We start from the raw sequence: 109,090 nt of genomic DNA, 5'->3' as shown, positions 1-109,090 counted from the left end.
GAGCGCCTGGAGGGCCTGGAGCGGGCGGCCCGCCGAGCCCATCACCGCGGACTCGGTCAGCTCCAGCTGGAGCAGGTGCGGGGCGAGCCCGGTCTCGGCGAGGGTCTCGGCGACGTCGGCCACCAGGTCGGAGTCCCACACCTGCCGCACGGCCACGTTGACGCTGACGAAGATGGGCGGTTCGCCGGGGCGGTCGAGTTGCCAGCGGCGGGCCTGCCGGCAGGCGGTGACCAGCGCCCAGCGGCCCAGCTGCACGATCGAGCCGTCCTCCTCGGCCAGTCCGATGAACCGATTCGGCGTGAGCGTGCCGAACTGCGGGTGGTGCCAGCGGATCAGCGCCTCGACGCCGTTGAGCCGGCCGTCCTCCATGGCCACCAGCGGCTGGTACTCCAGGACGAACTCGCCCCGCTCGATGGCGGGGCGGAGGGTGGAGGACAGCGCCTGGCGGGTCATGCGGTGGGCGTTGCGCTCGGGGTCGAACAGGGTCCAGCGGGCCTTGCCGTCGGCCTTCGCCCAGTACAGCGTCGTATCGGCGGCCTGCATCAGCCCGGTGGCCGTGGTGCCCGCGGTGTGCCGTTCGACCACGCCGATGGACGCGGTCAGCGACAGCCGCTGTCCGGCCAGGTCGAAGGGTTCCTGAAGGGCCTTGAGCGCGGAGTCGGCCAGGTCGGCGAGTTGTTCGGTGCCGGTGGAGTCCTCCACCAGCAGGGCGAACTCGTCGCCGCCGAGCCGGGCCACCAGGGGGGTGGCGGCGCGGGCGTAGCCGGCCGCGTCGGCGACCCGGGTGAGCCGTCCGGCGACGGCCGAAAGCAGCCGGTCGCCGACGCGGTGGCCGAGGGTGTCGTTGACGGCCTTGAAGCCGTCGAGGTCCAGATAGCACAGGCCGATCCGGCCGGTGCCGCCCTGCTCGTAGGGCTCCGCCTCCAGCGCGGCCGTCAGCCGCTCGAAGAACAGCGTGCGGTTGGGCAGCCGGGTCACCGGGTCGTGCATCTGCAAATGCCGCAGTCGCGCCTGGAGTTCGCGGCTGGCGCTGATGTCGGTGACCGACATCAGGGCGCCGGGCTCGCCGCCGCTCAGCGGGGCGAGGGTGATCTGCGCCCACACCGAGTTCCCTCCCGGCTGTTTGAGCCGGCGGGTGCAGCGCAGCCGGGTCTGGCGTCCGCTCAGTACCTCCTGGAAGGCGTGCCGGCCGCGGGCGTCCCCGGCCAGGTCCACCAGGTCGGCGGCGGACCGCCCGACGACCGTGTCCACGTCGATGCCGAGCAGTTCGCCGAGGGCGGTGTTGGCGGTGACGACGAGCCCCTCGGGACCCACGACCGCCATGGCGAGCGGGGCGGTCGCGAAGACACGGTGGTAGGTGGTGTAGTGACTGTCTGTGACGGCTGACCGGTCGAGGTCTGCCGCGGGCGTCGGCCCTTCGGACGTTCCGCTCACCGCTCGCTCCCGCAGTGCACTCGATCTCTGTCCGTGCCGGAAAGTGTGCCGATCATAGAGGCTGGCCCCGGGCCCTTCCAGCCGATGTCCAGTGTCCCGGACCGAGCACAGGTTCTGACAGATCGTTTCTGCCCGCACCTGGGCAGCTTCTACAGCCCTCCGACAAGTTGTGACGTTCCGTGAATGTTTCCGGATATCGAGCGCCGGGGCGCGCCCGGCGCTCGTTGGGCGCGCGCTCACCCTCTTGGTGCAGACAAACAGGGCATAAACCAATGATTACCAGCAATCTGGGTGCGGGTCCCGCGAACCACACCCGGAGGTCACGTCCGTGCCCAAGCTGCGCAGCACCGCCGCCGTGTGCACCACGATGTCGGCGCTCGCCGCGACCTCGATCCTCACCGGCCCCTCGGTCGCCGAGCCGTTCTCCACGGCCCCCTGCGCACTGCACCGCACCGAGGCCCACCACTCGGAGGGCGTGGACACCTGGAACACCGCCTACCCGCGCCCGGCCGGCACCCTCGACGCCGTACTGGTCTTCCTGTCGTTCCCCGACTCCGCCCCGCGCACCACCCCGAAGGAGCTGACGGCCGACCACTTCCCGGCCACCACCGGCTTCTACGCGCGGTCCTCCTACGGCAGGTTCACCCTGCGCCCGCACCCGCTGGAGCGCTGGCTGCGCATGCCGCGCCCGTCGACGTCGTACGCCATAAGGCGGGACTGGAGCGCCGAGGACCGGGCCGCCTATCTGCGCGACGCGTTCGCCGTGGCCGACAAGGAGGTCGACTTCTCGCGCTACCAGGTCGTCTACCTCGTCGCCGACCCGGACGCGCCCGGGGTCGACTCGGACGCCACGAAGGTGGTGAACCTCGACGCGCCCCTGCGCGCGGACGGCACCGACATCCACCGGGTGGTCACCGTCTTCGAGGACCACCCGCCGGACCGGCTGGTCCTCGCCCACGAGACCGGCCACGTCTTCGACCTGCCCGACCTCTACCACCGCCCGGCCGACGGCAAGGGCGACTGGGACACCCATGTCGGCGACTGGGACCTGATGGGCAGCCAGTTCGGGCTCGCGCCGGATCTGCTGGGCTGGCACAAGTGGCGGCTGGGCTGGCTGGATCCGCGCCAGGTGGTGTGCGTGCGCGGTGCCGCGCCGAGCCGCCTCACCCTGGAGCCGCTCGCGGCCGGACCGGGCGCCCCGCTGCCGGTGACCGGCGGCGGGTCCGCCTTCGGCCTGGGGCACGGCGTCAAGCTGGCCGTGGTGCGCACCGGGCCGGACAGCGCCCTCGCCTTCGAGGCGCGGGGCCCGGCCGGCGCCGACCGCGGGGCCTGCCGGCAGGGCATCCTGGTCTACCGGGTGCGCGGCGGCGCCGCCTCCGGTGACGGCCCGGTCCAGGTGGTCGACGCCCATCCGCGCACCGAGGCCTGCTGGGAGGACTCGGTCTACCCGCCGCTCGCGGACGCGCCGGTCTCCCTCGGCGAGAGCTTCACCGTGCCCGGGGAGGGCGTGCGGGTGGAGGCGGAGGGCAGGACGGCGTCGGGGGCGTGGACGGTGTCGATCACCCCGGGGGTGCGCGGCTGAGCCCGCGCCCCGACCCTGTGCGCCTGCGAAAGCGGCGCGGCCGCCGTATACGAAGACGGCGGGCCGAATTCTTTCGAATTCGGCCCGCCGTCCTTCACGCGTGCGCCGCCAGGGACTCGAACCCCGGACCCGCTGATTAAGAGTCAGCTGCTCTAACCAACTGAGCTAGCGGCGCCTGCTGACGTCGTAGACATTAGCACCCTGGTCGCGGTGAGGAGAAATCGACGGCCGGCCGGTGCTCCGGGCGGCCCCCACGGCCGCCCACAGCAGCACCTCCGGGCCCGGCAACCAGGGGTGCCGGCCGTCCGGGGCGACCAGCCAGCGAGTCGCGCCGGGGGCGTCGTCGCAGCTCAGGGGCGTCAGCGGGGGCACGGTCACGGCGTCGCCCGGGCCGTGGCACAGCAGCGGCGGCACCTCCCGCGCCCGCCGGGTGCCCCACTCCTCCCAGGCCAGCAGGGACGGCAGCCGCTGGGCGGTGCCGGGGGCGGCGAAGAACAGCGTGCGGCCCCGGAACACCGCGACCGGGCCCGACCGCGAGCCCGCGCCCCACAGCCGGTCCAGCATGCGGCGCCCGAACACCACCGGGGCGCTGACCACGTCGAAGACGGTGCCGCAGGGCAGGACCACGGGGGCGTCCGGGCGTTCCTGCCACAGGGCGAGCGTGCTGCGCGGGTGGGTTCCCGCCGAGGCGAGCCAGGCGACGGCGCCGGAGCTGTCACAGGTCACGTTCGGGGCACTGGTCGTCATGACACCCAGATGTACAGCCCGTCAGCGAGCGGCTGCGCTGAGTTGCGGAAAACCGGGACAGGACGGCCGGGGAGGAGTATCTTGCCCACCCGGCATATGCCCCTGGCGGTCGGGGAGCGGCCGCCGTGCCGCGCGCTACAGCGGATCGGCCGATGTCCGCCCCTCGCCCTCCCCGCGCATCAGGTCCCGCCCGAACTCGACCATCTTCTTGGCATAGTCCTCGGTCCACTCCGCCCGCTCGGCGATGTCCGCCGGGGTCAGCCGGTCGAACCGGCGCGGGTCGGCGAGCTGGGCCGCCGCGACGGCCTGGAACTCCACGGCCCGGTCGGCCGCCGCGCGGAACGCCTGGGTCAGCTCCGTCGCCCGGGACAGCAGCTGCCGCGGGTCCTCGATCGACTCCAGGTCGAAGAAGTGCTCGGGGTCCGAGGCCGCCTCCGCGGGCTCGAAGAGCAGGGGCGCGGGGCGTAGCCGCGGTTCGCTGCGACGCGGCGTGGGCTCCGCCATGTCTTGTCTCCTCCTCGTACGGTTCGCCGGCACCGCCTTCGGGTGGGCCACCGTCCATTGTCCCGCGCCCGCGCAAGGGGCCGGCCCGACGAGGAGGCCCCCGGACTACACCTGCACGAGCGGCTCCCGGGTGAACAGGCTGCCCAGCGTCGGCGCGTTCACCCGGCGGTCCGCCAGCCGCAGCGCCTCCCAGACCGCGACCTGGCTGGCGGTGAGGACCGGCTTGGCCAGCGCCTCCTCCAGCGGGCCGAGGTGGGCGGCGGTGTGCAGGGCCGTGTCCGGCAGCAGGACGGCCTGGGCGTCGGGGGTGTCCGCCGCGCGCGCCAGGGCGAGCACCTCCTCCTGCCCCCAGCCGGCGACCTCGGCCGGGGCGGCGGCGGCCGGGGAACGCGGGCCGGTGACCTCCAGGCCGCCGGCCCGCAGGAAGTCGGCGAACAGGGCGGTGACGTCCTCGGGGTAGGCGGCGGCGACGGCGACCCGTCGTACGCCCAGCTCGCGGGCCGCGTGGACGAAGCCGAAGGAGGTGGAGGAGGCGGGCATCCCGGCCAGCCGGGCCAGGGTGCGCACCTGCTCCTGGGCGCCCGCCCAGCCGTGCGCGAAGCCGCCGCCGGCGCTGGCCCACACCACCGTCTCGGCCCCGGTCAGCCGCAGCGCCTCCACGCCCTCGGCGAACCGCTCGGCGGTGCCCAGCGCGCGCAGCGCCGCCACCTCGCGGGTGTCCTCGCCGGGGTCGGTGTGGATCAGGTCCACCCGGATGTCGCTGCCCAGGAGCTGCTCGATGCGTGGATAGTCGTCCTCGGCACGGTGGCCCGGGTAGAGGAATCCGAGTGCGGTCATGTCCAGCCTTCCTGATGGTGGTCCGGCGGTACGGGCCGTCCCCGGGCAGGCGTGCCCGGCGGGCCCATGGCTCGGGTACCCCGTCGGCGCGGCACCGCGCCTTCGGGCCCGCCGCCGTGTTGACGACGCCGGGCCCGGGTGCGAGCGTGGTCGGTCCGTGCACGGTCCACGCAGGTCAGACCTTCGGGAGCCGCCCCGCATGACACCGTTACCGCCCACCGTGCTGGTCCTCGACGCCGATCCGCCGCCCCGGCTCGGCCGCCTCACCGGACGCGCCCGGATCGTGCGCACGGACGAGGCGCACCTGGCCGAGCGGCTGCCCGCCGCGGATGTCCTGCTGGTGTGGGACTTCACCTCGCACGCGGTGCGCGAGGCGTGGCCGGGGGACGGTCCCCGGCCGCGCTGGGTGCACACGGCGAGCGCGGGCGTGGACCATCTGATGTGCCCGGAGCTGGCCGCGTCGGACACGGTGGTGACCAACGCGCGCGGGATCTTCGAGCAGCCGGTGGCCGAGTACGTGGCGGCCCTGGTGCTGGCGGTCGCCAAGGACCTGCCGCGCACCCTGGCCCAGCAGCGGGAGCACACCTGGCGGCACCGGGAGACCCGGCGGGTGGCGGGCACGCACGCGTGCGTGGTGGGCTCGGGTCCCGCGGGCCGGGCGATCGTGCGGGCGCTGAAGGCCCTGGAGGTGAGGACGGCGCTGGTCGGGCGGGTGCCGCGGACCGGGATACACGGCCCGGACGACCTGGACCGGCTGATCGCCCGGGCGGACTGGGTGATAGCGGCGGCTCCGCTGACCGAGCGGACGTACCGCATGTTCGACACGCACCGGTTCGACGTGATGCAGCCCTCGGCGTTCTTCGTGAACGTCGGCCGGGGCGGCCTGGTGGACGAGGAGGCCCTGGTCCGGGCGCTGGAGCGGCGCTGGATCGCGGGCGCGGCGCTGGATGTGTTCGCCGCCGAACCGCTGCCGGCGGACAGCCCGTTGTGGGAGCTGCCGGGGCTGATCGTGTCCCCGCACATGAGCGGTGACACCTTCGGGTGGCGCGATCAACTCGGTGCGCAGTTCGTGGAGTTGTACGAGCGGTGGGCGGCGGGCAGATCTCTGCCGAACGTGGTCGACAAGACGCGCGGCTATGTGCCCGGTCACTGAGGGCCCCGCCACCGATCCCCTGGAGGGTGCATGCAGCTCACCGATCTGACCGCCGTCCGGCTCCTGGAGGGTTACCGCGCGGGCGAGTTCAGCCCGGTGGAGGTGACCGAGCAGGCGCTGGAGCGGGCCCGGCGGATCCAGCCGGAGGTGAACGCGTTCGTCCGGCTGATCGAGGAGGACGCGCTCGCCCGGGCCCGGGAGTCGGAGGCCCGCTGGCGGCGCGGTGAGCCGGCCGGACTGCTCGACGGGGTGCCGGTGACGGTCAAGGATCTCCTGCTGCTGCGCGGCCACCCCACCCTGCGCGGCAGCACCACCCTGTCCGAACAGGGGAGCTGGGACGAGGACGCGCCGCCGGTGGCCCGGCTGCGCGAGCACGGCGCGGTGTTCCTCGGCAAGACGACCACGCCCGAGTACGGCTGGAAGGCCGTCACCGACTCGCCGTTGACCGGGATCACCCGCAACCCCTACGACACCTCGCGCACCGCGGGCGGTTCCAGCGGGGGCGGCGCGGCGGCCGTGGCGCTGGGCGCGGGCCCGCTGTCGCTGGGCACGGACGGCGGCGGCAGCATCCGCGTCCCGGCCGCGTTCTGCGGCGTGTTCGGGCTGAAGCCGACGTACGGCAGGGTGCCGCTGTATCCGGCGAGCCCGTTCGGCACGCTGTCGCACACCGGGCCGATGACGCGGGACGCGGCCGACGCGGCCCTGCTGCTCGATGTGATCGGCACGCCCGACGCGCGGGACTGGTCGGCGCTGCCGCCCGCGCCGGGCTCGTTCACCGGGGCGCTGGCGGCGGGCGTGCGGGGGCTGCGGGTGGCGTACTCGCCGTCGCTGGGCGGTCAGGTGGCGGTCCGGCCGGCGGTGGCGGCGGCGGTACGCCGGGCGGTGGCCCGCCTCGCCGGTCTGGGCGCGTACGTCGAGGAGACCGACCCCGACCTCAGCGACCCGGTGGACGCCTTCCACACCCTGTGGTTCACCGGGGCGGCCCGGGCGACCCAGGACCTGTCGCCGCACCGGCGGGGGCTGCTGGACCCGGGGCTGCGGGAGATCTGCGCGCTGGGCGCCCGGACGAGCGCGCTGGAGTACCTGGCCGCGGTGGACGTCCGCGCGCGGCTCGGGCGGCGGATGGGCCGGTTCCACGAGCGCTACGACCTGCTGGTGACGCCGACGGTGCCGGTCACGGCGTTCGCGGCGGGCCGGGAGGTCCCGGAGGGCTCCGCGCACCGCCGCTGGACGGGGTGGACGCCGTTCACGTACCCCTTCAACCTGACCCAGCAGCCGGCGGCGAGCGTGCCGGTGGGCACGGACGGGGACGGTCTGCCGGTCGGGATGCAGATCGTCGCGGCCCGGCACCGGGACGATCTGGTGCTGCGGGCCGCGCACGCGCTGTACGAGGCCGGGGCGGTGGCGCCGGTCGCCGCCCCCGTGGTCTGACCCCCGCCCGGACGGCCCGGCGGGCTGTCGGAACGGGGCACGGCACCCGGTCCGGGCGGGACGGTGACGAATCGCCCGGCCGGAAAAACCAGGGTGCATAGCCGGATTGCGTCTGGGTAGCCGCGCCGCCATGGCTGCACCACGTGGGAACGAGGCACACACCATACGGCCGGAACGCAGACGCACACGGCGTTCCGTACTGGCGGGACTCGCGGCGTTCGGCGCGCTGGGCGCGGCGGGCTGCACGCGGGTGGCGTCGGCGTCCGGGGAGGGCGGCGGCGACCTGCTGGAGCGGCTGCGCGCCCAGGGCGTCGTACGGCTCGGGATCGCCGGCGAGGTCCCCTTCGGGTACATCGACCGGGACGGCAGGCTCACCGGCGAGGCGCCCGAACTGGCCAGGGCCATCTTCAAACGGCTCGGGGTGGACCGGGTGCAGCCGGTGCCGACCGAGTTCGGCTCGCTGATCCCGGGGCTGAACGCCCAGCAGTTCGACGTGGTGGCCGCCGGGATGTACGTCACCCCGGACCGCTGCGAGCAGGTCATCTTCGCGGACCCCGACTACCAGATGCCGGACGCGTTCATCGTCCGCAAGGGCAATCCGCTGGGGCTGCGCACCTACGCGGACGCGCTGCGCCGGCACGCGAAGATCGCCACCGGGACCGGGTACGCGCAGATCCAGCACGCCGTGGAGGCGGGCTTCAAGGAGAACGACCTGGTCATCGTTCCGGACCAGGTGGCCGGGCTGAACGCCGTGGAGTCCGGGCGGGTCGACCTCTTCACGGCCACGGCGGTCACCGCGCGGATGGTCGCGCGGGGCTCCGCCAAGGCCGAGTCGACCAAGCCGTTCGTCGCGCTCGTGGACGGCAAACCCAAGGCGGACGGGGGCGCGTTCGCCTTCCGGCCGACCGAGACCCGGCTGCGGGACGCCTTCAACGCCGAGCTGCACAAGCTGCGCCGCAGCGGGGAGCTGTACCGGATCCTGCGGCCCTTCGGCTTCACCGAGGCGGAGATGACGACCATGACCGCGAAGGAGCTGTGTCGCCGATGACCGCGGGACTGTGGGAAATCGTCCTCCAAGGGGTCGGCGTCACCCTCCAGTTGCTGGTGTACAGCGCGCTGCTGGCCGCCGCGATGTCCTTCGTCGCCGGTGCCGCGCGCACCCACCGCTCGCGGCTGGTCCGCTTCGTCGCCGGCCTGTACACCGAGGTGTTCCGCGGCATCTCGGCACTGGTGATGATCTTCTGGGTGTTCTTCGTGCTGCCGGTCGCCTTCGGCTGGCAGCTGGTGCCGATGTGGGCGGGCACGCTCGCGCTGGGCCTGACCTACGGCGCGTACGGCTCCGAGATCGTGCGCGGCGCGCTGGCGGCGGTGGATCCGGCGCAGCGCGAGGGCGGGATCGCGCTCGGCTTCACGCCCTGGCAGCGGCTGCGGCTGATCCTGCTGCCGCAGGCGGTGCCGGAGATGATCCCGTCCTTCTCCAACCTGCTGATCGAGCTGCTCAAGGGCACCGCGCTGGTGTCCATCACGGGCATGGGCGACCTGGCGTTCAGCGGCAACCTGGTCCGGCTCGCCCTGCAGCAGAGCGCCCAGATCTACGCGTACCTGCTGCTGATCTATTTCGTGATCGCGTTCCTGCTGACCCGCGGGATGCGCGGTCTGGAGCGCCGGCTGAAGGCGGAGGTGGCCCGATGACCTGGGACTGGGGAGCGGTCGCCGACTTCCTGCCGTACTTCGGCAAGGGGCTGGTCGTCACGCTGGAGGCGCTGGCCCTGGGGTCGCTGATCTCGTTCGCGCTGGGACTGGTGTGGACGCTGCTGATGCGGGCGCCGACCCGGTGGGTGCGCTGGCCGGTGGGGGTCTTCACGGAGTTCGTCCGGGACACCCCGCTGCTGGTGCAGCTGTTCTTCCTGTTCTACGTGCTGCCCGAGGCGGGGGTGACCCTGTCCCCGCTGACCACCGGGGTCCTCGGGCTCGGGCTGCACTACTCGACGTACACGATGCAGGTCTACCGGGCCGGCATCGAGGCGGTGCCGGCGGGTCAGTGGGAGGCCGCGACGGCGCTGAGCCTGCCGGTGCGGCGCACCTGGACGGCGGTGGTGCTGCCGCAGGCGGTGCGCCGGGTGGTGCCGCCGCTCGGCAACTACGTCATCGCGATGCTGAAGGACACGCCGATGCTGATGACGATCGGCGTGCTGGAGATGCTGGGCCGGGCGCGGCTCGTCTCCCAGCAGCACTTCCAGTTCACCGAGCCGCTGACGGTGATCGGGATCGCCTTCGTCGTCGTGTCGTACCTGGCCTCCCTTCTTCTGCGCACCCTGGAGCGTCGCCTTGTCCGTTGAGACCCGCAAGCAGCCGGCCGCGACCGGCACCCTGCCGACCGAGCTGATCCGCATCGAGGGGGTGACCAAGCGGTTCGGGGAGAACACCGTGCTGGACGGGCTGGACCTGTCCGTGGACGCGGGCCGGCACGTCACCCTGATCGGGCCGTCCGGCTCCGGCAAGACCACGATCCTCAGACTGCTGATGACCCTCGCCGAGCCGGACGAGGGCACCATCACGGTGGCCGGGCAGCGGCTGTTCCCGGCGCCGGAGAAGCAGGTCCGGGAGGTCCGCAAGAAGATCGGGATGGTGTTCCAGCAGTTCAACCTGTTCCCGAACATGTCGGTGCTGCGCAACATCACCGAGGCGCCGGTCCGGGTGCTCGGCCTGTCGAAGGACGAGGCGGAGGCGCGGGCGCGGGAGCTGCTGGACCTGGTGGGCCTGGCCGACAAGTGCGACATGAAGCCGACCCGGCTGTCCGGCGGGCAGCAGCAGCGGGTGGCGATCGCCCGGGCGCTGGCGATGCGGCCCCAGGTGCTGCTGCTGGACGAGGTGACCTCCGCGCTCGACCCGGAGCTGGTCGCGGGCGTGCTCGACCTGCTGCGGGACATCGCGCGCAGCACCGACATCACGATGCTGTGCGTCACCCACGAGATGGGGTTCGCCCGGGACATCTCCGACCAGGTGCTGATGTTCGACGCGGGCCGGGTCATCGAGGCCGGCCCGCCGGAGAAGATCTTCGGCGATCCGGAGCGGGAGCGGACCAGGGAGTTCATCAGCGCGGTGCTGTGAGCGCGGGGTCCGCCGACGAGGACCGGTACATGCCTTTGGCATATGCCAGTGGATCTCACCGCCGGTGGGGGCGGGCACCCGATGGGCTTCTTCTCGCCGACACCCTCTTCCCGGGGGTCCCCGCGCGGCTATCGTGGACACGATCCGACCCGGATCGCGGCCGAGGGGGACCCATGAGTTTCAAGCCGACCGCCCCGTACCACTGCGCCCAGGAAGCCCTGCGCGTGCTGGAGACCGTCTCCGGCCAGCCGGCCGGTGTCACCGCCGCCGAGCTGGCCCGCCGCACCGGCCTGGGCCCCGGGCGGCTCACCGGCCTGCTGCGGATGCTGCGCCGCGAGGGCTACGTCCAGGAGATCGCCGACGGCGCGTACGTCACCGGCGAGACCCTGCGCCGGCTCGGCTCGGCGCACGACCGGGAGCGGGCCCTGCGCGACAACCTCCAGCAGAACCTGGACCGGCTGCGCGACTCGGTCGGCGCGGCCGTCTACCTCAGCCGGTACGTGGACGGCGAGGTCCGGGTCACCCAGTACGCCGCCGGGCCGGCCACCCCGGCGGTCAACGAGTGGGTGGACTTCCGTTACTCCGCCCACGCCACGGCCGTCGGCAAGAGCCTGCTGACCCAGCTGGACGCGAACGCCCGCCGCGACCACCTGGCCCGGCACAAGATGGCCCGGCTCACCTCGCGCACGATCACCAGCGACAAGCTGCTGCTGTCCCGGCTGGAGGCCCAGCCGCCGTCGGCGCCCGTGCTCGACCTCCAGGAGTACGCGGTCGGCACGGTCTGCGCCGCGGTACCGGTCACCGCGGGTTCCACGGTCGGCTGCCTGGCCCTGTCGCTGCCGGTGCGCGACGCCCACCGGCTGAAGCGGGCCGCGGACGCCCTGAACCGCAACGCGGCGCCGGTGCTGCTCTCGCTGGCGATCTAGGGCCGCCCGGGGTGGTCACGAGCACCCCTCGGGACCAGGTAGTATTTTCTTCGTCGCCGGCCGCGGGAAGGAAAATCCCGAGGCAGGCGGGAGTCACGCGCCGCTAGCTCAGTTGGTTAGAGCAGCTGACTCTTAATCAGCGGGTCCGGGGTTCGAGTCCCTGGCGGCGCACCTGGGAAAGACCCCCTCGCCTCGGCGAGGGGGTCTTTCGTTTCGCCTCAGAAGCTGACGTCCGAGCAGGCGTAGAACGCGTTGCCCGTGTCGGCGATCGTCCACACCGAGACGATGACGTGGTGCCCGCTCAGGCCGGACGGCAGGGTGCCGCTGTGGCTGAGCGTGGACGGCGGCTGCTGGCCGCCGTAGGGCACCGTCAGGAACGGCGTGAGGTTGAGGTCGGAGCGGGCGAGGTTGTGGCTCTGGTTCCAGCCCGGCTTGGTGATGTAGTACTTGAAGTCCGTCGTGGCGTGCCTGGCGGTGAACTGCCAGCGGAAGCCGTACGACTGGCCGCCCGTCACCTTGGTGGTCGGCCAGGCCGCGCCGGACGGCGTCCTCGGCGCGCTGAGCTGGGCGAACTGCCCCAGCCCGGCGTTGCAGATCTGGCCGTCGGCGGGACCGCCGGCCGGGAAGCCCTTGGGGCCCTCGACGCTCTGCGGCTCCCACTGGATCGAGCCGCAGTTGGTCACGGTGCCGTTCTGACAGAGCTTCTGCCTGCTGATGGGGAGGTCGGTGTAGCCGTGGCCGCTGGCACCGCCGGTGGAGAGCGCGAACGCTCCGGCGGTCACCGCGCCCAGTACGACCGCGGACAACTTGGTCTTGGTGCGCATGCTGCCGCTCCTGGGGAACGTGGGGAGTTCAGGGAGTTCGGTGCGCCGTGCAGGTAGGTCTAGACCAAGTCTCAGATTATTGCCGTTAGTTGAACATGTCCATACCAATCGGCTAAGTGTTCGTCCCGCCGCTACACCGGCTCCCCGCGCCCCGAGCAGAACGCCACGGTCAGGTCCCGGACCAGCACCTTGCGGTCGTAGTCGTCCAGGTCGACCAGACCGCGCGTGGTCAGCCGGGTCACCGTGTCCTCCACCGAGTCCACCACCGAGCCCAGCAGGCTGGCCCGCTGCCGGGCGTCCAGCGCGGCGATCCGGCGCCGGTGCACCGCGGCGGCCACCTCGGGGGCGTAGTCCACCCGGACCGGCTGCACCGAGAACACCTCCACCCCCACCGGCGCGGTCTCCTCCGCCACCAGCCGGGTCAGCGCGTCCCCGGCCGCCGTGGTCCCGCCCCGCGCGCCGCCCGCCGGCTCCACCGGCACCCGGGCCAGCGCCGCCTCCACGCACTCGCTCAGATACGTCTCGTGGTCGTCGATGCCGAGCAGGGCCCGCGCGGTGTCCCGTACCCGCCACACCACCAGCACCACCACCCGCAGCGCCATCCCGTCCGGATCCACCGCCGGCATCGCCTCGCTGCGCCAGTGCCGCAGCCGCACGTCCACCCGGCGGCGCGGCAGCAGCGGATTCACCCACAGCAGCCCGGTGCGCCGGACCGTCCCCCGGTACCGCCCGAACAGCCCCAGCACCCAGGCCCGCCCGGCCCGCCCCCGGGCCAGCCCGCCGAACCCGGCCGCGCCCAGCAGCCCGGACCCGGCGTACGCGGCCCAGTGGGCGAGGCCGAGCCCGGAACCGGTGCCCGCCGGCAGTCCGAGCGCCCGGCCCGCCGGCGGCGGCAGCAGCCCCGACCACCAGGTGGTGATCAGCGCGCCGGTGAGCCCGCAGGCCCCCGCGAGCAGCCCGGCCGCCCCGGGCAGCACCCGCGCCGGGCGCTCCGTCAGCTCCGGGTCGGTCTCCGGCAGCGGCCGGCGGCGCACCGGCACCGGGCGGCCGGGCCGGGGCCGCTCGCCGGTGTCCTGGCGGCGGCCCACCAGCGCCGGTGCGAGCGGCACCCGCACCGGGTCGGGGCCGTCCCGGAAGAGCAGGTGGACGGGGATCTCGGTGGTCGCCTCGTTCTGGATCAGCCGGGCCGGCCGGACACCGGCACCGGGGGCGGTACCGTCCGACTGCCCCTCGGACTCGGGCGGGGTGTGGGATGTGGTCGTACTCATGCGTGCTCCAGCCTCCGCGCCAGACGCGTCATGAACAGGGGATGGACGAGAACGTGCCCGGCCGGCGACCCGGGAGCGGGGAGCGGGGAAGGCGGTCCGGGAAGAGGGGAAAGAAGAGGGGGAGAACAGAGGGCCTAGGCGAACAGGCGGCGCCAGGTCTCCGGCCCCGGATGACCGTCCGCCGCGCCTCCCCGCCAGCCCTGGGCCCGCTGGAACGCCTCGACGGCCCTGCGGTCGGCCTCGCTCCAGCGCGGGCCCGGGCCGTGGGCGTAGAACCGGCCGTACCCCTTGCGCACGAGTTGGGTGCCGAGCCGGGTGACGTGGTCGTTGACCGCGCCGGGCCGGAAGAAGGAGGCGCCCGGATAGGGCACCTCCTTCTTCGCGCCGCCGGCCGCCTGGGCACCGGCCGCGCCCTGGGGCAGGCCCTTGTAGCGGTAGGGGACGTACTTGCCGGAGTTGCTCCAGTAGGCGTAGGGAGTGGTCTGGCGGCGGGCGTGCGGGGGCGTCTGCTCGTAGGCCGTGTACGAGGTGTGCTTGTCGTCCGTCCAGCCGCCGAAGATCACTACGTGGGAGCCCTTCTCGGGGTTGTCGGGGTTGTGGAACAGCAGGATGTCGCCCGGTTCCAGCTCCGCCTTGGTGATCTTCACGCCGAACTGGCCGAGGCTGCCGGTCCACTCGTTGTTCGGCAGGCCCCAGGCCATGGAGACGTAGCCCGAGCAGTCCTGCCGGTAGCCGTCGGACCAGAAGGCCGTCATGCTGTACGGCACCTTGGCGTCCACCCAGGTCTTGGCCCGTTTGATGATGTCGGCGCGGGTGGTGGCCGGGATCGGCTCGGCGGGGGTCTTCTCGGGGCCGCCCGGTCTGCCGTACAGCGGGGCCCAGGGGCCCTGCGGGGTGGCGAACTCCTCGTCGCCGGGCTGTGCCGCGCGGTGCGGGGCCTGGCCGGGGGCGGCGACGGCGACGGCCGGGGGGAGCGCGCCGAGGGCGGCGGAGGCGGCGGCCACGACCACGGCGGCGCGGACCGCCGGGCGGGAGCGGCCGGGACGGGGACGGGAGGAGCCGGTCCGGGAGAGCCGGCAACCGGGGCAGAGGCAGTCGCTCGCGGGGTCGACTTCCTCGAACGTCGGAGCGGTCATGCGATCTGCCTCACATTCTGGGGGGATGTGTCCGCGAGTGCGCACGTTGATCAGTTTCCCAACCGCCTTGGAATCGCGCATTCTGACGGTCCGAATGATGTACGCGGGCCCTCCGGGCGGGGGTACGGGCCACCCCGGAGGCGGTCCGGAGCACCCCTGGGATTCAGGTAGAGTTTTCTCTGTCAGCAGGCGCCGCTAGCTCAGTTGGTTAGAGCAGCTGACTCTTAATCAGCGGGTCCGGGGTTCGAGTCCCTGGCGGCGCACCGACGGAAAAGCCCCTCGCCTCGGCGGGGGGCTTTTCGTCTGCCCGGGGTGCGGACGGGCGGTTACGCTCTGGCCATGGCAGCCCGGGACCTTCAGGAGCGGATCAAGAAGCTGATCGTGGACCGGCGGCTGCCCTCGGGCGCCCCGCTGCCCACCGAGCCGGAGCTGATGCGGCTGCTGGGGGCGAGCCGGAACTCGGTGCGGGAGGCCCTGAAGGCGCTCCAGGCGATGGGCATCGTGGAGATCCGGCACGGCTTCGGGACGTACGTCGGCTCCATGTCGTTCGCGCCGATGATCGAGGGCCTGGCCTTCCGGACCGTGGCCGGGCACTACCGGGGCGAGGACTCCCTGCTCCAGCTGCTGGAGCTGCGCGAGGCCGTGGAGACAGGACTGGTGTCGCGGCTGGCCGGACGGCTGGAGGAGGCGGACCTGGCCGAGCTGGACGCGCTCGTGGACCGGATGGAGCGGGAGGCCGCCGAGGGCACCGGGCTGGCCGGGACCGACCGCGCCTTCCACGCCACGCTGTACCGGGGCCTGGACAACGTGCTGCTCGGCGAGGTGCTGGAGGCGTTCTGGGAGGCCTTCCACCGGGTGCGGCGCGACCTGGCCGCCGCACCGCAGGACCCCCGGGTCACCTGCCGCCAGCACCGGGAGATCGTGGACGCGGTGCGCTCCGGGGACTCCCTGCGGGCCGAGCGCGCCATAAGGGACCACTTCGGCAACCTGCGCGCCCGCCTGTCCCACACGCCCACGGCCGCCCCCTGACCGCTCACCCCGACACGCCCGTCAGGTACGAGGAGACGACCACGTTCGCCGTGTAGCTGCCGTCGGTCCGGTCGAAGGTGCCCCCGCAGGTGATCAGGCGCAGCTCGGCGCGGCCGGGCCGGCGGGGGCCGTACGCCTGGTGGGCGTCGAAGCCGTCGCGGGGCAGGACGCGGATGTCGTCCACGGTGAACTCGGCGACCTTGCCGTCCGCGCGGACCACCCGGACGGTGTGGCCCGGTTTGAGGGTGCTCAGCCGGTAGAAGACGGCCGGCCGGGTCGTGGTGTCGACATGGCCCACCAGCAGGGCCGCCCCGGCCGCGCCGGGCTTCGGGCCGGCGCCGTACCAGCCGACCACGCCCGGCTGGTCGTAGGGCGGCGGGTCGATCGCGCCCCGGGCGTCCAGGCCGCGGGTCACCACCGGGGCCGTCACGCCCAGGGCGGGGATGTCGACGCGCTGGGGCACCGCGTCGGCCAGCGGCCGGGCAGCGCCGGGCAGCCGGGCGGGGTCGCCGGCGCGGCCCGCGGCGAAGACGTCGCCCGTGGCGGCGCCGTCCGCGTCGTGTGTCACGCCGGTCACCTCGCGCCCCCACAGCCACAGTCCGCACAGCAGCAGCCCCCAGGTCAGGGCGGTGACCAGCCACCCGGCGGCGCCGCCGCGCCCCTGCTCGCCGGACACGGGCGGTCAGCGGGAGGAGCGGGTGCGGCGGGCGCGCAGTCCGACGGCGAGCGCGGCGAGGCCGGCCAGCGCCAAGCCGGTCACCGCCTGGCCGGTGTCGGGGCCGGAGCCGCTGGTGGCGACGGTGGCGAAGTGCGCGGTGCCGCCGCCGCCCGCGGGGACCGGGGCGATCGGGGAGGCGGCGGCGGTGGCCGGGGCGACGGGCGCGGCGGGGCGGGCGCCGTCCGGCCCGCCGACCGTGAGGCTGCCGGTGATCACCCGGTCGCCGCAGACGGTCTTCACGGTGTAGGCGCCCGGCTGCAGGTCGGAGCGGACCCGGGTCTCGCCGGTCAGGGCGCCCCCGCCGCCGGTCAGGCGGGCGTCGGAGACGAAGGCGGCCGAGGCGGCGCTGCCCTGGCCGCCCGCGCAGCCCTCGGTGCGCACGGTGAGGTCGGCGCCGGGCGCCGGGGAGGCGGGGGTCACGGCGACCGTGCCGCCGCCGCCCGCCGCGTGGGCCGCGGGGGCGGCCACGGTGACCGCGGCGGCGAGGATTCCGGTACAGACAGTGAGGCGTAGTGAGCCCATCGTGAACCTCCAGTTATCTGGAGACTCCCCCGCACCAGGGGCCTCCGCATCCTCGGAAGGCGCCCAACTGCTCCGAACGGGTGATACCGGGTTTCGGCCGGGCGGGACCCGCCGCCGGAACGGCCCGGGTCACATCGCTCAGACCAGGTCGACCAGGTCCGCGATGGAGTCGACCACCTGGGACGGGCGGAACGGGTAGCGGTCGATGTCGGCGGGCTGGGTGACGCCGGTCATCACCAGGAAGGTGCGCATCCCGGCCTCCAGGCCCGCGAGGACGTCGGTGTCCATCCGGTCCCCGATCATCGCCGAGGTCTCGGAGTGCGCGCCGACCGCGTTCAGCCCGGCCCGCATCATCAGCGGGTTGGGCTTGCCCACGAAGTACGGCTTCTTGCCGGTGGCGGCGGTGATCAGCGCGGCGACCGAGCCGGTGGCGGGCAGGTCGCCCTCGGTGGAGGGGCCGACGTTGTCGGGGTTGGTGGCGATGAACCGGGCGCCGTTGTTGATCAGCCGGACGGCCTTGGTCAGCGCCTCGAAGGAGTAGGTGCGGGTCTCGCCGAGGATCACGAAGTCGGGTTCGTGGTCGGTGAGGATGTAGCCGATGTCGTGCAGGGCGGTGGTCAGGCCCGCCTCGCCGATGACATAGGCGCTGCCGCCGGGCCGCTGGTCGTTCAGGAACTGCGCGGTGGCCAGCGCCGACGTCCAGATGTTCTCCACCGGCACGTCCAGGCCCATCCGGCGCAGCCGGGCGTGCAGGTCGCGGGCGGTGTAGATGGAGTTGTTGGTGAGCACCAGGAAGGGCCGGCCCGACTCGCGCAGCTTCTTCAGGAAGGCGTCGGCGCCGGGAATGGGCACGCCCTCGTGGATCAGGACGCCGTCCATGTCGGTGAGCCACGACTCGATGGGCTTGCGGTCTGCCATGTGCTGCGTCTCCTGGCCTGCGTGCGTACGGAAAACGGGGGGCGCCGGAACCACGGCGTACCGACGCCCCCAGCCTAGTCAGGACATGCCGATCCGGACCCCGTCGATCACCCAGTACCAGTTGTTGCCGCCGGTGTAACGGAACCGGACCTGGGCACTGGTGGCGCCCGCCGGGACCTGGAGGGTGACGGTCTCGGTGCGCGAGGGCACGTCGGCGGTGTACGTCCGCACGCTCACCGGGGTGCCGCCGTCGTAGGAGACGAGGACCTCGCCCTTCTGCGGGGACTCGTGCCGGTAGTAGGTGGTGTACGTCAGCACGGCCGTGCCGCCGCCGGTGACCGGGTAGGCGGGGCTGACCAGGGTGGAGTCGAAGGTGCCGGTGGAGGACTTGTCGGTCCACTCGTCGCCGTCGGCGACCGCGAAGACGTTCCGGGCGCGGATGTTGGACTCGCGGCTCTGGTCGCGCTGGGCCTGGGTCCAGAACTCGTCGGTGGTGAAGGACCAGCCGCGCCACTCGGTGACCCCGCCGCCGCCCATCGCCGAGTTGTCGACGGACCAGCCGGACGGCGGGGTGTGGGTGAAGCCCACGAGGGCCGCCGGGATGCCGGTCTCGTCCACGCGCGCCGCCAGCGAGCCGCGCAGGGCGTCGAAGTCGTCCGGGGCGGGCTGCTGGACGGGCCGGCCGTCCAGCCCCCACGCGGGGTCGAGGGGGATGCCGAGGTGGGCGAGGGCGGAGACGGCGACGTCCGGCATCTTCACGTCGTGGCGCACCGATCCGGGCGCGAGCGCGGAACCGGTGGCGATGAGGAACGTCTGCCGCTCCTGGAGGGTGGAGCCGCCGTGGCCGCCGGCGTCGGTGTGGCCGTGGTCGGCGGTGACCATGATCAGCCAGTCCTCGGCGGCGTACGACGGCCGGGCCTTGACCGCGGCCACCATCTCCCCCACCTGGGCGTCGGCGGTGTGGACGGCGTCCAGGTAGCGCTGGGAGGCGGCGCCGTAGGTGTGGCCGGCGTGGTCGATGTTGTCCAGGTGGACGAAGACCGCGTCCGGATCCGCGTCCCGCAGCCGGGCGACCGCGCGGGAGGTGGTGCCGGTGTCGTACTCGGCGCTCGGGGTGGAGACGCGGGTGTCGACCTTCGCGGAGAGCACCGTGTCGGTCAGCGGCGTCCAGGAGGCGACGGCGTACGTGGACAGGGCGGGCTTCGCGGTCTCGGCGCGGGTGAGGAAGTCCGGGTACTGGGTGAACCGGGCGCCGGTGAAGGCGTTGTCCTTCACGTTGTGCTTGTCGGGCCAGACACCGGTGAGGATGGTCGACCAGCCGGGGCCGGAGAGGGTCGGGGCGAGCGGGTTGGCGTAGATGCTGCTGGGAGCGGTGAGCCCGGCCGCCATCAGGGCGTCCAGGTGCGGCGCGTCGGCGTCCTTGATCCGGCTGAGCAGGGCGCCGTCCAGGCCGATGACGAGCACCTTCGGGGTGCGGGCCGCGGCCCGGGCGACGGCGGTGAACGACCCGGCGGTCGCGGCCGCCGCGGCGGCGGACAGGAGGAGGGAGCGACGGGAGAGGTGGGGCACGGGGTCCTCCGGGGGGAGAGGGGCGGACGTGCGTACGGGCATGGCGACGCCCCCGGTGGTGCCAGGGGCGTGTGGTCTCGCGGTGCGGGGCTGTCTACGGCCGCGCGGCGGAGAAATCAACTGCCGGTCGCGGACTTCCAGTCCTCGACGTAGGCGCTGAGGTTCTTCTCGATGTCGTTCCAGTCGGGTTCGAAGACCTCCACGCCGTCCATCAGCCGGGTCAGCGCGACGGCGTTGGCGTCGGTGGCCTTGACGTCTTGGCGGGCGGTGAAGCCGCCGCCGATCGCGCTGACCTCCTCCTGCTGCTTGCGGGCGAGCATGAAGTCGAGCAGCTTCTTGCCGTTGGCGCTGTGCGGGGCCTTGGTGACCAGGCCGGCCGCGTACGGCAGGGCGAACGTGGTGGGCTTGCCGTCGGCGCCGGCCGGGAACCAGATGCCGAGGTTCGGCATGGTCTTGGCCTGGGCGTAGTTCATCTGCACATCGCCGTTGGCGACGAGGAGTTCGCCCTTGTCCACCTTGGGGGCGAGCTTGCCGGTGGAGGCGGACGGGCCGACGTTGTTGGCCTGGAGTCGCTTCAGGAAGGCGAGGCCCTGCTCCTTGCCGCCGAAGTCGTGGAACGCCTTGATGAGGACGGCCGTTCCGTCGCCGGCGACGCCCGGGGTGGAGTACTGGAGCTTGTTCTTGTAGCGGGCGCCGAGCAGTTCGTCCCAGGTCTTGGGGGGCTGCTTCAGCTCCTTCTTGTTGTAGACGAACCCGAAGTAATTGGTGACGACCGAGGTCCAGGTGGAGTCGGCGGCCTTGTCGGCGCCCGCGACCTGGTCGGCGCCGGCCGGGGCGTACTTCTGCAGCAGGCCCTTGCCGGCGGCCTGCTGGATGAACGGCGGCAGGGTGACCAGCACGTCGGCCTGCGGGTTGCTCCGCTCGCGGACGGCGCGCTGCACCATCTCGCCGGAGCCGCCCTCGACGTACTTCACCTTGATGCCGGTCTGCTTCTGGAAGTCCTTGAACACCTGGTCGTACCAGCCGTCGCCGTTCTCGCCCTTGAGGCCGTCGGCGCTGTAGACGGTGACGACCTTGGCGTCCGAGGCGGCGGAGGAGCCGCAGGCGGACAGCGCGGGCGCGGCGAGCAGGGCGAGGGCCACGGCGAGCGGGACGCGGTTTCTGGGCATGGCGGGGCGGTCTCCTGGCGAGGTGACGGGGGCGGTCCGGGGAGGGGTCAGCGGTAGGAGGCCCGGGTGCGGACCCGGGAGACGGCGAACAGGACGAGCAGGGTCGCGGCCATCAGGACCACGGCGACGGCCGACCCGGTGAACAGGGCGCCCCGGTCGGTGGCCGCGTAGATCAGCACGGGCAGCGGGGTCCAGTCCGGCGGGTAGAGCATCATCGTGGCGCTCAGCTCGCCCATGGACAGGGCGAAGCACAGTCCGGCGGCGGCGGTCAGCGAGGGCAGCAGCAGCGGCAGCCGCACCCGGAACAGGATGTAGGCGGGCCGGGCGCCGAGGGAGGCGGCGGCCTGTTCGTAGGCCGGGTCCAGGCGGGTCAGGGCGGCCGACACCGACTGGTGGGCGAAGGCGGTGACCAGCACGGTGTGGGCGGTGATCACGATCCACCGGGTGCCGTTGAGCAGCAGCGGCGGCTGGGAGAACGCCACCAGCACCGCGAGGCCCACCACCACCGACGGCACGGCGACCGGCAGCACGAACAGGGCGTCCAGCACCCGGCGGTGGCGCTTCCTCAGGGCGGCCCCGGCCAGCGCGGCCCAGGTGCCGGCGGTCAGCGCGAGCAGGCTGGCGGTGACCGCCGTGACCAGGCTGGTGGTGAGCGCCTGGAGGGCCTCGCCGCGGGTGGCGGAGCGGTAGTGGTCCAGGGTGGGGCCGGAGGGCAGGGTGCCGGACCAGTGGGTGGCGAAGGAGGCGCCCAGGATGACCAGCAACGGCAGCGCGAACAGCGGCAGGAACAGGACGAGGAACACCGCCCACACGGCCCACCTGGCCTTGCGGCTATGCACCAGCACGACGGCTCACCACCCGGTACAGGCCGTACAGGCCCACGGAGATCAGGACGTTGACGACGGCGACCGCGCAGGCGCCCGGGTAGTCGGACTCCAGGATCGCCTTGCCGTAGACGAGCATCGGCAGGGTGGTGACCCCCTTCGCGCCGGTGAACAGCACGATCCCGAACTCGTTCAGGCACAGCACCAGGACCAGGCTGCCGCCGGCCGCGAGCGCGGGCAGCGCCTCGGGCAGGATCACCTGCCGGACGATGCGGGGCGCCCGCGCGCCCAGCGAACCGGCCGCCTCCAGCTGGGCGGTGTCGAGCTGCGCGAACGCGGCGAGCAGCGGGCGCATCACGAACGGCGTGAAGTAGGTGACCTCCGCCAGCAGCACGCCCCAGGGCGTGGTGAGGAACTGGAAGGAGCCGAGGACGCCCGTACCGCCGTAGAGGAACAGCAGCGCCAGCGTGATCAGGAAGGACGGGAAGGACAGGTACACGTCGATGAACCGGGCCACCGACCTCGCCCCGGGGAACGGCACGAACGCGATGACCAGCGCCAGCAGGAACCCCAGGACCAGGCAGCCGGCGGTGGCGGCCAGCGCCAGCCACACGGTGGTCCACAGCGCGTGCCGGAACGCCTCGGAGCCGAAGACGTCGGCGTACGCCTGGAGGGAGGTGCCGCCGGTGTCGGGCCGCAGGGACTGGCGGACGACGAGGGCGAGGGGGTAGAGGAAGAAGAGGGCGAGGGCGGCTACTGGAGGAAGGGCCCAGACCAGTGCCCCGAAGGGGCGCGGGGAACTGCGTGCCCGGCCACCGGCCACCGGCGGATTCTCGACGACCTCAGCCATGGCTGACTCCCGCGGGCAGCAGCACCCCGTCGTCGGGCGCGAAGTGCAGGTCCACGGTGTCGCCGAGGGCGGGCGGAGCCTTCAGTTCCCGCACGTCCGCCATCACCGTGTGCCCGTCGACCTCGACGTACAGCCGGTGCGTGGCGCCGCGCCACTGGATCTCCCGTACGGTGCCCGGGAGCCGGTTGGGTCCCTCGCCCAGCCCGACCAGGTGCGGCCGTACGCAGAGCGTGGCGCGGGCGCCCACGGCGGCCCCGGCCGTGTCGAGCTTCAGCTCGGTGCCCCCGAGGGACACGCCGCCGGCCGTCACGGTCACCGGGACCAGGTTGGCGCCGCCCACGAAGGACGCGGTGAACGCGTCGGTGGGCGCCCGGTACAGCTCCCTCGGCGTGCCGCACGCCCGCAGCCGGGCCGAGTCCATCACCGCGATCCGGTCGGCCAGGGTCAGCGCCTCGACCTGGTCGTGGGTGACGTACAGCATCGACACGTCGGGCAGCTCGCGGTGCAGCCGGGCGAGTTCGGCGAGCATGCCGGAGCGCAGCCGGGCGTCGAGCGCGGACAGCGGCTCGTCCAGGAGCAGCACGCGGGGCCGGATGGCGAGCGCGCGGGCGATCGCGACGCGCTGCTGCTGCCCGCCGGACAGCTCGCGCGGGTGCCGTCGGGCGTAGCCGGCCATGCCGGTCAGCTCCAGCGCCTCGGCGACCCGCTGCCGGATCTCGCCCTTGGGGGTGCGGCGGGCCTTGAGCCCGAAGGCCACGTTCTCGTCCACGCGCAGGTGCGGGAAGAGGGCGTAGCTCTGCACGACCATGCCGATGCCGCGCCGGTACGGCGGGAGGTCCGTCACGTCCTCGCCGCCGAGGTACACCCGCCCGGACGCGGGCCGCACGAATCCGGCGACCGCCCGCAGCGCGGTGGTCTTGCCGGATCCGGACGGCCCGAGGAGCGCCATGACCTCGCCGGGCTCGACGGTCAGGTCGAGGGAGTCGAGGACGACGTTGCCGTCATAGGCGACCGTGACGGAGTCGAAGCGGATGCCCATGTCAGCGGTCTCCGGCGAGCAGGCCGGGCAGGCCGGCGACGGAGTCGAGGACATGGGTGGCGCCGGCGGCGGTGAACTCGGCGTCGCCGTGCGCGCCGGTGCGCACGCCGGCGACCAGCCCGGCCCCGGCGCGTACGCCGCTGAGCACGTCGTACGACGTGTCGCCGGCCACCGCGACCTGCCGTACGTCGTCGGCCGCCTTGGTGCGGACGAACGCCTCCAGCACCATGTCCGGGTACGGCCGCCCGCGCCCGCCGGCGTCGGCCGGGCACAGCGTGAGCGGCACCAGGCCGCGCCAGCCGAGGGCGTCCAGGATGGCGTCCTGGGTGACCCGGGCGAAGCCGGTGGTGAGCACGACGGTACGGCCGGCCTCGGTCAGTTCCTCGATGGCCTCGCGGGCGCCGGGGACCGGCGCGATCAGGCCCTGGTCGACCAGGTCGCCGTACGCCTTCTCGAAGGCGGTGTTGGCGCGCCGGGCGCGGTCCTCGTCGCCGAAGAGGTGACGGAAGACGGAGATCTTGGACTCGCCCATGGTGGCGCGGACGTAGGCCAGGTGCTCGGCGTGCTCGGCGGAGCCGGGCTCGACGCCCAGCTCGGCGGCGGCAGCGGCGAAGGCGCGCTCGACCAGGCCGCCGTCGGCGACGGTGGTGCCGGCCATGTCGAGGACGACGAGGCGGATGCCGGGGCCGGCCGGGGTGTTCGGGGTGACGGGGGTCATGGGGGTGTTCACCAGCCCAGTTCGTTCGCGGTGGTCTCGGCTATCGCGGGGGCGCAGGTCATGCCGCGCCCGCCGGGCCCGGTGACCAGCCACACCCCCTCGTGCACCTGCTGGCGGTGGACGACCTTGCCGGGGTCGGTGCACTGCGCGTACACGCCCGCCCAGCGGTGGCGCACGCGCGGCAGTGGCCGGCCGAGGAGGGACTCCACGACGCCGGTGAGGTGCTCGTAGGGCTCCTCGACGGTGTCGAAGGCGAAGGGGTGCTCGTACTCGTGGGTGTCGCCGATGGTCAGGCCGCCGTCGGCGCGCTGCACCATGAGCAGCTGCATCTTGTGCTCTGCGGCGATCCGCGGCTGCGGCTGCCGGGCGTTCAGCTCGTCCAGCGCCGCCGAGGCGTACGCCGGGTAGTAGCGGAAGCTGTCGGCGTCGGCGACGGAGGTGGTCAGGGCTTCGCCGAGCGGGTCGGTCTGCATCATCTGGAGGCGGACGCGGCGCACCGGGAGGTCCGGGCCGGCCAGTTCGCGGACGAGTCCGCCGAGCCAGGCACCGGTGCACAGCACGACGGCGTCGGCGTGGTGGGTGTCCCCGTGGTCGTCGCGGACGGTCCCGGCGCCGGTCACGTCGCGCACCTCCCGGCCGGGCAGGAAGGTGTAGTTCGGGGACTTCAGCAGCTCCGCGCGCAGGGCGAGCTGGGCGGTGCGGGGCTCCACGGCCGCGTCCCGCTCGCAGTACAGGGCGGCGGTGAAGTCGCCGCGCAGGGCGGGGTTCAGGGCGCGGGCCTCGCCGGGGGTGAGCAGCTTGTAGCCGCGGGTGGCGGCGTCCGCCCGGGCCACGGCCGCCTCGGCGACGGCGAGTTCGAGCGGGCCGCGGACCGGGGTGAGGGAGCCGTTGGGGCGGAAGCCCAGCGCCGGGACCCGGCCGCCGATCCCCTCCCACAGCTCCCGCGCCCGCAGGGCGGCTGCCAGCTCTTCTCCACCCGCGCGCCCGCTGACCCAGATCTGCCCGAAGTTGCGCAGCGAGGCGCCGCGCGCCTCGGCCTCGCGCTCGATCTGGACGACCTGGTGGCCGCGTTCCACTGCGTGCCAGGCGTGCATGGTGCCCACCACGCCTGCTCCGACGACTGTCACTCTCACGGCGGCAACGCTCCTCGCGATTCGGGAACCGGAGACATCCGGCTGACAACGAGAGCGTGAACGAGCCATCACGTTTGGGCTAGACCCGTTATCTTTTTGTGACATCCGGGCGGGTGCCGCCGGTGTCCCTCAGCCCTGGAGGTGGGTGGTGAAGGAGAAGCGGTCGCCGCGGTACAGCGACCGCACCCGCTCCAGCGGGCGGCCCTCGGTGTCCCGGGAGATCCGGTGGATCAGCAGCATGGGCAGGGCGGGCGGGGTGCCGATGAGGAGGGCCTCGCGGGGGGTGGCCAGGACGGTCTCGATGCGCTCGTCCGCGTCGCCGAAGGAGATGCCCTGGGCGGCGAGGTAGCCGTAGAAGGAGGAGTCCGGGTGGAAGTCCGTGTCCAGCCGAGGCACCCGCGCGACGGCGACGTACGTGCTCTCCAGGCCCACCCGCTCGTCGTCGGCGAGCAGCACGCGCTCCAGGTGCCAGACGGGCTCGCCGCGGCCGATCCCGGTCTCGGCGGCGAGCGGGTCCGGGCACGGGAACCGGTCGAGGGTGACGAGGGTACGGCCGGGGGTGCGCCCCTGCCGGCGCACCCCCTCGGTGTAGCTGGCCAGCGACAGCGGCTGGGCCAGCTTGGGTCCGGCGACCACGGTGCCCCGGCCCCGGCGCCGCAGCCGGCCCTCCAGCACCAGGTCCCGTACGGCCTGCCGCACGGTCTCGCGGGCCACGTCGTACCGCTCGGCGAGATCCCGCTCGGTGGGGATGACGCCGCCCTCCCCCAGTTCCTCCAGCAGCGCGGCGATCCGCGCCTTCACCGCGTAGTACTTGGGGATGCGCCCGTGCTCGGGGATGCCGGAGCGGACGGGGGCGCCGGGGGCCTGGTCGTTGGGGTAGTCCACGGGGGGATCGTCGCAGACGGGGTCGGTGGCGCAGGGGGTGGGGAGGGGCGCGGGCGGGGGCGGGGCGGTCAGCGGCGGGCGCGGAGCAGGAGGCAGGCGCCGGTGGCGGCGGCGAGCAGGGTGAGCAGGGGGACGAGGACGGTCGTGAGCGGGGTGCGGGCGGCCTGAGGGGAGGACCGGGGGGCCGGGGAAGGGGCCGGGGCGGGGGTGCCGGGCGGGCGCAGGGCGTGGGCTTCGCGGGCCTCCCGTGCGGGGTCGGTGTCCGCCGGCTCCTCCTCGGTGCCGCCGTCCCCGTCCTCGGTGACCGAGAAGCGGTAGGCGCCGGACTCCCCGACCCAGTCGCCGTCCCCGCCCCGCCGCTGCACGACGGCGGCGTTCGCGGTGACCCGGCCGGCCACGGCGTCCGGGGCGAGCGAGAACCGGACCCGTACGGCGACGGTCCGGCCGGGCGGCACGGTGAACCCGGCGAATCCGGTGCCGTCCAGCACGCCGACCAGTTCCCGGGCGTCGGTGGCCTCGAAGGCGACGCGGTGGGCGCGGGGGCCGTCGTAGAAGTCCAGGCGGGGGTGGTCCGGCCGCAGCGCGCGTTCGTCGTCGACGAGGACCACGACCGGGTGGACGCCGGCGCAGGTCCGCCCGGTGGTGTTGGTGAGGTCGATGTACCAGGTACGGGGCCGGGCGCCGGCCTCGTACGACGCGGGACCGCCGCGGATGCGGGTGGCCAGCGGGAACGTGTGGGCGTCGGCGGCGGCGCAGGAGGGGGGCGCGGGGGCGGTACGGGTGTGGGCGGCGGACGGTGGCACGGGGAGGACGACGGCCGTGGCCGCGGCCGCGGCCACGGCGAGGCGGCGGGGCAGGGGCGTGCGCAGTCGCATGAACACATGACCCTGCCGGGCGGGGCGGGGCCGACGGCGCCGCCATGCCGGGGCCTGGGGAAGGTCCCCTCCACCGGCGGACACCGGATGCCAGCCGGCGGCCGGCCGGTTGTCGACTGCGGGCCCGTCGTGGCCGATCGCGCAGTTCCCCGCGCCCCTGAGGGAGCCACGGCCACCCCCGGTCGAACACGCGACGGCGTCACCCACAGCGCCGTGGGGCCACCCACCGGTCGCCAAGCCGCGGGCCCGTCGTAGCCGATCGCGCAGTTCCCCGCGCCCCTGAAGGAGCCACGGCCACCCCCGGCCGAACACGCAACGGCGTCACCCACAGCGCCGTAGGGCCACCCACCGGTCGCCAAGCCGCGGGCCCGTCGTAGCCGATCGCGCAGTTCCCCGCGCCCCTGAAGGAGCCACGGCCACCCCCGGCCGAACACGCAACGGCGTCACCCACAGCGCCGTAGGGCCACCCACCGGTCGCCAAGCCGCGGGCCCGTCGTGGCCGGTCGCGCAGTTCCCCGCGCCCCTGAGGGAGCCACGGCCACCCCGGGTCGAACACGCAACGGCGTCGAACACGCAACGCCCCGGGCCCCCGCCGGTCGTCGCGCCGCAGGTCCTCCGTGGTCGGTCGCGCGGTTCCCCGCGCCCCTTCGGGGGCGCTTCCCCGTCAGGCGTCGCCCCGTCCGAACAGGGGGGCCAGCAGCAGTTGGGCGGCTCCCTCTGCTACCAGGCGTTCCGCTCGGGGGGCGGCCCGTACGGGGACGTCCTCGTCGGCTCCCTCGCGTCGGGCGCGGGCGGCCAGTACCTCGCCGACGCCCCGTACGTACGCCTCGGGCGCCCCGGCGACCGTGCGTCCACCGAGCAGCACCCCGTCGATGTCCAGCAGCCCGACCAGGTTCCCGGCCGCCACGCCGAGTACCCGGGCCGCCTCCGCGATCTCGCCCCGGGCCGCCGCGCCCAGGCACAGTGCCTCCACGCAGCCCCGGTCGCCGCACTCGCACGGCGGCCCGTCCAGCTGGATCACCTGGTGGCCGAACTCCCCCGCCCCGGTGCGCGCCCCGCGGTGCACGCCGCCGTCGATGACCAGCCCGGCGCCGAGCCCCGTACCGAGGTGCAGGTACGCGAACGACCGGCCCACCACCTCCTGCGCGCCGCCGACCGCCAGCCCGAGCGCCGCCGCGTTGGTGTCCTTGTCGACCACCACCGGCACCCCCAGCCGCCGCGCGAGCGCGTCCCGCAGCGGGAAGCCGTCCCACTCGGGGAACCCGGTGACCCGGTGCAGCACCCCACGCGCATGGTCCAGGGGGCCGGGCAGCGCCACCCCCGCCCCGACCAGCGAACCGACCCCGGCGAGGCCCTCACCGCCCGTACCGCCTTCACCGGGCAGGTCCTCCACGACCTCGCGCACCGCCGCGCACACCGCTCCCAGCACGGCCTCGGCACCCGCCCCCAGGTCCAGTTCCGCGCGCCGCTCGGCCACCACGGCCCCGTCCAGTTCGACGAGCACGGCCCGCAGTTCGTCGCGGTCCAGATGCACCCCGACGGCGTGCCCCGCCTCCGGTACCAGCCGCAGTACGGTGCGAGGCTTGCCCCCGGTCGACGCCCGCCGCCCGGCCTCCGTGGCGAACCCCTCCGCCCGCAGCCGCGCGGTGATCTTGCTGACGGCCTGCGGGGTCAGCCCGGTGCGCTCGGCCAGCTCCAGCCGGCTGATGCCCTCGGCCCCCGCGTCCCGCAGCAGCCCCAGCACCAGCGCCGCGTTGTGGCTGCGCACCAGCCCGAGATTCGCCCCCGCAACGCCCTTGTCCCCCGTCATCCCCGCCCTCGGCTCGCTCCTCTTCACGCCCCCATTCTCCCCGCCGCTTGCACTTTCGCAACAGCGTTGCCAAAGTGGGACGCATGACTGCAACCCCCCTCCGCGTCGGCCTGATCGGCTACGGCCTCGCCGGCTCGGTCTTCCACGCCCCGCTGATCGCCGCCACCGAGGGCCTCGCCCTGGACATCGTGGTCACCTCCAGCCCGGAGCGGCAGAAGCAGGCCCGCGCCGAGTTCCCGGAGGTCCGGCTCGCCGCCACCGCCGAGGAGCTGTTCGACCGGGCGGACGAGCTGGACCTCGTCGTCGTGGCCTCCCCGAACAAGACCCACGTGCCACTGGCCACCACCGCGCTGCGGGCGGGCCTGCCGGTGGTCGTGGACAAGCCGGTCGCCGGCACCGCGGCCGAGGCCCGGGCGCTGGCCGCCCTCGCCGAGGAGCGCGGTCTGCTGCTGTCGGTCTTCCAGAACCGCCGCTGGGACAACGACTTCCTGACCCTGCGCACGCTGCTGGCGGACGGCGCCCTCGGCGACGCCTGGCGCTTCGAGTCCCGCTTCGAGCGCTGGCGCCCGCGGCCCAAGGGCGGCTGGCGCGAGTCCGGCGACCCCGCCGAGATCGGCGGCCTGCTCTACGACCTCGGCAGCCACGTCGTCGACCAGGCCCTGGTCCTGTTCGGCCCGGCCACCGAGGTGTACGCCGAGACCGACATCCGCCGCCCCGGCGCCGAGACCGACGACGACACCTTCATCGCGCTCACCCACGCGAGCGGCGTCCGCTCCCACCTCTACGTCTCCGCGACGGCCGCCCAGCTCGGCCCCCGCTTCCGGGTGCTGGGCTCCCGCGCGGGCTACGTCAAGTACGGCCTGGACCCGCAGGAGGCGGCCCTGCGCGAGGGCGGCCGTCCCGGCACCACCGCCGGCTGGGGCGCCGAGGACGAGTCCCTGTGGGGCCGGATCGGCTCCGGGGAGTCCCCGCTGACCGGCGCCGGCACCCCCGTACCGACCCTGCCGGGCGACTACCCGGCCTACTACGCGGCCGTCGCCGACGCCCTGCGCGGCACCGGGCCCAACCCGGTGACCGCCCTGGAGGCCGCCGCCGCGCTCGACGTCCTGGAAGCGGCCCGCCGGTCCGCCCACGAGAAGGTGACGGTGACCCTGTGATGCCCGAGAACACCCCGACCGTCCAGGAGTTGGAGGAGCAGCAGCGGCGCCTGGTCTTCCGGCGGTTCACCCACGAGGACGCCTGGGCCCTCGGCTGCCTCCTGGTCGAGCGGGCCCGGGAGCGCCGGGCGCCGGTCGCCATCGACATCCACCGGGCCGGCCAGCAGCTCTTCCACGCCGCCCTGCCGGGCTCCGCCCCGGACAACGACGCCTGGATCGCCCGCAAGCGCCGGGTGGTGGAGCGCTACGGCGCCGCGTCCTACCTGGTCGGCGCCCGCTTCCGCGCCAAGGGCACCACCTTCGAGGACTCCTCCCGCCTGGACCCGGACACCTACGCGGCGCACGGCGGCTCCTTCCCGGTCACGGTGGAGGGCGTCGGAGTGATCGGCGCGGTGACCGTCTCCGGCCTGCCGCAACTGGAGGACCACCGGTTCGTGGTGGAGACGCTGGAGGAGTTCCTCGGCCGTTCGGCCGGCTGAGGGAACGGCGGGAATCAACCCGGGTCGCCCTCCGGTTGGCAGGACCGAAGGCCTGACGATCATGGCACTGACCACCACCGGAGGGATCCCACCCGATGACCACCGCACTGAAGGAGAGCGTCGGCCGGTACGGCGTCTGGAGCATCGAGCTGCGCTCCGAGGACCCGGCCCGGCGCGGCGAGCTGGACGAGGCCGCGGCCGAGCTGGAGGAACTCGGATACGGCGCGATCTGGCTGGGCGGCAACAGCACCGCGGACCACGCGGCCCCGCTCGTCGGCGCCACGCGCGGTGTCGTCGTCGGCACCAGCATCCAGAGCGTCTGGCAGCAGGACGCCGCCACCACGGCGGCCGGCTTCGACGAGCTGGAGACCGCCCACCCCGGCCGGTTCGCGCTGGGCCTCGGGGTGAGCCACGGCCCGCTGGTGAAGGACTACAGCCGCCCGTACGCGGCCATGGTCGAGTACCTGGACGAGCTGGACCGGGCGGGCGTGCCCGCCGAGCGGCGGGTGCTGGCCGCGCTGGGTCCCCGGATGCTGGAGCTGGCCCGGGACCGCGCGGCCGGCGCCATCCCGTACCTGACCACGCCCGAGCACACCGAGCGGGCCCGGGAGATCCTGGGCGCGGGGCCGCTGCTGGCCCCCGAGCTGAAGGTGGTCCTGGAGACCGACCCGGGCCGCGCCCGGGAGACGGCCCGCGCCTATCTGTCCCGCTATCTGGAACTGCCCAACTACACCAACAACTTCCTGCGGCTGGGCTTCACCGAGGAGGACGTCGCCGGCGGCGGCAGCGACCGGCTCATCGACGCGGTCTTCGCCTGGGGCGACGAGGCCCGGATCCGCGAGCACGTCACCGCCTTCCACGAGGCGGGCGCGGACCACGTGGCCCTCCAGGTGGTGACGCCGGACGTCGGCGAGGTCCTCCCGAGGAAGGAATGGCGCGCCCTCGCCGCCCTCCTGGGCTGACCGGTCCGGATCACGGGGGTACGGGAGCCGCGCGACCGGCCCGGACAGCGTGTCCGGGCGAGGCCGTTCCCGCCCCCGCGGCCGGGGCCGGTCGCCGGGCGGGGGCCCGCGCGCGGGCGAGGACCTCGGCGCCGGCTCGATGACCGCCCGCCGGCTCGACGCCCGCCCGCCCGCCGGCCCCGGCACCCGCGTGCGGCCGAGGACCACTGCCGCGATTCCCGGCTTCCCCGGTCGTCCCCGGCTCCCCGGCGGAGCCGCTACGCGTCCTTCAGTTCCTGCCGCTGGCGGCCGAGCCCCTCGATCTCCAGTTCCACCACGTCCCCGGCGCGCAGGTACGGCTTGGGCTCGGGCGCGCCCATCGCCACCCCGGCCGGCGTGCCCGTGTTGATGACGTCACCGGGGTACAGGGTCATGAACCGGCTGAGGTAGCGGACGACCTCGCCCACGGGGAAGATCTGCTCGGCCGTCGTGCCGGCCTGCTTCAGCTCGCCGTTCACCCACAGCTTCAGCGACAGGTCCTGCGGGTCGGCGATCTCGTCGGCCGTCACCAGCCACGGGCCCAGCGGGTTGAACGTCTCGCAGTTCTTGCCCTTGTCCCAGGTCCCGCCCCGCTCGATCTGGAACTCCCGCTCGGAGACGTCGTGCGCCACCGCGTAGCCGGCGACGTGCGCGAGCGCCTCCTCCGCCGAGTCCAGGTAGCGGGCCGTACGGCCGATGACGACGGCGAGTTCGACCTCCCAGTCCGTCTTCACCGAGCCGCGCGGCACCAGCACCGTGTCGTCCGGCCCGACCACCGTGTCCGGCGCCTTGAGGAAGACGACCGGCTCGGCGGGCGGCTCGGCGCCCGTCTCGCGGGCGTGGTCGTGGTAGTTCAGCCCGATGCACACGACCTTCCCGATGCGGGCGAGCGGGGGACCGATCCGCAGTCCGGCCGCGTCCAGCGCGGGCAGTTCGCCGGTGCCGGCCGCCGCCCGGATCCGGGCGAGCACCTCCTCGTCGGCGAGGAGCGCGCCGTCGATGTCGTCCACGAGGCCTGACAGGTCCCGGAGGGTCCCCTCGGCGTCGAGCAGTGCGGGGCGCTCGGCCCCGGCCGTACCGACTCGCAGCAGCTTCATGGTCACCTTCTCCCTCGATCGCGGGCGCCCCGCCGATGGGTGCAGCCATCGAAAGGACTGGCCGATCCTCCAATTCCCTTGTCCAGTCCGCAAGACCCTGTTCAGCTACTGGACCGTAACCGGGACGCCCGGCACCGCTCAGCGGTACAGCAGGGCCTGTTCCGCCGCGCTCCACGCCGTGCTGGTGACGATGTACAGCGCGGCGGCCAGCGGGACGAACGCCACCGAGACGAGGGTGAAGAAGGACAGGAACGGGGTCACCCGGGTGACCGCGGCGAGGCCGGGCACCTGGTCGCCGCCGACGGCCGGGGCGGGCTGTGCGGCCATCGTCCGCCGGGCGCGCCGGTAGTTGACGGTGGCGACGGCCGCGACGAGGGCGAACAGGCCGAGGTAGACCAGCCCGGCCGGGCCGAACGCCCCGCCGTCGGCGAGCGCGTCGGCCCAGCGTCCGCCGAGCGGCGCCGAGAACAGCCGGTGGTCCAGCAGTGAGTTGCGCTCGCCGCCGATCGTGGTGCTGGAGAAGAGGTGGTAGAGGAGGAAGAAGGCGGGCAGCTGGAGCAGGCCGGGCAGGCAGCCGGAGAGCGGTGACACCTTCTCCCGGGCGTGCAGTTCGAGCACCGCCCGCTGGAGCCGCTCGGGGTCGCGGGAGTGCCGGGCGCGCAGCGCGTCGATCTCCGGCTGGAGCGCGGCACGGGCACGCCGGCCGCGCGCGGCGGCCCGGGACAGCGGGTGGACCCGGAGCCGTACCAGCGCGGTGAACAGGACGATCGCGGCGGCTGCCGCGGAGGCGTGGAAGAGCGGGGTCAGCAGGTCGGCGAGGTGCTCGACCAGACGGGCGAAGACGGACATGGGTGAGCCCTCCGGGGGTCTCGTCGTGCCGGGAGCATCCGGAATCAGGGATTCGGCCGGACTCGGGGGTCCGGCGGGGAATCGGGGGATTCGGCGGGGGAACGGCATGACGAGCCGCGCGGGACCGACCGTCGGCGGATACGCGGACGTGCGCCCCTACGGCCTCACGGGTGCGCGGACGTACGGATGCGCGGGTGCGCGGGGGTACGGGTGCGCGGGTGCGCGGGGGTACGGGTGCGCGGACGCGGGGACGTACGGGTTGCGCCGGGCGTGGCCGCGCGGACGTGCCCTACGCGGCGGTCGTCGCCGGTCCGGCGTGTCCGGGGGCCCTGGGGCGCCGCCGGCCGGGGGCGTCGGGGTCGCGCTGGGGCAGGAAGGCCGTACGGCGGGCCCGGTCGCGGATGGCCGTGCGCACGCGGGTCGGGGGCACGACGGGCACGCGCCGCGCGGCCAGCAGGGCACAGGCGGCGAGCGCCGCGGCGGCGGTCGCGGTCGCGGCGAGGGCGACGGCGGTGGTGAGACCGCCGCTGCCGAGGAGGGCGGTCTGGAGCAGCGGCAACTGCGCCAGGATGAGCAGGAAGGCGAGGGGGCGGGGGGCGACCGCACTGCCGCGCATCACAACTCCCCCTCTCTCCCGCGTACTTTCGTACGCCGTGCCTCCGATCAGTGTGCCAGACGCGCCGGTTCGGTCTCCAGGGGCTCCAGCAGCCGCTTCGGCCGCAGCAGCGCCCTGCTGACCGGGTCCGCGGGGGCGGTGTCCAGTTCCGGCCCCGGCAGCATGACGATGTCGCCGACCGGCACGAAAGTTCCGCAGTCCGCGCACGTTCCGTACGGCCCGATGTCCCCGCCGCAGTCCGCGTGCCGGAAGGTCCGCAGCCGGCCGGCGTCGGCGTGCTCCCGCCCCCACTGGCTCAGGGCGCGCAGCGCGGGCCACAGGGCCGTACCGCGCTCGGTGACGACGTACTCGTCCCGCGGCGGCGTCTCCTGGTACCGGCGCTTCTCGAGGATGCCCTGCTCGGTGAGCGTGCGCAGCCGGTCGGAGAGGACGGCGCGCGGGATGCCGAGGTGGACGAGGAAGTCGTTGTAGCGCCGGACGCCGTAGAGCGCGTCGCGGATCACGAGCAGCGTCCAGCGCTCGCCGACGACCTCCAGCGCGCGGGCGATCGAACACTCCTGCGTCGCGTAGTCCTTGCCCAGTGCCATGCCGTCCACTGTAACCGCGCACGACATATTGGTTCAGTGAACGAACCGACAGTGCTACGGTGACGGCGACCGAGGTCGATTCAATGACCGAACCGACACGCACGGGCTCCGCCGGGCCGGACCGGACCGGACGCCGGCCCCGGAAGGACACGACGGACCATGCCCCGGCCCGACTCCACGACCACCCCACTGGACGACTCCCCCGCCGCTCCCGGGGAAGCACCCGCGCGCCCCCGCGCCACCCTGGCCCTGACCAGCGCCGCGACCGCCGTGGCCCTCATGTCGTACACCGCCCCGATGGTCACGCTGCCGGACACCGCGCGCGATCTGCGCACCCCGCTGTCCGCCCAGGCCTGGCTGCTGAACGGCACCCCGCTCGGCCTCGCCGCCCTGCTGCTGGTGGCCGGCAGCCTCGCCGACGACCACGGCCGCCGCCGGATCTTCCTGGCCGGCACCCTGGGCCTCGGCCTCACCACCGCCCTCGCCGCGGTGACCACGTCGACCTGGCAGTTCACCCTGGTCCGGGTCGCCCAGGGCGCGGCCAGCGCGGCCCTGCTGGCCAGCGCGCTCGGCCTGATCGTGCACGCCTTCCCCAGCCCGCGCGGCCGACTGCACGCCACCGGGGTGTGGGGCGCGTTCGTCAGCGGCGGCATCGCCGTGGGCCCGCTGCTCGCGGGCGCGCTGCCCGACTGGCGGCTCGCCTACGCCCTGCTGGGCGCCGCCGCGCTGGTGGTGGCCGCGCTCGGCGCCCGGGGCCTCACCGAGTCACGCGCCCCGCGCGGCGGCCGGCCGGACGTGCTCGGCGCGCTCACCTTCGGCGTGGCGCTCGCCGCCCTGGTCGCGGCCCTCACCCTGGGCCGGGACGGCTGGCTGCGCGCCCCGGTCGGCCTGCTGCTCGCGGCGGCCGTGCTGCTCGTCGCCGCCTTCGCCGCGGTGGAGCGCCGGGCCGCCACCCCGATGATCGACCTCGGGCTGCTGCGCCGGCCCCGCTTCCTGGCCTCCTCCGCGGGCGGCCTGTTCACCGGTCTCGCCGTGATCGGCGTGTTCAGCTATCTGCCGGCGCTGCTCCAGCAGGCCCTGCGCCTGTCCCCCCTGGCCACGGCCTGGCTGTTCCTGCTCTGGGCCGGGCTGAGCTTCGCCGTCGCCCTCCAGGTCAGGCATCTGGCCGGCCGCCTCGCCCCGCGCACCCAGCTCGCCCTCGGCTTCGCCCTGCACGCGGTCGCCGTACTGACGATGCTCGGTGCCGTCGGCGCCGGTTCCTGGCCCCGGCTGCTGCCCGGCCTGATCATCGGCGGGGTCGGCAGCGGGCTGCTCAACGGCGCGCTGCCGCTGCTCGCCGTGGAGTCGGTGCCGCGCGAGCGGGCCGCGATGGGCTCCGGCGCCCAGCAGACCTTCCGCTACATCGGCTCCTGCGCGGGCGTGGCCCTGACCATCGCCCTCGCCACGTCGGCCGGTGACCTGGCCCGGGGCGCGGACCTCGCCCTGCTGGTGTCGGCGGGGCTGGCGGTGGCGGGCGCGGTGGGCGTGCTGGTGTCGCGGGAGGCCGCGTGAGGCCCGCCCGGGGCGCTCACCCGGGCCGCACGGACAGCAGCTTCGCCCACACCACCAGCCGGTAGCGGGAGGTGAACTCGGGGGTGCAGGTGGTCAGGGTGAGGTAGTGGCCCGGCTCGTCGTACCCGTACCCGGGCCGGACCAGCGAGCGCGGGACGGGCCGTACGACCCCCACGTCCCGGGCCGTCGTGCGCGGCAGGACCCGGTCGACGCCGTAGGTGTACGTCGCCGAACGCGTCTGCACCACGACGGTGTCCCCGCGCCGCAGCCGGGGCAGGTACCGGAAGGGCTCGCCGTGGGTGTTGCGGTGCCCGGCGAGCGCGAAGTTCCCGGCCTGGCCCGGCTGCTGGGTGCCGGGGTAATGACCGGCGTACCCCTTGTTCAGCACCTCCGCCCGGTCCACGCCCTCCGCGACGGGGACGCGCAGCCCCAGCCGGGGGATGCCGAGGACGGCGTACGCCCGGGAGCGGCGGGGCGGGGACGCGGGGGAGGTTCGGGGTCGGGCCGGGTCCGCGCCCGTGGCCGGGTCCGTGGCCGCGTCCGTGCCCGGAGCCGTGACGGCACCGCCGGAAGGGCCACCGCCGAGCCCGGCCGCCGCACCCTCGCCCCGCTCCCTCTCCCCCTCCTGTTCCCACTGCAGCTCCAGCGCCGCCACCGCGCGCTCGGCGCCGCGCCGGGCCTCCCGGTTGGTCCACCACATCTGGTGCGCGACCAGCAACAGCAGGACCAGCCCGGCCGTCACCAGCAGCTCGCCCCCGCCCCACAGCACCCGCCTGCCCAAGGCACGCCGGCGCCGGTCCCCGTGCCCCACGACCCGTACACCCGCAGCGGCCCGCATCCGCCCCACCTCCACCGGAAGCCGCCCGCACGATAGGCCCGGCGCCCTCGACCGGCCAGAGCCATCGGGCCGATCGCCTTTTTCCACGGGTTTGAGAAAGGGCTTTGGGAAAGGGCCGTCACAACTCTCGACAACGCCGTCCGGCAGCCCCGATGCTTCGTGGTGGCATGCCGGGGGGACGAGGCGGCACCGCTTCCAGGACGCGGTGCCGCAGCCGCATGGAGAGGCAGCGAACGCACCCATGATCCGACGCAGAACACTGCTGGCCGCCGCGGGCGGCGGCCTGCTCGGCAGCGCACTGGCCACGGGCACGGCCCGGGCGGACGCGACGATCGCCGTCGACCCCTCGGCGTCGTACGGCACCTGGGAGGGCTGGGGCACCTCCCTGGCCTGGTGGGCGAACGTCTTCGGCAACCGGGACGACTTCGCCGACCTCTTCTTCACGACCAGGAGCACGACGTACAACGGCACCTCACTGCCCGGCCTCGGCCTGAACATCGCCCGCTACAACCTGGGTGCGTGCGGCTGGAACAGCGTGGGCGGCACGACAATGGCCGTCTCCCCGAACATCCCCTCCTTCAAGCAGATCGAGGGCTACTGGCAGGACTGGACGAACGAGGACCCGGCCTCCGCGGCCTGGAAGTGGACGGCGGACGCCGCCCAGCGGGCCATGCTCGTGAAGGCCACCCGGCGCGGCGCGGTCTCGGAGCTGTTCGCCAACTCCCCCATGTGGTGGATGTGTTCCAACCACAACCCGTCCGGCGCGGCCGACGGCGGCGACAACCTCCAGTCCTGGAACCACCGACAGCACGCGGCCCACCTGGCCGCCGTCGCCCTGTACGCCCGGCAGCACTGGGGCGTGGACTTCGCGACGGTGGAGCCCTTCAACGAGCCCTCCTCGTCCTGGTGGACCGCGACCGGCACCCAGGAGGGCTGCCACATCGGCGCCGCCACCCAGGCGGCCGTACTGCCGTACCTGCGCTCCGAGCTGGACAAGCGTGGCCTGACCGGCACCCGGATCGCCGCGTCCGACGAGACCGGCTACGACCTGGCCCGCACCACCTGGAACTCCTTTTCCGGCACGGTCAAGGGGTACGTCGACCGGGTCAACGTGCACGGCTACCAGGGCTCCGGGGGCCGCCGCGACCTGCTGTACACGGACGTGGTGACCACCGGCCGCAAGGCCCTGTGGAACTCCGAGACCGGCGACAGCGACGCCACCGGTCTGACGACGGCGAGCAACCTGCTCTACGACTTCCGCTGGCTGCACCCCACGGCCTGGGTGTACTGGCAGGTGATGGACCCCAGCGCGGGCTGGGCGGCGATCGCCTACGACCCGGCCACCCGGCAGCCGGGCGCGGTGCAGACGAAGTACTACGTCCTCGCCCAGTTCACCCGGCACATCCGCCCCGGCATGACGATCCTGGACACCGGCGTGAGCTATGCGGCGGCGGCCCTGGACCGGCCGGCGAAACGCCTGGTGATCGTCGCCGCCAACACCTCCGCCACCGCCCAGACCCTCACCTTCGACCTGTCCCGCTTCACCACCGTCACCGGCGGCCCGGGCGGCCTGGTCCCCCGCTGGAACACGGTCACGACGGGCGGCGACCGCTACGCACCCCACTCCGACACCCGCCTGAACGGCACGTCGGTGTCCGTCCCGTTCGCGCCGAAGTCGGTCCAGACCCTCCAGATCGACGGCGTCACCGGGTAACTCCCGCGGCGCCCGCCGTACAACCCTGGGCATCACCGGCCAGTCCTCAAGGTGTACGCCAAGCAACCGATCGACGCACTCGTCACACCGTGAGGACCGCTTCCATGAAGTACCGTCCGGCCGTGGTCGCGGCCGCCGCCTCCGTCGCCCTGCTCGCCGGCACGCCCGCCGCCGGGGCGGCGGAGGGGGGCCTGAACTCGCTGCCCGCCTGCACCGACGTGTCGACCGCGTTCGGCGACTACGAACAGCGCGATCTGAAGGCGTCGTTCGACATCGCCGCCGACGAACTGGTGCCGGGCGGCGAGTGGGCCCCGGCCAAGGGCTCCGTGACCAACCTGGGCAGGCGGGACCTGCCGGAGGTGGGCGTGCGCGCCTACGCCTGGCTCCAGACCGAGGACCCGGAGCTCCAGAACCTGACCAGGTTCGTGAAGGTGGAGGTGCGCGCGGCGGACGGCTCCTGGCAGCCGGTGAACGGCACCGACACCATCGACTCCACCCCGCTGCCGTCCGGCCGGACCCGCTCCTACGACCTGCGGATACGGGTGATCAAGGACGTACCGGCGTCGCTCGGCGACACCGAGTTCTCCTTCCTGGGCGCCTTCGCGGACGTGTACCGCTTCCCGGACACCGGCAAGGAGGTGGAATGCGTGGCCGACGGCATCGGATCCGGCCGGTTCGACATCCGGCGCGCGACCCCCGGCCCCAAGCCGACCCCGAGCTCCGCCCGGCCCACGCCGACCGCGTCCCAGACCTCCCCCGCCCCGACGTCCACGCCGACGTCCACCCCGACCTCCGCGCACCCCACGGCGTCCCCGTCCCCCACCTCGACGACGTCGGCCGCCCCCGTCCCCGCGTCCGTCCCCTCCGCCACGGGCGGTGAGCTGGCCGCGACCGGCGGCTCGGACGCCACCCTCCCGCTCGCCGCGGCGGCCGCCGGCCTGGCCGTACTGGGCGCCGCGGCGGTGGTGTTCGCCCGCCGCCGCAGGGGCTGACGCACCGGCCGGCGCCGGGGTGACCGCGCGCCGGTGTCACCGTACGGCCGTTTCCCCCGGCGGCAGGGCGTCCTGGTAGCCGTTCGTCGGCCGGGGGACCTCGGTGACCGTACGGGCGTCCAGCGCGACCGGCGCGGACGCGGTGCCGAGCGTCCCGCCGGGGTGCCAGGTCCCGGTGACCGTCACCCAGGTGTCGGCGGGCGGCACGGGCCCGCCGTGGACCCGCACCTTGACCGACTGGGCGTCGGCGGCGCAGCAGTTGAGGACGAGCCGGGTCAGGTCCCAGCCGTCGCCGTCCCGGGGGGTCACGAAGCCGGTCATCCGGACCACGCGCCCCTTGACGGCCTGACCGCGGTCCTCCCGCACCCGGCTGGTGAAGTCGGAGAGGGTCATGGGCAGGGGCGAGGTGCGCGGCAGCGGCTCGAAGTCGTCGCGGTGGACGACGGGCTTCGCCGACTGCCGGGCCGCGGTGTAGGCGCCGAGGGCGGGCGGGGCGTAGCAGAGCAGGCTGAGGGCGGGCAGGAGCAGCAGCCAGGCGACCTTGGGCGTACCGGAGTGCCCGTGTCCGTCACCGTTGTGCGTTCCTCTGCCGGGTCCTCTGTCGAGGACGGCGCTCGCGAGTCCCAGCAGGAGCAGCACGGCCCCGGTGGCGACGAGCAGGGGCCGCATGCCCTCCTTGACGTAGCGCAGGTACAGGTCCGTGACCAGGGAGACGTGCAGCAGCCCGAGCCCGCACAGCACGAGCGGCACCGCCTGGAGCGACCGCCTCACAGCAGCGCCCCTCCGGCCAGCACCGAGCACACGACGGCGACGACCGCGGTCGCGGCGGAGAACCGTAGCGCGAAGGCCCGCCCGAAGGTTCCCGCCTGGAGGGCGATGAGCTTCAGGTCGACCATCGGCCCCACCACCATGAACGCCAGCCGGGCCGCGGGCGGGAACCCGGTCAGCGAGGCGGCCAGGAAGGCGTCGGCCTCGGAGCACACCGCGAGCACGATGGCGAGGGCGGCGAGGAACAGCACGGACAGCCAGGGCGAGGCGGAGAAGGCGTCGAGCACGGAGCCCGGGACGGTGACGTTGAAGGTGGCCGCGGCCATGGCGCCGACCACCAGGAACCCGCCGGCGTGCAGGAAGTCGTGCTGGAACCCGCGCCGGAACTCCTCCCACCGGCTGTGTCCCGCCCGGTGCCCGGTGTGCCGTACGGCGGGCCGCAGCCACTCGTCCCGCCCGAACCGCAGCCACAGCCAGCCCATGACGACGGCGGTGGCGAGGGAGGCGAGCAGCCGGGCGAGCACCATGGCGGGATTCCCGGGGAACGCGATCGCGGTGGCGGTCAGCACGACCGGGTTGACGGCGGGCGCGGAGAGCAGGAACGCGAAGGCGGCGGCCGGGGTGACGCCCCGGCCGATGAGGCTGCCGGCGACCGGCACGGAGGCACACTCGCACCCGGGCAGCACGACCCCCGCGACACCGGCCACCGGCACGGCGAGCGCGGGCCGGCGCGGCAGGACACGGCGGAACACGCTCTCCGGCACGAAGGCGTTGATCGCCCCGGACAGCGCGGTACCCAGCACCAGGAACGGCAGCGCCTGCACGGTCACGGCGAGACACACGGTCCGCCAGGCCTGCACGGCCGGGGCGTCCCCCCACCGCCCGAGCAGAAAGACGACGACCCCGGGAACCACGGCGGCACCGAGGAGCAGCAGGGGCCAGAAGGGGGGCGGGGCGAGCGTCCGGGGGAGCGGGGTGTCGGAGGCCGGGGTGTCGGAGGCCGGGTCCCCGGCGGTCGGCGCGTCAGCGGCCGACGTCTGATGGGTCGGCGTTGTGCGGGCCGGAGTTGTGCGGGCCGGAGTTGCCGGGACGGGCGCGGGCACCGCACGAAGGCCGGCGAGGCCACCCGACGGACTGCCCTCCCCAAGGCCCCGCCCCCGCTCTCCCTCCCCGGAGCCCCGCTGCTCCGGTACCGGGACCACCCCGCCCATCTCCCGCACGCGCCGGCCCCCTGTCTTCCCGGGCCCCGGTGGCCCCTGAGTCCGCCCGCCCGAAGATAGCGGTCGGCCACGGCGGCCCGTACGTGGCCCCTGCGCGCCTCACGTTCACCGGCGCCCGGCAGTACGGTGTCCCCCATGCGCCCCGACACGCCTGCCGAGAATGTCGACCACGCCACCGAGGCGGCCCGCCTGGAGCGGACCGCCGGACTGTACCCGGAGGACGCCGAGCCCCTCCTGCTGCGGGCGGCGGCCCACCTGGAGCTGTCCGGCGACCGCCCCGCCGCCACCACGCTCTACGACCGCCTGCTGTCGTCGTCAGCGGAGTTGGCCAACCCGGCCCTGGTCCGCGCCCTGAAGGCCTCGAACCTGTGGGAGTACGGCCACGAGGCCGAGGCGAGGGCGATCATCGAGGGCATCCGCACGACGGCCCCCCGGGACCCGGCGCCCTGGGTGATCGCGGCGGAGGCCCTGGAATCGCACGACGAGCTGGAGGCGGCGGCCGAGACGTTCACGGAGGGAGCCCGCCTGCTGATCCCGGGCCCGGCGGAAGCGCCCCTGCCCTCCACCCACCCCCTCCTCCACGGCCGCCACCGCGTCCGCCGCATGCTGGGCCTGCCGCACGACGACTGGGACACCCTGGCGGACACCCTGCACACGGGCCCGGTCTCCCTCGACGAACTCCACGACCCGAAACGGGTGTGGTCACTGGGCTCGGACAACCCGGCGGAGCTGGAGGCGGAGATCTCCCGCCTGCGCGCGGAACTGGGCGCCTACCGAGCGGCCCTGTCCCGCCCGTTCCCGGTGGCGGTCCTGCACTGGCCCGCCCCGGAACTGGAGGAACTCCTCACGGCGTACCCCACGCTGTCCACGGAGTACCCCTCCCACTCCGAGCACTTGGCGACCATAGAGTCCTCCTTGCGCGAACTGGCCTCCTCGGGCACACCCAACCTGGGCATCGTGACCGGCACGGTCCCGTCCTACGAGGCCTTCGCAGCCTCGGAGGCCACGTCCCCCACCGACCCCACCCTGCTTCCCCAGTACGCCACCACCCTTGCGGCCCGCGGGCGGGCAGTGGCTTGGCCTCCGGGGAAGGGGGCGGGGTGTTGGTGTGGGGCGGGACGGCACTATGGGGAGTGTCACGGAGCATAGGCCGACAGAAGGGACGTACGCCGAGGGCCGGCGGTTCTCCGGCGTCACTCCCGGCGGGAACGAGAGAACGACCAACCGTGGACACCACCCCCGAGACCCGTGCCCGGATGAGCCGACAGAAGAGCCGGAACACGGAAGTCGAGATGGCCCTGCGGCGTGCCCTGCATGCGGCAGGGCTCAGATACCGCGTCCATCGCAAGCCGCTCAAGGGCGTACGCCGCGAAGCCGATGTCCTCTTCGGCCCGGCGAAGGTTGCCGTGTTCGTCGACGGCTGCTTCTGGCACGGCTGCCCGGAACACGCGACCTGGCCCAAGACCAATGCCGACTTCTGGCGCACCAAAATCGAGGGCAATCGCCGACGGGACACGGACACGGACGAGCGGCTGGCGTCCGCCGGTTGGCTGGCCGTGCGGGTCTGGGAGCACGAGGACCCGATCGAGGCCGCGGCCCGCGTGGTCGCTCACGTCAGGGCTCGCCGAGCGAGGGCCGGCCGCGAGTGACGGGCGGTCGCGGTGTCGCGGGCCGTCGAAGAGGAAACCATGCACGAGGAATTGCACCGCATAAACGTCCCGGCATACCGCCAGCGAAGGCGGGTGCCCAAGCGAGAGCGAGCGCTTGGAGTACACGTCGGGTTACGCCGCGCTCGTCCGTGACGCTGCCGTAAGCCCGCGTAAAGACATGTTCGTTGACACTAAGCGTTGTTCCGTAACCGCTGGCCGCAGGTGAGATGATCTTGCTGTGACTCGTGTGATCACGGCGTCGGAGCTTTCCTGGATAACCCCGTTCACCGAACTGAGCCCGCAGCAGTCCGGCAGGCTGGTCGCCGCGCTGCGACGCGAAGGTGCCGACCCGGTCCGCAAGGGTCGGCCCTGGAGCCTGCCGTTTCCAGACCGGGTCCTGCTGGTCGCCGCGTACTGGCGCGCGAACCTCACCCTGCGGCAACTGGCGCCGCTGTTCGGGGTGTCGAAGTCCGTCACGGACCGCATCATCGACCACCTCGGCCCGTCGCTCGCACTCCGGCACCGCAAACGGTTCCGCAAGGACACCGTACTGATCGTGGACAAAACTCTGGCCCCCACCCGCGACCACATCATCGCCGAGCAGTCCAGGAACTACCGGTACTCCACCAACCACCAGGTCTCATCGACGCCGACACCCGGCTCGTCGTCGCCGTCGGCCGACCGGTCACCGGCAACCGCAACGACTGCAAGGCATGGGATATCTCCGGAGTGAAAGACGCCATCGGCCCCGCCACCGTGATCGCCGACGGCGGCTACCGCGGCACCGGCCTGGTCATCCCGCACCGCCGCAACCCGGGCAAGCCGAACTGCCAGGTTGGAAAGAAGAGCCCAACCGCTCACACCGCAAGGCCCGCGCCCGCATCAAGCACGCCTTCGCTCGCATGAAGACCTGGAAAATCCTCCGCGACTGCCGCCTGAAAGGCGACGGTGTCCACCACACCATGCTCGGCATCGCCCGCCTACACAACCTCACACTGGCCGGCTAAGACGCGACGACGCTGGTCAACCACCCCGACGTAGATCATTCACGGAATGACGTTTAGGGTATCCGCCGGTTATCTGGTCGTACACCAAGGCGCTTCTTCGCCAATGAGATCGCTGCTTCCTTCTGCGAAGTACCACAAGAGCCCCAGCGTGTCTGGGCGCCACACTGATCGGCAAAGTGGGCGGTGTGCTCCTGTTCGCCCAGAAACGCTGACGCCAACAACCACGGAACAGATCAACGAGCGGAACCAAAATAGTGACGGAGCCAGGTCGGTTCGATCTGAGTGCATGCTGCTGGCCGAAGCCGACCCATGACCAGTCCGACCGATTTGGGACATACCTGTCGGGCGACCTCTCGCTTTCGCCGACCTCGAGCGCAGCGTCACTTGCGCCATAGGCCATCGGCGTTTTCCAGTTACATGCCTGCGCGGTCGTTGGTCAGAGCGGTGCGGGAGTCTTTGGCAATGTAAAGAGACGGTGGGCGCCGCGTGTGGTGCGGCGCCCAAGGCCCCCCTACCGCCTACGCCATCGCCGCCAACTCCGCCCGCCCGAACAGCAGGGCATAACCCGGCGGCAGTTGGGTCAGGACACGGGTGGTCAGGGGTTCGCCCGCGTACGTGGTGAGGACGCTCAGGACCGAGCTGACGTCCCAGCGGGCCGTGGCCGGGGTCGCGCCCTCGATGCGGGTGGCGACCGAGTCGACGAACTCGCGGGCCGTCAGGGGGTGGGTCGCGGGAATCTGGGCGGCGAGGATCCGGCCGGCCTCGCGCGGGAGCGCCTGCGCCAGGGCCACGCGTTCGTCGCCGGTCACGTGGCCACCCAGGGCCGACAGGACGATGCGGGTGATGCGTTCCGCCTCCGCCCTGGTCGTGTACTGGCCCGCCTCGCGCACCGCCTCGGTCAGCTCCAGCCAGCCGGTGTCCTCGGCCGCGTCCCGGGTGCGGGGGCGGGGCGGAGTGGTCTGGGCGGGGATGGTGGTTCTCGGCTGCGGGGTGGTCACGGTCATCGTGCTGGCTCCTCCTCCGGGACACTGCGGGGCACCGGCAAGCGGGTACCCCGTAACGCGGCGGGCATGAGCGGGAGTTCGGCCAAAGTGCGGCGTGTGGTGTCTCTGGTGGTGTGTGGTTCCTTGTGGCGTGTTGTGCTGATTTATCGGCGTGTGGTTGTCACGGGTCCCCTCGCCCGGTGGGATGGGAAGGGGGTACGCCCGCCCGGGCGCGTCCCGGGTCCCGCTCCGGCCCCGGGGCGCGCCCGTACCGGCCGTGGCCGACGGCCTGCGAGCGTGACCGACGGCGGTGGCCGACGGCCTGCGGCGGTGGCGGCCGGGTTCAGCCGCTGATGCCGCCGCTCTGCCGCCGGGTTCAGCCGCTGATCTGCCTGCGGCCCGATCCGCCGCCGGTGATCTGGATGCGGCGGGGCTTGGCCTGTTCGGCCACCGGGATGCGCAGGGTCAGGACGCCGGCGTCGTACGAGGCGTCGACGCGGTCCGTGTCGAGCGTGTCGCCCAGGAACAGCTGGCGGGTGAAGGTGCCCGTCGGCCGCTCGGCCACCAGCATCTCCGCGTCCTCGGGAGCGGGGCTCCGCCGTTCGGTGCGGACGTTCAGGACGTTGCGCTCGACGTCCAGTTCGATCGTCTCGGGGTCGATGCCGGGCAGGTCGAAGTGGACGAGGAACTCGTCACCTGACCGGTAGGCGTCCATCGGCATCACGGCCGGACTCGCGGCGTTCGCGCCGAGCACCTGCTGTGCGAGCCGGTCGAGTTCACGGAACGGATCCGTGCGCATGAGCATCACAGGTCACTCCTCTCTTCAGGCGCTGCGTGCGATGCCCTACGGCTTCTTATATAACTCTCCGCTGGAAACTTGACAAGCCTCGACTCAGGGCCGTACCGCCCTCCGACCTGCGCGTTAACCTCGGGGCAGACATCAGGGATAACGAGGGTCACCAGGAGGCACTCATGGCCAGGGTTCCCAGCGCGGTCGTCGCCGCCACCGGGCTCGTCGGCGGCTACGGCGTCGCCCGTTGGACCAAGAAGCGGCAGCTGGGCGGGGCCGTGCTGGCCGTCGCCGGGGCCGCCGCCGCGCAGCAGTGGCGCTCCCGGGCGGGCGGGAAGGCCGCGGGCGCGCTGACCGCCGCCTACGTCGCCGCCTTCGCCGGCTCCCACCCGCTGGCCAAGAAGGTCGGCGCCTGGCCGGCCGTCCTCGGTGTCGCCGGCGCCGTCGCCGCCGCCTCCTGGGCCGTCGCCGACCGCAAGGCCTGACGGCCGCGGAACATCACTTACCGGGGCTACGGCTACAGGGACTACAGGGCTACAGGGACTACGGGGCTACGGGGCCACGGCCGTCCCTACGACGCCCTCGCCTCCGCCCGGAAGGCCCTCCGGTACCCCTGCGGGCTCGTCCCCACCACCCTCCGGAAGCGTTCCCGGAAGGCGGTGGGGGAGCCGAAACCCGTCTGGGCCGCGATCCGTTCCACGGGGTGGTCCGTGGTCTCCAGCAGGTGCTGGGCCCGCCGCACCCGGGCCCGGTGCAGCCACTGGAGCGGTGTCGTGCCGGTCTGGTCGCGGAAGCGGCGGTTGAGGGTACGGGTGCTCATGCCGGCCTTCGACGCCATCTCGTCCAGCGTCAGATCGCGACCGCAGTGGTCCTCCAGCCAGCGCAGCAGCGGCTCCAGGGTCGCGCCGGCGGGCGCCGGGGGCAGGTCCCGCACGATGAACTGGGCCTGCCCGCCCTCCCGTTCCAGCGGCATCACGGACATCCGGGCCGCGTGCGCCGCGACCGCCGAGCCGAAGTCCCTGCGGATCATGTGCAGGCACATGTCCAGCGCCGCCGCCGCGCCCGCCGACGTCAGGAACTGGCCGTTGTCGACGTAGAGCACGTTCGGGTCGACGGTCACCTCCGGGTACCGCGCCGCCAGGTCATCGGCCGCGATCCAGTGGGTCGTCGCGCGCTTCCCGTCCAGCAGGCCCGTCGCCGCGAAGAGGAACGCGCCCACGCAGATCGAGGCGATCCGGGTGCCGTTCGCCGCCGCCGCGCGCAACGCCTCGGCCACCCCGGGCGGCAGCGTCTCCGGCGGGTCCGCGACCCCCGGCAGGATGATCGTGTCCGCCTCCGCGAGCGCCTCCAGGCCGTACGGCGCCCGGACCGTGAAGGCACCCGAGGCGACCTCCTCCCCCACCGAGCACACCCGCACCCGGTACGGCTCCCGGCCGTCGGGCAGCCGGGCCCAGCCGAAGGTGTCGACGGGGGCGGACAGATCGAACGGGATGACGCCGTCCAGCGCCAGTACGGCCACGGTGTGCATGGCAGGAACCTAGCCGTACGACCGGTTGTCGCCAACCCCCGCCGAGCGGCCGGGACATGGACCGTACGCCGCCTGATGCCGGTGGCGGGAATCCGTCGGCAGGTGGCAATCCGGCCGCTTCTGCGTGCTCCCGCCGCGCCCTAGCGTCGCCCCGTGACCAAGTTCCTCCTCGCCGTGCACGTCATCGCCGCGATCCTCGCCATCGGGCCCGTCGCCGTCGCCGCCAGCATGTTCCCGCCCGTCGCCCGCCGGGTCCCGGCCGCTGCCGGCCCCGGCCCCACCGACGCCACCGACGCCCCTGTCGCCCCTGTCGCCCCTGACGCCACCGCGAGCCTTCACCTGCTGCACCGGATATGCCGCGTCTACGCCGTCGTGGGCGTCGTCGTCCCCGTCTTCGGCTTCGCCACCGCGAGTGAGATGGGCGTGCTCGGCAGCCCCTGGCTGATCGTGTCCATCGCGCTGACCGTCCTGGCCGCCCTCGTCCTGGCCGCGGTGATCCTCCCGGCTCAGACCGCCCTGCTCGAAGGCGGCGGCACGGAGAAGCGGACCGCCCGCCTCGCCATGTCCACCGGCCTCTTCAACCTCCTGTGGGCCGCCGTCACCGTCCTGATGATCGTCCGGCCGGGCTCCACCACCGGCGCCTGAGAGCCGGCCCGGCGGAGCCCGGCGCTCACGGCCTGCTCGCCGCCGGCGGGACCGAGGGACCACCGCCCCGCGAACCCGGCCGCGCCGCCGACTTCGCCCGGCTCGCCACCGCCGTCAGCGGGCGGGCGATGTCCTCCAGGGAGCGGCGTTCGGCCCGTACCGCCAGGAACACCGCGACCAGGCCGGCCGCGCACATCAGCACCGCGCCGATGGAGAAGGCCAGGACCGTGTCCCGGACCCGGCCGGTGCCCGTGAGGTCGGCGAACAGCAGCGGGCCGCTGATGCCGCCGGCCGCCGTGCCGATCGCGTAGAAGAAGGCGATGGACATGGCGCGGGTCTCCATCGGGAAGATCTCCGACACCGTCAGATAGGCGCTGGAGGCGCCCGCCGAGGCGAAGAACAGCACCGCGCACCAGCAGGCGGTCAGCGTGGCCGCGGTCAGCGCGCCCCGGTCGAACAGCCAGGCCGTGCCGAACAGCAGCAGGCCCGACAGCAGGTAGGTCGAGGAGATCATCACGCGCCGGCCGACCGTGTCGAAGAGCTTGCCGAGCAGCAGCGGGCCGCAGAAGTTGCCGGCCGCGATCACCGCGAAGTAGTAGCCGGTGTGGTCGGAGGGCACGTCGTAGAACTTGGTCAGGATCGCGCCGAAGCCGAAGGTGATGGCGTTGTACAGGAACGCTTGGCCGATGAAGAGGGAGAAGCCGAGGACCGCGCGCCTGCGGTAGCGGCCGAAGACCGTGCGGGCGATCTCCAGGAAGGAGACGCTCTTGCGCTGGTGGATCTCCAGCTCGCCCTCGGCGTCCGGCAGCCGTTCGCCGCGCTCGGCCTCCACCCGGCGTTCGATGCCGGAGACGATCTCCTCGGCCTCCCGGTCCCGGCCGTGGATCAGCAGCCAGCGCGGGCTCTCCGGGACGTGCCGCCGTACCAGGAGGATGACCAGCGCGAGGACGGCGCCGAGCGCGAAGGTCAGCCGCCAGCCGACGTTCGCGGCCAGCAGGTCGGTGTTCAGCGCGACGATCGACAGCAGGGAGCCGCCGACCGCGCCCAGCCAGAAGCTGCCGTTGATGAGCAGGTCGACCCGGCCGCGGTAGGCCGCCGGGATCAGCTCGTCGATCGCGGAGTTGATCGCCGCGTACTCACCGCCGATCCCGAAACCGGTCAGGAAGCGGAACAGGAAGAACCACCATGCCTCCCAGGAGACGGAGGTCAGGGCGGTCGCGGCCAGATAGACCGCCAGGGTGATCATGAAGAGGTTCCGGCGGCCGAACCGGTCGGTCAGCCGGCCCCAGAACAGGGCTCCGGAGCAGGCGCCCGCTACGTAGAGCGCGGCGGCGACGCCGGTGACCTGCCCGGAGGAGATCGCCAGGCCGCTGCCGGACTCCGACAGCCGGCCGGCGATGTTGCCGACGACCGTGACCTCCAGGCCGTCCAGGATCCATACGGTGCCCAGCCCGATCACGACGGACCAGTGCCAGCGGGACCAGGGCAGCCGGTCCAGCCGGGCGGGGATGTTCGTGGTGATCGTCCGGCCGGTCCGCACCGGCGGCGTCTCCGCTTCGCTCATGGGCTCCCTCCTCGTCGAAGGACGCAGAAGCGGGTGCCCTGACCGCGGCGGAACAGTCCGGTCAGGCGCCCAGGCCGCGCGAGACCGCGTAGATCAGCAGTCCCGCGAGGGATCCCACCACCGTGCCATTGATCCGGATGAACTGCAGGTCGCGGCCGATGTGGGCCTCGATCTTGCGGGTGGTGTGCTCGGCGTCCCAGCCCGCCACGGTGTCCGTGATCAGCGAGGTGATCTCCTTGCGGTACGTGGTCACGACGTGCACCGCCGCGCCCTCCACCCAGGCGTCGACCTTGCCCTGCATCTTCTCCTCGGTCGCCATCCGGGTGCCCAGGGACAGCAGCGCGGACCGCACCCGGCGGCGCAGTTCGCTGCGCTCGTCCTCCGCCGCGGTCACGATCATCGACCGTACGGCCGTCCAGGCGGACGCGATCAGGTCCTGGACCTCGCCCCGGCCCAGCACCTCGCTCTTGAGCCGCTCCACCCGCGCCCGGGTGTCGGTATCGGACTGGAGGTCGCGGGCGAAGTCGGTGAGGAAGCGGTCCAGCGCGCCGCGCGCCGGGTGCGAGGGCATGTCCCGCATCTCGGTGACGAACCGCAGCAGCTCCTTGTAGACGCGCTCGCCGACCTTGCGGTCCACGAACCGGGGGGTCCAGCCGGGCGCGCCGCCCTCCACGGCCACCATCACGTCGGTCCGGTGCAGTTCCAGCCAGTCGTGGGCGCGGGACACCACCAGGTCCACCACCCGCCGGTGCCCGCCGTCGGCGACGACCTTCTCCAGGGTCTTGCCGATGCCCGGGGCGATCTCCTGGGCGTCGGCCCGCCGGGTGACCGCCTCGCCGACGACCGCCTGCACGTCCGAGTCGCGCAGTACGGTCAGGGCGCCGCGCAGGGCGGTGGCCAGTTCCGCCGTCACCCGGTCGGCGTGCTCGGGCTCGGCCAGCCAGGCGCCGAGCCGGCTGCCGATGCCGACCGCGCGCAGCCGCTGCCGTACGACGTCCTCGGAGAGGAAGTTCTCTCCGACGAACTCGCCCAGCGAGACGCCCAGCTGGTCCTTCTTGGTGGGGATGATCGCGGTGTGCGGGATGGGCAGCCCCAGCGGGTGCCGGAACAGGGCGGTGACCGCGAACCAGTCGGCGAGCGCGCCCACCATACCCGCCTCGGCCGCCGCCGCCACATAGCCGGCCCAGGCCCCGGCGCCCCCGTGCTGCGCCACCTTGGCCAGGACGTAGACCACCGCGACGAACAGCAGCAGGCCCGTCGCCGTGAGCTTCATGCGCCGCACCCCGCGCCGGCGCTCCTCGTCGGCGGGGGTGAACGCCGTCATGGTGCGGTACGACGCGGCCCGCCGCGGTGTGCTCGTCTCGGTAGGTTCCATCAGCTCCACCCGTTCGATGATCCCCGCCCATAATTGTCCCTGCCTGTCCGGCCGCGGGAACAGGGCGGACGTTCCCGGCGCCGGTACCCGGGGCGGGCACGGCCGTGGCGGCGCGGGGAGGAATACTGTCGGGCATGACCCGCTTGATCCTCGCCACCCGCAACGCCGGAAAGATCACCGAGCTGAGGGCGATCCTCGCCGAGGCCGGACTGCCGCACGAACTGATCGGCGCCGACGCCTTCCCCGAGGTCCCCGACGTCAAGGAGACCGGCGTCACCTTCGCCGAGAACGCCCTGCTGAAGGCGCACGCCCTGGCCCGGGCCACCGGGCTGCCGGCGGTCGCCGACGACTCCGGGCTGTGCGTGGACGTCCTGGGCGGCGCCCCCGGCATCTTCTCCGCCCGCTGGGCCGGCCGGCACGGCGACGACGAGGCCAACCTGAGGCTGCTGCTCGCCCAGCTCTCCGACATCGCCGCGGAGCACCGCGCGGCCCACTTCGCCTGCGCGGCGGCTCTGGCGCTGCCGGACGGCACCGAGCGGGTGGTGGAGGGGCAGTTGCGCGGCACGCTGCGGGACGCCCCGGCCGGTACGAACGGCTTCGGCTACGACCCGATCCTCCAGCCGGAGGGCGAGACGCGGACGTGCGCCGAGCTGAGCCCCGACGAGAAGAACGCCATCAGCCACCGGGGCAAGGCGTTCCGGGCCCTCGTCCCCGTGGTGCGGGAGCTGCTGGGCTGAACCCTGGTGCGGCCGGAGGGACTCGAACCCTCACGGGAGTTACCCCACTGGGACCTAAACCCAGCGTGACTGCCAATTCCACCACGGCCGCCTGGTGCTGCCCGGCCATGCTAGCGGCCGGGCAGTGCCCGCGGACGTCAGATGCCGAGATCCTTGATGATCTTGGCCACGTGGCCGGTCGCCTTGACGTTGTACAGGGCGCGTTCGACCTTGCCGTCCTCGTCCACGACCACCGTGGAGCGGATGACGCCGACGACCGTCTTGCCGTAGAGCTTCTTCTCGCCGAAGGCGCCGTACGCCTCCAGCACCTTCTTGTCGGGGTCGGCCAGCAGGGTGACCTTCAGGGACTCCTGCTCGCGGAACTTCGCGAGTTTCTCCGGCTTGTCCGGCGAGATGCCGATGACGTCGTAGCCGGCGGAGGCCAGGACCTCCAGGTTGTCGGTGAAGTCGCAGGCCTGCTTGGTGCAGCCGGGGGTCAGGGCGGCCGGGTAGAAGTAGACGATGACCTTGCGTCCCTTGTGGTCCGCAAGGGACACCTCGTTGCCGTCGGCGTCGGGGAGGGTGAAGGCGGGGGCAACGTCCCCGGGCTGGAGTCGCTCGCTCATCGGACTAGCGTAACCGGGGGCCCTTGCGGTGCGGTGCGGCCATGAGCTGACAGACTGTTCGTCAAAGCAGCAGCAGATTTCGGCAGACTTCGGAGGCCGTACGGTGGCGGACACGTCGGACACCAGAACCCCGGCGCAGATCGAGGCGGACATCAGGCGCCGCCGCGAAGTGCTGGCCGAGACGCTCGACGAGATCGGGGTGCGGGTGCATCCGAAGACCGTCGTCGGGGACGCGAAGGCCAAGGTCGTCGCGAACGTCGACCACACGGTCGGACGGGCGTACGTGCAGGTCAACCGCGTCGTGAGCGAGGTACGGGCGCGGTTCACGGACGAGGAGGGGGCGCCCCGTCTGGAGCGGGTGGTGCCCGTGGCGATGGTCGTCGTGGGGGTCGTGGGGCTGCTCGCCCTGGGGGCCCGGCGGCGCAGGGACTGACCGGGAACAGGTAGGTTTCGACGCGTGAGCGCCAACAGAAACGAGCAGAGCACTCCCCACCACGACAAGCTGCCCATCCGGATGCTGCACGACCGGGTTCTCGTGCGGCAGGAGACCGGTGAGGGCGAGCGGCGGTCGGGCGGCGGCATCCTGATTCCCGCCACCGCGGCGGTCGGGCGGCGGCTGGCCTGGGCCGAGGTCGTCGCGGTCGGCCAGAACGTACGCACGGTGGAGCCCGGCGACCGGGTGCTGTTCGACCCGGAGGACCGGGCGGAGGTCGAGGTGCGGGGCGTGGCCTACGTCCTCATGCGCGAGCGTGACCTGCACGCCGTCGCCGCGGACCGGTTCGAGGGGTCGGAGGACTCCACGGGGCTGTACCTGTAGCACGAGGCAGGCGAAGAGGGCCGGTGACGATGGTCACCGGCCCTCTTCGCCGTGCCTTTGCTACGTTGGAGGGAGCCCGACGAGACGCGCCGTACCGGGTCGAAGGCAAAGACGACGCACCCCCTGGAAGTCACTGTCTCGGAGGTGCCGTCATGGCCTGGTTCCTGCTCGTCGTCGCCGGTCTGCTGGAAGTCGGCTGGTCGATCGGGATGAAGTACAGCGAGGGTTTCACCCGTCTGGTCCCTAGCCTGTTCACCGGCGCCGGCATCGTCGCCAGCATGGTCCTGCTGTCCTACGCCGCGAAGTCCCTGCCCATCGGCACGGCCTACGGCGTCTGGGTGGGCATCGGCGCGGCCGGCGCCGCAGTGCTCGGCATGGTGGTGCTCGGCGAGCCGGTCACCGCCGCCCGGATCTTCTTCGTGTGCCTGCTGCTGGTCGCCGTGGTGGGACTGAAGGCGACCAGCGGTCACTGAGCCGACGAAGCGGCCCCGGCCGTCACCGGCCGGGGCCGCCCCGCGTTCACAGGCCGGGGCCGCCCCCGGCTCCCCCGTCCGTGGCGGTGGTGCCGCCCGCGTCGGTGCCCCCGCCCGGCGTGCCGCCGCCGGTGGCCGTACCGCCGCCGGGGGCGCCGCCGCCGGTCGTGGCGGTGCCGCCGCCGTCCGTGGCCGGGCCGCCGCCGGTCGTCGTCGTCGTGTTCCCGCCGGTGGTGGGCGTACCGCCGGTGGCCGTGCCGCCGGTCGCGGGGGCCCCGCCGCCGGTGGTGGTCTGGCCGCCGTCGGCGGGCGTGCCCGTGGTGGCGCCGTCGGTCGGAGTGGCGGACGGGCCGCCGGTTTCCTGGCCGCCGTCGGCGGCGGTGCCGCCGGTGTCCTGGCCGCCGTCCGTGCCGGGCTCGGCCGTGCCCGAGCCGGCCGGGGGTTCCTGGACCCGGTCGGCGCCCTGCTGGAGCCGCAGGTCGAAGTCCTTGACCGGCTCGCCCTCCAGCGCGTCCCGCGTGTACTGCGCCCAGATCTCGGTGGGCGGGCCACCGCCGTTCATCCGCATCTGGCCGAGCGCCCCGTACAGCGGCTGGTGCTTGGCCGTCACCGGGTCCTGGCCCATGACCGCGACCACCGTGGCCAGTTCGGGGGTGTAGCCGGCGAACCAGGCGGCGGTGTCGCTCTCGGCGGTACCGGTCTTGCCGACGGCCGGACGGCCCGCGGCCTGCGCGGCGGTGGCGGTGCCGCTCTCGACCACGCTGCGCAGCACCGAGGTGGTGGTGTCGGCGGCCTCCCGGCTGACGGCCTGCTTCACGTTCCGCTCGGGCAGCCTGATCTCGTCCCGGCCGTCCTTGGTGACCTCCTTGACCAGGCTGTACGTACCGTGCTTGCCGTGGTTGGCGAGCGTGGCGTAGGCCTCGGTCATCTCCAGGACGCTGGCGGTCGCGGTGCCGAGCGCGATGGACGGGTACGGCTGGAGGTCCGGGGTGTCGGAGGGCAGGCCGAGGTCGACCGCGGTCTGCTTGACCTTGGCGGGCCCGACGTCGACGGCCATCTGCGCGTACACCGAGTTCACCGACAGGTCGGTGGCCTTGCGGACGGTGATCGGACCGTACGACCGCTGGTCCTCGTTCTCGGGGGCGTAGGAGCCGCCGCTCCAGCCCTGGACCGGACGCTGGTTGGTGCCGTCGTAGACCGTGTTCGGGGTGACGGTGCGGCCGTCCTGGGTGGTGGAGCCGTTCTCCACCGCGGAGGTGAACACGAACGGCTTGAACGTCGAACCGACCTGGAAGTCACCGCGGGTCGCGCCGTTGGTGTACTGCTTCACGTAGTCGATGCCGCCGTACAGCGCGACGACCTCGCCGGTCTTGGGGTCGACGGAGGCGCCGCCGGCCCGGACGTAGGTGTCGGCCTTGCGGTTCTCCTTGTCCAGCTTGCTCATCAGCCGGTCGTCGACCGCCTTGACGAAGGCGTCCTGCCGGTCCTTCTGGATGGTGGTGCGGATGCGGTAGCCGCCGGCCTCGAGGTGGTCGCTGTCGATGATGTCGTTGTTGACCAGGTACTGGTTGACCGCTTCCACCAGGTAGCCGCGCTGGCCGGACAGGCCCGTGGAGATCGTCTGCTCCTTCGGCATGGGGAACTTCATCCCGGCCCGGTCGGACTGCTTCAGCCAGCCCTTCTTGACCATGCCGTCCAGCACGTAGTTCCAGCGGGCGACGGCCGCCTTCCGGTTCTCCGGGTGGGCCACGACGTCGTACTCGCTCGGCGCGTTGACGAGCGCGGCGAGGTAGGCGGCGCGGGCCGGGTCCAGGTCGTCGGCGTCGCGGCCGTAGTAGGCCTGCGCGGCGGCCTGGATGCCGTAGGCGTTGCGGCCGAAGTAGCTGGTGTTGAGGTAGCCCTCCAGGATCTCGTCCTTGGACTTGTTCTGGTCGAGCTTGATGGAGATGAAGAACTCCTTGGCCTTGCGGGTGACCGTCTGCTCCTGGGCCAGGTAGTAGTTCTTCACGTACTGCTGGGTGATCGTCGAGCCGGACTGCTTGCCCTTGCCGGTCGCGGTGTTCCAGGCGGCGCGGATCATCGCCTTGGGGTCGACGGCCGACTCGGAGTAGAAGTCGCGGTCCTCGGCGGCCAGGATCGCGTGCTGGGCGTCCTTGGAGACGTGCGCGAGGGAGACGTTCTCGCGGTTGACGTCGCCGTCGCGGGCCAGCTGAGAGCCGTCGGCGTACAGGTACACGTTGCTCTGCTTGGTCGCGAACGCGTTGGCCGGCGGGATCTTCACCAGCGAGTAGCCGACGAAGAGCACGCCGATGATCAGCAGCACGAAGACGAAGCAGGTGCCGAGCACCATGCGCCAGGTCGGCACGAGGCGCCGCCAGCCGGTCCGCTTGGGCCGCTTGCCCTTCTTGGCGTTCTTCGCCTTCTTGCCCGTGGTCCCTTCACCGTCGGCGGCGGCGAGCACGGTGGTCTCGGCTTCGGGAGCGCCCGGGGGGCCCGCTGGTGGGGGCCCTTCGGCACGGGTCCCGGATTCGGCACGGGGGCCGGGTACGGCACCGGCGGCCTTCGCGCCCTGGGCCGCCTGGGCTCCGGCGGCGGCACCGGCACCGACCGCTCCGGCCGCTCCGGCGGCGCCTGCCACGCGGGCGGCCCGGGCGGCGGCCGGAGAGGAAGCGCCGGTCGTGCTCGTCGTGCCGGCCGCGGGTGCGGCACCGGCGGACGCGGGACCGGCGGGCTTGGTGCCCCGGGTGCCGGACGTCCGCTCGGAACGCTCACCGGCGCCCGGCTCCGCCGGGGAGGAGGACGGGGACTTCGTACCGGGTGCGCCCGGCTCGCCCGCGCGGGGCGCGCCCACCCGCCGGAGCACCTGGGTGGTCTCGGGCGCCTGCCCGGCACCGGCAGCGGCTCCACGGGCAGCACCGGCACCGGCACCGCGGGCGGCACCGGCCGCCCGGTCCGGCCGGGCCTCGCCGTCCGGCTTCCCGCCGGAACGGTCGGCGGACGCGGGCCCCTCGGCGGACCCGGGCGGGGTGACGCGCCGCAGTATCTGGGTGCTCTCGGACGGCCGGGCCGGGCCGGCGCCGGCCGGGCCGCCCGCCTTCCGGGCACCGGCGCCGTCGGCGGAGTCCGCGCCCCCCTCCCGGTCCGCGCGGGCACCGCGCGCCGCCTGCCGGGCGCGTGCCACGGACGCCGTCCGGTCCTGCGGCGCCCGGCCCTCGGCCCGGGCGCCGTCGGCGGGCTCCCCGGCCGGCCGCCCGGAGCGCTCCCGGCCGAAGTCGTCGCGGTCCGGCGTGCCCGGACCCTTACGGGCACCCCCGGCACCACCGGTGCCGCCGGTGCTCGCGGCCCCACCGGCGCCGCCGGCCCCCGCCCCCTCCGGGCGTCGAGGCCGGTCGGTGCGCCGTTCGGCGGCCTTCTCCTCGTGGCCCCCCGGCTTCCCGGGCCCTTCAGCCGGCAGCGGCTTTTCCGGCGCCACGCCTTCGTTCGGCTGCTGCGGCTGCGGCTCGTCGCTCATGTCGTGCACGGACTCCTGTTTCGCGTCGTACGTTCCCGTACGCCTCGTACGCTTCTGCGCTCCCCCTGCTTGAAGACTCTCGCACCTGGCGTTCCGTTCCCGGATTCCGGCACGGTTCCCGGAAAACGCGTGGCCGGCCGCCGGTCGCCGGACTAGGCTCCTGCGCTTCGGTGTCGAGTGTCCGAGGAGGTCGACTGGCGTGGGCGCGGGACGGTTGTACGCGGCTGTCGCGGCAGGGGGGTTCCGACGGTACGCGACCTACCGTGCCGCCACTGCGGCAGGGGTGTTCACGAACACCGTCTTCGGTCTGATTCTCGTCTACACCTACCAGGCGCTGTGGGACGAGCGGCCCCATCTCGGCGGCTACGACCAGGCGCAGGCGGTGACCTACGTCTGGCTGGGGCAGGCCTTCCTGTCGACGCTGGCGATCGGCGGCGGCGGGTTCGAGGACGAGCTGATGGAGCGGATCCGCACCGGGGACGTGGCGATCGACCTGTACCGGCCGGCCGATCTCCAGCTGTGGTGGCTGGCGGCGGATCTGGGCCGGGCGTTCTTCCAGTTGCTGGGCCGGGGCGTCGTGCCGTTCGCGTTCGGCGCGCTGTGCTTCCCGGTGTCGCTGCCGGCCGACATCGGCACCTGGGCGGCGTTCCTGGTGGCCGTCGTCCTGGCGATGCTGGTCGGTTTCGGCATCCGGTACCTGGTGGCGCTGAGCGCGTTCTGGCTGCTGGACGGCGCCGGGATCACCCATATGGCGTGGCTGCTCGGCTACTTCTGCTCGGGCCTGCTGCTACCGCTGAACGTGGTGCCGGGCGCCCTCGGCGAGGTCGTCCGGGTGCTGCCCTGGTCCTCGCTGCTGCAAGCCCCGGCGGACGTCCTGCTGGGGCACGCCGACCCGCTGCCCACCTATCTGTTCCAGGGCGCCTGGGCGGTCGTGCTGCTGGGTGCCGGGCGGCTGGCGCAGTCGGCGGCCACGCGCCGGGTGGTGGTGCAGGGTGGCTGAGGGGCGGGCCCGGCGGATCACCGAGGGCGTACGGGCGTACCGGCTGATCGCGGGGATGTGGGTGCGGTCCACGATGGCCTACCGCGCGTCCTTCGCCATGACCACGTTCGGGAACTTCGCGGCGACCTTCCTCGACTTCGTCGCGATCATGCTGATGTTCTCCCGGGTGGACGCGCTCGGTGGCTACCCGCTGCCCGAGGTGGCGTTCCTGTACGGGCTGTCCGCGACCTCCTTCGGCCTGGCGGACCTGCTGATCGGGTCGATGGAACGGCTGGGCCGGCGGGTGCGGGACGGCACCCTGGACACGCTGCTGGTGCGCCCGGCGCCGGTGCTGGCGCAGCTGGCGGCCGACCGGTTCGCGCTCAGGCGGCTGGGCCGGGTGACGCAGGGCGCGCTGGTGCTGGGCTGGTCGCTGACCCGGGTGGACGTCGACTGGACGGCGGACCGGCTGCTGCTGATGCCGGTGATGCTGGTGAGCGGCTGCGGGATCTTCTGCGCGGTGTTCGTGGCGGGGGCCGCGTTCCAGTTCGTGGCGCAGGACGCCTCGGAGGTGCAGAACGCCTTCACCTACGGCGGGACGACGCTGCTCCAGTACCCGCCGACGGTGTTCGCGAAGGAGCTGGTGCGCGGGGTGACGTTCGTGCTGCCGCTGGCCTTCGTCAACTGGCTGCCCGCCACCTACCTGCTGGGCCGGCCGTATCCGCTGGGCCTGCCGGAGTGGACCGCGTTCGCCTCGCCGCTCGTGGCGGTGGCGTGCTGCGCGCTCGCGGGGCCGGCCTGGCGGGCGGGACTTCGTTCGTATCGCAGCACAGGGAGCTGACGTGGGCGACTTCATCACGCTGGAGAACGTCGAGAAGGTCTTCCAGGTGCGCCGCAGGACCGGGTTGTGGCGGCGGGAGCGGCGCGAGGTGCGGGCGGTGGACTCGCTGTCGTTCGCCGTGGCCCGCGGGGAGATGGTCGGGTACATCGGGCCGAACGGCGCCGGGAAGTCGACCACCGTCAAGATGCTGACCGGGATCCTGACGCCGAGCGCCGGGCGGCTGCGGGTGGCGGGGATCGACCCGGCGCGGGAGCGGACGCGCTTGGCGCACCGGATCGGGGTGGTGTTCGGGCAGCGGACCACGCTGTGGTGGGACCTGCCGCTGATCGACTCCTACCGGCTGGCGCACCGCATGTACCGCATCCCGGACGCCCGTTACCGGCGGAACCTGGAGCGGATGGTGGAACTGCTGGAGCTGGGCGACCTGCTGGACGTGCCGGTGCGGCAGCTGTCGCTGGGGCAGCGGATGCGCGGGGACATCGCGGCGGCCCTGCTGCACGACCCGGACGTGCTGTACCTGGACGAGCCGACGATCGGCCTGGACGTCGTGTCGAAGGCCAAGGTGCGGGAGTTCCTGCGGGAGGTGAACGCCGAGCGCGGCACCACCGTGCTGCTGACCACGCACGACCTCCAGGACATCGAGCAGCTGTGCTCCCGGGTGATGGTGATCGACCACGGCCGGCTGATGTACGACGGCCCGCTCGCGGGGCTGCACGAGGCCGGCGAGAGCGAGCGGACGCTGGTGGTGGACCTGGAGCGGGAACTCCCGCCGGTCGAGGCGCCGTCGGCCCGGGTGGTGCGGGTGGAGGGGCCGCGGCAGTGGCTGGCGTTCCCGGCGGGACAGTCGGCGGCACCGCTCGTCGCGCACCTGGCGGCCCGCTATCCGCTGGTGGACCTGTCGGTGCGGGAGCCGGACATCGAGGCGGTCATCGCCAGGATGTACGCGGACCGGACGGCACCGTAGCCCGCCGGTCCCCTGGGACGTGCACGCCTTCGTCTAGGACGTGCACACCTTCGTCAGTTCTCCGGCCGCGTCCGTCACCGGGCCGACGTCCGGGGTCGCGTCGCCGTTCCTGATCGCCGTACGGACGTTGTCCACGGCCTTGCCGAGATCGTCCACGGCCTTGTCGACGTCGGCGTCGTCGGTCTTGTCGCCGATCTCGCGGAGGTTCTTCTCGATGGAGTCGAGCGAGGCGTCGGCCCGGGAGGGGTCGTTCGCGGCGTTCTCCACGGCCTGCTGGAGGTCGGTGACGCTGTCGGCGACGGCGTCGGCGGTCTGTACGCAGTCCAGCGCCTTGTCCACGGCGTCACAGCCGGTGGTCAGGCCGGCGGTGAGCGCGACGGCGGCCACCGTGGCGGCGACGACGGCGATCCGGCCCCGGTGCGGGCGTCGGCTGGCGGGCATGGCGGGTTCCCCTCCCCTGGTACGGCTGGCCGGACGCGCGGCGGTGAGGCCGCGCGCCCGTACCCACAGGGACGCCACCGGGCCCCGGCGGGTTGCCGACGGGACCGGCCGCTTGCCGGCAGGCCCCCGCGGACTCGTCAGGCCCGGGCCGTCTCCAGGGCCGCCCGCTGGATCGCGGCCAGCTCGGTGCAGCCGCCGACGGCGAGGTCGAGCAGGGCGTTCAGCTCGTCGCGGGCGAAGGGCTCGGCCTCGGCGGTGCCCTGGACCTCGACGAAGCGGCCGTCGCCGGTGCAGACGACGTTCATGTCCGTGTCGGCGCGCACGTCCTCCTCGTAGCAGAGGTCGAGCAGCGGGACGCCGCCGACGATGCCGACGGAGACTGCGCTGACGGTGCCGGTGAGCGGCTGCCGGCCGGCCTTGACCAGCTTCTTGCCCCGGGCCCAGGCGACGGCGTCGGCCAGGGCGACGTAGGCGCCGGTGATGGCCGCCGTGCGGGTGCCGCCGTCGGCCTGGAGGACGTCGCAGTCGAGGACGACGGTGTTCTCGCCGAGCGCCTTGTAGTCGATGACGGCGCGCAGGGAGCGGCCGATGAGCCGGGAGATCTCATGGGTGCGGCCGCCGATTTTGCCCTTGACGGACTCGCGGTCGCCGCGGGTGTTGGTGGCGCGGGGCAGCATGGCGTACTCCGCGGTGACCCAGCCCTCGCCGCTGCCCTTGCGCCAGCGCGGGACCCCCTCGGTGACGGAGGCGGTGCAGAAGACCTTGGTGTCGCCGAAGGAGATGAGGACGGAGCCCTCGGCGTGCTTGCTCCAACCGCGTTCGATGGTGACCGGGCGGAGCTGTTCGGGCGTACGGCCGTCGATGCGAGACATGCCGCCGAGCCTAGCCGTAGCGGACGAAGGGGCTCCTCCCGTGGTGGGAAGAGCCCCTTCGGGGTGAGCCGGGGCGGCTCACATCATGTCTTCGATCTCCGCGGCGATCGGGTCGGCGTCGGTGCCGATGACGACCTGGATGGCGGTGCCCATCTTGACCACGCCGTGGGCGCCGGCGGCCTTCAGCGCGGCCTCGTCGACCAGGCTCGCGTCGGCCACCTCGGTGCGCAGCCGGGTGATGCAGCCCTCGATCTCCTCGATGTTGTCGATGCCACCGAGCCCGGCGACGATCTTCTCAGCCTTGCTGGCCATATTCCTTCTCCCTGCTCCGAACCGCTTGGTCGCAGTAACCCACAGTTGGCCCATCTTCGCGAGCGGTCGTGCCGTCCGTGCCCAATGATGGCGATCACAACAGCGGAACCGTCCGCCGACTGGTCTACACCACCGTGGGGAAGGTCGCCAAACCCATGAGCGCCGAGAGCACGGCCGGCTCCGTCCGGGTCCGCTGGAACAGTCTGTTCCAGGGGCTGCAGAAGATGGGCCGCAGCCTCCAGCTGCCCATCGCCGTGCTGCCGGCGGCGGGCATCCTGAACCGGCTGGGCCAGCCGGACCTGTTCGGCGCGGACGGCCTGGGCTGGACGGACGTCTCCAAGGTGCTGAGCGGGGCGGGCGGCGCCCTGCTGGACGGGCAGCTCGGGCTGCCGCTGCTGTTCTGCGTGGGCGTCGCGATCGGCATGGCGAAGAAGGCGGACGGCTCGACCGCGCTCGCCGCGGTGACCGGCTTCCTCGTCTACTACGGCGTGCTCCGGCAGTTCCCCGAGGCGTGCCCGGCGGGCGCCGAGGCGGTGACGACCGGCTGCCAGGCGGCGAACGGCACTGTGACCGCGTTCACCTACCAGAACCCGGGTGTCTTCGGCGGCATCGTCATGGGCCTGCTGGCCGCCTTCTTCTGGGCCCGCTACCACCGCACCCGCCTGGTGGACTGGCTGGGCTTCTTCAACGGCCGCCGGCTGGTGCCGATCATCATGGCGTTCACGGCGATCGTGTTCGCGGTGGTGTGCCTGCTGGTCTGGCCGGCCGTCGGCGGCGCCCTGGAGGGCTTCAGCGGGTGGCTGCGGGACGCGGGCGCCTGGGGCTCGGGCGTCTTCGGGGTGGCCAACCGGGCGCTGCTGGTGGTGGGCCTGCACCAGTTCCTCAACGTGCCGATCTGGTTCCAGTTCGGCAGCTACACCAAGCCGGACGGCACGGTGGTGCACGGCGACATCAACATGTTCCTCCAGGGGGACCCGGGCGCCGGCCAGTTCACCTCGGGCTTCTTCCCGGTCATGATGTTCGCGCTGCCGGCCGCCGCGCTGGCCATCACGCACTGCGCGCGGCCGGAGCGGCGCAAGGAGACCGGCGGTCTGATGCTGTCGGTGGCGCTCACCTCGTTCGTGACCGGCATCACCGAACCGCTGGAGTACTCGTTCCTGTTCGCCGCGCCGGCCCTGTACGCCGTGCACGCCGTGCTCACCGGGGTGTCGATGGCGGTGACCTGGGCGCTCGGGGTGCACGACGGGTTCAGCTTCTCGGCGGGGTTGATCGACTATGTGATCAACTGGAACCTGGCGACGAGACCCTGGGCGATCATCCCGATCGGCCTGTGCCTGGCGGCCGTGTACTACGTCGTCTTCCGCGTCGCGATCACCCGGTTCGACCTGCGGACACCGGGGCGGGAGCCGGCTGAGGAGGCGGAGGACGTCACCAAGGTCTGAGGCCGTGTCAGCGCGGATCCCGGGCGCACAGCGCGTAGCGCTCCGGTCGCGGAATCACGGGTTCCTTACGCCGCCTTCATCGTGCTACAACAGGTCTACACCACAGGTGGTGTAGACCAGAGACGCTGCCGTCCCCTTCCATGGTTCCCGGGCGGCGCCCTGCCCGATGGAGGAAGTATGACCACCGCCACCGAGTCGGCGGCCCCGGCCAAGAAGCCGGCGAAGAAGAAGGGGGCGGGCCTGCTCCAGGGCCTGCAGAAGGTCGGCCGCAGCCTGCAGCTCCCGATCGCCGTCCTGCCGGCGGCGGGCATCATGGTCCGGCTCGGCCAGGACGACATCTTCGGCAAGGACGGCCTGGGCTGGGACAAGGTCGCGACCGTCTTCAACGCCGCGGGCGGTGCCATCACCGGCAGCCTGCCCATCCTGTTCTGCATCGGTGTGGCCATCGGCTTCGCCAAGAAGGCGGACGGTTCGACGGCGCTCGCCGCGCTGGTCGGTTTCCTCGTCTACGACAAGGTGCTGCAGGCCTTCCCGGTGACCGAGGAGCACATCGAGAAGGGGAAGATCGTCGCGGCGACGTACAACAACCCCGGGGTGCTCGGCGGCATCATCATGGGTCTGCTCGCCGCCGTCATATGGCAGCGGTTCCACCGCACCAAGCTGGTGGACTGGCTCGGCTTCTTCAACGGCCGCCGGCTGGTGCCGATCATCATGGCGTTCGTCGGCACCCTGGTGGGCGTGCTCTTCAGCCTCGTCTGGGAGCCCATCGGTGACGGCATCACCAACTTCGGCGAGAAGCTGACCGGCCTCGGCGCCGGTGGCGCGGCCCTGTTCGGCCTGGTCAACCGTGGTCTGATCCCGGTCGGCATGCACCAGTTCGTGAACACGGTGGCGTGGTTCCAGCTCGGCGACTTCAAGAACGCCGCCGGTGAGGTAGTGCACGGCGACATCACCCGGTTCCTCGCGGGCGACTCGTCCGCCGGCCTCTTCCAGACCGGTTTCTTCCCGATCATGATGTTCGGTCTGCCGGCCGCCGCGATCGCCATCGCGCACTGCGCCCGCCCCGAGCGCCGCAAGGCCGTGATGGGCATGATGGTCTCCCTCGCGCTGACCTCCTTCGTCACCGGCGTGACCGAGCCCATCGAGTTCACCTTCATGTTCATCGCCCCGGTCCTCTACGTCATCCACGCGGTGCTGACGGCCGTGTCCATGGCGGTCACCTGGGGGCTGGGCGTCCACGCGGGCTTCAACTTCTCGGCCGGCGCGATCGACTACCTGCTGAACTGGAACCTGGCGACCAAGCCGTGGCTGATCATCCCGGTCGGCCTGGTGTTCGCGGCGATCTACTACGTGGTCTTCCGGTTCGCGATCGTCAAGTTCGACCTGAAGACCCCGGGCCGCGAGCCCGAGGAGGAGGTCGAGGACCTCACCAAGGCGTGAGCGAGACGTGAGGAAGGCCCCGGAGCCCATGGCTCCGGGGCCTTTTCGCGTCCCTGGTGTCAGATCTCGTACGTCCGCCGCGGCGCGGCCAGCTCCACCGGTCCGGGGAACACCTCGCGCGCGTGCCGCAGGTTGACCTCCGGGTCCGTCCACGGCGGGATGTGGGTGAGGAGCAGCCTGCGGGCGCCCGCACGGGCCGCCGTCTCGCCCGCCTCGCGGCCGTTGAGGTGCAGGTCGGGGATGCTCTCCTTGCCGTGCGTGAACGCGGCCTCGCACAGGAACAGATCGGCGTCCCGGGCCAGTTCGTCCAGCGCCTCGGTGACACCCGTGTCGCCGGAGTACGTCAGCGACTTCCCGCCGTGCTCGACGCGGATGCCGTACGCCTCCACGGGGTGGCGGACCCGTTCGGTGTGCACGGTGAACGGGCCGATCTCGAAGGTGGAGGGCTTCACCGTGTGGAAGTCGAAGACCTCGCTCATGGAGGAGGCGGAGGGGGTGTCCGCGTAGGCCGTGGTCAGGCGGTGTTCGGTGCCCTCGGGGCCGTAGACCGGCAGGGGGGCGCACCGGCCGCCCTCGTGGCGGTAGTAGCGGGCCACGAAGTACGCGCACATGTCGATGCAGTGATCGGCGTGCAGGTGGCTGAGGAAGATCGCGTCGAGGTCGTAGAGACCGCAGTGGCGCTGCAGCTCGCCCAGGGCGCCGTTGCCCATGTCGAGAAGCAGCCGGAAGCCGTCGGCCTCGACGAGGTAGCTCGAACAGGCCGATTCCGCGGACGGGAACGACCCCGAGCAGCCGACGACGGTGAGCTTCATGAAGCAGAAACCTCCGTTGGCGGAAGAAGCGCGGGCAGGGTGGTGGGGCCACTCGGGATGAGGGCTGTCGGGGGTCGTGCGGTTCGTCGAGCGTAAGGCGCGACGGCGCGGGTCGCTCCTCCGCCCGGGGCCGTTGTGGGCGAACTCACCTGCGCTGTCACCGGTTCGGCTGGACCGGGGGCGCACCGGGTTCCCCGGAGGGCGCGCGAGTACCGCCGCGCGCCGGTAACGTCGTCGTATGGACACGTCCTGGTGGCTGGCGCTCGCGGCGGTGGTGCTGCTCGCGCTGGTGGCCACGCTCGTCGACGGCTGGGGCCGGGGCCGCCGCCCCGCCGGGCGGCGGCTGAGGCCGCCGGGCCGGGCGGGCGCGCGGTCCGGGCCCGCGCCGCGGCCCTCGCCCGGGGACATCTGGTGGGCGCACGTCCCGTTCGAGGACCGGCCGGGGCACAAGGACCGGCCCTGCCTGGTGCTGGCCGTGCGCGGCGACCGGGCCACGGTCGCGAAGATCACCAGCAGGTACCACGACGAGCGCAGCGGGGTGATCCCGCTGCCGCCCGGCGCGGTCGGCGACGCCCAGGGCCGCCCGAGCTTCCTGGAGACCGACGAGCTGCGCGAGGTCCCGGTGGACGGCTTCCGCCGCCGGGTGGGCGTGGTCGACCCGGTCCTGTGGGACCAGGTACGGCACCTGGCGGGTTAGCCGACCCGGACGGTGACCGACCACTCCTCGACGCCCTCGCAGGAGGCCCGGTCGGGTGCGCCGGGCTCGGGGCACAGGGGGCGGGAGGAGCTGAGCTTCACCGTACCGGCGGCCACCGCGCGGTACGCGGCGATGGCGTCGCCCGGCTGGAGGACGAGGCCCGCGTTGATCGCCCGCAGTCCGGTGCCGCTGACGGTGACCGGCTGCCAGGGGCGGGCCCTGGTGCCGTCCAAGGTGAGCCGGAGCTCGCCGCCCTCGGCCACGCAGACGTCGCGGTCCCGGTCGGCGGCCGTCAGGTTCGCCTGACCGGTGCAGTCGCCGGCGTCCCGGCCGGCCGACGGCGCGCCGGTGCCGGACGGCGCCGGCGCCCGGCCGCCGCCGCTCCCGGTGTCCTGCTGGGAGCCGCAGCCGGCCAGGAGGAGCGCTGCCGCCGCGAGGACGAGGGGCGTGGTACGGCGCATGGGATCCGCCTTTCCGCAGGAGTACTGGTGCGGATGTGACGTACCACCGGCGCCTGCGGATCCCCCTACGCCCAGAGCTGTCCCTGGAGGGTGGCGATGGCCTCCTCCGTGGTGGCCGCCGTGTAGACGCCCGTGGACAGGTACTTCCAGCCGCCGTCGGCGACGACGAAGACGATGTCGGCGCTCTCCCCCGCCTTGACGGCCTTGTTGCCGACGCCGATCGCCGCGTGCAGGGCGGCGCCGGTGGAGACGCCCGCGAAGATGCCCTCCTGCTGGAGGAGTTCCCGGGTGCGGGTGACCGCGTCGGCCGAGCCGACCGAGAAGCGGGTGGTGAGGACGGAGGCGTCGTACAGCTCGGGGACGAAGCCCTCGTCGAGGTTGCGCAGGCCGTAGACCAGGTCGTCGTAGCGCGGTTCGGCGGCGACGATCCTCACGTCCGGCTTGTGCTCGCGCAGGTAGCGGCCGACGCCCATCAGGGTGCCGGTGGTGCCGAGGCCCGCCACGAAGTGGGTGACCGAGGGCAGGTCGGCGAGGATCTCCGGGCCGGTGGTCGCGTAGTGGGCGCCCGCGTTGTCCGGGTTGCCGTACTGGTAGAGCATCACCCAGTCGGGGTGCTCGGCGGCCAGCTCCTTTGCCACGCGCACCGCGGTGTTGGAGCCGCCGGCGGCCGGCGAGGAGATGATCTCGGCGCCCCACATGCCGAGCAGGTCCCGGCGTTCCTGCGAGGTGTTCTCCGGCATCACGCACACCATCCGGTAGCCCTTGAGCTTGGCGGCCATGGCGAGGGAGATGCCGGTGTTGCCGGAGGTGGGTTCGAGGATCGTGCAGCCGGGGGTGAGCCGGCCGTCCTTCTCCGCCTGCTCGATCATGTGCAGCGCGGGGCGGTCCTTGACCGAGCCGGTGGGGTTGCGGTCCTCCAGCTTGGCCCAGATCCGCACGTCGGGGGACGGCGACAGCCGCGGCAGGCGCACCAGGGGGGTGTTGCCCACCGCGGCCAGCGGGGAGTCGTAGCGCATCGCTGCTCGGGGGCCGGTCAGCGCATGCCGCCGGCCACGGCCGGCAGGATCGTGACGTTGTCGCCGTCGGACAGCTCGGTCTTGATGCCGTCCAGGAAGCGGACGTCCTCGTCGTTCAGGTACACGTTGACGAAGCGGCGCAGCTGGTCGCCGTCCACGATGCGGGCCTGGATGCCGGCGTGCCGGGTCTCGAGGTCGGCGAACAGCTCGGCGAGGGTCGTGCCGCTGCCCTCCACCGCCTTCTTGCCGTCGGTGTACTGGCGGAGGATGGTCGGGATGCGGACCTCGATGGCCATGGCTCAGGGCTCCTGTCGGAAGGTGTCGTCGGTTCGGTCAGGCGCGCGGCGGCGGCCCGCCGCGGCCCAGGGCCGTACGGCGGCAGCGGTGTGGGTCAACAGAGGGCGCTGTTCAGCCTGCACAGGTCGACGTGCAGCCGCGCCACGAGCAGGGTGCCCGGCGCCTCGTCGCCCACGTCGAGAAGAACCATGGGCTCATCGTATCGATTCCCGGCCCGCGGCCCGGAGTGTGATTCCGCATGCCGGACGGATACCGTCCGGTGGGCGAGATCAGTAGTCCGCCACGACCCTGACCTCCTCCTCGGTGACCTGGCCGTCCACGATCCGGAAGGAACGGAACTGGAAGTCGCCGAGGCCGTCGGTGTCGGCGGTGGAGACCAGGACGTAGTGGGCGCCGGGTTCGTTGGCGTAGGAGATGTCGGTGCGCGAGGGGTATGCCTCGGTGGCGGTGTGGGAGTGGTAGACGACCACCGGCTCCTCGTCGCGGTCGTCCATCTCGCGGTAGAGCTTGAGGAGATCGCCGGAGTCGAACTCGTAGAAGGTGGGCGACATCGCCGCGTTCAGCATGGGGATGAAGCGCTCGGGGCGGTCCGAGCCCGCCGGGCCCGCCACCACGCCGCACGCCTCGTCGGGGTGGTCCTTGCGCGCGTGGGCGACGATCTGGTCGTACAGGGCCTGGGTGATGGTCAGCATGGGGGTCAGGATAAGCAGAGGGCCGCTCCGTACCGATGGGTGGTACGGAACGGCCCACATGCCGGACGCCCTGAGCGGCGGCCGACGGGGGCGCCACGAGAGCTCCCGGCGGCCGGACGTCCCTTTCCGGAAGGTCCGGGGCCCTCTCAGCGCTTGCGGAAGGCGGCTGCCTCCGGGTTGCGGCGCCGGAGCACCAGGTAGGCGACGGCGAGGACCAGGCCCCACACCGGCGCGCAGTACAGCGAGACCCGGGCGTCCTTGTCGATGCCCATGAGCACGATCACCATGCCGATGAAGGCGAGCGCGATCAGGCTGGTCCACGGCGCGCCCGGGGCCCGGAACTCCGAGCGGGGCAGCTCGCCGCGGTCGGCCTTGGCCCGGTAGCGGATCTGGCAGATCAGGATGACGATCCAGGCCCACATGCCGGAGATGGTCGCGAAGGACACCACGTAGTCGAACGCCTTGCCCGGCCACTGGTAGTTGATCCAGACGCCGACCAGCATCAGCGCGGCGGAGAACGTGGTGCCGATCAGCGGGGTACCGCTCGACGTCAGCTTGGTGAACGCCTTCGGACCCTGGCTGTTGAGCGCCAGGTCGCGCAGCATCCGGCCGGTGGAGTACATGCCGGAGTTGCAGGACGACAGCGCGGCGGTGAGCACGACGAAGTTGACGATGCCGGCGCCGGCCGGGAGGCCCATCCGCTCGAAGGCGACCACGAAGGGGCTGTTGCCCGCGCTGAAGCTGGTCCACGGCACGACCGACAGGATCATGATGAGCGCGCCGACGTAGAAGACGGCGATGCGCCACGGCACGGTGTTGATCGCCTTGGGCAGCACGGTCTTGGGGTCCTTGGACTCGCCCGCGGTCACACCGACCAGCTCGACGGCGAGGAAGGCGAACATCACCATCTGCAGGGTCATCAGCGTGTCGTCGATGCCGTGCGGGAAGAAGCCGCCCTGGTTCCACAGGTGGGAGACGGAGGCGGTGTCGCCGGCGTCGGAGAAGCCGATGGTGAGGATGCCGGCGCAGATCAGGATCATGCCGATGATGGCGGTGACCTTGACCATGGAGAACCAGAACTCCAGTTCTCCGAAAAGTTTCACGGAGATCAGGTTGGCGCCGTAGAGGATGACGGTGAACACCAGGGCCGACAGCCACTGCGGGATGTCGAACCAGTACGTCATGTACTTCGCCGCGGCGGTGACCTCGGTGATGCCCGTGACCACCCAGAACAGCCAGTACGTCCAGCCGGTCACGAAACCGGCGAACGGGCCGATGAACTCCCGCGCGTAATCGGAGAACGAACCCGACACCGGGCGGTACATCAGCAGTTCGCCGAGTGCCCGCATGATCAGGAAGATGACGAGGCCCGCGACGGCGTACGCCAGGATCAGGCTCGGGCCGGCCTTGGAAATGCCCTTGCCCGCGCCGAGGAACAGGCCGGTGCCGATGGCCCCGCCGATGGCGATCATCTGGATCTGCCGGGCCCCCAGCCCGCGCTGATACCCCTCGCCGCCCTCGCTGCCCTCGGCCCCCGCGGCCTCATTGCCGTCGCGATGCTGATCGACCTGCGCTGAGGTCATGTGTGGTGCGCCTTTCTCCATGCCGAACCGGGCCTTGCGTCGGCCTCGGATCGGATCTCGATCCCCCCGGATTGATGGAGCTGTTGCCTGGCCGACGGTCGTCGGCTCGGTGGCGCACCCGGCCGAACATGGGTGGTGTTGGCCGGGCGGTCGTGAAGATTTATCACGGGCGCAATACTGATCACAGAGGGGCAGTGTGAGGCACTGCACAGCCAAAAGCGGACAAAGATGGTCCGAAAGTAGCAAAAGAAGCTTGGATGGTAATGGGATCGTTATCCGGGTTTGAGCGTTCCCTGAGCGGACACCGATCGGAACCGGCCAATCCGCCTCACGGCATCAGCGTCGACACCAAGGTCTCCTGGAGCCCGCCCAGCCAGAGGTACGCCAGCACCATCGGCTTGCGCGGATCCTCGTCCGGCAGCCGGTAGAGCAGATCCGTGTCGTCCTCGTCGGTGATCTCCAGCCGGGCGCCGATCGCCAGCCGGAGGTCGTTGAGGGCGCCGAGCCACTGCCGGGACTCCTCCGGCGTCAGCTTCAGCACCGCGCCGCCCTCCCCCGCCGGGGCGAGCGCGTCCAGCGAGCGGACCACGGCGAGCGCGCTCTCCCGCTTGCCCGCGCGCAGGTCGTTCTCGGTGTAGCGGCGGAACTCGGCGGAGTGCGCCCGCCGCTCCTCGGCCTCGGCCGGCGAGGCGGGCGCGTGCTCCGGGTCGCTGTAGGCGTCCGGGAAGAGCCTCCTGAGGACCGGGTCGGCCGGCGGCTCGCTCGGGCCCTCGGCGAACAGCTCGGCCAGCGGGTCGGCCGGGGCGTCGGCGCCGGGGCCGGGACCGATCAGCTCAAGGAGCTGGACGGCCAGCGAGCGGATGATGGAGATCTCGACGTCGTCGAGCGCGACGGCCGCGCCGCCGCCGGGGAGCGGTTCGAAGTGTCCGGGCATCTGCGGCGTTTACTTCCGGTCCTGCTGGAGGGTGGCCCACAGTCCGTAGCCGTGCATCGCCTGCACGTCGCGCTCCATCTCCTCGCGGCTCCCGCTGGAGACGACCGCCCGGCCCTTGTGGTGGACGTCGAGCATGAGCTTGGTGGCCTTGTCCTTGGAGTAGCCGAAGTACGTCTGGAAGACGTAGGTGACATAGCTCATGAGATTGACCGGGTCGTTGTGCACGATGGTGACCCAGGGGACGTCGGGTTCGGGTACGGCGGAGATCTCCTCCGCCGACTCGGTGCGTTCGATCTCTACGGGCGCGGGTGACGTCACACTGCCCATGCTGCCACGGCGTCCTTAAATCGTCACACCGACGAAAAGGGAGTACGATTCCCCGACATGAACACAGCGGACCTTGGGCTGCCGGTGGACGTTCCCTCGACGGCGCTCTTCACGGACCAGTACGAGCTGACGATGCTGCGCGCCGCGCTGAAGGCCGGTACGGCCGAACGGCGGAGCGTGTTCGAGGTCTTCACCCGGCGGCTGCCGAACGGGCGCCGCTACGGCGTGGTGGCCGGGACCGGGCGGGTCCTGGACGCGGTGGAGAACTTCCGCTTCGACCCGGGCGTCCTCGGCTTCCTGCGCGAGCGGCAGATCGTCGACGAGGAGACCCTGAAGTGGCTCGCCGACTACCGCTTCCGCGGCGACATATGGGGATACCCCGAGGGCGAGGTGTACTTCCCCGGCTCGCCGATCCTGCGCGTCGAGGGCAGCTTCGCCGAGTGCGTCCTGCTGGAGACGGTGATCCTGTCCATCCTCAACCACGACTCCGCGATCGCCGCCGCGGCCTCCCGGATGGCCTCCGCCGCCGGTGACCGGCCGCTGATCGAGATGGGCGCCCGGCGCACCCACGAGCTGGCCGCGGTGGCCGCCGCCCGCGCCGCCTACGTGGGCGGCTTCGCCACCACCTCCGACCTCGCGGCCGGCTTCCGCTACGGCATCCCCACCGTGGGCACCTCGGCCCACGCCTTCACCCTGCTGCACGACCGCGAGCGGGACGCCTTCCAGGCCCAGGTGGAGACCCTCGGCCGGGGCACCACCCTGCTGGTCGACACCTACGACGTCGCCGAGGCCGTCCGTACGGCGGTGGAGGTGGCCGGCCCCGAGCTGGGCGCGGTGCGCATCGACTCCGGCGACCTGCTGCTGGTGGCCCACCGGGTGCGGCAGCAGCTGGACGAGCTCGGCGCCACCGACACGAAGATCGTCGTGACCTCCGACCTGGACGAGTACGCCATCGCCTCGCTGGCCGCCGCGCCCGTGGACGCCTACGGCGTGGGCACCCAGCTGGTGACCGGCTCCGGGCACCCCACCAGCTCCATGGTCTACAAGCTGGTCGCCCGCGCCGACTCCGCCGACCCCAAGGCGCCGCTGGTGCCGGTCGCGAAGAAGTCCAGCGGCGGCAAGATGTCGGTCGGGGGCCGCAAGTGGGCGGCGCGCCGGCCGGACGCGGACGGGATCGCCGAGGCCGAGGTCGTCGGCACCGGGCCGGTGCCGGCCGAGCTGGCCGACCGGCAGCTGCTGGTGCCGCTGGTGCGCGGCGGGACGGTGGTGGCCCGGGAGCCGCTGGACGTGCCCCGGGAGCGGCACATCGCGGCGCGCGCGCAGCTGCCGCTGTCCGCTACCCAGCTCTCGCGCGGGGAACCCGTCATCCCGACGGAGTACGTGCACGGGCGCTCGGGTAGCTAAAGCCCGACCGCCGTCCGCCCCTTCCCACCCCTCCCGCACGGGCCCGGAAGTCTCTAGGCTCAGTTACTTCACTCTCAGTCGAAGGACACCCACCATGCGCCGCGCCTTGATCGTCGTAGACGTGCAGAACGACTTCTGCGAGGGAGGCAGCCTCGCGGTGGCCGGGGGGGCGGACGTGGCCGCCGCCATCACGGAGCTGATCGGCGAGGCGGCGGGCATCGGGTACCGGCACGTGGTGGCCACCCGGGACCACCACATCGCGCCCGGCGCTCACTTCGCCGACGACCCCGACTACGTCCGCTCCTGGCCCGCGCACTGTGTCGCGGGCACGGAGGGCGTGGGCTTCCACCCGAACTTCGCCCCGGCGGTCGCCTCCGGCGCGGTGGACGCCGTGTTCGACAAGGGGGCGTACTCGGCGGCGTACAGCGGCTTCGAGGGCACCGACGAGCACGGTGTGCCGCTGGCCGACTGGCTGCGCTCCCGGGAGATCACGGAGGTGGACGTGGTGGGCATCGCCACGGACCACTGCGTACGGGCCACCGCGCTGGACGCGGCCGGCGAGGGCTTCCGCACCCAGGTCCTGCTGGACCTCACGGCCGGGGTCTCCCCGGAGACGACCGAGCGCGCCCTGGAGGAGCTGCGGACGGCGGGCGTCGAACTGACCGGCAAGCCGGTCGTCGGCGGCTGAGCGGGCAGGGGCCCGTCACCGCGCCGCCGTCGGCCCCCGCAGCAGCGCCCGGATGGGGTGCCACAGCTCCGTCGCCATGACGCCGCCGGCCGCCGTGGGGGCCGTGGGCGCCGTGCGCCAGACCAGGCCGTCGGGGTGGTGCAGGACCGCCGTGATCTCGTCCGGGGTCGGAGGCTCGGCGTTGCCCCGCAGGTACACCGCCCGCAGGCCCAGGTTGCGCAGCCTGGTCAGGGCGCGGGCGCGGTTGGCGGCGTGCACCAGGATCCGCACCGCGGCGGAGCCGTACGGCAGGTTGAGCGCCACCACCACCGTGCCGTTCGGCAGCTTGCTGAAGCCTCCAGCGGCCATGCGGTCACATCCCCGTTCCGGTCGGTGTCAATAAGCGGTCCACAGGACGCACCTAAACACGATCGGCGGCAACCCGCCAGGGGTTGCCGCCGATACGTCTGTGACCTGCGGTGATGCGGGCTACTTCACTGCGGGGCCGACCTTGAGGGAGATCGTCGAGCCGTCCTTGGCCTCCTTGACGATCGTGATCTTGGTGTTGGTGTCAGTGACCTTCACGCCACCGGTCGGGTTCGAGGGGTCGTAGTAGGTGCTGGTGTGGTCGTTGAAGACCGGCACACCCTTCGAGCCCTTGATCTTCAGCGCGACATCGGCCTTGTGCAGGGTGATGCCGTCCGTGGCGTACAGGCTGAACGGCGAGTCGTAGGCCTGGACGCGGTTGCGCAGCAGCGTGCCGTCGGCCCACTTCAGCGCCGTCGGGTGCGAGTCGACGGGGAGGATCAGACCGGTGCCCGGGTGACCGTTGGTGCTGTTGGTGTTGTTGTCCGCCTGGGAGGTGTCCCACTTCCAGATCAGCAGGCCGTTCTGGTACGGGTAGTGCTCCACCCAGTCCGGACGCGACGCGAAGCCGAAGTTGTACGGGCCCGTCTTCAGCGTCTTGTCGTACGACACGTACTGCCGGTTCTCGGCGATGTAGTACTGCTTGTAGTCCTTGGTGAAGGACGCGCCGATGCGGGAGAAGCCGTTCGCGGTCCAGCCGGCGTCCGCCTTCTCGGCGTCGTCCGCGAACAGCGGGGTGCCGTCGGCGGTCACGGTGATCTCGTCGGCGGTGAAGCCGTTCTCCGCGACACCGCTGTCGGTGGCGTAGCGGAAGCGCAGGTCGATCTTCTTGCCCGCGTAGGCGTCGAGCGGGAACGACAGCTTCTTGTGCGTCTCGGAGAAGCCGCTCAGCGCGGGCTTGCCGCCGGCGTCCTTGGGCAGGGCCTGGCCGTCCGCGGTGCCGTCCAGCGCGGTCCAGTTGGCACCGCCGTCGGTGGACACCTCGGTGTAGACGTAGTCGTAGCCCTCCTCGGTGGCCCACCAGCCGTCCAGGGTGAGGCTCGCCGAGGTCTTGCCGGTCAGGTCCACGGACCGGGTCAGCGTGTTCTTCAGGTCGTTGCCGCTGCCGCTCCACCACTGGGCCGAGCCCTGGGCGGGCTGGACGATCGTGGTGGTGACCGCCTTGTCGGGCAGGTTGACCACGAGGGCCTGCTTGTCGAAGGTGTTGAACTCGGCCGGGCCCAGCTTGTGGGTGGACTGCTTGCCGGCCGTGGCGGTGTCGTAGTTCAGCCAGCCGAGCTGGAGCTTGTCCCAGGAGTTCATGTCACCGGGCAGGTCGCCGATGGACTCCTTGCCCCGGCCGAGCCAGGAGCCGGAGGACATCAGGGTCCAGAAACCGGTGGAGTTGTCGCCGCCGTCGGTGTCGTACTCGTCCGGCAGGCCGAGGTCGTGGCCGTACTCGTGGGCGAAGACGCCGAGGCCGCCGTTCTCCGGCTGGATGGTGTAGTCGCCGACCCAGATGCCGGTGTCGCCGACCTGGGTGCCGCCGAGCTTGTTGTTCTGCGGGCCGGTGGCACCGGCGTCGGTGCCGAAGGCGTACCAGCGGTGGGCCCAGATCGCGTCCGTGCCCTGGGCGCCGCCGCCCGCGGACTCGTCCTCGCCGGCGTGCACGATCTGGAAGTGGTCGACGTAGCCGTCCGGCTCGTTGAAGTTGCCGTCACCGTCGAAGTCGTACCGGTCCCACTGGTCGTACTGGGCGAGGTCCTTCTTGATGTCGGCGTCGGTGCGGCCGGCCGCCTTCTGCTGGGCGACCCAGGCGCCCAGGCCGTCGCTGACGATGCTCCACACGCTCGGGCAGTTGGTGGAGCCGCACGCGTTGTTGCCGTAACGGGCCTCGTTGTAGGGGACCTTGACCCAGTCGGTGACCTCACCGGAGACCGAGTAGCGGCCCGAGGACTGCTTCTCGTAGTACTTCTTCAGCGACTCGGTGTTCTTGCCGGTGCCGAAGTAGAGGTCCTCGTAGTGCTTGCGGTCGTAGTCCTGCTGCCAGGCCGTGGAGTTGTCCTTGGTGCGGTCCGGCGCGGCGATCCGGTTGTGCAGCGGGCCGGGGGTGCCGCCGAACTTGGGGTCGGTCTTGTCCCCGAACTCCACCAGGATGGTGAAGATCTTGTCGGTCTTCTCGCGGCTCAGCTCGACGTACTTGCTCTCGCCCTTGCGGCTCTTGAGCTTGACGACCTTCGAGCCGTTGCGCTCCTGCGCGGTGGCCTCGCCGGATATGAGCTGGTTCAGGGCCTCTTCGCGCTGGGCGTCCTGGGTCTTGCTCAGGGGGCCGTCCAGGTCGTGCTCGTGCTGCTTCTCCGGTGCCGGGTCGTGCCGGTTCGCGGTGGCGGGCCGGGGCTGGGTGCTCGCCTCGGCGACGGCGAACGTCGCGAACGAGGCGGACGCCGCCGCGAGGGTCACGCCGATGGCGGCCGCTCTGAACGTCCAGGATCTGCTGGTCACTTGAGTTCCTCCCCCGCGCCGCGCACACGGACAGGGGGTTCCGGGCATGGAGGAATCCGTGCGCGCAAGATCAACGCGTGTAGTCAAGTGACGACATTTGACTAGAGGTTTGACAGAAAAGACAGACCTTGACTTGAGCAGGACAAGTGCACTATGCGGAGGTGAAGTCCGCTTTGCGGACAGGCGCCGACGCGCCGTCAGCCCTGCCGAGTTGCCCGTCCGACGGGACGGTGACTCCGTGCGCCCCCCGTGCACCGGCTCCGTGGGTCAGGGCGCGATCACCCTGCCGCGTCCGGCCGCCGCGCTCCCCTACGGCTCCCGCGCCGTGTCCTTCCCGGCGCTCGTCATGCCGACGCCCGCCGGGCCGGCCACGGACGGGGGACGCGTGTCCACCGCTCCGTGACCCGCCCCGGCGGTACGCCGCTCACCGAGTGCTGACCACCACCGTCTTGGCCGCCTTGTCGTGCAGGCCCTGCTTGTACGGCTTGTCGAAGAAGCTCCAGCCGCCCGCGACAGCCGTCCAGACACAGGCGCAGCAGAAGGCGAACGGCACCCACAGCACCAGGGCGCGGGTCAGCGAGGTCGACACGGACGGGGTGGCGCCGTCGGCCAGGTCGGCCACCCGCAGGCCGAGCCACTTCTTGCCGAGGGTCTGCCCCGACCGGCTGGTCATGAAGGTGTCGTAGGCGACGTAGAGCACGGCCGCGATCAGGGACTGGGCGACGGACCGGCCGGCGTCGATCCGGTCGCCGTCGATGGTGTACGTGTACTCGCTCACGCCGAACACCAAGGTGAGCAGCCAGACGACGATGCCGACCAGGATCATGTCGATGATCCGCGCGAGCGTCCGCTTGCCGCTGTCGGCGAGCGGGGGCATGCCGGCCAGGGGATCGGCGGGATAGCCGCCGGCCCCGGACCCGTAGGGGCCGCCGCCGTAGGGGCCGCCGCCTTGGGGCCCGCCGCCGTACGGGCCGCCGGGGGGCGGCGGCTGGTCGCCGCCGTACGGGGGCGGGGTGTCGTACGGCGAGCCCGGCCCCTGGTCCGACGGGGGCCGCTTCCTGAAGGGATCGTCCTCGGGGGGCTGCTCTCCGGAGCCGGGGGGCGGTGCGCTGCTCATGGCCCGAGTGGAACCCGCGGGCCGCCGCCGCGCATCCGGCAGACGGCCGGACGGAGTACCCGGCCCCTCCCCCGGCTTCCCCCGGCCCCGCCCCGGTTCAGCCCCGGTTCAGCCCCGGTTCAGCCCGCGACGAACGTGCGCGCCGCCTTGTCGTGCCAGCACTGGCGCCAGGGCCGGTCGAACAGGCACCACAGCACGCCCACGACACCGACGACCAGCAGGCCCGGCACGCTGAACACCAGCCAGCGGCGCAGCGCCGGGCCGAACCCCGGCGGCTCGTGCGCCTCGATGTCCCGCACCTCCAGACCGCACAGCTTCTTGCCGAGGGTGCGGCCCCAGCGGACGGTGGGCAGCACCTCGTACAGGACACCGGCGAGCAGCAGGACGGCGAGGACGATGCCGAGGCCGGTGCCGGTCGTGCCGTCGATCAGCCACACGGTGACCTGGTGGCCGGACAGCCGGGCCGCGTCGATCTTCTGCTGGACGTGGTCCACGGCCCGGATGCCGAGCGGCACCGCCGCGGCGGCCGTCACCGCACCCACCACGGCCAGGTCGATCAGCCGCGCCGCGAGCCGCTTGCCGAGCCCGGCGGGACGGGCGGCGGCCTGTCTGCGCGCGGCGGCCTGGAAGAGGTCCTCCACCGGTGGCTTCCACGGCGCGACGGACGGCTCGTCCCCGCCGCCGGCGAGCTGATGCACCTGCTGCGCCCAGGACGCCTGCCCGCCGCCGGGCCCGCTGGTCACGGGGGTGGTGACGGGAGCGGGGCCGGACTGCTGCGGCACGGCGGACGCCACGGCGGGGGCGGGGTGCGGTGCCTGCGGCTGTGGTGCCTGAGGGGTGACGGGCGCCTGCGCGGCGGCAGCGGCCTGCGCGGCGGCCTTGCCGGCGCCGAAGCCGGAGGCGGCGGGCGCGCCGACGGGGCCCTGGGCGCCCTCGGCGGCGGGGGCGGGCGGGTCGGAGGGCACCGGGCGGATGGTCATCGTGCCGTCGTCGGTACGGGCCGCCGCCGGGCCGGGCACCGGGCGCCGGAACACGAACGTGCCGGGGTCCGGGGCGTCGCCGGCCTCGGCCGGGGGGACCGTCGCGGTGCCGTCGGCGCGGTCGGCACCCTGGCCACCGGAACCGGCCGGGGAGTCCATCGGCACCCGCGGATCGGCGCCCCAGGCCCCACCACGCCCGCCGTCCCCACCGAACCCACCGGACCGGTCCCGCTGCCCGGGGAGACCGGGGGCGGCGGGCTGAGCGGATACGCCGGACTGGGCAGGGGCACCGGGATGGGCAGCGGCGCCGGACCGGCCGGGTACGCCGGGGTGCGCGGGCGTGCCGGGCAGGGCGGGTCCGCCGGACTGGCCGGGTACGCCGGACTGGGCAGGGGTGCCGGGCAGACCGGGTGTGCCGGGCTGGGCGGTTACTCCGGGCTGGGCGGGGGCGCCGGGCTGACCGGGGGTGTCGAGTCGACCTGGCTGAGCGGCCGGGGCCGACTGGCCCCACGGCGCGGCTTGGCCCGCCTGCGCGACCGCACCGCCCTGCGCGGCGGCCGCACCGCCCTGCACGACCGGGCCGCCCTGCGCGGTCGGACCGCCCGGCAGCGCCTGACCACCCCGCGCGGCCGGATCACCCTCTCCCGTCCGACCGCCCTGCCCCGCCTGGGCCCACTGCCCCGCCTGGCCGTTCTGACCTGCCTGGTCTACGGCCTCCCACTGGCCGGCCTGGCCGTCCTGACCGGCCTGGCCCGTCCGGGTCCACTGGTCGGCCGGGTTCGCCTGGTCGCTCTCGTCCGCCCGGGCCCACTGATCCGCGTGGGCGGCCTGGGCGGCCTGGGCGGCCTGGGTCCACTGTCCCGGCTGGGCGCCGGTGGGGTCCTGCCGGCCGGTGCCGGTGGCCGGCCCCGGCTCCGCGGGCCGCACCCCGGCGGCGGGCGGGTCCTCGTCGAAGAAGTGGGGTCCGGTCTCCTCCACGGCCGGGGCGGCCGGCCGGAGGCCGGGGGGCGGGATGAGCGGCTCGCCGTCCTTGGGCGCCGGACGGCTGGTGCCGGGCACCCAGGAGGCGCCGTTCCAGTACCGGACGTAGCCGGGGATGGACGGGTCCGGGTAGTAGCCCTCGCGGGGCCTGTCGTCGCCGGGTGCCGGGGTTGGGGCGCTCATGTCCGTCGTCCCGTATCTGCTCGGGGGTGTGATGGGGGCCTCCACATCTATCAGACCGGGGCAGCCCGCAGCGCCAGTCCGGCGGGACCCACCCCTTTCCGGGCAACGCCGTGCCCGCTTTCCGGGGCCCGCGGAAAAAACTTCCCCGGACCCGCGTAATGGTCCGGCCCCGGCCCGCTCTCCCCTGGTACGGGCCCGGTCCGAGCGGCCCCGACCAGAAGGGAAACACGTCATGCGGCACACCGTGGTGGAGCGGGAGCTGGAGCTGAGGCTCGTCCTGTCGCCGGAGGAGAGCGTCCCGGTCCCGGCCCGGCTCACCTACCGCTCCGAGGACCCCTACGCCGTCCACATCGCCTTCCACATCAACTCCGGGCACCCGGTGCACTGGACGTTCGCCCGCGAGCTGCTGGTGGAGGGGGTGTTCCGGCCGTGCGGGCAGGGGGACGTACGGGTGTGGCCGGGGAGGTCGGACGGGCGCGGTGTCGTCCTGATGGCGCTGAGCGCGCCGGACGGCGACGCGCTGCTCCAGGCGCCCGTCGGGCAGGTCTCGGCCTGGCTGGAGCGGACGCTGCGGTCGGTGCCGCCGGGCACGGAGGGCGATCAGCCGGGCCTCGACGACGCGCTCGACCAGCTCCTCGCCCGGTGAGCCGGGTACCAGGGCCCGGGCGGCCGGGACGGCCCGGGAGGTCAGAACAGCTTGCCGGGGTTGAGGATGCCCAGCGGGTCGAAGGCGTGCTTCACCGCCCGCTGCATCTCCACCCCGACCGGGCCCAGTTCCCGGGCCAGCCACTCCTTCTTCAGCACGCCGACCCCGTGCTCCCCGGTGATGGTGCCGCCCAGCTCCAGGCCGAGGGCCATGATCTCGTCGAAGGACTCGCGGGCCCGGCGGGACTCCTCGGGGTCGCGGGCGTCGAAGCAGACGGTGGGGTGGGTGTTGCCGTCACCCGCGTGCGCGCACACGCCGATCGTCAGGTCGTACTTGGCGGCGATCCGCTCCACGCCCGCCAGCATCTCGCCGAGCCGGGAGCGGGGCACGCACACGTCGTCGATCATCGTCGTGCCCTTGACCGCCTCCAGCGCGGTCAGCGAGAGCCGCCGGGCCTGGAGCAGCAGTTCGGACTCGGCCTCGTCGTCGGCGGGCACGACCTCGGTGGCGCCGGCGGCCTCGCACAGGGCGGCGACGGCGGCCAGGTCGGCGGTGGGGTCCGGGGTGTCGAAGGCGGCCAGCAGCAGCGCCTCGGTGGTCTCGGGCAGGCCCATGTGCGCGAGGTCGTTGACCGCCTTGACCGTCGTACGGTCCATCAGTTCGAGGAGGGACGGGACGTGACCGCCGGCCATGATGCGGCACACCGCGTCGCAGGCGGCGGTCGCCGAGGCGAACTCGGCGGCCAGCACCAGTTGCCGGGGCGGCTTCGGCTTCAGCGCCAGGACCGCCCGGACGACGATGCCGAGCGAGCCCTCGGAGCCGACGAAGAGACGGGTGAGGTCGTAGCCCGCGACGCCCTTGGCGGTGCGCCGGCCGGTGGACATCAGGCGGCCGTCGGCGAGGACGACGTCCAGGCCGAGGACGTACTCGGCGGTGACGCCGTACTTGACGCAGCACAGGCCGCCGGAGGCGGTGCCGATGTTGCCGCCGATGGTGCACATCTCCCAGCTGGAGGGGTCCGGCGGGTAGTACAGGCCGTGTTCCCCGACCGCGCGGGAGAGGGTCGCGTTGATCACGCCCGGTTCCACCACGGCGATCCGGTCGACGGGGCTGATCTCCAGGATGCGGTCCATCTTGGTCAGCGACAGCGCGATGCAGCCGTCGGTGGCGTTCGCGCCGCCGGACAGGCCGGTGCGGGCGCCCTGCGGGACGACCGGGACGCGCAGTTCGGAGGCGGTGCGCATGACGTGCTGGACCTGCTCGACGGTGCGCGGCAGGACGACGGCGGCGGGCCGGCCGGCCGGGCAGAAGCTCGCCATGTCGTGGGCGTAGGAGGCGGTGACGTCGGGGTCGGTCAGGACGGCCTCGGGCGGCAGGCCGGCCAGGAGCCGGTCGGCGAGGTTACCGGTGTGCTCGTCGCGTGGCGCTTCGATACGGCTCATGATCACAGCGTGACACTCGCGGCCATCGGTGTGAACCCCGCCCGCGCCGCCCTTGGGCCACCCGGATGTGCTCGTCATATTGACGCACAGTGAGCGCCATGGAGAACCGGCAGTGCGTGGGTACGTCCCTGATCTCCGAGCCGTCGGTGCCGCGCCGGCGGCGGGTGGTGCGGCGGCTGCTGCTCGCCGCGCTGGCGGGCAGTCTGGCGACGGGCGCGGTGCTGGTGCTGCTGCCCGGGGAGCCGCAGCGGCACCGGCCGGCCCGGCCGCCCGTCGCCGGTCCGCAGTCCCGGCCGCGGGAGCAGGTGCCGACGGCGGTGACCTACGGCGTGCCGGCCGCGCTGCCCGGGCTGACGGCGCTGATCGGACGGCAGGAGCGGCTGGTGCGGGAGCGGCCGAAGGACGCCGTGGCCTGGGCGGTGCTGGGGTCGGCGTATGTGGAGCGGGGCCGCCGGGCGGGTGACGCGGCCGACTATCCGCGCGCCGAGCGGGCGCTCAAGGCATCGCTGGACGTGCGGGGCGCGCGGAACACCGAGGCGCTGGACGGGCTGGCCGCGCTGGCGCTGGCGCGCCGGGACTTCCCGGCGGCGAAACGGTACGCCGAGCAGGCCGGGAAGGCGGCGCCGAAGCGGTGGTCGGCGTACCCGGCGCTGATCGACGCCTACACCGGGCTCGGCGACTACGAGAAGGCCCGCGCCGCCCTGGACAAGCTGCTGGCGCTGCGCACCGACGCGGCGACGCGGCCGGCCGTGATGGCGCGGGCGGCGGCGGTGTACCGGGACCGGGGCTGGCGGGAGGACGCGGTGGCGCAGCTGACCGACGCGGCGGCCGCCGCCCGCACCCCGGCGGAGCGGGCCGCCTGGCTGGCCGGGGTGGGGCAGCTGGCCTGGGAGCGCGGGGACCTGCCGGAGGCGCTGCGGCACTTCGAGGCGGCGCTGCGGCTCGACGCGGACCAGCGGGCGGCAGCGGCCGGGCGGGCGCGGACGCTGGCCGCGCTGGGCCGCACCTCGGAGGCGCTGGCCGCCTACCGGGCCGCCGTCGCGACCCGGCCGCGCCCGGAGGACCTGCTGGAGCTGGGCGAGCTGTACGAGTCGCTGGGGCAGCCGGGTGCCGCCGAGGAGAGTTACGCGCGGATGCGGGAGGCGGTGGCGCGGTCGGTGGCGGGCGGGGTGGACGAGGAGCTGCTGATCGGCCGGTTCGAGGCGGACCACGGGGACCCGTGGGAGGCCGTGGAGCGGCTGGAGGAGGAGTGGCGGAGGCAGCCGGGCATCGAGGTGGCCGACGCGCTGGGCTGGGCGCTGCACCGCACCGGCGAGGACCAACAGGCGCTGACGTACGCGGCCGTCGCGACGGACAAGGCGAAGGGCGGCGGGGTGCGCAGCGCGCTGTACGCGTACCACCTGGGGGTGATCGAGGCGGAGCTGGAGCGGACCGGTCCCGCCCGGCGGCACCTTCAGGAGGCGCTCAGGATCAACCCGTACTTCTCGCCGCTGCGGGTGCCGCTGGTGCGGGAGGCGCTGCGGGAGCTGGGCGACGTGCCCGACGAGCCGCCGCCCAGCGAGTAGGGCCCGCCGCTACAGGTTGCCCCGCTTGGCCTGCTCGCGCTCGATGGCCTCGAACAGGGCCTTGAAGTTGCCCTTGCCGAAGCCCATCGAGCCGTGCCGCTCGATGAGTTCGAAGAACACCGTGGGCCGGTCCTGGACCGGCTTGGTGAAGATCTGGAGCAGGTAGCCGTCCTCGTCGCGGTCGGCGAGGATCTTCAGCTCGCGCAGGGTGTCGATCGGCACGCGGGTGTCGCCGACCCACTCGCCGAGGGTGTCGTAGTAGGAGTCCGGGGTGTCGAGGAACTCGACACCGGCGGCGCGCATGGTGCGGACGGTCTGCACGATGTCGTTGGTGTTGAGCGCGATGTGCTGGACGCCGGCGCCGCCGTAGAACTCCAGGTACTCGTCGATCTGCGACTTCTTCTTGGCGATGGCGGGCTCGTTGATCGGGAACTTGACCTTGAGGGTGCCGTCCGCGACCACCTTCGACATCAGCGCGCTGTACTCGGTGGCGATGTCGTCGCCCACGAACTCCTTCATGTTCGTGAAGCCCAGCACCTTGTTGTAGAAGGCCACCCACTCGTTCATCTTGCCGAGTTCGACGTTGCCCACGCAGTGGTCGACGGCCTGGAAGGTGCGCACGGCGGGCGGCTCGACGAGCGGCTCGGCCGCCGTGTAACCGGGCAGGTAGGGGCCGTCGTAGCCGGAGCGGTCGACCAGGGTGTGGCGGGTCTCGCCGTAGGTGGCGATCGCGGCGAGGACGACCGTGCCGTGCTCGTCCTTCACCTCGTACGGCTCGGTGACGCCGCGGGCGCCGTGCTCGACGGCGTACGCGTAGGCGGCGCGGGCGTCCGGGACCTCGATGGCCAGGTCGATGACGCCGTCACCGTGCTCGGCGACGTGCCGGGCCAGGAAGTGGCCCCAGGTGCTCACCGGCTTGATCACCGAGGTGAGGACGAACCGGGCGGAGCCGTTCTCCAGCACGTAACTGGCGGTCTCGCGGCTGCCGTTCTCCGGTCCGGAGTAGGCGACCAGCCGCATGCCGAAGGCGGTGGAGTAGTAGTGCGCCGCCTGCTTGGCGTTGCCCACGGCGAAGACGACCGCGTCCATTCCCTTGACCGGGAAGGGGTCGTCCTGCCGGGCGGTCGTGTCGGGAGTGTGGTGTGTGGTCTGCGTCATACCCGAAGGGTGGCCCCGGTCTGCAAGGTGCGCAATAGTTCGCGAATCCGCTGGGCAATGTGTTCAGCGATACGGCCGTTCCTACGGTCTTTCTGTACAGGCTGACCATCTCAGGGGGTCCCGTGGCGATCGATCATCTGGACGGACGGATCATCGTGCTGCTGGCCGAGGAGCCGCGCGTCGGCGTGCTGGAGATGTCCCGGCGGCTGGGGGTGGCGCGGGGCACCGTGCAGGCCCGGCTGGACCGGCTGCTGGCGAACGGGGTCATCCGGGGCTTCGGCCCGCAGGTGGACCCGGCGGCCCTCGGCTACCCGGTCACCGCGTTCGCCACCCTCCAGATCCGCCAGGGCCAGGGCCCCGACGTCCGCGCGCACCTGGCGACCGTGCCGGAGGTGCTGGAACTGCTGACCACCACCGGCAGCGGGGACATGCTGTGCCGGCTGGTGGCCCGCTCGAACGCCGACCTGCAACGGGTGATCGACCGGGTGGTGGGCTTCGACGGCATCGTCCGGGCCTCCACGACGATCGTGATGGAGACACCGGTACCGCTGCGGGTGATCCCCCTGGTGGAACAGGCGGCGCGGGAGGGGAGGTGAGCGGGCGGGGCCCGGCGGGGCGGCCGGAGTCCCGGCTCAGCAGCTCGGGACCCGGCCCTTGCCCTTCTCCAGGGCCACCAGGGCGTCGACGGCGCCCTTGAGCGTGGTCACCGGCACCAGGCGCAGCCCCTCGGGCAGCTCGGCCTCGGCCTCGGCGCACTCCGCCTTCGGCACCAGGAACACGGTCGCCCCGTCCCGGCGCGCCGCCTGGGTCTTCAGGCCCACCCCGCCGACCGCGCCGACCTTGCCGGAGCCGTCGATCGTCCCCGTACCGGCGATGGTGCGGCCGCCCGTGAGGTCGCCGCCGCTGCCGTCGCCGTCCAGCTTGTCGATGATGCCGAGGCTGAACAGCAGGCCCGCGCTGGGCCCGCCCACGTCGGCGAGGCGCAGCGTGACCTTCACCTTGTCCGCGCCGAGCCCGAGGTGCTTCAGCGCCGCCTGGGTGGCCGAGTCCTGGGACTCGCGCATCTGCGCCAGGTTGTGCTTCTCGATCTCCTTGACGCTGTCGCCCTTCGGATACACCGAGTCGCGCGGCATGACGGCCCGGTCGGTACGGAACCAGTTGCCGACCACGTCACCGAGGGAGATCCGGGCGTCCGGGCCGGTCGCCACGATCGTGGTCATCCGCAGCTGCCCGCTGGTCTTCCGGGTCGGCGTGCCGGACACGGTGATCACCGGGGTGCCCTGGTTCTCGCCGAGCACGTTCGCCGTCGAGCCGGGCTGCGCCACGGAGAACGGCAGCGGCGCGAACGCCGCCGTGGCGAGCAGGGCCACGACGGGCAGCGCGCTGACGGCGAGGGCCTGGGGGCGTGTGAGACGTGAGAGCACGGAATCAATCTAACGTGACGGCCGCGGGGGCCCTCGCCGTGTCCGGGCCCGGCGGTCAGCGCAGTGCTTCCGCGACCTCGCGGGCCGCTTCCACCACCCGCTCGCCGACCCGCTCCGGCACGGCGTCGGTCAGCATCACCACGCCCACGCTGCCCTCGACGCCGGTGACCCCGACCAGCGGCGCGGCGGCCCCGCTCGCGCCGGCCTCCAGTTCGCCGTGGGTGAGGGTGTAGCCGGGGTCGGCGGACGGCGACTGGCGCGCGGCGAGGATGGCCCGGCCCGCGGCGCCCCGGTCGAGGGGGTGCCGGAAACCGGGGCGGTACGCCACGTGGTAGTCGGTCCAGGTCGGTTCGACCACGGCGACGGCGAGCGCCTCCGTGCCGTCCACCAGCGTCAGGTGCGCGGTGGCCCCTATGTCCTCGGCGAGGGAGCGCAGTGCGGGCAGTGCGGCCTCGCGCACCAGCGGATGCACCTGCCGGCCGAGTCGCAGCACTCCCAGGCCGACCCGGGCCCGCCCTCCCAAGTCCCGTCGTACGAGCGCGTGTTGTTCGAGGGTGGCGAGCAACCGGTAGACGACCGTCCGGTTCACGCCCAGTTTGGTGGACAACTCGGTGACGGTCAGCCCATGGTCCGTGTCGGCCAGCAGCTTGAGGACGCGCAGTCCCCGGTCGAGCGTCTGAGAGGTCTCCGCGGTCACGACGCCCACTCCTTCGGCGGTGAGGTCGGCGGGTCCCTGAGCGGCGGATGCGACACCGAGTCCCGTCGGCGACGCGCTTCAGAGGCCGCCGATCGGCAGGACGGCCCGGCGGCTCCAGGCCCTGTCGCTTCACGGCTGCGCTCCGCGGCGGCGCTGCCACGGGGCGTGTGCGTAGCCGGACAGTAGCGAAGCGGGTTCGCTGAGCGGAAGTCTCAGTCCAGAATCCGGGCAAGGCCAGATCCGGCCTGGCTGCATTCGTCCGGATACGCACACCGGTGGGTGCCGAAACGGGGGCGGACGGAGGGCTTCAGGGGAAGCGGGGGGCGGGGTGTCGCCCGCCCACCCGACTCGGTCGGCTGAGTGAGTGCCGTAGTGCGGGGCTCCGCCCCGGCCCCGGGAACCAATGGGGCACGCGGGCGTCACTTCATGCGGGTCGCCCACTCCTGCACCTTGGCGATCCGCTGCCGCAACTGTCCCGCCGTGGCCTCCGCACTCGGCGGGCCCCCGCACACCCGCCGCAGCTCGGTGTGGATCACCCCGTGCGGCTTACCGCTCTGGTGCACATACGCGCTGACCATCGTGTTCAGCCGCTTCCGCAGCTCCATCAGCTCCTTGTGCGTCACCACCGGCCGCCGCTCGGCCGGCAGCTCCAGCAGGTCGGCCTCCGTGTCCGGCTTCTTCCGACTGTGCGCGATCTGCCGGGCCTGCCGCTTCTGCAACAGCAACTGCACCTGCTCGGGCTCCAGCAGCCCCGGGATCCCCAGGTAGTCCTGCTCCTCCTCGCTCCCGGGGTGGGCCTGCATGCCGAACTCGGCGCCGTCGTACAGCACCCGGTCGAACACGGCGTCGGACTCCAGCGCCTCGAACGGCAGCATGTCCTGCTCGCCGGTGTCCTCGTCCTGCTGCTTGTTCGCCTCCTCCATCTCCTTCTCGGATTCGGCGTACGGGTCCTCCTCGCCCTCCTTCTTCGGCTTGTCGAGGGCGTGGTCCCGTTCCTTCTCCATCTCGTTGGCGAAGGTCAGCAGGTCGGGCACGGTCGGCAGGAACACGGACGCGGTCTCGCCACGCCGCCGGGACCGTACGAAACGCCCGACGGCCTGCGCGAAGAACAGCGGCGTCGAGATCGTCGTGGCGTACACCCCGACCGCGAGCCGCGGCACGTCGACGCCCTCGGACACCATGCGTACGGCGACCATCCACCGGTCGTCGCTCGCGCTGAACTCGTCGATCCGCTTCGAGGCGCCGGCGTCGTCCGAGAGCACGAGCGTCGCCTTCGTCCCCGTGATCTCCCGGATGAGCTTGGCGTACGCGCGCGCGGAGTCCTGGTCGGAGGCGATGACGAGCGCGCCCGCGTCCGGGATGCCCTTGCGGACCTCGGTCAGCCGCTGGTCGGCGGCGCGCAGCACGCTCGGCATCCATTCGCCGCGCGGGTCGAGGGCCGTACGCCACGCCTGGCTGACCGCGTCCTTGGTCATCGGCTCGCCGAGCCGGGCGGCGACCTCGTCACCGGCCTTGGTGCGCCAGCGCATGTTGCCGCTGTAGGAGAGGAAGATCACCGGCCGGACGACGCCGTCCGCCAGCGCGGACCCGTAGCCGTAGGTGTAGTCGGCGGCGGAGCGCCGGATGCCCGCGTTGTCCTCCTCGTAGGTCACGAAGGGGATGGGGTTGGTGTCGGAGCGGAACGGCGTACCGGTCAGCGCCAGGCGCCGGGTGGCCGGCTCGAATGCCTCCAGACACGCCTCGCCCCAGGACTTGGAGTCACCGGCGTGGTGGATCTCGTCCAGGATCACCAGGGTCTTGCGCTGCTCGACCCGGTTGCGGTGCAGCATCGGGCGGACGCCCACACCGGCGTACGTCACGGCGACGCCGTCGTACTCCCGGCCGAGCGGGCCCGCGCTGTACTCCGGGTCGAGTCTGATCCCGATCCGGCCCGCGGCCTCGGCCCACTGCTTCTTCAGGTGCTCGGTGGGAGCGACCACGGTGACCTGCTGCACGACGTGGTGGTGCAGCAGCCAGGAGGCCAGGGTCAGCGCGAAGGTCGTCTTGCCGGCGCCGGGCGTGGCGACGGCGAGGAAGTCGCGCGGCTGCTCCTGGATGTACTTCTCCATCGCCCCCTGCTGCCAGGCACGCAGCTTGCTGGCGGTACCCCAGGGGGCCCGGCCCGGGAAGGCGGGCGAGAGGTGATGGGAGGAAGCGGAGGTGGCGGAGGATGCGGCGGTGGTAGTCACGGTCTCCGTGGATCAGGGTCGGGCGGCTACGTACGACAACCGGGCCACCCTACCGGCGCCGTCCCGCGAGCACGCCGTGAACGAGCCGGGGTCGCCCCCGGGTGGGAGCGACATCACAGCGGCCCCGTGGTCCCCCTGACCACCACCGGTCACTCGGGGTGCGCGGTGCGTTCCCGCAGCCGCGTCGTCACCCAGGAGCCCACCAGCGCCACCGCGGCCATCGGCAGGAAGACGGCGGCGAAGGCGGCGGGACGGCCCCCGTCGCCGGCCGCGGTGGCGGCGGTGCTGCCGCCGCCCAGGGCGGCGAAGGCCGCGCCGGCCGCCGCCAGCAGGACCACGTTGGACAGGGCGTCGGAGATCTGGAGCGCGGCGGAGTTGGAGCCGGCCTCCTCCGGGGCGGACAGCTTCAGCAGCAGCACGCTGGTGGAGGAGATCACCAGGCCCATCCCGAAGCAGCCGACGCCCCACGCGGCGGCGACGGTCCACACGGGCACGGAGTGGATCAGCACGCTGGGCGCGGTCAGGATCGCGGCGGCGACCAGCACCATGCCCAGGGTCATCAGCCGCTCCCGGTACGGCGTCAGGCGCGGCCGGGACTGCACGAACGAGCCGAGCGCCCAGGTGCCGCCGCCGGCCGCGAGCGAGAACCCGGCGAGGGTCGGCGACAGCCCGCGCTGGGTGACCAGCATCAGCGGGACGAAGGACTCGGCGGCGATGAAGGACCCGGCCGCCAGCCCGCGCAGCAGCACGACGGAGGGCAGACCGCGGGCGGCCCGGTAGGTGCCCCGGGGCAGCAGTCCGAGGACGGCGGGGACCAGCAGGGCCGCCCCGGCCAGCCCGGGGAGCAGGGAGAGGAGCCGCAGGTCCTGGGCGGCGTACTGGAGGAGCCCGGCGCCGAGGGAGATGCCGAACGCGAGCCTGATCCGCCGCCGGTCGAAGGCGGCGGCACCGGCCCGCTCGTCCACCGGGCCCGCCGCCCGCCGGCGTATCTGGGGCAGGGCGAGGGCGAGCGGGAACACGACGAGGACCGGGATGCCGAGGAACACCCAGCGCCAGCCGAGCTGCTCGGTGACGGCACCGGAGGCGAGGGGGCCGACGATGGACGGTACGACCCACCCGGCGGCGAACGCGGCCATGATCGCGGGCCGCAGCCGCTCGGGGTAGGCCCGGCCCACGACGACGTACAACGCGACGATGACCAGCCCGCCGCCCAGCCCCTGCACGGCGCGGCCGAGGATGAACGCCCACATGGCCTGCGCGGTCCCGGCTACGACGAGGCCCGCGGCGAAGGCCGCGATGCCGGTGGTCAGCGCGCCGAGCGGGCCGCGCCGGTCGGACCACTGCCCGGCGAGCACCATGCCGAAGAGGCTGGTCGTGAAGTACCCGGAGAAGGCGAACGCGTACAGCGCCACGCCGTCCAGCTCCCGCGCGGCGACCGGCATCGCCGTGCCGACGGCCGTCGCCTCGAACGCGATCAGCACGACGACGGACACGATGCCGACACTGAGCGCCCGGTAGGCCCGGCTCAGCACGCCGGTCGCCTGGTCGGCGGGGGGATCAAGGACAGCGGGGTCGCGGGATTCGAGGGCGCTCATGCTCGTCAGGGTAAGGCCCGCAACCAACTTTGACCCCTGTCAGGAGCCCCACCTCCCCTCATCCCTTGGTCGTACGCCACCACCGCTTTCATGAACGGCGTATGGCAGTCGCATTGCAACCCCCGCCCCCCTCTTGAGCCCCACCCACCCCGCCCCATACGTTCATCTCACCAACACGGCCGCGACTCTCACCACGGCCGAGCACAACAACCCAACACGGCCGTGTGCCCGAGTGGTTTAGGGACTCGCCTGCAAAGCGAGTTACGCGGGTTCGATTCCCGCCACGGCCTCCAAACGCAGCTGACCAGCGGAGACGAGCAGGGCAGAGCAGCCGGGGAGCTGCTGCCTGGCATCCCGAACAGGGGATGCCCCAAGCCGCTTGCCGCAGCGAGTCGCACCAGAAGACGATGAACCGCCGGGGGCGGCCTACCAGGGCCTCCCGACCGGCCGAGGATTACGCCCACCCGGCCCCGTGGACCGACAAGGCGTTGCGGCGGTACGCGGCGCCGGGGCTGGGCCGGCGCTCGCCAGAGGCGCTTGTCGTTCGACCCCCGAGCAAGATCCTTACCCGACTACGCCAATATCGGCGTTGCCGCATGGACGCTCTCGGGAAACCCTCGTACCGTCATGGTCAAGGGCCCCAAATGGGGCCAGGCCAAAGGGGTTTGAGCATGGCTCGCGACGAACTGACCCGCCTTACCGGCAACGGGAACGGAGAGTGCGGGCAAGGGGATTGTCCGAACCTGTATCGCACCGGAAGGGGATCGTTCTTGGTGCAGGGTGACGTGTTCAACGGCTTCATCCCGCCCGAGGGGGAAGGTCTGGTCGAGATCCCGGAAAGCGTATTGAGGGAGGCATTCAATGCTCTTGGCTGGTGAAGCCTGGCAAGTCAAGTTTCGCGACTTCCAGAGCGAGGCATGGCGCCTGGAGACGCTGCCCATTTACCGAGTGCCGCAAGAGGCCGAAGAATTCGCCCGCTTCCTGTCGGGTGAACGGTTTCCGGGGCCGTACGAGGACTCTTGGACGGCGATGATCCGGCACTGCGGGGAATCCGGGGCAAGTGTGGGGCGGGTGCACATCCTGACTCGACCGCTCTCCGATTACCTGCGTTTCGAGTTCGAGAGGTACTACCGCCATCAGGCCCCCATCGGGGAAGACATCAGAATCCTCGACGTGACCGAGCGCGAGAATCCCCTGCCGGGCGTTGAAGACTTCTGGATGTTCGATAAATCGGAAGTCGTCCTCATGCACTATGAGGCGGACGGAACGCAGATCAACCGCGAACTGTACGAGGGCGACGTGGCACCGTTCCTCGAATATCAGCGAATCGCACTGGCAGAGTCTGTTCCCTTCCAGGAGTACGTGAAGGGCCTTGATCTTTGAGCCAGAAGAGCTGGGCCAGTCCAGAGCCGACCTAGCCGAGACATTGAAGACACTTCGCAAGCGAGCCGGAATCACCCAGACCCGGCTCGCTCAGCGGTGCGCCATGAGCCAAACGAAAATCAGCAACATCGAGGGGGCGAAGCTGACCCCGACCCTAGTCGACGTTGAACTGATCCTCAGGGCGTTGGATGTACCCCCGGAGCTCGTTTCCAGACTGGCGGTCCTTGCTCGCAGCGCCAACAGCGAATGGCAGGACGCCTGGTCGCAACGACGCACCGGGCTGGAGAAGAAACAGAACGAGCTCTCCGGATTCGAGAAAGCCTCAACAGAGTTCCGGTACTTCCTGCTCTCCATGGTAACCGGCCTACTGGCAACACCCGACTACATCAAGGCCAGCCTCGCCCATATCCCCGGCGACCACAGCAAGGCCATCGCAAAGAAACTGGAACGACAGTCAGTTCTTTATGACGCATCGAAACGCTTCACATTCATTCTGGCCGAGCAAGCCGTAAGGTGGCCATTTCTGACCCCAGCAGCCATGGCCATGCAGCTTGACCGTCTTGTTTCGATCAGCCTGCTGTCGAATATCCGACTCGGTGTCATCCCTCTGGACGGCCACATGCCTACTGCACCATTGAACACCTTCACCATCTATGACACCCGGATAGCTACAGTGGAGGCACAGACCGGGGTAATGGTTTTTCGGGATCACCGAGACGTGTCGGCTTACCTCAACGAGTTCGGAATCTACGAAGGTTATGCCCTGTTCGGGGAAGAGGGCAGGGAACGGCTGGCCGATTGGGCCGGCCGCTTCCGCTCGTGATCCTTGTACCCGACAACGCAAATACCCTACGCACTCCACCAAATTCCTGAGCATCATGTCATGGCAGACACGGAGCCGAGGGGCGATCGGTGCTGCTTTCCCCATCAGTGGGGGCGGGTCAGCAAGTGCCCATCGGCCACGGGATGGCCCCTTGACCGGCTTGAGAGAAAGGCCACGCCATGACGCTCAAGGAAGCACTCGCCAGCCAGGGTAGCGACCACGGCGGCGGTGACGACAACACCGATATCGAGGACGGCGACGGCAAGGGCGGTTCCGGTTCGCCGGGCCACCTCGGCGCAGTTTGACCTACCGCACCACGTTCACAGGGACCCCCGGTTCCGGCCGGGGGACTCCCCCGCTCGTGAGGTTCTCGGCATGCATCTGCTTGTAGTCGACTGGGACTACTTTTTCCCGACCCCCACGGCCGGCGCTCCACTCGGGCCGAACGCCGAGCTGTATGCGTGGCCCGCCGCGGAAGATCCGCTGCACGTGGAGGCCATCTGGCTCCGGCGCCTCCGTGCCTTCCAGGTGGCCGGTGTTCCTCTCCCTTACTGCCGGGGCTTCTTCCGGTTCTGGGACCGCTTCATCGTCTCCCCTGACGCCGTACTGTTCTACGCCGACTCGAACGCGTGGGCCGGACAGCTCTTCCCTTCGAACCTGGGCGGTGCCGGACCGTGGGAGTCTGTCCACCTCTATGACGCACACCACGACTGCGGCTACAAACAGCACCACCGGAGCTTCGAGGACTGGAAGGCTCGTGGTCCGATCAGCGCGGAGAACTGGCTTCTCGCCCACTACTGGGCGGGGTCTCGTCTCCATGTGCACTTTCCGCCGTGGCGCGAGTCCATGAAGCGACCGGCCGAGGAACCCCTGATCCCGGTCAACATGACGATCGACAACGGCCAGGCGCCGGACGTGGTCTTCGACGCCGTCTTCCTCTGCCGTTCGGGCGCGTGGGTCCCGAGCTGGTGTGACGAACAGTTCGGCGTGTTCCTGGAGGCGTGCCCGGTGAGTCGCCCTGCCGAGATTCCCCAGAACCGCTGGAACCAACCCCGCCCGGACGTGCTGCGCATGGCCAGGCTCGAGCGCACTGTGACGCACTCGCTTCCCGATTGAGCGCCGCCCGCCCTGTCGTCATCAAGGCTTTGACCCGCCGTATCGGGCGCCCCGTCACCTTCTGAGGAAGCCGCACACCGGAAAGGCAGACATGGACCCATCGCGCCGCACGGTCCTGACCACCGCGCTCTACTCGGCCGCGCTGGCGGTACCGCGCTTCGATGACGCAGACGAGACGCTGGACCGGCTGGAGCACCAGGCCGCCGGCCGCACCGTCCGGATCGGGCCCGGGGATGTCGCCGTGGTCCGGAGCATGACGGACAGGATCGCCGACATTCTCGACGAACTGGGGGGCGCGCACGCGCGGCCCATGGCTGCCGCGTTCCTTGTGAACTCGGTCGCGTCGTACCTTCGGGCCGACGGCCACGATGCCGTGAAGAAGGACATGCGGGCCGCCGCGTCCGATCTGGTCTACCTGACCGGGTGGATGGCCATGTACGAGCGCGCGCACGGCCTCGGCCAGCGGTACTACCGGCAGGCCCTCGGTCTGGCGAAAGCGGCGGACGACCAGGTGACGTACTGCCGCACCCTGCGGGGCATGGCGCTCCAGGCCGCCAGCCTCCGGCATGCGAACAGGGCGCTGGAACTGGCGGACTCCGCCGCCGAGGCCGCGCCCTCCGCCGGACCGCGCCTGGTCGCCTTCCTCCGGGGGCAGCAGGCGCACGGGGCCGCGCTGGCCGGCGACCGGCGGCAGGCCTTCGCGCGGCTCAGGGAGACCGAAACCGCCCTGGCGAAGGCGGACGACCGGCGGGACGCCATCGGGGGCTATGACCAGGCCGCCTACTTCTTCCACCAGTCCGCCGTGCTCCACGCCCTCGGTGACGTCCCCGGGTCGATCACGGCCATGCGGGCATCGAACCGGGTCCGTCCGGCCAAGGAGAAGCAGGGCAACGCCCACGCCAACGGACTGCTCGCCCAGCGGCAGTTCGAAGTCGGTCACATCGAGGCGGCGTGTGCCACCTGGCATGCCTTCCTGGACGACTACGCGACGCTCAGCTCTTCGCGGGCCGATGAACACTTCGGCATCATGCGGCGACGCCTCCGCCCGTACCTGAAGAACGCGAAGGTGCGGGAACTGAACGACCGGGCCCGGGAGATGGCCCGGCAGAAGGCCGCCGCCTGACCGGGCCTCGGGTCACAGCACTCCGTCCGTCTCGTCCTGGAGCAAGTGGGTCCAGTAGTGCCAGCTCGTTTCCGGGAGGGTGCCTGTGGGGTCTATGGACTCCAGGGTGTGGAGCATGAGGGCGACCAGGTGGTCGTAGGCGTGGGTGGCCAGTTCGTGGCCCAGGTGGGTGTCGATCACGCGCTCGTGGTGGATGAGCCACAGGGTGAACGCCAGTGTGGAGACGTCGGTGTTGAGGGGGTGCAGCGTCGCGTCCGGCTCGCTGAAGGTCAGGACCGTGCCCGTTCTGCCGTCCACCACCAGGCTGGTCTCGTCCCTGAGCCGGCCGAGGCGGATCAGGTGGTCGCAGTGGGCCGGGAGGTCGGTGACGGGGCGGTCGGGGTGTTCCTCGGTGAAGTACTCCCGCAGCGTGGGCAGCGGGACGTCCGTGTCGGCCTGGTACAGGACCGCCGACTCCGGCAGTCCCGTCTCGCGCAGGAAGCGGCGCGTCGGCTCGTGAGTGAGCGTCGGCGGGAAGTCGACCTCCTCGAACCTGGTCACCCTGCCGTGCCCGAACTCCTGGTCCAGCACCCGCGCGGGCACGTCCAGGGCGAGCCCCGAGGCCGTACCGGGGCCGGCGACCAGGGCGAGGGGACGGATCAGGGCCGCCGCCTTCCAGTACGGCGGGACCTCGCCGTTCGAGTCCTCCTCGAAGAGGGTGAGGAGGCGGCGGGACGCCTCGGTCACGGTCTGCGGGCCGTACCGGCCCGCCAGGGACGCGAACCGGCCGCGCAGGCCCGCCAGTTCCTCGGTGACCGCCGCGAAGCGCAGCAGCGTGTGCAGGGACGGCGCTAAGGGGCGCGCGTCGTACGGATCGCGCAGGAACGCCGTGGTCAGTTCGCCCGTGACGCCGTCGAGCAGGATCGACTCGCGCTCCAGCCCGGCCGGGCCGAGCAGTTCGCCTATGACCAGCCGGCCGCGCAGCTCCTCCGCCAGGCGCAGGGGGCCGTCGGCGGCGTCGGCGAGGGTGCGCAGACCGTGCGTGCGCAGCGGGGAGAAGGTCAGCAGGTCGGTCACCGCGGGCAGGCCGGCGCCCGCGAGCAGGCCGCGCGTCGGCGCGTGTGTGACGTAGCGGTCCAGTTCCGCCTCGGTCAGCGTGATCGCCGGAACCCCGGCGTCGGTCGTGCTCATCGCTCCCCCGCGATCTTCCCCGTGCGTGACGGGCCCGCGCACACCGTCGTACGCGGCCCCGGGCAGGTGCCCCCACCGCTTCGCAGCCTACGCCGCACCACTGACAACGGCCGCCACCAGGCAAGACGCCGTCCGGGCCGGGCACGTTGCCTGCCCGGCCGGATCGGCGCCCAGGGGTCCGTACGCCGTCCGGCCCGGGGGAAGTAGATCCCGCCGAGGACAACGGCCGGTGCCGCCACGGCGAACAGCGGGATTCACCGAGCGAACCCGCCCGGCCCGGGGAAGGGGTTCGTCACGCGGCTCGCCGGACGGGGACGGGCAGAGCGCCGCTCACCGGTCCGTGGCCACCGCCGCCTGCGGGCGGATCGGGAGGCGGTTGACCGGGCGGCCGGTGGCGGCGCGTACCGCGGAGGCGATCGCCGCCGGGGCCGTCACCACCGGGACCGCGCTGACCGACTTGGCGCCGAAGGGGGCGACCACGTCCCGCTCCTCGACCAGCTTGACGATCCGGATGTCGGGGGCGTCCAGGGCGGTCGGGAGGGCGTAGCCGGTCAGGTCGGGGTGGCGGACCAGGCCGCGCGGCGCGCGCAGGTTCTCGGTGAGGGCGATGCCCACGCCCTGGGTGACGCCGGCCTCGATCCGGGCCGTCAGCTGGGCCGGGTTGAGGACCCGGCCGACGTCCTGGGCGACCGCCAGCTCCACCACCCGCACCGAGCCCAGCTCGACGTCCACGTCGACCACCGCGCGGATCGCGCAGAACGCGAGGCCCACGAAGGCGTCACCCTGCCCGGCGGCGTTCAGCGGCTCGGTCGGGTGCGGGCGGCACTGGGCCGTGGCCCACAGCTCCTTGCCCTCCAGCGCCTCCATGACGGTGGTCGACAGCACCCCGTCGTACGAGGTGATCTTGCCGTCGGTGATCTGGAGCAGCTCCGTCGACATGCCGAACTTGTGCGCGAGCGGCTGGAGGAGCTGGGTGCGGACCATCTTCGCCGCGCGCTCCACCGCGCCGCCCGACACCCAGGTGTGCCGGCCCCGGCAGCCCGCGCCGGCCGGCGGCTGGTCGGTGTCGACGGGCGCGACGTGGACCTCCTCGACGCCCAGGGTCTCCTGGACGATCTGCCGGGCCAGCGTGGTGAAGCCCTGGCCGGTCTCCACGGCGGCGCACAGCACGGTGGCCACCCCGTCGTGGACCTTGACCGTGGCCGTGGACACCTCGTCGGCGCCCTCCGCGCCCAGCATGTGCACCATGCCCAGGCCGTAGCCCACGCCCCGGCGCACCGCGCCCGGTTCGCCCGCGCCCTCGGGGCCGCCGGGCAGCAGCCACTCCTCCTCGGGGGTGTCCTTCGGCAGCGCGGGCAGCGGGAAGTCCCGTACGGCCTGGAGGAGTTCGGCGACCGGCGCCGGGCAGGTCACGGTCTGGCCGATGGGCAGGACGTCCCCGGTCGCCAGGACGTTGCGCAGCCGCAGCTCGGCCGGGTCCTGGCCCAGTTTCCGCGCCAGTTTGTCCATCTGCGCCTCGTAGGCGGCGCACACCTGCATGGCGCCCTCGCCGCGCACGTGGCCGGAGGGCGGGTTGTTGGTGCGGACGGCCCAGCCCTCGATGAACGCGTTCGGGACGACGTACGGGCCGCACGCGAAGGAGACGGCGGCGGCCAGGGCGTCGGCGGAGGTGTCGGCGTACGCGCCCGCGTCCAGCAGGATCTGCGCCTCGACCTTGACCAGGCGGCCCTCGGCGTCGGCGTGGTGGCGGTAGCGCAGCAGGGTGGGGTGGCGGTGGGCGTGGCCGAGGAAGGACTCCTCGCGGGTCGCCGTCAGCTTCACCGGGCAGCCGGTGCGCAGGGCGAGCAGGCCGAGCGGGAGCTGGAAGCCCTGGTCCTCGCGGTCCGCCGTGGCGCCGGGCACCCCGGTGACGACGATCTTCACCCGATCTGGGGACAGGCCGTAGCAGGCGGCGGCCGTGTTGCGGTCGGTGTGCGGGTCGGTGGAGGCCAGGTACAGCTCCACCCCGCCGTCCGGGCGCGGCACGGCCAGACCGGCCTCGGCGCCGATGGGGGCCGGGTCCTGGCGGCCGATGCGGTACAGGCCCTCGACCACGACCTCGCCGACCGCCTCCGGGTCGCCGTGGCGCAGCGGGATGTGCCGGATCAGGTTGCCGTCGGGGTGCAACGGCTCGGCCTCGAAGGCCTGTTCCGGGTCGGTGACGGGGTCGAGGACCTCGTACTCGACGATGACGGCGGCGGCGGCCATCCGCGCGGTGTCCGGGTGGTCCGCGGCCACGGCGGCGATGGGCTCGCCGTGGTGGCGTACGGCGTCGGAGGCGAACACCGGCCGGTCGGGCGTGCCGCGGCCGTGGCGGGGGGTGCCGGGCACGTCCTCGTGGGTGATGACGGCGCGGACGCCGGGCATCTCGCGCGCGTGCGTGGTGTCGATGGACACGATGCGCGCGTGCGCGTGCGGGGAGCGCAGTACGGCCGCCCACAGCAGGCCCTCGGCCCACAGGTCGGCGGCGTACGGGAAGGTGCCCTCGGTCTTGGCGCGGGCGTCGGCGTGCGGCAGGGAGACACCGAGGCCGTGCGGCGACGGCTCGGCCTCGGGGGCGGGTTCCGGGGCGGTGGTCGCGATGCCGGCTTCGTTGCTCACGCCTGGCCTCCGTCCTGGCCGTAGTGCTGCTGGTCCTGCGGTCCCGGCGGCGTGGTGCCGTACGGGTCCGGCGTGTCGTAGTGCTCCGGGGGCCGGGGGGCGGCGAACGCGCCGGGGGCCTCGAAGGCCGACGGGTGGACGCCGCCGGAGCCGGGGGCCGCCTGGTGCGGGATACGTGCCTCGTCCGCGTCCGTCTCGTGGCCGGCGTGGGACGCCTCGCGCTCGGCGACGACCTCCTTGACGGCCTCCAGGACGCCCCGGTAGCCCGAGCAGCGGCACAGGTTGCCGCACAGGGCCTGCCGGGTCTCCAGCTCGGTGGGCGCCGGGTTGCCCTCCAGCAGGTCGTGCACGGTCATCGCCATGCCGGGCACGCAGAAGCCGCACTGCACGGCGCCGCAGCGGGCCAGCGCGCGCTGGACGTCGGAGGGCCGTCCGTCCACGGCCAGGCCCTCGACCGTCCGGACCTCGCTGCCGGCCGTGGTGACCGCCGGGACCAGGCAGGACGCCACCAGCCGGCCGTCCACCTGGACGTTGCAGGCCCCGCACTCGCCCTGCGAGCAGCCGTCCTTGGCGCCCGCGAGACCGAGCCGTTCGCGCAGCACGTAGAGCAGCGACTCGCCGATCCAGGCGTCCGTCACCGGCCGGTCGGTGCCGTTGACCCGCAGGACGTACGAGGCGAGGGGGTGGTCGTCGTGCGGCGGCAGGAGGGCGGCGGGCTCTTCGACGCCGTCCAGTACGGGTTCCCGGGGTTCCTGACTCTCCTGGGGGTCCCGAAGCTCCCCGGTCTCCGGGTTTTCCCGGGCCGGCGGGGCGTCGTCGGCGGCGCCGTCGTCCTCGGACGGCGCCGTGGCGGCGGGCGCCTCGGCGGGTTCCGCCGGGACCGGGGGCGCGGCGGCCTCGGGTACGGCGGCCTCGGCCGGCTGCTCCGCGGTCTCGAAGGCATCCACGGCATTCACGGCATCGACGGCATCGATCGCACCGGTGGCGTCGGCGGGTTCCGCCGGGTGGGCGGCGGGCCGCTCGGCCGCTGCCGGTGTGTCGGTGTGCCCGGTGCCGGGCGTGTCGGCCGGGGCCGCCGGGTCGGCCGTCGTCACCGGGTCCCCGGGGCTCAGGTGGTTCCCGTGGTCCCCGAGGGCCTCCGGGGAGGCCGTGTCCGCCGCTGTGGCGGGCTGGGACGCGGAGGCCGGCTCCGTGGGCTGTTCGTGGCCCGACGGGGCTTCCGCAGGGCGCTCAGGGGCTTCGGCGAGGCCGTGGGCGTCCGCTTCCGGCGCCGTGCCGGCACCGGTCGGCGAAGGCTCCGGTACGGCCGGTTCGCCGGGCGCGCCGGACGTGCCCGCGGTGCCGGGCGCGACCGTACCGCCGGGCGTGTCGCCGTCGGCCGCGTCGCCGTGCCCGGCGTGGGCGGGCCCGGCGTGGGCGTGCCCGGCGTGGGCGGGCCCGGCCACGTGCCCGTGCTCGGCGTGCCCGGCGTCCGGGTAGCCCGTAGGGGCAGGCTCGGCAGCGCCCTCGGCATGCCCCCCGTCGGAGTAACCCGCGTCCGCGGGCACAGCTCCCTCGTGAGCGTCCTCGGTGTGCCCGGCGTCCACGTAACCGGTGACACCATGCCCAGCACCCTCCGCGTGCCCGGCATCCCCGTAGCCGCCCCCGTGCCCGTCCCGGTAGTCCTCGCCGTGCGGGGCGGGTCCGTGGCCGTACCCCGGCTCGGGGGCGTACGCCTCCGGTGCCGGGTCCGACGGGTGGGCGGCGGTGTGGTCGGGGGCGTCCCAGGGGCGGGGGGCGGCCCAGGGGGCCGGGGCGCCGCCGGGCAGGGTGGCCGGCGGGGTGCCGCCCCACTGCTCGACCAGCGAGGACGTGGTGTACTCGCCCGACTCGTCCGGCAGCTCGCCGCCGGCGACGGGGATGGACCACTGCCCGGTGACGTCGTGCCCGGGGGCGGCCGGTGCCGCGGCCTCCTCGAAGGTCCACTGCTGGGTGGCGCCGGGCTCGTAGGTGAACCGGTCGTCCGCCGCGTGGGAGGAGGCCGGCGCGGCGTTCGGGTCGGGCCACCGGCCGTCCTCGGGCGCCGGCCAGCCGGCCGTGCCGTCGGTGTGCGTGGCCGTGATCGGCGGCGGTACGTAGCCGTGGCCCGGCGCGGCCAGCGGGCTGTCGCCGGTCAGCAGGGCGTCGATGCCCCCCTCCGGGAGCTGGACGAAGGCCGTGGCGCCGTCGTCGTAGTCGCCCTGGGGCAGCGGGTTCCAGCGTCCGCCGCCCTGGGGCGTGCCCTCTCCGTGCTGGTCGTCGGTCACGACAGCGCCCTCCCCAGTGCTCGTCGGGCCAGCGCGGCGACGGTGCGCCGCAGGTGCAGTACGGCGGGCGGAAGCGGGACCACCGTGCCGTCGGGCTCGGGGGCCGCGTCGGGGATGCAGGCCGCGGCGACGTACTCGCCGAAGGCGTGCAGGGCCTCCGGGACGAGGGCGCGGTCGTTGTCCCAGTCGATGAGTCCCGCGATCCACTGCTCGGCCTCCAGGGGCCGCAGCGGCATCGGCGCTATGGCGCCGACGGCGCAGCGCACGCCGCGCCGGGCGGGGTCGAGGACGAGGGCCACGGAGGCCAGCGCGCGGCCCGGGCCGGTGCGTCCGGTGGCCTTGAGGAAGACCTGCGGGGCGTGCAGCAGCGGTACCCGGACGTAGCCGATGAGTTCGCCGCCGCGCAGCATCTCCACGCCGGCCAGCAGGTGCGACACGGGGATCTCCCGGCGGGCACCGCCCGGGCCCGCGATGATCAGCGTCGCTTCCAGGGCGGCCAGCACCGGCAGCGCGTCCCCGGTGGGGGCGGCGGAGGCGATGTTGCCGCCCAGGGTGCCCGCGTTGCGGATGTGCGGCGGGCCGGCGGCGCGCGCGGCGGCGGCGAGCGCCGGGATGAGGGCCGCGAAGTCGGGGCGGCCCATGCGCGCGTGGGTCAGGCCCGCGCCGAGCAGCGCGTGGCCGTCCTGGTACTGCCAGCCGCGGATCTCGCTGATGCGGCCCAGCCCCACCAGCGCGGCGGGCCTGAGCTGGCCGGAGTTGACGGCGGCCATGAGGTCGGTGCCGCCCGCCACGGGGACGGCGGTGGGCATGGCCGCGAGGGCCGCCACCGCCTCGTCCAGCGTCGTGGGCAACGTGACGGCCTGTGCCGTCCGCGGTGCGTGCGTGGTCAAACCGGCTGCCCCTTCCCGCTGCCCCACCTGGTCCCGCCTGTGTTGCCGTACGGTACGTGCTGACAGGGCGGACGACGCAACTCTGGCACATCTTCGCAACGCCCGAACGCGGGGGTCCGCTAGGAGGCTTTCGCCCACCTCACCGGGGGGTTGGTCCGGTTTCGCACGGCTTCGGTGGTGCGGGCGGATTGCCACTCTTCGGTGATACTGCCGGGGTTTTTCCGGCACTTGTTCGGGGGCGGGGAGGCGCGGGGCGGGGCAGGCCCGGAAGTGCCGTGCGGTCAGCGGTTCGGGGGCGGTCCCTCGATCGGGCGGCCGGGCACGCCGGGGCGGCGCTGCCACGGGCGGGGTCCGGTGGGTGGCCGGTAGGCGACGCCGAGGGCGTCAAGTCGCCGATAGTGGGCGGTCATCCGGCGCTCGAAGTCCGCGTAGTCCCGGTCGGCGGGGGCGGGCAGCGGACTCCAGGCGACCTCGGCGAAGGCGGCGAGGCGGGGGAATGCCTGGTAGTCCACGCGGGCGGAGTCCTCCATCACCTCGGTCCACAGGTTGGCCTGGGTGCCCAGCACGTGCCGGGCCTCCTCCTCGGTGAGCCCGGCGGGCACCGGTTCGAACCGGTAGACGTCCTCCAGGGTCCGCACGAAGCCGATGGGCACGGGTTCGTCGCCGCCGGGGGCCTGCCGGTGGTCCAGGTACACGTACTGCTCCGGGCACATGACCACGTCGTGGCCGGCCCGGGCGGCGGCGATGCCGCCCGCGTAGCCGCGCCAGGAGGCGACGGCGGCGCCCGGCGCGAGTCCGCCCTCCAGGATCTCGTCCCAGCCGATGAGGCGGCGCCCGCGCGCGGCGAGCCAGGTGTCGAAGTGGCCGATGAACCAGGACTGGAGGGCCTCCTCGTCGGTGAGGCCGAGGTCGGCGATGCGGGTCTTGGCGGTGACGGACTCGGTCCACTGCTCCTTGCGGCACTCGTCGCCGCCGACGTGCACGAACGGGGAGAACTCGGCGGCGTCGGCGGGGAACAGCTCCAGGACTTCCTCGAACACCCCTTCGTAGAAGCGCAGGGTGGTGTCGGTGGGGGCGAGCACGTTGGACGAGATGCCCCAGGTGTCCCAGACGGAGAGGGCCGCGGTGTCGACGACGTCGGTGTTGCCGAGTTCCGGGTAGGCGGCGATGGCGGCCTGCGAGTGGCCCGGTACGTCGATCTCGGGGACGACGCTGATGTGCCGCTCGGCGGCGTAGGCGACGATCTCGCGGATGTCGTCCTGGGTGTAGTAACCGCCGTGCGGTTTCTCGTCCCACAGCGGTGAGGCGCGGTGGCCGAATTTGGTCCGCGAGCGCCAGGAGGCGATTTCGGTCAGTTTCGGATAGCGCCTGATCTCGATCCGCCAGCCTTGATCGTCCGTCAGGTGCAGGTGCAGGACGTTGAGTTTGTGCGCGGCCATCAGGTCCAGATAGCGCAGCACGCCCTCCTTGGGCATGAAGTGCCGGGCGACGTCGAGGAGCAGGCCGCGCCAGCGGAAGCGGGGGGCGTCCTCGACGACCCCGGCCGGGACGGAGGGCGCCGCGGCCGGGCGCAGCGGGGCCCGGCGGAAGGCGTCGGCGCCGAGCAGCTGGCGCAGGGTCTGCGCGCCCCAGAACACGCCGGCCGGGCCGCCGCCGCGGATCTCCACGCCGTCCCCGGCGATGGCGGTGAGCCGGTACGCCTCGGGGGCCAGGGTGTCGTCCAGCAGCAGCCGTACGCCGTCGCGGGCGTCCGGCGGCCCGGGGCGCAGCGGCAGGTTCAGGGCCGCGCCGAGGGTGGCGCGCAGCCAGCGTTCGGTGCGTTCGGTGCCCGGAGCGGCCCACAGTGTGGTGTCCGGGCCGAGCGGCACGCCCGGTCCGGTGGGCTCCTCCACGGCGCGCGGCGCCGGAATCAGTTCCACGTCCTCAGCCCCCTGGGGGTCGTTGCAGTATGCGCAACGGGCGTTGCACAAAGCGACACCTCGAAGGCTAGGCACTGCGCCGGGCCCCCACAAGAGGTCTGGACCAGTCGACGGCCGGAAAACGCGAAGATCCCCGGGGCGCACCGCACGCGCCCCGGGGACCTCACCGCCTCCGGCCGGGCCGGGGACCTACTTGTCGCCGCCCTTGCCCTTGTCGTCGCCGCCGCTGCCCATGGATTCGTAGATCTCCTTGCACATCGGGCAGACGGGGTACTTCTTCGGGTCGCGGCCCGGCACCCAGACCTTGCCGCACAGCGCCACGACGGGGGTGCCGTCGAGGGCGCTCGCCATGATCTTGTCCTTCTGGACGTAGTGGGCGAAGCGCTCGTGGTCGCCGTCGCCGTGGGACACCTGCGGCGTCGGCTCTACGAGGGTCCCCGTACCAGTCCCGCGCTCGGGCTCGAGAGTGCTCATAACAGCCAGGGTACTGAAGCTCACACGCATCAGTTGAGCGAAGGGTCGTCCGGATACGTGGCCACCATCGCCAGCTCGCTGCGCTGGCGGCGCAGCACCTCGCGCCACAGCCGCTCCGGGGCCGGCGAGGACACGTCGCCCGGCTCGGACTCCACGACGTACCAGGCGCCCTCCACCAGCTCGTCCTCCAGCTGGCCGGGGCCCCAGCCCGCGTACCCGGCGAAGATCCGCAGGCTGCCCACGGCCGGGGCGAGCAGCTCCGGCGGGGCCTCCAGGTCCACCAGGCCGATCGCGCCGTGGACCCGCCGCCAGCCGAGCGGTGCCCGGTCGCCGTCGGCGCCGCCCGGGATGACCGCCACGCCCAGCGCCGAGTCCAGCGACACCGGGCCGCCCTGGAAGACCACACCGGGCTCGCCGGCCAGGTCGGCCCAGCCCTCCAGGATGTCGCCGACGACCACGGGGGTGGGACGGTTCAGGACGACACCGAGGGAACCCTCCTCGTCGTGGTCGAGGAGGAGCACCACCGCACGGTCGAAGTTCGGGTCCGCCAGGGCGGGAGTGGCCACGAGCAGCCGCCCTGTGAGCGAGGACACCTCGGTCATGCCAGACATGATCCCGCATCTTCCCCGGGTGTGGGGAGCCAATCGGGGGCACGGAGGTGAAGCCGGTCGGGACCGGGTCACGCCCCCGGCGCGCACCCGGGGCGCCGGTGACCCCATGTGCCCGAAAGGGAACGGTTCGTGTTGTGACACAGCTATGACGGACTGGCCGGGTACTGGGCTTACGGGAGGGGGGTAATCGGCGATTACCCTGTCTTCCCGGCCCCTGCGCACAGTGATCGGCCGGCCCCTGACCAACTCATCGGAACGCGAGATTCATGACCGTCAACGACGATGTCCTGCTTGTCCACGGCGGAACCCCGCTGGAGGGCGAGATCCGTGTCCGCGGTGCGAAGAACCTCGTACCGAAGGCCATGGTCGCCGCCCTGCTGGGCAGCGAGCCGAGCCGACTGCGCAACGTTCCGGACATCCGTGACGTGCGCGTCGTGCGCGGCCTGCTCCAGCTGCACGGGGTGACGGTCCGTCCGGGCGAGGAGCCGGGCGAACTGGTGATGGACCCGACCCGGGTGGAGAGCGCCAACGTCGCCGACATCGACGCCCACGCGGGTTCCAGCCGCATCCCGATCCTCTTCTGCGGCCCGCTGCTGCACCGTCTCGGCCACGCGTTCATCCCCGGTCTCGGCGGCTGTGACATCGGCGGCCGGCCCATCGACTTCCACTTCGACGTGCTGCGGCAGTTCGGCGCGACGATCGAGAAGCGGGCCGACGGGCAGTACCTGGAGGCTCCGCAGCGGCTGCGCGGCACGAAGATACGGCTGCCCTACCCGTCCGTCGGCGCGACCGAGCAGGTGCTGCTGACGGCCGTACTGGCCGAAGGCGTCACGGAGTTGTCCAACGCGGCCGTCGAGCCGGAGATCGAGGACCTCATCTGCGTGCTGCAGAAGATGGGCGCGATCATCGCGATGGACACCGACCGCACGATCCGCATCACCGGTGTGGACAAGCTGTCCGGCTACACCCACCGCGCCCTGCCGGACCGCCTGGAGGCCGCCTCCTGGGCCTCGGCGGCGCTCGCGACCAACGGCGACATCTACGTCCGCGGCGCCCAGCAGCGCTCGATGATGACGTTCCTGAACACCTACCGCAAGGTGGGCGGCGCCTTCGAGATCGACGACGAGGGCATCCGTTTCTGGCACCCCGGCGGGCAGTTGAAGTCCATCGCCCTGGAGACGGACGTGCACCCCGGTTTCCAGACGGACTGGCAGCAGCCGCTGGTGGTGGCCCTGACCCAGGCCACGGGCCTGTCCATCATCCACGAGACGGTCTACGAGTCCCGGCTCGGCTTCACCTCCGCCCTGAACCAGATGGGCGCGCACATCCAGCTCTACCGCGAGTGCCTGGGCGGCTCCGCCTGCCGCTTCGGCGCGCGCAACTTCCTGCACTCCGCGGTCGTCTCCGGCCCCACCAGGCTCCAGGGCGCCGATCTGGTCATCCCCGACCTGCGCGGCGGCTTCTCGTACCTCATCGCGGCCCTCGCCGCCGAGGGCACCTCCCGTGTCCACGGCATCGAGCTGATCAACCGCGGCTACGAGAACTTCATGGACAAGCTCGTCGAACTCGGCGCGAAGGTCGAACTGCCGGGCAAGGCGCTCGGCTAGGTCCCACGGACACCGAAAGGGCGGCCCCCCTGTGGAAGGGGGGCCGCCCTTTTCGGCGTCCTAAGCCTGAGACGCCCCGAAGGGGCGCGGGGCCGTGTCGATCAGCGGCTCCGCCGCGGGGCGCGATCAACCACAGCGGCCCCGCAGCAGCTCACGGCGCTCAGTGGGCCGGCGCTCAGCGCGGAGCGATTACTTGCCCTTGGCGGCTTCCTTGAGCTTGCTGCCCGCGGTGACCTTCACGCTGTAGCCGGCCGGGATGTTGATGGGCTCGCCGGTCTGCGGGTTGCGCGCGGTGCGAGCGGCACGGTGGGTGCGCTCGAAGGTCAGGAAGCCAGGGATGGTGACCTTCTCGTCGCCCTTGGCGACGATCTCGCCGACGGTCTCGGCGAACGCGGCCAGCACGGCGTCGGCGTCCTTGCGGGTCACCTCGGCGCGGTCGGCCAGCGCGGCCACCAGCTCACTGCGGTTCATGTTGTTACTCCCGTATTTTTCTTGCCGTTGGGGTGTGCCACGCGGCGGTACGCCGCCCGAGGCACTGCGATGCCGATGCGCTCGCGCCCTTGGGGGTGCCCCCCGGAGGGACAGGGTCCCTGCGGGAGCATCCTGCCCCTACCTGCGGCGGGAAAGCCAATCCGGCACCCGTAGGAGTCGTGAGAACACCCTGGGGAGTCACACGAAAAGCGCCCGCTCGGCCGTCACCCTAGAGCGCGCCCGGCATCCGGTGGTTCCACGACGCGCCGGTGCGGGGGGCCGCCGTGGTGATACTCACAGCCCCCCGCACCGTACGTCACGCCGTGGTCAGGCCGTCGCGCCGGCCGCCTTGGCGGCCTCCCGGACCGCCCCGGCCACGGCGCCCGCGACCTTGTCGTTGAAGACGCTGGGGATGATGTAGTTCGGGTTCAGCTCGTCCTCGCTCACCACGTCGGCCAGGGCCTTGGCGGCGGCGAGCATCATCTCCGTGTTGACGGTGCGGGACTGCGCGTCCAGCAGGCCGCGGAAGACGCCCGGGAAGACCAGCACGTTGTTGATCTGGTTCGGGAAGTCGGAGCGGCCGGTGGCCACGACGGCCGCGGTCTGCCGGGCGATCGCCGGGTCCACCTCGGGGTCGGGGTTCGCGAGCGCGAACACGATGGCGCCCTCGGCCATGGCGGCCACGTCGGCGCCGTCCAGGACGTTCGGGGCGGAGACGCCGATGAAGACGTCGGCGCCGCGCACGGCCTCCTTCAGGGTGCCGGTGAGGCCCTCGGGGTTGGTGTTGTCGGCGATCCAGCGCAGCGGCGAGTCGGCCGGGGCGTTCACCAGGTCCTCGCGGCCGGCGTGCACGACACCGTGGATGTCGGCGACGACGGCGTTCTTCACGCCGGCCGCCAGCAGCAGCTTCAGGATGGCCGTACCGGCCGCGCCGGCGCCGGACATGACGACCCGGATGTTCTGGATCGCCTTGTCCGTCACGCGCAGCGCGTTGGTCAGGGCGGCGAGCACGACGATGGCGGTGCCGTGCTGGTCGTCGTGGAAGACCGGGATGTCCAGGGCCTCGCGCAGCCGGGCCTCGATCTCGAAGCAGCGCGGCGCGGAGATGTCCTCCAGGTTGATGCCGGCGAAGCCCGGGGCGATCGCCTTGACGATCTCCACGATCGCGTCGGTGTCCTGGGTGTCCAGGCAGATCGGCCAGGCGTCGATGCCGGCGAAGCGCTTGAAGAGGGCCGCCTTGCCCTCCATGACGGGCAGCGCGGCCTTGGGGCCGATGTTGCCGAGGCCCAGCACGGCGGAGCCGTCCGTCACGACCGCAACGGAGTTGCGCTTGATGGTGAGGCGGCGGGCGTCCTCGGGGTTCTCGGCGATGGCCATGCAGACGCGGGCCACGCCGGGCGTGTAGACCATGGAGAGGTCGTCACGGTTGCGGATGGGGTGCTTCGACGCCATCTCGATCTTGCCGCCGAGGTGCATCAGGAACGTACGGTCGGAGACCTTGCCGAGCGTGACGCCCTCGATGCCGCGCAGCTTCTCGACGATCTCCTCGGCGTGCGCCGTGGAGGTGGCCGCGATGGTGACGTCGATACGGAGCTTCTCGTGGCCGGACGCGGTGACGTCGAGGCCGGTCACCGAGCCCCCGGAGGACTCCACGGCCGTGGTGAGCTGCGAGACGGCCGTTCCGCTCGCGGGCACCTCCAGCCGGATCGTCATCGAGTAGGAGACGCTGGGCGCCGTTGCCATGGCCGACTTCCTCTGCTTTCACCGTGTCGCGAGTTGTGCCGTCCGATCGTCGCACCTACCACTCAGTACGTGGTAGTCGCCCTGGATTACGGACGTTTTGTTCACGCGACATTCCCTGTGGGGTGCGTGGTTTCGGAAAACTACTTCCACCATACGAGAAACGGTCGGGTGTGGAAAGAGGTCGCCGGGGCAAAGAAAGAGGCCCACGTCACATCCGTGACGTGGGCCTCCCACGCATATGACACCG

106 protein-coding genes, 5 tRNA genes, 2 pseudogenes and 1 riboswitch (1 of these 114 running past the window's edge) are annotated in these 109,090 nt (G+C 72.8%); of the genes and pseudogenes, 46 read left to right on the top strand and 67 right to left on the bottom strand.

What is annotated here, in order from left to right:
- Window positions 1-1,434 carry the 5' portion of a putative bifunctional diguanylate cyclase/phosphodiesterase gene (locus ACSURM_RS23165; protein WP_436957595.1) on the bottom strand. Its footprint begins 372 nt before the window's first position, so the window shows 1,434 of its 1,806 coding nt (coding positions 1-1,434); it begins with the start codon at window positions 1,432-1,434; its stop codon lies off the left edge, out of view.
- A gap of 367 nt (window positions 1,435-1,801) precedes the next feature.
- Here ACSURM_RS23165 and ACSURM_RS23160 point away from each other — a divergent pair, with 367 nt between their 5' ends.
- Window positions 1,802-3,016: a M6 family metalloprotease domain-containing protein gene (locus ACSURM_RS23160; protein ID WP_436961171.1), complete on the top strand. Its 1,215-nt coding sequence runs from the start codon at window positions 1,802-1,804 to the stop codon at window positions 3,014-3,016.
- 101 nt (window positions 3,017-3,117) lie between these two features.
- Here ACSURM_RS23160 and ACSURM_RS23155 read toward each other — a convergent pair.
- The 4 genes from ACSURM_RS23155 to ACSURM_RS23140 form a co-directional block, all read right to left on the bottom strand.
- Window positions 3,118-3,191: transfer RNA gene (locus ACSURM_RS23155), tRNA-Lys, on the bottom strand.
- On the bottom strand, window positions 3,182-3,763 hold the full coding sequence (locus ACSURM_RS23150) for a bifunctional DNA primase/polymerase (protein ID WP_436957594.1): 582 nt from the start codon (window positions 3,761-3,763) through the stop codon (window positions 3,182-3,184). Before ACSURM_RS23150 ends, ACSURM_RS23155 begins: the two co-directional genes overlap by 10 nt.
- A 135-nt stretch (window positions 3,764-3,898) precedes the next feature.
- Window positions 3,899-4,267, bottom strand: coding sequence for a hypothetical protein (locus tag ACSURM_RS23145; RefSeq protein WP_436957593.1), 369 nt, complete (start codon window positions 4,265-4,267; stop codon window positions 3,899-3,901).
- 105 nt (window positions 4,268-4,372) lie between these two features.
- On the bottom strand, window positions 4,373-5,104 hold the full coding sequence (locus tag ACSURM_RS23140; protein WP_436957592.1) for a maleate cis-trans isomerase family protein: 732 nt from the start codon (window positions 5,102-5,104) through the stop codon (window positions 4,373-4,375).
- Window positions 5,105-5,303: 199 nt separating this feature from the next.
- On the opposite strand from ACSURM_RS23140, the gene ACSURM_RS23135 reads away from it, so the two are divergent.
- The 8 genes from ACSURM_RS23135 to ACSURM_RS23100 all read left to right on the top strand — a co-directional run bounded on the left by ACSURM_RS23135 (window position 5,304) and on the right by ACSURM_RS23100 (window position 11,896).
- A complete protein-coding gene (locus ACSURM_RS23135) occupies window positions 5,304-6,257 on the top strand; it encodes a D-2-hydroxyacid dehydrogenase (protein ID WP_436957591.1) in 954 nt (317 codons plus the stop codon).
- A gap of 30 nt (window positions 6,258-6,287) precedes the next feature.
- Window positions 6,288-7,688 (top strand): amidase, encoded by a 1,401-nt coding sequence (locus tag ACSURM_RS23130; RefSeq protein ID WP_436957589.1) that lies wholly within the window; start codon window positions 6,288-6,290, stop codon window positions 7,686-7,688.
- A gap of 130 nt (window positions 7,689-7,818) precedes the next feature.
- Window positions 7,819-8,736 carry an ectoine/hydroxyectoine ABC transporter substrate-binding protein EhuB gene (ehuB, locus tag ACSURM_RS23125; protein ID WP_289972139.1) on the top strand — a complete coding sequence of 306 codons (918 nt, stop codon included), beginning with the start codon at window positions 7,819-7,821 and terminating at the stop codon, window positions 8,734-8,736.
- A complete protein-coding gene (ehuC, locus tag ACSURM_RS23120; protein ID WP_436957587.1) occupies window positions 8,733-9,380 on the top strand; it encodes an ectoine/hydroxyectoine ABC transporter permease subunit EhuC in 648 nt (215 codons plus the stop codon). The genes ehuB and ehuC overlap by 4 nt, the downstream gene beginning before the upstream one ends.
- On the top strand, window positions 9,377-10,027 hold the full coding sequence (ehuD, locus tag ACSURM_RS23115; protein ID WP_189754162.1) for an ectoine/hydroxyectoine ABC transporter permease subunit EhuD: 651 nt from the start codon (window positions 9,377-9,379) through the stop codon (window positions 10,025-10,027). Before ehuC ends, ehuD begins: the two co-directional genes overlap by 4 nt.
- Window positions 10,017-10,799 (top strand): ectoine/hydroxyectoine ABC transporter ATP-binding protein EhuA, encoded by a 783-nt coding sequence (ehuA, locus tag ACSURM_RS23110; RefSeq protein ID WP_436957586.1) that lies wholly within the window; start codon window positions 10,017-10,019, stop codon window positions 10,797-10,799. Before ehuD ends, ehuA begins: the two co-directional genes overlap by 11 nt.
- Before the next feature lie 173 nt (window positions 10,800-10,972).
- Window positions 10,973-11,725 (top strand): IclR family transcriptional regulator, encoded by a 753-nt coding sequence (locus ACSURM_RS23105; RefSeq protein WP_436957585.1) that lies wholly within the window; start codon window positions 10,973-10,975, stop codon window positions 11,723-11,725.
- 97 nt (window positions 11,726-11,822) lie between these two features.
- Window positions 11,823-11,896: transfer RNA gene (locus ACSURM_RS23100), tRNA-Lys, on the top strand.
- A 47-nt stretch (window positions 11,897-11,943) separates the two neighbouring features.
- Here the strand turns inward: ACSURM_RS23100 and ACSURM_RS23095 are convergent.
- From ACSURM_RS23095 to ACSURM_RS23085, 3 genes are all read right to left on the bottom strand, one after another.
- Entirely contained in the window at window positions 11,944-12,549 is a 606-nt protein-coding gene (locus tag ACSURM_RS23095; RefSeq protein WP_436957583.1) for a lytic polysaccharide monooxygenase auxiliary activity family 9 protein, read from the bottom strand.
- 131 nt (window positions 12,550-12,680) lie between these two features.
- On the bottom strand, window positions 12,681-13,817 hold the full coding sequence (locus ACSURM_RS23090; protein ID WP_436957581.1) for an SPFH domain-containing protein: 1,137 nt from the start codon (window positions 13,815-13,817) through the stop codon (window positions 12,681-12,683).
- A gap of 134 nt (window positions 13,818-13,951) precedes the next feature.
- The gene (locus ACSURM_RS23085) at window positions 13,952-14,953 is read right to left on the bottom strand and encodes a peptidoglycan-binding protein (protein WP_436957580.1); all 1,002 of its coding nucleotides are present in this window, start codon (window positions 14,951-14,953) and stop codon (window positions 13,952-13,954) included.
- Between the two features lie 189 nt (window positions 14,954-15,142).
- Here ACSURM_RS23085 and ACSURM_RS23080 point away from each other — a divergent pair.
- Together ACSURM_RS23080 and ACSURM_RS23075 are read left to right on the top strand one after the other, a co-directional pair.
- Window positions 15,143-15,216, top strand: a tRNA-Lys gene (locus tag ACSURM_RS23080).
- 76 nt (window positions 15,217-15,292) lie between these two features.
- Window positions 15,293-15,982 carry a FadR/GntR family transcriptional regulator gene (locus tag ACSURM_RS23075; RefSeq protein WP_436957578.1) on the top strand — a complete coding sequence of 230 codons (690 nt, stop codon included), beginning with the start codon at window positions 15,293-15,295 and terminating at the stop codon, window positions 15,980-15,982.
- Between the two features lie 4 nt (window positions 15,983-15,986).
- Here ACSURM_RS23075 and ACSURM_RS23070 read toward each other — a convergent pair whose 3' ends face one another.
- The 13 genes from ACSURM_RS23070 to ACSURM_RS23010 form a co-directional block, all read right to left on the bottom strand.
- Window positions 15,987-16,658, bottom strand: coding sequence for a class F sortase (locus ACSURM_RS23070; protein ID WP_436957577.1), 672 nt, complete (start codon window positions 16,656-16,658; stop codon window positions 15,987-15,989).
- 6 nt (window positions 16,659-16,664) lie between these two features.
- The gene (locus ACSURM_RS23065) at window positions 16,665-17,222 is read right to left on the bottom strand and encodes a hypothetical protein (protein ID WP_436957575.1); all 558 of its coding nucleotides are present in this window, start codon (window positions 17,220-17,222) and stop codon (window positions 16,665-16,667) included.
- A 138-nt stretch (window positions 17,223-17,360) separates the two neighbouring features.
- Window positions 17,361-18,140 (bottom strand): HAD-IIA family hydrolase, encoded by a 780-nt coding sequence (locus ACSURM_RS23060; RefSeq protein ID WP_189754171.1) that lies wholly within the window; start codon window positions 18,138-18,140, stop codon window positions 17,361-17,363.
- 78 nt (window positions 18,141-18,218) lie between these two features.
- On the bottom strand, window positions 18,219-19,751 hold the full coding sequence (locus tag ACSURM_RS23055) for an alkaline phosphatase family protein (RefSeq protein WP_436957573.1): 1,533 nt from the start codon (window positions 19,749-19,751) through the stop codon (window positions 18,219-18,221).
- Window positions 19,752-19,825: 74 nt separating this feature from the next.
- Complete coding sequence (locus ACSURM_RS23050; RefSeq protein WP_436957571.1) at window positions 19,826-20,878, bottom strand: 2-aminoethylphosphonate ABC transporter substrate-binding protein; 1,053 nt, start codon at window positions 20,876-20,878, stop codon at window positions 19,826-19,828.
- A 47-nt stretch (window positions 20,879-20,925) separates the two neighbouring features.
- Complete coding sequence (locus ACSURM_RS23045) at window positions 20,926-21,723, bottom strand: ABC transporter permease (protein WP_436957570.1); 798 nt, start codon at window positions 21,721-21,723, stop codon at window positions 20,926-20,928.
- Window positions 21,710-22,552 carry a 2-aminoethylphosphonate ABC transporter permease subunit gene (locus tag ACSURM_RS23040; protein WP_436957569.1) on the bottom strand — a complete coding sequence of 281 codons (843 nt, stop codon included), beginning with the start codon at window positions 22,550-22,552 and terminating at the stop codon, window positions 21,710-21,712. The genes ACSURM_RS23045 and ACSURM_RS23040 overlap by 14 nt, the downstream gene beginning before the upstream one ends.
- Window positions 22,545-23,591, bottom strand: a complete 1,047-nt coding sequence (locus ACSURM_RS23035) for an ABC transporter ATP-binding protein (RefSeq protein WP_436957567.1) — start codon at window positions 23,589-23,591, stop codon at window positions 22,545-22,547. Before ACSURM_RS23035 ends, ACSURM_RS23040 begins: the two co-directional genes overlap by 8 nt.
- Before the next feature lies 1 nt (window position 23,592).
- The gene (locus ACSURM_RS23030) at window positions 23,593-24,309 is read right to left on the bottom strand and encodes a phosphonatase-like hydrolase (RefSeq protein WP_436961170.1); all 717 of its coding nucleotides are present in this window, start codon (window positions 24,307-24,309) and stop codon (window positions 23,593-23,595) included.
- 8 nt (window positions 24,310-24,317) lie between these two features.
- Window positions 24,318-25,442 (bottom strand): TIGR03364 family FAD-dependent oxidoreductase, encoded by a 1,125-nt coding sequence (locus ACSURM_RS23025; RefSeq protein ID WP_436957565.1) that lies wholly within the window; start codon window positions 25,440-25,442, stop codon window positions 24,318-24,320.
- 129 nt (window positions 25,443-25,571) lie between these two features.
- A complete protein-coding gene (locus ACSURM_RS23020) occupies window positions 25,572-26,327 on the bottom strand; it encodes a GntR family transcriptional regulator (RefSeq protein ID WP_436957564.1) in 756 nt (251 codons plus the stop codon).
- 68 nt (window positions 26,328-26,395) lie between these two features.
- Window positions 26,396-27,202, bottom strand: coding sequence for a hypothetical protein (locus ACSURM_RS23015; protein ID WP_436957563.1), 807 nt, complete (start codon window positions 27,200-27,202; stop codon window positions 26,396-26,398).
- Window positions 27,203-27,866: 664 nt separating this feature from the next.
- Window positions 27,867-29,012, bottom strand: coding sequence for an ROK family transcriptional regulator (locus tag ACSURM_RS23010; protein ID WP_436961169.1), 1,146 nt, complete (start codon window positions 29,010-29,012; stop codon window positions 27,867-27,869).
- An 83-nt stretch (window positions 29,013-29,095) separates the two neighbouring features.
- On the opposite strand from ACSURM_RS23010, the gene ACSURM_RS23005 reads away from it, so the two are divergent.
- The 3 genes from ACSURM_RS23005 to ACSURM_RS22995 all read left to right on the top strand — a co-directional run bounded on the left by ACSURM_RS23005 (window position 29,096) and on the right by ACSURM_RS22995 (window position 31,610).
- Window positions 29,096-30,169, top strand: coding sequence for a Gfo/Idh/MocA family protein (locus ACSURM_RS23005; protein WP_436957562.1), 1,074 nt, complete (start codon window positions 29,096-29,098; stop codon window positions 30,167-30,169).
- Entirely contained in the window at window positions 30,169-30,648 is a 480-nt protein-coding gene (locus ACSURM_RS23000; RefSeq protein WP_436957560.1) for a heme-degrading domain-containing protein, read from the top strand. The genes ACSURM_RS23005 and ACSURM_RS23000 overlap by 1 nt, the downstream gene beginning before the upstream one ends.
- A 95-nt stretch (window positions 30,649-30,743) precedes the next feature.
- Window positions 30,744-31,610 (top strand): LLM class F420-dependent oxidoreductase, encoded by an 867-nt coding sequence (locus ACSURM_RS22995; protein ID WP_436957559.1) that lies wholly within the window; start codon window positions 30,744-30,746, stop codon window positions 31,608-31,610.
- A 257-nt stretch (window positions 31,611-31,867) separates the two neighbouring features.
- Here ACSURM_RS22995 and ACSURM_RS22990 read toward each other — a convergent pair whose 3' ends face one another.
- The 4 genes from ACSURM_RS22990 to ACSURM_RS22975 form a co-directional block, all read right to left on the bottom strand.
- Window positions 31,868-32,725: a fumarylacetoacetate hydrolase family protein gene (locus ACSURM_RS22990; protein WP_436957558.1), complete on the bottom strand. Its 858-nt coding sequence runs from the start codon at window positions 32,723-32,725 to the stop codon at window positions 31,868-31,870.
- Between the two features lie 138 nt (window positions 32,726-32,863).
- A complete protein-coding gene (locus tag ACSURM_RS22985; RefSeq protein WP_436957556.1) occupies window positions 32,864-33,574 on the bottom strand; it encodes a YidC/Oxa1 family membrane protein insertase in 711 nt (236 codons plus the stop codon).
- A gap of 289 nt (window positions 33,575-33,863) precedes the next feature.
- Window positions 33,864-34,190 carry a DUF6412 domain-containing protein gene (locus ACSURM_RS22980; protein WP_436957555.1) on the bottom strand — a complete coding sequence of 109 codons (327 nt, stop codon included), beginning with the start codon at window positions 34,188-34,190 and terminating at the stop codon, window positions 33,864-33,866.
- A gap of 47 nt (window positions 34,191-34,237) precedes the next feature.
- Complete coding sequence (locus ACSURM_RS22975; protein WP_436957554.1) at window positions 34,238-34,777, bottom strand: winged helix-turn-helix transcriptional regulator; 540 nt, start codon at window positions 34,775-34,777, stop codon at window positions 34,238-34,240.
- 159 nt (window positions 34,778-34,936) lie between these two features.
- Between ACSURM_RS22975 and ACSURM_RS22970 the strand changes: the two genes are divergently transcribed.
- Complete coding sequence (locus tag ACSURM_RS22970; protein ID WP_436957552.1) at window positions 34,937-36,328, top strand: MFS transporter; 1,392 nt, start codon at window positions 34,937-34,939, stop codon at window positions 36,326-36,328.
- Window positions 36,329-36,344: 16 nt separating this feature from the next.
- On the opposite strand, the gene ACSURM_RS22965 is transcribed toward ACSURM_RS22970, so the two are convergent.
- Entirely contained in the window at window positions 36,345-37,166 is an 822-nt protein-coding gene (locus ACSURM_RS22965) for a class E sortase (protein WP_436957550.1), read from the bottom strand.
- A 241-nt stretch (window positions 37,167-37,407) separates the two neighbouring features.
- Between ACSURM_RS22965 and ACSURM_RS22960 the strand changes: the two genes are divergently transcribed.
- Window positions 37,408-38,880: a glycoside hydrolase gene (locus ACSURM_RS22960; protein WP_436957549.1), complete on the top strand. Its 1,473-nt coding sequence runs from the start codon at window positions 37,408-37,410 to the stop codon at window positions 38,878-38,880.
- Between the two features lie 104 nt (window positions 38,881-38,984).
- The gene (locus ACSURM_RS22955; protein ID WP_436957548.1) at window positions 38,985-39,872 is read left to right on the top strand and encodes an LAETG motif-containing sortase-dependent surface protein; all 888 of its coding nucleotides are present in this window, start codon (window positions 38,985-38,987) and stop codon (window positions 39,870-39,872) included.
- 36 nt (window positions 39,873-39,908) lie between these two features.
- Here ACSURM_RS22955 and ACSURM_RS22950 read toward each other — a convergent pair whose 3' ends face one another.
- Both ACSURM_RS22950 and ACSURM_RS22945 read right to left on the bottom strand, forming a co-directional pair.
- Window positions 39,909-40,643 (bottom strand): TIGR03943 family putative permease subunit, encoded by a 735-nt coding sequence (locus ACSURM_RS22950; RefSeq protein ID WP_436957546.1) that lies wholly within the window; start codon window positions 40,641-40,643, stop codon window positions 39,909-39,911.
- On the bottom strand, window positions 40,640-41,575 hold the full coding sequence (locus ACSURM_RS22945; protein WP_436961168.1) for a permease: 936 nt from the start codon (window positions 41,573-41,575) through the stop codon (window positions 40,640-40,642). Before ACSURM_RS22945 ends, ACSURM_RS22950 begins: the two co-directional genes overlap by 4 nt.
- Window positions 41,576-41,995: 420 nt before the next feature.
- On the opposite strand from ACSURM_RS22945, the gene ACSURM_RS22940 reads away from it, so the two are divergent.
- The 3 genes and pseudogenes from ACSURM_RS22940 (at window position 41,996) to ACSURM_RS22930 (ending at window position 44,516) form a co-directional block, all read left to right on the top strand.
- Window positions 41,996-43,009 carry a hypothetical protein gene (locus tag ACSURM_RS22940; RefSeq protein ID WP_436957545.1) on the top strand — a complete coding sequence of 338 codons (1,014 nt, stop codon included), beginning with the start codon at window positions 41,996-41,998 and terminating at the stop codon, window positions 43,007-43,009.
- A 77-nt stretch (window positions 43,010-43,086) separates the two neighbouring features.
- Window positions 43,087-43,509: a very short patch repair endonuclease gene (locus tag ACSURM_RS22935; RefSeq protein WP_436957544.1), complete on the top strand. Its 423-nt coding sequence runs from the start codon at window positions 43,087-43,089 to the stop codon at window positions 43,507-43,509.
- 238 nt (window positions 43,510-43,747) lie between these two features.
- Window positions 43,748-44,516, top strand: a pseudogene (locus ACSURM_RS22930) (transposase).
- Between the two features lie 518 nt (window positions 44,517-45,034).
- Here the strand turns inward: ACSURM_RS22930 and ACSURM_RS22925 are convergent.
- Together ACSURM_RS22925 and ACSURM_RS22920 are read right to left on the bottom strand one after the other, a co-directional pair.
- The gene (locus ACSURM_RS22925; protein ID WP_436957543.1) at window positions 45,035-45,520 is read right to left on the bottom strand and encodes a DUF2267 domain-containing protein; all 486 of its coding nucleotides are present in this window, start codon (window positions 45,518-45,520) and stop codon (window positions 45,035-45,037) included.
- 355 nt (window positions 45,521-45,875) lie between these two features.
- The gene (locus ACSURM_RS22920; protein ID WP_436957541.1) at window positions 45,876-46,304 is read right to left on the bottom strand and encodes an Hsp20/alpha crystallin family protein; all 429 of its coding nucleotides are present in this window, start codon (window positions 46,302-46,304) and stop codon (window positions 45,876-45,878) included.
- Window positions 46,305-46,471: 167 nt separating this feature from the next.
- Here ACSURM_RS22920 and ACSURM_RS22915 point away from each other — a divergent pair, with 167 nt between their 5' ends.
- Window positions 46,472-46,774: a hypothetical protein gene (locus ACSURM_RS22915; protein ID WP_189995860.1), complete on the top strand. Its 303-nt coding sequence runs from the start codon at window positions 46,472-46,474 to the stop codon at window positions 46,772-46,774.
- An 86-nt stretch (window positions 46,775-46,860) separates the two neighbouring features.
- Here the strand turns inward: ACSURM_RS22915 and ACSURM_RS22910 are convergent, their stop codons facing one another.
- Window positions 46,861-47,817: a GlxA family transcriptional regulator gene (locus ACSURM_RS22910; protein WP_436957539.1), complete on the bottom strand. Its 957-nt coding sequence runs from the start codon at window positions 47,815-47,817 to the stop codon at window positions 46,861-46,863.
- 153 nt (window positions 47,818-47,970) lie between these two features.
- Between ACSURM_RS22910 and ACSURM_RS22905 the strand changes: the two genes are divergently transcribed.
- Window positions 47,971-48,462, top strand: coding sequence for a hypothetical protein (locus ACSURM_RS22905; protein WP_436957538.1), 492 nt, complete (start codon window positions 47,971-47,973; stop codon window positions 48,460-48,462).
- Window positions 48,463-48,487: 25 nt separating this feature from the next.
- Here ACSURM_RS22905 and ACSURM_RS22900 read toward each other — a convergent pair whose 3' ends face one another.
- Together ACSURM_RS22900 and ACSURM_RS22895 are read right to left on the bottom strand one after the other, a co-directional pair.
- On the bottom strand, window positions 48,488-50,026 hold the full coding sequence (locus ACSURM_RS22900; protein ID WP_436957537.1) for an MFS transporter: 1,539 nt from the start codon (window positions 50,024-50,026) through the stop codon (window positions 48,488-48,490).
- A 61-nt stretch (window positions 50,027-50,087) separates the two neighbouring features.
- Entirely contained in the window at window positions 50,088-51,401 is a 1,314-nt protein-coding gene (locus tag ACSURM_RS22895; RefSeq protein ID WP_436957535.1) for a DUF445 domain-containing protein, read from the bottom strand.
- Window positions 51,402-51,535: 134 nt separating this feature from the next.
- Between ACSURM_RS22895 and rdgB the strand changes: the two genes are divergently transcribed.
- Window positions 51,536-52,138 (top strand): RdgB/HAM1 family non-canonical purine NTP pyrophosphatase, encoded by a 603-nt coding sequence (rdgB, locus tag ACSURM_RS22890; RefSeq protein WP_436957534.1) that lies wholly within the window; start codon window positions 51,536-51,538, stop codon window positions 52,136-52,138.
- A 4-nt stretch (window positions 52,139-52,142) separates the two neighbouring features.
- Here rdgB and ACSURM_RS22885 read toward each other — a convergent pair.
- Window positions 52,143-52,229: transfer RNA gene (locus ACSURM_RS22885), tRNA-Leu, on the bottom strand.
- A gap of 46 nt (window positions 52,230-52,275) precedes the next feature.
- Window positions 52,276-52,743 carry a thioredoxin-dependent thiol peroxidase gene (gene bcp / locus ACSURM_RS22880; protein ID WP_181796647.1) on the bottom strand — a complete coding sequence of 156 codons (468 nt, stop codon included), beginning with the start codon at window positions 52,741-52,743 and terminating at the stop codon, window positions 52,276-52,278.
- A gap of 103 nt (window positions 52,744-52,846) precedes the next feature.
- Between bcp and ACSURM_RS22875 the strand changes: the two genes are divergently transcribed.
- The 3 genes from ACSURM_RS22875 (at window position 52,847) to sugE (ending at window position 54,033) form a co-directional block, all read left to right on the top strand.
- Window positions 52,847-53,176: a DUF3618 domain-containing protein gene (locus ACSURM_RS22875; protein WP_189995869.1), complete on the top strand. Its 330-nt coding sequence runs from the start codon at window positions 52,847-52,849 to the stop codon at window positions 53,174-53,176.
- Window positions 53,177-53,200: 24 nt separating this feature from the next.
- Entirely contained in the window at window positions 53,201-53,560 is a 360-nt protein-coding gene (locus ACSURM_RS22870; protein WP_030610388.1) for a GroES family chaperonin, read from the top strand.
- A gap of 49 nt (window positions 53,561-53,609) precedes the next feature.
- Window positions 53,610-53,681, top strand: a riboswitch (guanidine-III (ykkC-III) riboswitch).
- A 31-nt stretch (window positions 53,682-53,712) separates the two neighbouring features.
- Window positions 53,713-54,033 carry a quaternary ammonium compound efflux SMR transporter SugE gene (gene sugE / locus ACSURM_RS22865; RefSeq protein WP_171155825.1) on the top strand — a complete coding sequence of 107 codons (321 nt, stop codon included), beginning with the start codon at window positions 53,713-53,715 and terminating at the stop codon, window positions 54,031-54,033.
- 46 nt (window positions 54,034-54,079) lie between these two features.
- Here sugE and ACSURM_RS22860 read toward each other — a convergent pair whose 3' ends face one another.
- On the bottom strand, window positions 54,080-56,494 hold the full coding sequence (locus ACSURM_RS22860) for a transglycosylase domain-containing protein (RefSeq protein ID WP_436961167.1): 2,415 nt from the start codon (window positions 56,492-56,494) through the stop codon (window positions 54,080-54,082).
- A gap of 1,249 nt (window positions 56,495-57,743) precedes the next feature.
- Between ACSURM_RS22860 and ACSURM_RS22855 the strand changes: the two genes are divergently transcribed.
- Genes ACSURM_RS22855 through ACSURM_RS22845 form a run of 3 tightly spaced genes read left to right on the top strand, consistent with a single transcriptional unit; the run spans window position 57,744 to window position 60,328 of the window.
- Entirely contained in the window at window positions 57,744-58,544 is an 801-nt protein-coding gene (locus ACSURM_RS22855; protein ID WP_436957532.1) for an ABC transporter permease, read from the top strand.
- Window positions 58,537-59,364: an ABC transporter permease gene (locus ACSURM_RS22850; RefSeq protein ID WP_436957530.1), complete on the top strand. Its 828-nt coding sequence runs from the start codon at window positions 58,537-58,539 to the stop codon at window positions 59,362-59,364. Before ACSURM_RS22855 ends, ACSURM_RS22850 begins: the two co-directional genes overlap by 8 nt.
- Window positions 59,345-60,328: an ABC transporter ATP-binding protein gene (locus tag ACSURM_RS22845; RefSeq protein WP_436961166.1), complete on the top strand. Its 984-nt coding sequence runs from the start codon at window positions 59,345-59,347 to the stop codon at window positions 60,326-60,328. The genes ACSURM_RS22850 and ACSURM_RS22845 overlap by 20 nt, the downstream gene beginning before the upstream one ends.
- 33 nt (window positions 60,329-60,361) lie before the next feature.
- On the opposite strand, the gene ACSURM_RS22840 is transcribed toward ACSURM_RS22845, so the two are convergent.
- The 3 genes from ACSURM_RS22840 to ACSURM_RS22830 all read right to left on the bottom strand — a co-directional run bounded on the left by ACSURM_RS22840 (window position 60,362) and on the right by ACSURM_RS22830 (window position 61,953).
- The gene (locus tag ACSURM_RS22840) at window positions 60,362-60,769 is read right to left on the bottom strand and encodes a hypothetical protein (protein WP_436957528.1); all 408 of its coding nucleotides are present in this window, start codon (window positions 60,767-60,769) and stop codon (window positions 60,362-60,364) included.
- A 137-nt stretch (window positions 60,770-60,906) separates the two neighbouring features.
- On the bottom strand, window positions 60,907-61,641 hold the full coding sequence (gene rph, locus ACSURM_RS22835; protein ID WP_436957526.1) for a ribonuclease PH: 735 nt from the start codon (window positions 61,639-61,641) through the stop codon (window positions 60,907-60,909).
- Between the two features lie 78 nt (window positions 61,642-61,719).
- Complete coding sequence (locus ACSURM_RS22830) at window positions 61,720-61,953, bottom strand: PTS glucose/sucrose transporter subunit IIB (RefSeq protein WP_359044520.1); 234 nt, start codon at window positions 61,951-61,953, stop codon at window positions 61,720-61,722.
- 155 nt (window positions 61,954-62,108) lie between these two features.
- Between ACSURM_RS22830 and ACSURM_RS22825 the strand changes: the two genes are divergently transcribed.
- Window positions 62,109-63,395 carry a PTS transporter subunit EIIC gene (locus ACSURM_RS22825; RefSeq protein ID WP_436957524.1) on the top strand — a complete coding sequence of 429 codons (1,287 nt, stop codon included), beginning with the start codon at window positions 62,109-62,111 and terminating at the stop codon, window positions 63,393-63,395.
- Between the two features lie 177 nt (window positions 63,396-63,572).
- Entirely contained in the window at window positions 63,573-64,835 is a 1,263-nt protein-coding gene (locus ACSURM_RS22820; protein WP_436957523.1) for a PTS transporter subunit EIIC, read from the top strand.
- Between the two features lie 59 nt (window positions 64,836-64,894).
- Here the strand turns inward: ACSURM_RS22820 and ACSURM_RS22815 are convergent, their stop codons facing one another.
- Complete coding sequence (locus tag ACSURM_RS22815) at window positions 64,895-65,647, bottom strand: MBL fold metallo-hydrolase (RefSeq protein WP_436957522.1); 753 nt, start codon at window positions 65,645-65,647, stop codon at window positions 64,895-64,897.
- 238 nt (window positions 65,648-65,885) lie between these two features.
- Here ACSURM_RS22815 and ACSURM_RS22810 point away from each other — a divergent pair, with 238 nt between their 5' ends.
- The gene (locus ACSURM_RS22810) at window positions 65,886-66,344 is read left to right on the top strand and encodes a type II toxin-antitoxin system PemK/MazF family toxin (RefSeq protein ID WP_436957521.1); all 459 of its coding nucleotides are present in this window, start codon (window positions 65,886-65,888) and stop codon (window positions 66,342-66,344) included.
- Here ACSURM_RS22810 and ACSURM_RS22805 read toward each other — a convergent pair.
- The 8 genes from ACSURM_RS22805 to clpS all read right to left on the bottom strand — a co-directional run bounded on the left by ACSURM_RS22805 (window position 66,341) and on the right by clpS (window position 71,654).
- Window positions 66,341-66,805 (bottom strand): hypothetical protein, encoded by a 465-nt coding sequence (locus ACSURM_RS22805; protein WP_436957520.1) that lies wholly within the window; start codon window positions 66,803-66,805, stop codon window positions 66,341-66,343. The two genes, ACSURM_RS22810 and ACSURM_RS22805, sit on opposite strands and share 4 nt — an antisense overlap.
- Window positions 66,806-66,870: 65 nt before the next feature.
- On the bottom strand, window positions 66,871-67,821 hold the full coding sequence (locus tag ACSURM_RS22800; RefSeq protein WP_249491652.1) for a PLP-dependent cysteine synthase family protein: 951 nt from the start codon (window positions 67,819-67,821) through the stop codon (window positions 66,871-66,873).
- 17 nt (window positions 67,822-67,838) lie between these two features.
- The gene (locus ACSURM_RS22795; protein WP_436957518.1) at window positions 67,839-68,117 is read right to left on the bottom strand and encodes a MoaD/ThiS family protein; all 279 of its coding nucleotides are present in this window, start codon (window positions 68,115-68,117) and stop codon (window positions 67,839-67,841) included.
- A 95-nt stretch (window positions 68,118-68,212) separates the two neighbouring features.
- On the bottom strand, window positions 68,213-68,308 hold the full coding sequence (locus ACSURM_RS22790) for a putative leader peptide (RefSeq protein ID WP_351328700.1): 96 nt from the start codon (window positions 68,306-68,308) through the stop codon (window positions 68,213-68,215).
- Window positions 68,309-68,387: 79 nt separating this feature from the next.
- Window positions 68,388-68,810 (bottom strand): Mov34/MPN/PAD-1 family protein, encoded by a 423-nt coding sequence (locus ACSURM_RS22785; RefSeq protein WP_436957516.1) that lies wholly within the window; start codon window positions 68,808-68,810, stop codon window positions 68,388-68,390.
- Between the two features lie 146 nt (window positions 68,811-68,956).
- Window positions 68,957-70,393 carry an amino acid permease gene (locus ACSURM_RS22780; protein ID WP_436957514.1) on the bottom strand — a complete coding sequence of 479 codons (1,437 nt, stop codon included), beginning with the start codon at window positions 70,391-70,393 and terminating at the stop codon, window positions 68,957-68,959.
- Between the two features lie 328 nt (window positions 70,394-70,721).
- On the bottom strand, window positions 70,722-71,327 hold the full coding sequence (locus ACSURM_RS22775) for a DUF2017 domain-containing protein (RefSeq protein ID WP_436957513.1): 606 nt from the start codon (window positions 71,325-71,327) through the stop codon (window positions 70,722-70,724).
- Between the two features lie 9 nt (window positions 71,328-71,336).
- Window positions 71,337-71,654 (bottom strand): ATP-dependent Clp protease adapter ClpS, encoded by a 318-nt coding sequence (gene clpS / locus ACSURM_RS22770; RefSeq protein WP_030782738.1) that lies wholly within the window; start codon window positions 71,652-71,654, stop codon window positions 71,337-71,339.
- A 57-nt stretch (window positions 71,655-71,711) separates the two neighbouring features.
- Between clpS and ACSURM_RS22765 the strand changes: the two genes are divergently transcribed.
- Together ACSURM_RS22765 and ACSURM_RS22760 are read left to right on the top strand one after the other, a co-directional pair.
- Window positions 71,712-73,058 carry a nicotinate phosphoribosyltransferase gene (locus tag ACSURM_RS22765; RefSeq protein ID WP_436957511.1) on the top strand — a complete coding sequence of 449 codons (1,347 nt, stop codon included), beginning with the start codon at window positions 71,712-71,714 and terminating at the stop codon, window positions 73,056-73,058.
- A gap of 94 nt (window positions 73,059-73,152) precedes the next feature.
- On the top strand, window positions 73,153-73,746 hold the full coding sequence (locus tag ACSURM_RS22760) for an isochorismatase family protein (RefSeq protein ID WP_436957509.1): 594 nt from the start codon (window positions 73,153-73,155) through the stop codon (window positions 73,744-73,746).
- Window positions 73,747-73,761: 15 nt separating this feature from the next.
- On the opposite strand, the gene ACSURM_RS22755 is transcribed toward ACSURM_RS22760, so the two are convergent.
- A complete protein-coding gene (locus ACSURM_RS22755) occupies window positions 73,762-74,094 on the bottom strand; it encodes a hypothetical protein (protein ID WP_436957507.1) in 333 nt (110 codons plus the stop codon).
- Between the two features lie 120 nt (window positions 74,095-74,214).
- A complete protein-coding gene (locus ACSURM_RS22750) occupies window positions 74,215-76,572 on the bottom strand; it encodes an immune inhibitor A domain-containing protein (RefSeq protein ID WP_436957505.1) in 2,358 nt (785 codons plus the stop codon).
- A 238-nt stretch (window positions 76,573-76,810) separates the two neighbouring features.
- Between ACSURM_RS22750 and ACSURM_RS22745 the strand changes: the two genes are divergently transcribed.
- A complete protein-coding gene (locus ACSURM_RS22745; RefSeq protein ID WP_436957503.1) occupies window positions 76,811-76,975 on the top strand; it encodes a hypothetical protein in 165 nt (54 codons plus the stop codon).
- A 21-nt stretch (window positions 76,976-76,996) separates the two neighbouring features.
- Here ACSURM_RS22745 and ACSURM_RS22740 read toward each other — a convergent pair whose 3' ends face one another.
- Together ACSURM_RS22740 and ACSURM_RS22735 are read right to left on the bottom strand one after the other, a co-directional pair.
- Window positions 76,997-77,689, bottom strand: coding sequence for an RDD family protein (locus tag ACSURM_RS22740; RefSeq protein ID WP_436957502.1), 693 nt, complete (start codon window positions 77,687-77,689; stop codon window positions 76,997-76,999).
- Between the two features lie 119 nt (window positions 77,690-77,808).
- On the bottom strand, window positions 77,809-79,833 hold the full coding sequence (locus ACSURM_RS22735; RefSeq protein WP_436957501.1) for an RDD family protein: 2,025 nt from the start codon (window positions 79,831-79,833) through the stop codon (window positions 77,809-77,811).
- Window positions 79,834-80,065: 232 nt separating this feature from the next.
- Here ACSURM_RS22735 and ACSURM_RS22730 point away from each other — a divergent pair, with 232 nt between their 5' ends.
- Window positions 80,066-80,479 carry an SsgA family sporulation/cell division regulator gene (locus tag ACSURM_RS22730; RefSeq protein WP_436957499.1) on the top strand — a complete coding sequence of 138 codons (414 nt, stop codon included), beginning with the start codon at window positions 80,066-80,068 and terminating at the stop codon, window positions 80,477-80,479.
- A 41-nt stretch (window positions 80,480-80,520) separates the two neighbouring features.
- Here ACSURM_RS22730 and ACSURM_RS22725 read toward each other — a convergent pair whose 3' ends face one another.
- Window positions 80,521-81,927, bottom strand: a complete 1,407-nt coding sequence (locus ACSURM_RS22725) for an FAD-binding oxidoreductase (protein WP_436957498.1) — start codon at window positions 81,925-81,927, stop codon at window positions 80,521-80,523.
- 92 nt (window positions 81,928-82,019) lie between these two features.
- Between ACSURM_RS22725 and ACSURM_RS22720 the strand changes: the two genes are divergently transcribed.
- A complete protein-coding gene (locus ACSURM_RS22720) occupies window positions 82,020-83,486 on the top strand; it encodes a tetratricopeptide repeat protein (RefSeq protein WP_436957496.1) in 1,467 nt (488 codons plus the stop codon).
- 9 nt (window positions 83,487-83,495) lie between these two features.
- On the opposite strand, the gene hppD is transcribed toward ACSURM_RS22720, so the two are convergent.
- Window positions 83,496-84,644, bottom strand: a complete 1,149-nt coding sequence (gene hppD / locus ACSURM_RS22715; protein WP_436957494.1) for a 4-hydroxyphenylpyruvate dioxygenase — start codon at window positions 84,642-84,644, stop codon at window positions 83,496-83,498.
- 122 nt (window positions 84,645-84,766) lie between these two features.
- On the opposite strand from hppD, the gene ACSURM_RS22710 reads away from it, so the two are divergent.
- A complete protein-coding gene (locus ACSURM_RS22710) occupies window positions 84,767-85,240 on the top strand; it encodes an Lrp/AsnC family transcriptional regulator (protein ID WP_436957492.1) in 474 nt (157 codons plus the stop codon).
- Between the two features lie 36 nt (window positions 85,241-85,276).
- On the opposite strand, the gene ACSURM_RS22705 is transcribed toward ACSURM_RS22710, so the two are convergent.
- The 4 genes from ACSURM_RS22705 to ACSURM_RS22690 all read right to left on the bottom strand — a co-directional run bounded on the left by ACSURM_RS22705 (window position 85,277) and on the right by ACSURM_RS22690 (window position 90,588).
- A complete protein-coding gene (locus ACSURM_RS22705; RefSeq protein WP_436957491.1) occupies window positions 85,277-86,068 on the bottom strand; it encodes a S16 family serine protease in 792 nt (263 codons plus the stop codon).
- Window positions 86,069-86,123: 55 nt separating this feature from the next.
- Entirely contained in the window at window positions 86,124-86,765 is a 642-nt protein-coding gene (locus ACSURM_RS22700) for an IclR family transcriptional regulator (protein ID WP_436957489.1), read from the bottom strand.
- 419 nt (window positions 86,766-87,184) lie between these two features.
- Complete coding sequence (locus ACSURM_RS22695; RefSeq protein WP_189754240.1) at window positions 87,185-88,993, bottom strand: DEAD/DEAH box helicase; 1,809 nt, start codon at window positions 88,991-88,993, stop codon at window positions 87,185-87,187.
- Window positions 88,994-89,142: 149 nt separating this feature from the next.
- Window positions 89,143-90,588 (bottom strand): MFS transporter, encoded by a 1,446-nt coding sequence (locus tag ACSURM_RS22690; protein ID WP_436957487.1) that lies wholly within the window; start codon window positions 90,586-90,588, stop codon window positions 89,143-89,145.
- 218 nt (window positions 90,589-90,806) lie between these two features.
- Between ACSURM_RS22690 and ACSURM_RS22685 the strand changes: the two genes are divergently transcribed.
- From ACSURM_RS22685 to ACSURM_RS22655, 7 genes and pseudogenes are all read left to right on the top strand, one after another.
- Window positions 90,807-90,881, top strand: a tRNA-Cys gene (locus ACSURM_RS22685).
- A 378-nt stretch (window positions 90,882-91,259) separates the two neighbouring features.
- On the top strand, window positions 91,260-91,466 hold the full coding sequence (locus ACSURM_RS22680; RefSeq protein ID WP_436957486.1) for a hypothetical protein: 207 nt from the start codon (window positions 91,260-91,262) through the stop codon (window positions 91,464-91,466).
- Window positions 91,450-91,971 carry a DUF6879 family protein gene (locus ACSURM_RS22675; RefSeq protein ID WP_436957484.1) on the top strand — a complete coding sequence of 174 codons (522 nt, stop codon included), beginning with the start codon at window positions 91,450-91,452 and terminating at the stop codon, window positions 91,969-91,971. The genes ACSURM_RS22680 and ACSURM_RS22675 overlap by 17 nt, the downstream gene beginning before the upstream one ends.
- Window positions 91,961-92,794, top strand: coding sequence for a helix-turn-helix domain-containing protein (locus ACSURM_RS22670; RefSeq protein ID WP_436957482.1), 834 nt, complete (start codon window positions 91,961-91,963; stop codon window positions 92,792-92,794). The genes ACSURM_RS22675 and ACSURM_RS22670 overlap by 11 nt, the downstream gene beginning before the upstream one ends.
- A 179-nt stretch (window positions 92,795-92,973) precedes the next feature.
- Window positions 92,974-93,099 carry a hypothetical protein gene (locus tag ACSURM_RS22665; protein ID WP_436957481.1) on the top strand — a complete coding sequence of 42 codons (126 nt, stop codon included), beginning with the start codon at window positions 92,974-92,976 and terminating at the stop codon, window positions 93,097-93,099.
- 70 nt (window positions 93,100-93,169) lie between these two features.
- Entirely contained in the window at window positions 93,170-93,910 is a 741-nt protein-coding gene (locus ACSURM_RS22660) for a hypothetical protein (protein ID WP_436957480.1), read from the top strand.
- Window positions 93,911-93,918: 8 nt separating this feature from the next.
- A pseudogene (locus ACSURM_RS22655) lies at window positions 93,919-95,033 on the top strand (hypothetical protein); the annotation flags it as partial.
- Window positions 95,034-95,045: 12 nt separating this feature from the next.
- Here the strand turns inward: ACSURM_RS22655 and ACSURM_RS22650 are convergent.
- From ACSURM_RS22650 to ACSURM_RS22620, 7 genes are all read right to left on the bottom strand, one after another.
- Complete coding sequence (locus tag ACSURM_RS22650) at window positions 95,046-96,203, bottom strand: SUKH-4 family immunity protein (RefSeq protein ID WP_436957478.1); 1,158 nt, start codon at window positions 96,201-96,203, stop codon at window positions 95,046-95,048.
- 330 nt (window positions 96,204-96,533) lie between these two features.
- Entirely contained in the window at window positions 96,534-98,843 is a 2,310-nt protein-coding gene (locus ACSURM_RS22645; RefSeq protein WP_436957476.1) for a xanthine dehydrogenase family protein molybdopterin-binding subunit, read from the bottom strand.
- A complete protein-coding gene (locus ACSURM_RS22640) occupies window positions 98,840-101,128 on the bottom strand; it encodes a 2Fe-2S iron-sulfur cluster-binding protein (RefSeq protein ID WP_436957474.1) in 2,289 nt (762 codons plus the stop codon). Before ACSURM_RS22640 ends, ACSURM_RS22645 begins: the two co-directional genes overlap by 4 nt.
- On the bottom strand, window positions 101,125-102,018 hold the full coding sequence (locus ACSURM_RS22635; protein WP_436957472.1) for an FAD binding domain-containing protein: 894 nt from the start codon (window positions 102,016-102,018) through the stop codon (window positions 101,125-101,127). The genes ACSURM_RS22640 and ACSURM_RS22635 overlap by 4 nt, the downstream gene beginning before the upstream one ends.
- Before the next feature lie 281 nt (window positions 102,019-102,299).
- On the bottom strand, window positions 102,300-103,937 hold the full coding sequence (locus tag ACSURM_RS22630; protein ID WP_436957471.1) for a beta-N-acetylhexosaminidase: 1,638 nt from the start codon (window positions 103,935-103,937) through the stop codon (window positions 102,300-102,302).
- Between the two features lie 189 nt (window positions 103,938-104,126).
- On the bottom strand, window positions 104,127-104,411 hold the full coding sequence (locus tag ACSURM_RS22625) for a DUF3039 domain-containing protein (protein ID WP_030610517.1): 285 nt from the start codon (window positions 104,409-104,411) through the stop codon (window positions 104,127-104,129).
- A gap of 29 nt (window positions 104,412-104,440) precedes the next feature.
- Window positions 104,441-105,013 (bottom strand): YqgE/AlgH family protein, encoded by a 573-nt coding sequence (locus ACSURM_RS22620; RefSeq protein ID WP_436957469.1) that lies wholly within the window; start codon window positions 105,011-105,013, stop codon window positions 104,441-104,443.
- A 275-nt stretch (window positions 105,014-105,288) separates the two neighbouring features.
- On the opposite strand from ACSURM_RS22620, the gene murA reads away from it, so the two are divergent.
- Window positions 105,289-106,629, top strand: a complete 1,341-nt coding sequence (murA, locus tag ACSURM_RS22615) for a UDP-N-acetylglucosamine 1-carboxyvinyltransferase (RefSeq protein WP_189754253.1) — start codon at window positions 105,289-105,291, stop codon at window positions 106,627-106,629.
- Between the two features lie 189 nt (window positions 106,630-106,818).
- Here the strand turns inward: murA and ACSURM_RS22610 are convergent, their stop codons facing one another.
- Window positions 106,819-107,100, bottom strand: coding sequence for an HU family DNA-binding protein (locus tag ACSURM_RS22610; protein WP_023550134.1), 282 nt, complete (start codon window positions 107,098-107,100; stop codon window positions 106,819-106,821).
- A 327-nt stretch (window positions 107,101-107,427) separates the two neighbouring features.
- Complete coding sequence (locus ACSURM_RS22605) at window positions 107,428-108,843, bottom strand: NAD-dependent malic enzyme (protein ID WP_289969449.1); 1,416 nt, start codon at window positions 108,841-108,843, stop codon at window positions 107,428-107,430.
- Window positions 108,844-109,090 lie beyond the last annotated feature (247 nt).

Source organism: Streptomyces sp. SudanB182_2057, from assembly GCF_964272715.1.
GTDB classification, from domain to species: Bacteria; Actinomycetota; Actinomycetes; order Streptomycetales; family Streptomycetaceae; genus Streptomyces; species Streptomyces rubradiris.
The sequence above is the reverse complement of the archived record's forward strand: the minus strand, read 5'-3'. Positions and strand labels throughout refer to the sequence as shown.

What these genes read in the sequence shown, in the direction of transcription:
- ACSURM_RS22795 (WP_436957518.1), bottom strand. Translation starts at nt 68,117, where the DNA reads ATGGCCATCGAGGTCCGCATCCCGACCATCCTCCGCCAGTACACCGAC.
- ACSURM_RS23015 (WP_436957563.1), bottom strand. Translation starts at nt 27,202, where the DNA reads ATGCGACTGCGCACGCCCCTGCCCCGCCGCCTCGCCGTGGCCGCGGCC.
- ACSURM_RS23055 (WP_436957573.1), bottom strand. Translation starts at nt 19,751, where the DNA reads ATGCCCGTACGCACGTCCGCCCCTCTCCCCCCGGAGGACCCCGTGCCC.
- ACSURM_RS22895 (WP_436957535.1), bottom strand. Translation starts at nt 51,401, where the DNA reads ATGGAACCTACCGAGACGAGCACACCGCGGCGGGCCGCGTCGTACCGC.
- ACSURM_RS22620 (WP_436957469.1), bottom strand. Translation starts at nt 105,013, where the DNA reads ATGACCGAGGTGTCCTCGCTCACAGGGCGGCTGCTCGTGGCCACTCCC.
- ACSURM_RS22965 (WP_436957550.1), bottom strand. Translation starts at nt 37,166, where the DNA reads ATGCGGGCCGCTGCGGGTGTACGGGTCGTGGGGCACGGGGACCGGCGC.
- ACSURM_RS23010 (WP_436961169.1), bottom strand. Translation starts at nt 29,012, where the DNA reads ATGACGGGGGACAAGGGCGTTGCGGGGGCGAATCTCGGGCTGGTGCGC.
- ACSURM_RS22800 (WP_249491652.1), bottom strand. Translation starts at nt 67,821, where the DNA reads ATGCGCTACGACTCCCCGCTGGCCGCGGTGGGCAACACCCCCCTGGTG.
- ACSURM_RS23085 (WP_436957580.1), bottom strand. Translation starts at nt 14,953, where the DNA reads ATGACCGCTCCGACGTTCGAGGAAGTCGACCCCGCGAGCGACTGCCTC.
- ACSURM_RS22960 (WP_436957549.1), top strand. Translation starts at nt 37,408, where the DNA reads ATGATCCGACGCAGAACACTGCTGGCCGCCGCGGGCGGCGGCCTGCTC.
- ACSURM_RS23135 (WP_436957591.1), top strand. Translation starts at nt 5,304, where the DNA reads ATGACACCGTTACCGCCCACCGTGCTGGTCCTCGACGCCGATCCGCCG.
- ACSURM_RS22920 (WP_436957541.1), bottom strand. Translation starts at nt 46,304, where the DNA reads ATGCTCATGCGCACGGATCCGTTCCGTGAACTCGACCGGCTCGCACAG.
- ACSURM_RS22755 (WP_436957507.1), bottom strand. Translation starts at nt 74,094, where the DNA reads ATGGCCGCTGGAGGCTTCAGCAAGCTGCCGAACGGCACGGTGGTGGTG.
- clpS (WP_030782738.1), bottom strand. Translation starts at nt 71,654, where the DNA reads ATGGGCAGTGTGACGTCACCCGCGCCCGTAGAGATCGAACGCACCGAG.
- hppD (WP_436957494.1), bottom strand. Translation starts at nt 84,644, where the DNA reads ATGACGCAGACCACACACCACACTCCCGACACGACCGCCCGGCAGGAC.
- bcp (WP_181796647.1), bottom strand. Translation starts at nt 52,743, where the DNA reads ATGAGCGAGCGACTCCAGCCCGGGGACGTTGCCCCCGCCTTCACCCTC.
- ACSURM_RS22975 (WP_436957554.1), bottom strand. Translation starts at nt 34,777, where the DNA reads ATGGCACTGGGCAAGGACTACGCGACGCAGGAGTGTTCGATCGCCCGC.
- ACSURM_RS22785 (WP_436957516.1), bottom strand. Translation starts at nt 68,810, where the DNA reads ATGCTGACCATCACCCAGGCCCTGTACGACCAGATCGTCGCCCACGCG.
- ACSURM_RS23000 (WP_436957560.1), top strand. Translation starts at nt 30,169, where the DNA reads ATGCCCGAGAACACCCCGACCGTCCAGGAGTTGGAGGAGCAGCAGCGG.
- ACSURM_RS22720 (WP_436957496.1), top strand. Translation starts at nt 82,020, where the DNA reads ATGGAGAACCGGCAGTGCGTGGGTACGTCCCTGATCTCCGAGCCGTCG.
- ACSURM_RS22660 (WP_436957480.1), top strand. Translation starts at nt 93,170, where the DNA reads ATGCATCTGCTTGTAGTCGACTGGGACTACTTTTTCCCGACCCCCACG.
- ACSURM_RS23005 (WP_436957562.1), top strand. Translation starts at nt 29,096, where the DNA reads ATGACTGCAACCCCCCTCCGCGTCGGCCTGATCGGCTACGGCCTCGCC.
- ACSURM_RS23095 (WP_436957583.1), bottom strand. Translation starts at nt 12,549, where the DNA reads ATGCGCACCAAGACCAAGTTGTCCGCGGTCGTACTGGGCGCGGTGACC.
- ACSURM_RS22740 (WP_436957502.1), bottom strand. Translation starts at nt 77,689, where the DNA reads ATGAGCAGCGCACCGCCCCCCGGCTCCGGAGAGCAGCCCCCCGAGGAC.
- ACSURM_RS22925 (WP_436957543.1), bottom strand. Translation starts at nt 45,520, where the DNA reads ATGACCGTGACCACCCCGCAGCCGAGAACCACCATCCCCGCCCAGACC.
- ACSURM_RS22775 (WP_436957513.1), bottom strand. Translation starts at nt 71,327, where the DNA reads ATGCCCGGACACTTCGAACCGCTCCCCGGCGGCGGCGCGGCCGTCGCG.
- ACSURM_RS22970 (WP_436957552.1), top strand. Translation starts at nt 34,937, where the DNA reads ATGCCCCGGCCCGACTCCACGACCACCCCACTGGACGACTCCCCCGCC.
- ACSURM_RS22985 (WP_436957556.1), bottom strand. Translation starts at nt 33,574, where the DNA reads ATGTCCGTCTTCGCCCGTCTGGTCGAGCACCTCGCCGACCTGCTGACC.
- ACSURM_RS23160 (WP_436961171.1), top strand. Translation starts at nt 1,802, where the DNA reads ATGTCGGCGCTCGCCGCGACCTCGATCCTCACCGGCCCCTCGGTCGCC.
- rph (WP_436957526.1), bottom strand. Translation starts at nt 61,641, where the DNA reads ATGTCTCGCATCGACGGCCGTACGCCCGAACAGCTCCGCCCGGTCACC.
- ACSURM_RS22680 (WP_436957486.1), top strand. Translation starts at nt 91,260, where the DNA reads ATGGCTCGCGACGAACTGACCCGCCTTACCGGCAACGGGAACGGAGAG.
- ACSURM_RS22790 (WP_351328700.1), bottom strand. Translation starts at nt 68,308, where the DNA reads ATGGTTCTTCTCGACGTGGGCGACGAGGCGCCGGGCACCCTGCTCGTG.
- ehuB (WP_289972139.1), top strand. Translation starts at nt 7,819, where the DNA reads ATGGCTGCACCACGTGGGAACGAGGCACACACCATACGGCCGGAACGC.
- ACSURM_RS22735 (WP_436957501.1), bottom strand. Translation starts at nt 79,833, where the DNA reads ATGAGCGCCCCAACCCCGGCACCCGGCGACGACAGGCCCCGCGAGGGC.
- ACSURM_RS22765 (WP_436957511.1), top strand. Translation starts at nt 71,712, where the DNA reads ATGAACACAGCGGACCTTGGGCTGCCGGTGGACGTTCCCTCGACGGCG.
- ACSURM_RS22840 (WP_436957528.1), bottom strand. Translation starts at nt 60,769, where the DNA reads ATGCCCGCCAGCCGACGCCCGCACCGGGGCCGGATCGCCGTCGTCGCC.
- ACSURM_RS22940 (WP_436957545.1), top strand. Translation starts at nt 41,996, where the DNA reads ATGCGCCCCGACACGCCTGCCGAGAATGTCGACCACGCCACCGAGGCG.
- ACSURM_RS23130 (WP_436957589.1), top strand. Translation starts at nt 6,288, where the DNA reads ATGCAGCTCACCGATCTGACCGCCGTCCGGCTCCTGGAGGGTTACCGC.
- ACSURM_RS22675 (WP_436957484.1), top strand. Translation starts at nt 91,450, where the DNA reads ATGCTCTTGGCTGGTGAAGCCTGGCAAGTCAAGTTTCGCGACTTCCAG.
- ACSURM_RS23105 (WP_436957585.1), top strand. Translation starts at nt 10,973, where the DNA reads ATGAGTTTCAAGCCGACCGCCCCGTACCACTGCGCCCAGGAAGCCCTG.
- ACSURM_RS22910 (WP_436957539.1), bottom strand. Translation starts at nt 47,817, where the DNA reads ATGCACACCGTGGCCGTACTGGCGCTGGACGGCGTCATCCCGTTCGAT.
- ehuC (WP_436957587.1), top strand. Translation starts at nt 8,733, where the DNA reads ATGACCGCGGGACTGTGGGAAATCGTCCTCCAAGGGGTCGGCGTCACC.
- rdgB (WP_436957534.1), top strand. Translation starts at nt 51,536, where the DNA reads ATGACCCGCTTGATCCTCGCCACCCGCAACGCCGGAAAGATCACCGAG.
- ACSURM_RS22915 (WP_189995860.1), top strand. Translation starts at nt 46,472, where the DNA reads ATGGCCAGGGTTCCCAGCGCGGTCGTCGCCGCCACCGGGCTCGTCGGC.
- ACSURM_RS23075 (WP_436957578.1), top strand. Translation starts at nt 15,293, where the DNA reads ATGGCAGCCCGGGACCTTCAGGAGCGGATCAAGAAGCTGATCGTGGAC.
- ACSURM_RS22805 (WP_436957520.1), bottom strand. Translation starts at nt 66,805, where the DNA reads ATGCGCCGTACCACGCCCCTCGTCCTCGCGGCGGCAGCGCTCCTCCTG.
- ACSURM_RS23090 (WP_436957581.1), bottom strand. Translation starts at nt 13,817, where the DNA reads ATGAGTACGACCACATCCCACACCCCGCCCGAGTCCGAGGGGCAGTCG.
- ACSURM_RS22810 (WP_436957521.1), top strand. Translation starts at nt 65,886, where the DNA reads ATGGACACGTCCTGGTGGCTGGCGCTCGCGGCGGTGGTGCTGCTCGCG.
- ACSURM_RS22625 (WP_030610517.1), bottom strand. Translation starts at nt 104,411, where the DNA reads ATGAGCACTCTCGAGCCCGAGCGCGGGACTGGTACGGGGACCCTCGTA.
- ACSURM_RS23035 (WP_436957567.1), bottom strand. Translation starts at nt 23,591, where the DNA reads ATGGGCATCCGCTTCGACTCCGTCACGGTCGCCTATGACGGCAACGTC.
- ACSURM_RS23150 (WP_436957594.1), bottom strand. Translation starts at nt 3,763, where the DNA reads ATGACGACCAGTGCCCCGAACGTGACCTGTGACAGCTCCGGCGCCGTC.
- ACSURM_RS23040 (WP_436957569.1), bottom strand. Translation starts at nt 22,552, where the DNA reads ATGGCTGAGGTCGTCGAGAATCCGCCGGTGGCCGGTGGCCGGGCACGC.
- ACSURM_RS23030 (WP_436961170.1), bottom strand. Translation starts at nt 24,309, where the DNA reads ATGACCCCCGTCACCCCGAACACCCCGGCCGGCCCCGGCATCCGCCTC.
- ACSURM_RS22665 (WP_436957481.1), top strand. Translation starts at nt 92,974, where the DNA reads ATGACGCTCAAGGAAGCACTCGCCAGCCAGGGTAGCGACCACGGCGGC.
- ACSURM_RS22980 (WP_436957555.1), bottom strand. Translation starts at nt 34,190, where the DNA reads ATGCGCGGCAGTGCGGTCGCCCCCCGCCCCCTCGCCTTCCTGCTCATC.
- ACSURM_RS23050 (WP_436957571.1), bottom strand. Translation starts at nt 20,878, where the DNA reads ATGCCCAGAAACCGCGTCCCGCTCGCCGTGGCCCTCGCCCTGCTCGCC.
- ACSURM_RS22990 (WP_436957558.1), bottom strand. Translation starts at nt 32,725, where the DNA reads ATGAAGCTGCTGCGAGTCGGTACGGCCGGGGCCGAGCGCCCCGCACTG.
- ACSURM_RS22825 (WP_436957524.1), top strand. Translation starts at nt 62,109, where the DNA reads ATGAGCGCCGAGAGCACGGCCGGCTCCGTCCGGGTCCGCTGGAACAGT.
- ACSURM_RS22780 (WP_436957514.1), bottom strand. Translation starts at nt 70,393, where the DNA reads ATGACCTCAGCGCAGGTCGATCAGCATCGCGACGGCAATGAGGCCGCG.
- ACSURM_RS22610 (WP_023550134.1), bottom strand. Translation starts at nt 107,100, where the DNA reads ATGAACCGCAGTGAGCTGGTGGCCGCGCTGGCCGACCGCGCCGAGGTG.
- ACSURM_RS22760 (WP_436957509.1), top strand. Translation starts at nt 73,153, where the DNA reads ATGCGCCGCGCCTTGATCGTCGTAGACGTGCAGAACGACTTCTGCGAG.
- ACSURM_RS22955 (WP_436957548.1), top strand. Translation starts at nt 38,985, where the DNA reads ATGAAGTACCGTCCGGCCGTGGTCGCGGCCGCCGCCTCCGTCGCCCTG.
- ACSURM_RS22815 (WP_436957522.1), bottom strand. Translation starts at nt 65,647, where the DNA reads ATGAAGCTCACCGTCGTCGGCTGCTCGGGGTCGTTCCCGTCCGCGGAA.
- ACSURM_RS23140 (WP_436957592.1), bottom strand. Translation starts at nt 5,104, where the DNA reads ATGACCGCACTCGGATTCCTCTACCCGGGCCACCGTGCCGAGGACGAC.
- ACSURM_RS22995 (WP_436957559.1), top strand. Translation starts at nt 30,744, where the DNA reads ATGACCACCGCACTGAAGGAGAGCGTCGGCCGGTACGGCGTCTGGAGC.
- ACSURM_RS22900 (WP_436957537.1), bottom strand. Translation starts at nt 50,026, where the DNA reads ATGAGCGAAGCGGAGACGCCGCCGGTGCGGACCGGCCGGACGATCACC.
- ACSURM_RS22690 (WP_436957487.1), bottom strand. Translation starts at nt 90,588, where the DNA reads ATGAGCGCCCTCGAATCCCGCGACCCCGCTGTCCTTGATCCCCCCGCC.
- ACSURM_RS22605 (WP_289969449.1), bottom strand. Translation starts at nt 108,843, where the DNA reads ATGGCAACGGCGCCCAGCGTCTCCTACTCGATGACGATCCGGCTGGAG.
- ACSURM_RS22650 (WP_436957478.1), bottom strand. Translation starts at nt 96,203, where the DNA reads ATGAGCACGACCGACGCCGGGGTTCCGGCGATCACGCTGACCGAGGCG.
- ACSURM_RS23145 (WP_436957593.1), bottom strand. Translation starts at nt 4,267, where the DNA reads ATGGCGGAGCCCACGCCGCGTCGCAGCGAACCGCGGCTACGCCCCGCG.
- ACSURM_RS23060 (WP_189754171.1), bottom strand. Translation starts at nt 18,140, where the DNA reads ATGGCAGACCGCAAGCCCATCGAGTCGTGGCTCACCGACATGGACGGC.
- ACSURM_RS22730 (WP_436957499.1), top strand. Translation starts at nt 80,066, where the DNA reads ATGCGGCACACCGTGGTGGAGCGGGAGCTGGAGCTGAGGCTCGTCCTG.
- ACSURM_RS22830 (WP_359044520.1), bottom strand. Translation starts at nt 61,953, where the DNA reads ATGGCCAGCAAGGCTGAGAAGATCGTCGCCGGGCTCGGTGGCATCGAC.
- sugE (WP_171155825.1), top strand. Translation starts at nt 53,713, where the DNA reads ATGGCCTGGTTCCTGCTCGTCGTCGCCGGTCTGCTGGAAGTCGGCTGG.
- murA (WP_189754253.1), top strand. Translation starts at nt 105,289, where the DNA reads ATGACCGTCAACGACGATGTCCTGCTTGTCCACGGCGGAACCCCGCTG.
- ehuD (WP_189754162.1), top strand. Translation starts at nt 9,377, where the DNA reads ATGACCTGGGACTGGGGAGCGGTCGCCGACTTCCTGCCGTACTTCGGC.
- ACSURM_RS23065 (WP_436957575.1), bottom strand. Translation starts at nt 17,222, where the DNA reads ATGGGCTCACTACGCCTCACTGTCTGTACCGGAATCCTCGCCGCCGCG.
- ACSURM_RS22820 (WP_436957523.1), top strand. Translation starts at nt 63,573, where the DNA reads ATGACCACCGCCACCGAGTCGGCGGCCCCGGCCAAGAAGCCGGCGAAG.